This is a genomic window from Acinetobacter lwoffii, assembly GCF_019343495.1.
GTDB classification, from domain to species: domain Bacteria; phylum Pseudomonadota; class Gammaproteobacteria; order Pseudomonadales; family Moraxellaceae; genus Acinetobacter; species Acinetobacter lwoffii_P.
Genome location: NZ_CP072549.1, coordinates 115,343 through 230,685, shown reverse-complemented (window position 1 = coordinate 230,685; position 115,343 = coordinate 115,343). Strand labels below are relative to the sequence as shown.

At 40.6% G+C, this 115,343-nt stretch carries 104 protein-coding genes, 2 tRNA genes, 4 pseudogenes and 1 other annotated feature (1 of these 111 cut by a window edge); of the genes and pseudogenes, 50 read left to right on the top strand and 60 right to left on the bottom strand.

Features of this window, described 5'->3' with window-relative positions:
* Both J7649_RS01085 and J7649_RS01080 read left to right on the top strand, forming a co-directional pair.
* Positions 1-424: the 3' portion of a hypothetical protein gene (locus tag J7649_RS01085; protein WP_219308951.1), read on the top strand. Its footprint begins 242 nt before the window's first position; only the last 424 of its 666 coding nucleotides appear in the window; its start codon lies off the left edge, out of view; the stop codon is at positions 422-424.
* Between the two features lie 200 nt (positions 425-624).
* Entirely contained in the window at positions 625-975 is a 351-nt protein-coding gene (locus tag J7649_RS01080; RefSeq protein ID WP_219308949.1) for a hypothetical protein, read from the top strand.
* Positions 976-1,226: 251 nt separating this feature from the next.
* On the opposite strand, the gene J7649_RS01075 is transcribed toward J7649_RS01080, so the two are convergent.
* Positions 1,227-1,445 carry a hypothetical protein gene (locus J7649_RS01075; protein ID WP_005263443.1) on the bottom strand — a complete coding sequence of 73 codons (219 nt, stop codon included), beginning with the start codon at positions 1,443-1,445 and terminating at the stop codon, positions 1,227-1,229.
* Between the two features lie 995 nt (positions 1,446-2,440).
* On the opposite strand from J7649_RS01075, the gene J7649_RS01070 reads away from it, so the two are divergent.
* From J7649_RS01070 to chrA, 3 genes are all read left to right on the top strand, one after another.
* Positions 2,441-4,012 (top strand): sensor domain-containing diguanylate cyclase, encoded by a 1,572-nt coding sequence (locus tag J7649_RS01070; RefSeq protein ID WP_219308947.1) that lies wholly within the window; start codon positions 2,441-2,443, stop codon positions 4,010-4,012.
* A gap of 304 nt (positions 4,013-4,316) precedes the next feature.
* Positions 4,317-5,243: a chromate resistance protein ChrB domain-containing protein gene (locus J7649_RS01065; protein ID WP_002123395.1), complete on the top strand. Its 927-nt coding sequence runs from the start codon at positions 4,317-4,319 to the stop codon at positions 5,241-5,243.
* Positions 5,240-6,586, top strand: a complete 1,347-nt coding sequence (gene chrA, locus J7649_RS01060; RefSeq protein ID WP_002123392.1) for a chromate efflux transporter — start codon at positions 5,240-5,242, stop codon at positions 6,584-6,586. The genes J7649_RS01065 and chrA overlap by 4 nt, the downstream gene beginning before the upstream one ends.
* Positions 6,587-6,627: 41 nt before the next feature.
* Here the strand turns inward: chrA and dmeF are convergent, their stop codons facing one another.
* On the bottom strand, positions 6,628-7,611 hold the full coding sequence (gene dmeF, locus J7649_RS01055; protein WP_219308945.1) for a CDF family Co(II)/Ni(II) efflux transporter DmeF: 984 nt from the start codon (positions 7,609-7,611) through the stop codon (positions 6,628-6,630).
* Between the two features lie 57 nt (positions 7,612-7,668).
* Between dmeF and J7649_RS01050 the strand changes: the two genes are divergently transcribed.
* Positions 7,669-7,935 carry a metal/formaldehyde-sensitive transcriptional repressor gene (locus J7649_RS01050; protein ID WP_004644596.1) on the top strand — a complete coding sequence of 89 codons (267 nt, stop codon included), beginning with the start codon at positions 7,669-7,671 and terminating at the stop codon, positions 7,933-7,935.
* A 396-nt stretch (positions 7,936-8,331) separates the two neighbouring features.
* On the opposite strand, the gene J7649_RS01045 is transcribed toward J7649_RS01050, so the two are convergent.
* The 10 genes from J7649_RS01045 to J7649_RS01000 form a co-directional block, all read right to left on the bottom strand.
* Positions 8,332-8,424 carry a YHYH domain-containing protein gene (locus tag J7649_RS01045; protein ID WP_228127123.1) on the bottom strand — a complete coding sequence of 31 codons (93 nt, stop codon included), beginning with the start codon at positions 8,422-8,424 and terminating at the stop codon, positions 8,332-8,334.
* A 110-nt stretch (positions 8,425-8,534) separates the two neighbouring features.
* Complete coding sequence (locus J7649_RS01040; protein WP_002123402.1) at positions 8,535-8,963, bottom strand: YqaA family protein; 429 nt, start codon at positions 8,961-8,963, stop codon at positions 8,535-8,537.
* On the bottom strand, positions 8,964-10,271 hold the full coding sequence (locus tag J7649_RS01035) for an MFS transporter (protein WP_002123398.1): 1,308 nt from the start codon (positions 10,269-10,271) through the stop codon (positions 8,964-8,966). It abuts the gene before it with no gap.
* Positions 10,272-10,365: 94 nt separating this feature from the next.
* The gene (locus J7649_RS01030; RefSeq protein ID WP_139880762.1) at positions 10,366-11,013 is read right to left on the bottom strand and encodes a transmembrane anchor protein; all 648 of its coding nucleotides are present in this window, start codon (positions 11,011-11,013) and stop codon (positions 10,366-10,368) included.
* A gap of 12 nt (positions 11,014-11,025) precedes the next feature.
* Positions 11,026-11,739, bottom strand: coding sequence for a HupE/UreJ family protein (locus J7649_RS01025; RefSeq protein WP_004960828.1), 714 nt, complete (start codon positions 11,737-11,739; stop codon positions 11,026-11,028).
* Positions 11,740-11,757: 18 nt separating this feature from the next.
* Entirely contained in the window at positions 11,758-12,117 is a 360-nt protein-coding gene (locus J7649_RS01020; RefSeq protein ID WP_004644602.1) for a hypothetical protein, read from the bottom strand.
* An 8-nt stretch (positions 12,118-12,125) separates the two neighbouring features.
* Positions 12,126-15,257, bottom strand: a complete 3,132-nt coding sequence (locus tag J7649_RS01015; protein ID WP_139880764.1) for an efflux RND transporter permease subunit — start codon at positions 15,255-15,257, stop codon at positions 12,126-12,128.
* A 12-nt stretch (positions 15,258-15,269) separates the two neighbouring features.
* Entirely contained in the window at positions 15,270-16,748 is a 1,479-nt protein-coding gene (locus tag J7649_RS01010; RefSeq protein WP_219308943.1) for an efflux RND transporter periplasmic adaptor subunit, read from the bottom strand.
* 11 nt (positions 16,749-16,759) lie between these two features.
* Positions 16,760-17,959 carry a TolC family protein gene (locus J7649_RS01005; RefSeq protein ID WP_139880766.1) on the bottom strand — a complete coding sequence of 400 codons (1,200 nt, stop codon included), beginning with the start codon at positions 17,957-17,959 and terminating at the stop codon, positions 16,760-16,762.
* A gap of 45 nt (positions 17,960-18,004) precedes the next feature.
* Positions 18,005-18,454 carry a hypothetical protein gene (locus tag J7649_RS01000; protein WP_002116830.1) on the bottom strand — a complete coding sequence of 150 codons (450 nt, stop codon included), beginning with the start codon at positions 18,452-18,454 and terminating at the stop codon, positions 18,005-18,007.
* A gap of 309 nt (positions 18,455-18,763) precedes the next feature.
* On the opposite strand from J7649_RS01000, the pseudogene J7649_RS00995 reads away from it, so the two are divergent.
* A pseudogene (locus J7649_RS00995) lies at positions 18,764-19,760 on the top strand (IS481 family transposase).
* 24 nt (positions 19,761-19,784) lie between these two features.
* On the opposite strand, the gene J7649_RS00990 reads toward J7649_RS00995, so the two are convergent.
* The 7 genes from J7649_RS00990 to J7649_RS00960 all read right to left on the bottom strand — a co-directional run bounded on the left by J7649_RS00990 (position 19,785) and on the right by J7649_RS00960 (position 32,828).
* Positions 19,785-21,680 (bottom strand): bifunctional metallophosphatase/5'-nucleotidase, encoded by a 1,896-nt coding sequence (locus J7649_RS00990; RefSeq protein ID WP_376745065.1) that lies wholly within the window; start codon positions 21,678-21,680, stop codon positions 19,785-19,787.
* A 244-nt stretch (positions 21,681-21,924) separates the two neighbouring features.
* Positions 21,925-24,381: an ExeM/NucH family extracellular endonuclease gene (locus J7649_RS00985; RefSeq protein WP_139880772.1), complete on the bottom strand. Its 2,457-nt coding sequence runs from the start codon at positions 24,379-24,381 to the stop codon at positions 21,925-21,927.
* Positions 24,382-24,605: 224 nt separating this feature from the next.
* Positions 24,606-25,538 carry an IS5 family transposase gene (locus tag J7649_RS00980; RefSeq protein ID WP_219308941.1) on the bottom strand — a complete coding sequence of 311 codons (933 nt, stop codon included), beginning with the start codon at positions 25,536-25,538 and terminating at the stop codon, positions 24,606-24,608.
* A gap of 71 nt (positions 25,539-25,609) precedes the next feature.
* Positions 25,610-25,903 (bottom strand): hypothetical protein, encoded by a 294-nt coding sequence (locus tag J7649_RS00975; RefSeq protein ID WP_017725199.1) that lies wholly within the window; start codon positions 25,901-25,903, stop codon positions 25,610-25,612.
* A 16-nt stretch (positions 25,904-25,919) separates the two neighbouring features.
* Positions 25,920-31,031 carry a DUF4011 domain-containing protein gene (locus tag J7649_RS00970; RefSeq protein WP_139880830.1) on the bottom strand — a complete coding sequence of 1,704 codons (5,112 nt, stop codon included), beginning with the start codon at positions 31,029-31,031 and terminating at the stop codon, positions 25,920-25,922.
* Positions 31,032-31,315: 284 nt separating this feature from the next.
* The gene (locus J7649_RS00965; protein WP_139880827.1) at positions 31,316-31,993 is read right to left on the bottom strand and encodes a hypothetical protein; all 678 of its coding nucleotides are present in this window, start codon (positions 31,991-31,993) and stop codon (positions 31,316-31,318) included.
* Between the two features lie 79 nt (positions 31,994-32,072).
* Positions 32,073-32,828: a DUF4747 family protein gene (locus J7649_RS00960; protein ID WP_228264216.1), complete on the bottom strand. Its 756-nt coding sequence runs from the start codon at positions 32,826-32,828 to the stop codon at positions 32,073-32,075.
* A gap of 86 nt (positions 32,829-32,914) precedes the next feature.
* Here J7649_RS00960 and J7649_RS00955 point away from each other — a divergent pair.
* Both J7649_RS00955 and J7649_RS00950 read left to right on the top strand, forming a co-directional pair.
* Positions 32,915-34,005: pseudogene (locus J7649_RS00955) on the top strand (IS3 family transposase).
* A 323-nt stretch (positions 34,006-34,328) separates the two neighbouring features.
* Entirely contained in the window at positions 34,329-35,330 is a 1,002-nt protein-coding gene (locus J7649_RS00950) for a hypothetical protein (RefSeq protein ID WP_139880821.1), read from the top strand.
* Between the two features lie 19 nt (positions 35,331-35,349).
* Here the strand turns inward: J7649_RS00950 and J7649_RS00945 are convergent, their stop codons facing one another.
* From J7649_RS00945 to J7649_RS00905, 9 genes are all read right to left on the bottom strand, one after another.
* Positions 35,350-35,580, bottom strand: a complete 231-nt coding sequence (locus tag J7649_RS00945; RefSeq protein ID WP_034675496.1) for a helix-turn-helix transcriptional regulator — start codon at positions 35,578-35,580, stop codon at positions 35,350-35,352.
* Positions 35,581-35,659: 79 nt separating this feature from the next.
* The gene (locus J7649_RS00940) at positions 35,660-36,544 is read right to left on the bottom strand and encodes a recombination directionality factor (RefSeq protein ID WP_139880818.1); all 885 of its coding nucleotides are present in this window, start codon (positions 36,542-36,544) and stop codon (positions 35,660-35,662) included.
* Between the two features lie 195 nt (positions 36,545-36,739).
* Complete coding sequence (locus tag J7649_RS00935; RefSeq protein WP_139880815.1) at positions 36,740-37,798, bottom strand: YqaJ viral recombinase family nuclease; 1,059 nt, start codon at positions 37,796-37,798, stop codon at positions 36,740-36,742.
* A gap of 197 nt (positions 37,799-37,995) precedes the next feature.
* Positions 37,996-39,027, bottom strand: a complete 1,032-nt coding sequence (locus J7649_RS00930; protein WP_139880812.1) for a DUF932 domain-containing protein — start codon at positions 39,025-39,027, stop codon at positions 37,996-37,998.
* 22 nt (positions 39,028-39,049) lie between these two features.
* A complete protein-coding gene (locus J7649_RS00925) occupies positions 39,050-39,328 on the bottom strand; it encodes a hypothetical protein (protein WP_139880809.1) in 279 nt (92 codons plus the stop codon).
* Positions 39,329-39,432: 104 nt separating this feature from the next.
* Positions 39,433-40,302, bottom strand: coding sequence for a YagK/YfjJ domain-containing protein (locus tag J7649_RS00920; RefSeq protein ID WP_139880806.1), 870 nt, complete (start codon positions 40,300-40,302; stop codon positions 39,433-39,435).
* A 288-nt stretch (positions 40,303-40,590) separates the two neighbouring features.
* Positions 40,591-42,819, bottom strand: a complete 2,229-nt coding sequence (locus J7649_RS00915) for a hypothetical protein (protein ID WP_219308939.1) — start codon at positions 42,817-42,819, stop codon at positions 40,591-40,593.
* Positions 42,820-43,208: 389 nt separating this feature from the next.
* Positions 43,209-44,441, bottom strand: coding sequence for a tyrosine-type recombinase/integrase (locus J7649_RS00910; RefSeq protein ID WP_139880800.1), 1,233 nt, complete (start codon positions 44,439-44,441; stop codon positions 43,209-43,211).
* A 163-nt stretch (positions 44,442-44,604) separates the two neighbouring features.
* Positions 44,605-44,680, bottom strand: a tRNA-Arg gene (locus tag J7649_RS00905).
* A gap of 190 nt (positions 44,681-44,870) precedes the next feature.
* On the opposite strand from J7649_RS00905, the gene J7649_RS00900 reads away from it, so the two are divergent.
* The 7 genes from J7649_RS00900 to J7649_RS00870 all read left to right on the top strand — a co-directional run bounded on the left by J7649_RS00900 (position 44,871) and on the right by J7649_RS00870 (position 50,972).
* Positions 44,871-45,806: an ABC transporter ATP-binding protein gene (locus tag J7649_RS00900; RefSeq protein WP_005106465.1), complete on the top strand. Its 936-nt coding sequence runs from the start codon at positions 44,871-44,873 to the stop codon at positions 45,804-45,806.
* Positions 45,803-46,576, top strand: a complete 774-nt coding sequence (locus J7649_RS00895) for an ABC transporter permease (RefSeq protein ID WP_004279041.1) — start codon at positions 45,803-45,805, stop codon at positions 46,574-46,576. The genes J7649_RS00900 and J7649_RS00895 overlap by 4 nt, the downstream gene beginning before the upstream one ends.
* Complete coding sequence (gene queF / locus J7649_RS00890) at positions 46,576-47,391, top strand: NADPH-dependent 7-cyano-7-deazaguanine reductase QueF (RefSeq protein WP_219308937.1); 816 nt, start codon at positions 46,576-46,578, stop codon at positions 47,389-47,391. Before J7649_RS00895 ends, queF begins: the two co-directional genes overlap by 1 nt.
* A 19-nt stretch (positions 47,392-47,410) precedes the next feature.
* Positions 47,411-48,064 carry a hypothetical protein gene (locus tag J7649_RS00885; RefSeq protein ID WP_114540900.1) on the top strand — a complete coding sequence of 218 codons (654 nt, stop codon included), beginning with the start codon at positions 47,411-47,413 and terminating at the stop codon, positions 48,062-48,064.
* Between the two features lie 306 nt (positions 48,065-48,370).
* Positions 48,371-49,372: a lytic murein transglycosylase B gene (gene mltB, locus J7649_RS00880; RefSeq protein ID WP_005265760.1), complete on the top strand. Its 1,002-nt coding sequence runs from the start codon at positions 48,371-48,373 to the stop codon at positions 49,370-49,372.
* Positions 49,373-49,660: 288 nt separating this feature from the next.
* Entirely contained in the window at positions 49,661-50,275 is a 615-nt protein-coding gene (locus tag J7649_RS00875) for a septal ring lytic transglycosylase RlpA family protein (protein ID WP_004279046.1), read from the top strand.
* A 241-nt stretch (positions 50,276-50,516) separates the two neighbouring features.
* Complete coding sequence (locus J7649_RS00870; RefSeq protein ID WP_044112162.1) at positions 50,517-50,972, top strand: Mpo1 family 2-hydroxy fatty acid dioxygenase; 456 nt, start codon at positions 50,517-50,519, stop codon at positions 50,970-50,972.
* 33 nt (positions 50,973-51,005) lie between these two features.
* Here J7649_RS00870 and J7649_RS00865 read toward each other — a convergent pair whose 3' ends face one another.
* The 3 genes from J7649_RS00865 to rpsB all read right to left on the bottom strand — a co-directional run bounded on the left by J7649_RS00865 (position 51,006) and on the right by rpsB (position 53,416).
* Positions 51,006-51,506, bottom strand: a complete 501-nt coding sequence (locus J7649_RS00865; protein WP_219308935.1) for a DUF3465 domain-containing protein — start codon at positions 51,504-51,506, stop codon at positions 51,006-51,008.
* A 145-nt stretch (positions 51,507-51,651) separates the two neighbouring features.
* Positions 51,652-52,527, bottom strand: a complete 876-nt coding sequence (gene tsf / locus J7649_RS00860) for a translation elongation factor Ts (protein WP_219308934.1) — start codon at positions 52,525-52,527, stop codon at positions 51,652-51,654.
* A 142-nt stretch (positions 52,528-52,669) separates the two neighbouring features.
* Positions 52,670-53,416, bottom strand: a complete 747-nt coding sequence (rpsB, locus tag J7649_RS00855; RefSeq protein WP_004279050.1) for a 30S ribosomal protein S2 — start codon at positions 53,414-53,416, stop codon at positions 52,670-52,672.
* A gap of 206 nt (positions 53,417-53,622) precedes the next feature.
* On the opposite strand from rpsB, the gene map reads away from it, so the two are divergent.
* Positions 53,623-54,450: a type I methionyl aminopeptidase gene (gene map / locus J7649_RS00850; RefSeq protein WP_114540898.1), complete on the top strand. Its 828-nt coding sequence runs from the start codon at positions 53,623-53,625 to the stop codon at positions 54,448-54,450.
* Positions 54,451-54,704: 254 nt separating this feature from the next.
* Positions 54,705-55,940 (top strand): pyridoxal phosphate-dependent aminotransferase, encoded by a 1,236-nt coding sequence (locus J7649_RS00845; RefSeq protein WP_005103791.1) that lies wholly within the window; start codon positions 54,705-54,707, stop codon positions 55,938-55,940.
* Positions 55,941-56,182: 242 nt separating this feature from the next.
* Here the strand turns inward: J7649_RS00845 and J7649_RS00840 are convergent, their stop codons facing one another.
* Positions 56,183-57,349, bottom strand: a complete 1,167-nt coding sequence (locus tag J7649_RS00840) for an MATE family efflux transporter (protein ID WP_228738652.1) — start codon at positions 57,347-57,349, stop codon at positions 56,183-56,185.
* Positions 57,350-57,613: 264 nt separating this feature from the next.
* On the opposite strand from J7649_RS00840, the gene J7649_RS00835 reads away from it, so the two are divergent.
* Positions 57,614-58,051 (top strand): PaaI family thioesterase, encoded by a 438-nt coding sequence (locus tag J7649_RS00835; protein WP_005247499.1) that lies wholly within the window; start codon positions 57,614-57,616, stop codon positions 58,049-58,051.
* 36 nt (positions 58,052-58,087) lie between these two features.
* Here J7649_RS00835 and J7649_RS00830 read toward each other — a convergent pair whose 3' ends face one another.
* Complete coding sequence (locus J7649_RS00830) at positions 58,088-58,543, bottom strand: hypothetical protein (RefSeq protein WP_114540896.1); 456 nt, start codon at positions 58,541-58,543, stop codon at positions 58,088-58,090.
* 236 nt (positions 58,544-58,779) lie between these two features.
* Here J7649_RS00830 and J7649_RS00825 point away from each other — a divergent pair.
* A tRNA-Asn gene (locus J7649_RS00825) sits at positions 58,780-58,855 on the top strand.
* A 196-nt stretch (positions 58,856-59,051) separates the two neighbouring features.
* Here J7649_RS00825 and J7649_RS00820 read toward each other — a convergent pair.
* The 11 genes from J7649_RS00820 to J7649_RS00770 all read right to left on the bottom strand — a co-directional run bounded on the left by J7649_RS00820 (position 59,052) and on the right by J7649_RS00770 (position 68,383).
* Positions 59,052-59,705, bottom strand: a complete 654-nt coding sequence (locus tag J7649_RS00820) for a MiaE family protein (protein WP_005247503.1) — start codon at positions 59,703-59,705, stop codon at positions 59,052-59,054.
* 13 nt (positions 59,706-59,718) lie between these two features.
* Complete coding sequence (pdxJ, locus tag J7649_RS00815; RefSeq protein WP_219308931.1) at positions 59,719-60,444, bottom strand: pyridoxine 5'-phosphate synthase; 726 nt, start codon at positions 60,442-60,444, stop codon at positions 59,719-59,721.
* 13 nt (positions 60,445-60,457) lie between these two features.
* Positions 60,458-61,168, bottom strand: coding sequence for a DNA repair protein RecO (gene recO / locus J7649_RS00810; protein WP_005263466.1), 711 nt, complete (start codon positions 61,166-61,168; stop codon positions 60,458-60,460).
* An 11-nt stretch (positions 61,169-61,179) separates the two neighbouring features.
* On the bottom strand, positions 61,180-61,377 hold the full coding sequence (locus J7649_RS00805) for an NF038104 family lipoprotein (protein WP_005263469.1): 198 nt from the start codon (positions 61,375-61,377) through the stop codon (positions 61,180-61,182).
* A gap of 38 nt (positions 61,378-61,415) precedes the next feature.
* The gene (gene era / locus J7649_RS00800) at positions 61,416-62,444 is read right to left on the bottom strand and encodes a GTPase Era (RefSeq protein ID WP_004279061.1); all 1,029 of its coding nucleotides are present in this window, start codon (positions 62,442-62,444) and stop codon (positions 61,416-61,418) included.
* Entirely contained in the window at positions 62,444-63,142 is a 699-nt protein-coding gene (gene rnc, locus J7649_RS00795) for a ribonuclease III (RefSeq protein WP_004279062.1), read from the bottom strand. Before rnc ends, era begins: the two co-directional genes overlap by 1 nt.
* Complete coding sequence (locus J7649_RS00790; protein ID WP_004645621.1) at positions 63,114-63,485, bottom strand: DUF4845 domain-containing protein; 372 nt, start codon at positions 63,483-63,485, stop codon at positions 63,114-63,116. Before J7649_RS00790 ends, rnc begins: the two co-directional genes overlap by 29 nt.
* A 23-nt stretch (positions 63,486-63,508) precedes the next feature.
* On the bottom strand, positions 63,509-64,336 hold the full coding sequence (gene lepB, locus J7649_RS00785; protein WP_219308929.1) for a signal peptidase I: 828 nt from the start codon (positions 64,334-64,336) through the stop codon (positions 63,509-63,511).
* 20 nt (positions 64,337-64,356) lie between these two features.
* Entirely contained in the window at positions 64,357-66,174 is a 1,818-nt protein-coding gene (gene lepA / locus J7649_RS00780) for a translation elongation factor 4 (RefSeq protein ID WP_004731667.1), read from the bottom strand.
* 250 nt (positions 66,175-66,424) lie between these two features.
* Complete coding sequence (locus J7649_RS00775; RefSeq protein WP_219308918.1) at positions 66,425-66,877, bottom strand: acyl-CoA thioesterase; 453 nt, start codon at positions 66,875-66,877, stop codon at positions 66,425-66,427.
* 120 nt (positions 66,878-66,997) lie between these two features.
* Positions 66,998-68,383, bottom strand: coding sequence for a Do family serine endopeptidase (locus J7649_RS00770; protein ID WP_219308916.1), 1,386 nt, complete (start codon positions 68,381-68,383; stop codon positions 66,998-67,000).
* Between the two features lie 230 nt (positions 68,384-68,613).
* Here J7649_RS00770 and nadB point away from each other — a divergent pair, with 230 nt between their 5' ends.
* Positions 68,614-70,248 (top strand): L-aspartate oxidase, encoded by a 1,635-nt coding sequence (nadB, locus tag J7649_RS00765; protein WP_219308914.1) that lies wholly within the window; start codon positions 68,614-68,616, stop codon positions 70,246-70,248.
* Between the two features lie 108 nt (positions 70,249-70,356).
* Here nadB and J7649_RS00760 read toward each other — a convergent pair whose 3' ends face one another.
* The 4 genes from J7649_RS00760 to pabC all read right to left on the bottom strand — a co-directional run bounded on the left by J7649_RS00760 (position 70,357) and on the right by pabC (position 73,344).
* Positions 70,357-70,773 carry a PaaI family thioesterase gene (locus J7649_RS00760; protein WP_219308912.1) on the bottom strand — a complete coding sequence of 139 codons (417 nt, stop codon included), beginning with the start codon at positions 70,771-70,773 and terminating at the stop codon, positions 70,357-70,359.
* A gap of 96 nt (positions 70,774-70,869) precedes the next feature.
* Positions 70,870-71,469 carry a dTMP kinase gene (tmk, locus tag J7649_RS00755; protein ID WP_004645627.1) on the bottom strand — a complete coding sequence of 200 codons (600 nt, stop codon included), beginning with the start codon at positions 71,467-71,469 and terminating at the stop codon, positions 70,870-70,872.
* Between the two features lie 2 nt (positions 71,470-71,471).
* Entirely contained in the window at positions 71,472-72,530 is a 1,059-nt protein-coding gene (mltG, locus tag J7649_RS00750; protein ID WP_219308900.1) for an endolytic transglycosylase MltG, read from the bottom strand.
* Position 72,531: 1 nt separating this feature from the next.
* Positions 72,532-73,344 (bottom strand): aminodeoxychorismate lyase, encoded by an 813-nt coding sequence (pabC, locus tag J7649_RS00745; RefSeq protein WP_219308888.1) that lies wholly within the window; start codon positions 73,342-73,344, stop codon positions 72,532-72,534.
* 159 nt (positions 73,345-73,503) lie between these two features.
* Here pabC and J7649_RS00740 point away from each other — a divergent pair, with 159 nt between their 5' ends.
* The 8 genes from J7649_RS00740 to J7649_RS00705 all read left to right on the top strand — a co-directional run bounded on the left by J7649_RS00740 (position 73,504) and on the right by J7649_RS00705 (position 81,521).
* Positions 73,504-74,511, top strand: a complete 1,008-nt coding sequence (locus J7649_RS00740) for a sulfate ABC transporter substrate-binding protein (RefSeq protein WP_219308886.1) — start codon at positions 73,504-73,506, stop codon at positions 74,509-74,511.
* 175 nt (positions 74,512-74,686) lie between these two features.
* Positions 74,687-75,700, top strand: coding sequence for a sulfate ABC transporter substrate-binding protein (locus J7649_RS00735; protein ID WP_219308884.1), 1,014 nt, complete (start codon positions 74,687-74,689; stop codon positions 75,698-75,700).
* Positions 75,701-75,732: 32 nt separating this feature from the next.
* Positions 75,733-76,338 carry an RBBP9/YdeN family alpha/beta hydrolase gene (locus J7649_RS00730; RefSeq protein WP_219308881.1) on the top strand — a complete coding sequence of 202 codons (606 nt, stop codon included), beginning with the start codon at positions 75,733-75,735 and terminating at the stop codon, positions 76,336-76,338.
* Between the two features lie 86 nt (positions 76,339-76,424).
* Positions 76,425-77,258, top strand: coding sequence for a sulfate ABC transporter permease subunit CysT (cysT, locus tag J7649_RS00725; RefSeq protein WP_004279076.1), 834 nt, complete (start codon positions 76,425-76,427; stop codon positions 77,256-77,258).
* The gene (cysW, locus tag J7649_RS00720; protein WP_004279077.1) at positions 77,255-78,148 is read left to right on the top strand and encodes a sulfate ABC transporter permease subunit CysW; all 894 of its coding nucleotides are present in this window, start codon (positions 77,255-77,257) and stop codon (positions 78,146-78,148) included. Before cysT ends, cysW begins: the two co-directional genes overlap by 4 nt.
* 11 nt (positions 78,149-78,159) lie before the next feature.
* On the top strand, positions 78,160-79,221 hold the full coding sequence (locus J7649_RS00715) for a sulfate/molybdate ABC transporter ATP-binding protein (protein ID WP_085064085.1): 1,062 nt from the start codon (positions 78,160-78,162) through the stop codon (positions 79,219-79,221).
* Between the two features lie 53 nt (positions 79,222-79,274).
* Complete coding sequence (locus J7649_RS00710) at positions 79,275-80,198, top strand: CysB family HTH-type transcriptional regulator (protein WP_219308879.1); 924 nt, start codon at positions 79,275-79,277, stop codon at positions 80,196-80,198.
* 93 nt (positions 80,199-80,291) lie between these two features.
* Positions 80,292-81,521, top strand: coding sequence for an OmpP1/FadL family transporter (locus tag J7649_RS00705; protein ID WP_219308876.1), 1,230 nt, complete (start codon positions 80,292-80,294; stop codon positions 81,519-81,521).
* Positions 81,522-81,576: 55 nt separating this feature from the next.
* On the opposite strand, the gene carO is transcribed toward J7649_RS00705, so the two are convergent.
* Positions 81,577-82,275: an ornithine uptake porin CarO gene (gene carO / locus J7649_RS00700; protein WP_219308874.1), complete on the bottom strand. Its 699-nt coding sequence runs from the start codon at positions 82,273-82,275 to the stop codon at positions 81,577-81,579.
* A gap of 319 nt (positions 82,276-82,594) precedes the next feature.
* On the opposite strand from carO, the gene dapD reads away from it, so the two are divergent.
* The 5 genes from dapD (at position 82,595) to J7649_RS00675 (ending at position 85,931) form a co-directional block, all read left to right on the top strand.
* On the top strand, positions 82,595-83,416 hold the full coding sequence (gene dapD / locus J7649_RS00695; protein ID WP_004645637.1) for a 2,3,4,5-tetrahydropyridine-2,6-dicarboxylate N-succinyltransferase: 822 nt from the start codon (positions 82,595-82,597) through the stop codon (positions 83,414-83,416).
* 131 nt (positions 83,417-83,547) lie between these two features.
* Positions 83,548-84,258, top strand: coding sequence for a 7-carboxy-7-deazaguanine synthase QueE (gene queE / locus J7649_RS00690; protein WP_219308872.1), 711 nt, complete (start codon positions 83,548-83,550; stop codon positions 84,256-84,258).
* A 34-nt stretch (positions 84,259-84,292) separates the two neighbouring features.
* Positions 84,293-84,961, top strand: a complete 669-nt coding sequence (gene queC, locus J7649_RS00685) for a 7-cyano-7-deazaguanine synthase QueC (protein ID WP_005097579.1) — start codon at positions 84,293-84,295, stop codon at positions 84,959-84,961.
* 16 nt (positions 84,962-84,977) lie between these two features.
* The gene (locus tag J7649_RS00680) at positions 84,978-85,391 is read left to right on the top strand and encodes a hypothetical protein (protein ID WP_004645640.1); all 414 of its coding nucleotides are present in this window, start codon (positions 84,978-84,980) and stop codon (positions 85,389-85,391) included.
* Positions 85,392-85,472: 81 nt separating this feature from the next.
* Positions 85,473-85,931, top strand: coding sequence for a peroxiredoxin (locus J7649_RS00675; protein WP_004645641.1), 459 nt, complete (start codon positions 85,473-85,475; stop codon positions 85,929-85,931).
* Positions 85,932-86,018: 87 nt separating this feature from the next.
* On the opposite strand, the gene J7649_RS00670 is transcribed toward J7649_RS00675, so the two are convergent.
* Complete coding sequence (locus J7649_RS00670) at positions 86,019-86,582, bottom strand: YceI family protein (RefSeq protein WP_219308870.1); 564 nt, start codon at positions 86,580-86,582, stop codon at positions 86,019-86,021.
* 409 nt (positions 86,583-86,991) lie between these two features.
* Positions 86,992-87,597: a LysE/ArgO family amino acid transporter gene (locus J7649_RS00665; RefSeq protein ID WP_005106430.1), complete on the bottom strand. Its 606-nt coding sequence runs from the start codon at positions 87,595-87,597 to the stop codon at positions 86,992-86,994.
* A 104-nt stretch (positions 87,598-87,701) separates the two neighbouring features.
* On the opposite strand from J7649_RS00665, the gene J7649_RS00660 reads away from it, so the two are divergent.
* On the top strand, positions 87,702-88,607 hold the full coding sequence (locus tag J7649_RS00660) for a LysR family transcriptional regulator ArgP (RefSeq protein WP_219308868.1): 906 nt from the start codon (positions 87,702-87,704) through the stop codon (positions 88,605-88,607).
* A gap of 5 nt (positions 88,608-88,612) precedes the next feature.
* Here the strand turns inward: J7649_RS00660 and J7649_RS00655 are convergent, their stop codons facing one another.
* On the bottom strand, positions 88,613-89,182 hold the full coding sequence (locus J7649_RS00655; protein ID WP_219308866.1) for a nicotinate-nicotinamide nucleotide adenylyltransferase: 570 nt from the start codon (positions 89,180-89,182) through the stop codon (positions 88,613-88,615).
* Between the two features lie 103 nt (positions 89,183-89,285).
* On the opposite strand from J7649_RS00655, the gene J7649_RS00650 reads away from it, so the two are divergent.
* From J7649_RS00650 to J7649_RS16970, 4 genes and pseudogenes are all read left to right on the top strand, one after another.
* A complete protein-coding gene (locus tag J7649_RS00650) occupies positions 89,286-90,086 on the top strand; it encodes an enoyl-CoA hydratase-related protein (protein WP_004731699.1) in 801 nt (266 codons plus the stop codon).
* Between the two features lie 71 nt (positions 90,087-90,157).
* Positions 90,158-90,952 (top strand): nitroreductase family protein, encoded by a 795-nt coding sequence (locus J7649_RS00645; protein ID WP_219308864.1) that lies wholly within the window; start codon positions 90,158-90,160, stop codon positions 90,950-90,952.
* Positions 90,953-91,913: 961 nt separating this feature from the next.
* On the top strand, positions 91,914-92,384 hold the full coding sequence (locus tag J7649_RS00640) for a MarR family winged helix-turn-helix transcriptional regulator (RefSeq protein WP_219308854.1): 471 nt from the start codon (positions 91,914-91,916) through the stop codon (positions 92,382-92,384).
* 265 nt (positions 92,385-92,649) lie between these two features.
* Positions 92,650-93,231: pseudogene (locus J7649_RS16970) on the top strand (hypothetical protein).
* A gap of 86 nt (positions 93,232-93,317) precedes the next feature.
* Here the strand turns inward: J7649_RS16970 and J7649_RS00630 are convergent.
* From J7649_RS00630 to J7649_RS00620, 3 genes and pseudogenes are all read right to left on the bottom strand, one after another.
* Positions 93,318-94,781, bottom strand: a complete 1,464-nt coding sequence (locus J7649_RS00630; RefSeq protein WP_219308852.1) for a carotenoid oxygenase family protein — start codon at positions 94,779-94,781, stop codon at positions 93,318-93,320.
* Between the two features lie 131 nt (positions 94,782-94,912).
* Positions 94,913-95,230 carry a YqfO family protein gene (locus J7649_RS00625; RefSeq protein ID WP_180181254.1) on the bottom strand — a complete coding sequence of 106 codons (318 nt, stop codon included), beginning with the start codon at positions 95,228-95,230 and terminating at the stop codon, positions 94,913-94,915.
* Positions 95,231-95,247: 17 nt separating this feature from the next.
* Positions 95,248-95,472, bottom strand: a pseudogene (locus J7649_RS00620) (hypothetical protein); the annotation flags it as partial.
* Between the two features lie 51 nt (positions 95,473-95,523).
* Here J7649_RS00620 and J7649_RS00615 point away from each other — a divergent pair.
* A protein-coding gene (locus tag J7649_RS00615) for an IS3 family transposase (protein ID WP_219308850.1) occupies positions 95,524-96,743 on the top strand; the annotation gives its coding sequence in 2 pieces (ribosomal slippage) (positions 95,524-95,800 and positions 95,800-96,743; 1,221 coding nt in all).
* Positions 95,799-95,915, top strand: a sequence feature (AL1L pseudoknot). Its footprint overlaps the gene before it by 117 nt.
* On the opposite strand, the gene J7649_RS16735 is transcribed toward J7649_RS00615, so the two are convergent.
* From J7649_RS16735 to purL, 3 genes are all read right to left on the bottom strand, one after another.
* A complete protein-coding gene (locus tag J7649_RS16735) occupies positions 96,740-97,372 on the bottom strand; it encodes an abortive infection family protein (RefSeq protein WP_228738649.1) in 633 nt (210 codons plus the stop codon). The genes J7649_RS00615 and J7649_RS16735 overlap by 4 nt on opposite strands.
* A gap of 118 nt (positions 97,373-97,490) precedes the next feature.
* Positions 97,491-97,616, bottom strand: coding sequence for a KGW motif small protein (locus J7649_RS16870; protein WP_005103832.1), 126 nt, complete (start codon positions 97,614-97,616; stop codon positions 97,491-97,493).
* A 317-nt stretch (positions 97,617-97,933) separates the two neighbouring features.
* On the bottom strand, positions 97,934-101,767 hold the full coding sequence (purL, locus tag J7649_RS00605; RefSeq protein WP_219308847.1) for a phosphoribosylformylglycinamidine synthase: 3,834 nt from the start codon (positions 101,765-101,767) through the stop codon (positions 97,934-97,936).
* A 1,302-nt stretch (positions 101,768-103,069) separates the two neighbouring features.
* Here purL and J7649_RS00600 point away from each other — a divergent pair.
* The 5 genes from J7649_RS00600 to ruvB all read left to right on the top strand — a co-directional run bounded on the left by J7649_RS00600 (position 103,070) and on the right by ruvB (position 108,339).
* Positions 103,070-104,707, top strand: a complete 1,638-nt coding sequence (locus J7649_RS00600) for a sodium:solute symporter family transporter (RefSeq protein ID WP_219308845.1) — start codon at positions 103,070-103,072, stop codon at positions 104,705-104,707.
* An 11-nt stretch (positions 104,708-104,718) separates the two neighbouring features.
* On the top strand, positions 104,719-104,850 hold the full coding sequence (locus J7649_RS00595; protein WP_004645659.1) for a putative transporter small subunit: 132 nt from the start codon (positions 104,719-104,721) through the stop codon (positions 104,848-104,850).
* 195 nt (positions 104,851-105,045) lie between these two features.
* Complete coding sequence (locus J7649_RS00590; protein ID WP_005106412.1) at positions 105,046-106,386, top strand: deoxyguanosinetriphosphate triphosphohydrolase; 1,341 nt, start codon at positions 105,046-105,048, stop codon at positions 106,384-106,386.
* A 117-nt stretch (positions 106,387-106,503) separates the two neighbouring features.
* Complete coding sequence (gene ruvA, locus J7649_RS00585) at positions 106,504-107,106, top strand: Holliday junction branch migration protein RuvA (RefSeq protein WP_044112045.1); 603 nt, start codon at positions 106,504-106,506, stop codon at positions 107,104-107,106.
* Positions 107,107-107,331: 225 nt separating this feature from the next.
* Positions 107,332-108,339: a Holliday junction branch migration DNA helicase RuvB gene (gene ruvB / locus J7649_RS00580; RefSeq protein ID WP_004279105.1), complete on the top strand. Its 1,008-nt coding sequence runs from the start codon at positions 107,332-107,334 to the stop codon at positions 108,337-108,339.
* Positions 108,340-108,353: 14 nt separating this feature from the next.
* Here ruvB and J7649_RS00575 read toward each other — a convergent pair whose 3' ends face one another.
* Complete coding sequence (locus tag J7649_RS00575) at positions 108,354-109,109, bottom strand: hypothetical protein (RefSeq protein ID WP_219308843.1); 756 nt, start codon at positions 109,107-109,109, stop codon at positions 108,354-108,356.
* A gap of 143 nt (positions 109,110-109,252) precedes the next feature.
* Positions 109,253-110,482: an acetamidase/formamidase family protein gene (locus tag J7649_RS00570; protein WP_219308841.1), complete on the bottom strand. Its 1,230-nt coding sequence runs from the start codon at positions 110,480-110,482 to the stop codon at positions 109,253-109,255.
* Between the two features lie 370 nt (positions 110,483-110,852).
* Between J7649_RS00570 and J7649_RS00565 the strand changes: the two genes are divergently transcribed.
* From J7649_RS00565 to tolA, 5 genes are all read left to right on the top strand, one after another.
* Positions 110,853-112,196 carry an amidohydrolase gene (locus tag J7649_RS00565; RefSeq protein WP_171066784.1) on the top strand — a complete coding sequence of 448 codons (1,344 nt, stop codon included), beginning with the start codon at positions 110,853-110,855 and terminating at the stop codon, positions 112,194-112,196.
* 267 nt (positions 112,197-112,463) lie between these two features.
* Positions 112,464-112,871 carry a tol-pal system-associated acyl-CoA thioesterase gene (gene ybgC, locus J7649_RS00560; RefSeq protein ID WP_004645668.1) on the top strand — a complete coding sequence of 136 codons (408 nt, stop codon included), beginning with the start codon at positions 112,464-112,466 and terminating at the stop codon, positions 112,869-112,871.
* A gap of 27 nt (positions 112,872-112,898) precedes the next feature.
* Positions 112,899-113,597 (top strand): protein TolQ, encoded by a 699-nt coding sequence (tolQ, locus tag J7649_RS00555; RefSeq protein ID WP_004645669.1) that lies wholly within the window; start codon positions 112,899-112,901, stop codon positions 113,595-113,597.
* Positions 113,597-114,046, top strand: a complete 450-nt coding sequence (gene tolR / locus J7649_RS00550; RefSeq protein ID WP_005103851.1) for a protein TolR — start codon at positions 113,597-113,599, stop codon at positions 114,044-114,046. Before tolQ ends, tolR begins: the two co-directional genes overlap by 1 nt.
* A 3-nt stretch (positions 114,047-114,049) precedes the next feature.
* A complete protein-coding gene (gene tolA, locus J7649_RS00545) occupies positions 114,050-115,321 on the top strand; it encodes a cell envelope integrity protein TolA (protein WP_219308839.1) in 1,272 nt (423 codons plus the stop codon).
* The last annotated feature ends 22 nt before the right edge of the window (positions 115,322-115,343 follow it).

Genomic DNA, 115,343 nt, shown 5'->3' with positions numbered 1-115,343 from the left:
ATCAGATACAAAAGTTGACCTGGCACACTCCGAGATTCACCGTTCGTTGAATTCCTCGATAGCAGCGGATTCTGCGACAAAAGATCTAAACTCTAAGATGGAGCCCATAAAAATACTGCAGAACACTCCATCTGCTGAAACGGATTCAAGCCATGAACAAAAGCTGCCTGAACTGAAACCCATGTCTTTTGAAGACCTCAAATATATGATGATGGAAAGCTTACAAAAATATTGTGGCTTGATGGCCAAGCAGCAAATTCACCATATTTTACAGGCACCGGATGTGCGCAGTTTGAAACTTTGTCAAATGCAATGGATCACATCACTTCAGGAAAGTCGCATTGCTCCTCAAGAATTGAATCACATTCTGAAGCAGATTAATTTTGCTTTAGATCAATTACAGCAAAATGAAGCGCCTGAATAAGAATATCTTAGTCTTTTAAACTCTTAAATAAGTGAGTTTAACAATGAGGCAGCTTTAATGATTTAAGATAACTAATTGGTTATTTGATATATTTATGTTTAAGCGAAATTTAAAGCTCGAAATATCCGACTTAAGCGTGATAGAAAAAGAATTACAATCCCGCCATATAGTGAGCATAGACATCCGATTGAATCATGTATATGTCATATTATTTACAATTCGATGCGTTCGATAATCCCATGCAACTGAGTAAAGTTGGCAACTGGGTGATTACCTTTTTAAGTCCGGTTGAAGAACTGCAATTTGTGCAACTAGCGATTACCTATGTACTTCCCCGCCAGATCAGTGACAGCTTGCAACCGCGCCGTGTGTTGATTCAAAAAAGTCCCATTGAGCATCATTGGCTGATTCAGGCCATTGAATGTTTTGACAGCACGACTCGTCAGGAAATTTCTTTAAGCTCTGAGCATACAACCGCACAGCAAACTTTAGCGCAGATTCTAAAAGAATTTGAAAAATATGATGTGAATGTGCAGCTTAAACAGATTTAACCACCTGCCCATTCTATTGATTTTTTATCAAAATTGGATATTTCTTCGGCCAATCAAGGCCCACTACCACGTTGTCTTCTCTTAGAGATTGAATCAACTTATGATTATAGCTGCACACATTAGCATCCAAGCTAGCAAATACCAAAGTATAAAAAAACTCACCTAAATGGTGAGTTTTTTAACTGCTGAATCGGTGATTTCGGATAAATAAGTTCAATTTTTTTCTACCTATCTGAAGTTCACTGATTAAATTATTCGACAACGCGATAAATATTTGAAGATTGTTGGCTTTCAAATAATAGCTCAATACTCGGCAGAATGGTTTCACCATCCACCACAATATGTTCAATTTTTTTGACCAACTCAGCTACATGATGAGTGTTGTGCTCTGCAAAGGAACGCAGCATAGCTTTCGCCTCAGTCACTTGACTAAATTGATCTTTCACCTTGATATCAATCATCTTTGACATTTTTCCTTCCTCTCTCATTATCCAATTTGCAGTTTTTTATACCATAATTAGCCAAGCGATTAATCTTCAAGATGTTAACGAATTTGGCAATGTAAACTTTTTTATCTGGAGGGATTATAAGAAAAAGAATATTAAACTGAATGAATTGTGCAGACATTAAAAAAGCTCGCATTTCTGCGAGCTCTGTGTTGGATGGCTAGTGCTAGATTTATTGTCTGGTGATAAACATCAAACTCAACTAACTGTCATTGATCCGTCCAACTTATCGGTAGCGTCTTATTGGTTTTACGACCTACCATGAGTTCAATATAGCAGTATTTTTTTAACCGACAATACCCTTTTACACTTCTAAAAGAAGTCATATACAAGATTTCAATTGTTATTTTTATAAAGCAGATTAGAATATTTCTAGCTTATCTTACGAAGAATTTTGTATTCATATCATCTTTCTTTAATGTATTGATTTTTTGAAAAATAATTGATTAAACATTCAACTTTCTATTGAATAGCAGGTTTAATACTTTCCTTCATAACCTCTAATGAGCACTTCAAAAATTAAACTGGAATATGATTTTTTATAAAAAATACTTCCGGAAAAGGACGCACTATTTAAAGAAACTACTGTCATAGAATCTATACTACGAATTTTAAAAGGTTATCTTTAAAAAAATTGGCGACAATTCGATCTCCCCTCAGTAAGGTCAATTCACCATATTTTTGTCTGAATACTTAAGCATTTATAGAAATGAATTAAATTACTCAACAATTCAGCTAGACATTCAATCGCATATTTCGATTTGCAGCATAGTCAAATATTCAGAACCCTACTCAGCTTTTCAAAGCTACCCTATTTACAGGCAATCGATCTATAAACTCTAAATTTGATCGAAATAAAAACTCCCACCTAATGGAAATTTAATTTTATATCAACCTTAAACATTGAATATAAATGCAATACAATGCTCATAAATACATCGAGATATATCTAATTTTTTATGTCAGCTAATAATTTTAGGAAACACCTTGATCTCAATTTAAGGCAGTTAATACTTTTATTGGCTATTTTTAGTGTGTCTAGCCTTTTTATTATTTCTCTCATTATTAGCTATCAGATTGTAAAAAATCAGTTAATCGACAATTCTCTTGCCTTAAACTCTGATCATGCACATAAAATTGCATTAAGCACAGACAACCATTTTAGAAATATGCTTCTTGAGCTGGACTATAGTGCCAAGATATTAGGTCAAGACTTTAATAACAATGAGCTAAGAGAAGCCGAGGTCAATAAATTAAAATATCAGTCTGAACACTATAACAGTGTTGTGATCAGTGACACCCAAGGCAGACTGATAAACTTTTCCCCTAATATCCTGCATATTGATAAAAGCAAAATACAACATACTCAAGGGATTACTGACTCTCTTCATAAAAAATCGACTTATATATCTTCGCCCTATTTTTCTGTACAAAAAAATATGATCGTGTTTATTTCTCAACCTATTTTTGACAAGTCAAATCACTATCAGGGCTTCATCGGTTCAGCGATTTATTTAAAAGAAAAAAATGTAATTAATCAGCTTCTAACCACTTATAAAAATTATAAGAATAGTTATATGTATGTGATTAACAATGAAAATAAAATTATTTTCCATCCGGATCGTGAACGAATTGGTCAATGGGCAAGTAATAATACTGGTCTGGAATATATGCATGCGCATAAAAATGGTCAAATTCGTTTAATCAATAGCCAGGGCACTGATAATCTGGCGGGTTTTTCTCATATTCCGACTTCAAACTGGATCGTGGTTTCCCAGCAACCCACCCATAATTTACTTAAACAGGCAAATTCTATCCTTTATAAATTAGCCGCAGGATTCTTTTTATTTTATCTGCTTGTTTTTTATATTGTATGGCGGCTGTCTGACTCTATCTCGGCCCCGTTGAATCAATTGGCAGATATGGCGAGTTTGCTAAATCAGGCAGAAATCGGTTCAAAAATTAAGGATATCCAACCCTGGTACTATGAGGTCACAAAATTCAAGTTAGCTCTACTGCTCAGTGTTCGCAAGTTTTCACAACAAATGAGCAAAATGGATCATCATATTAATACAGATCCTTTAACCGGCTTGATGAATCGTCGTGGTTTGAATTATGTCATGACTCAAAACATGAAAATGAACATCCCTTTTTCAGTGCTTCTGATGGATGTGGATCATTTTAAAAACATTAATGATAATTATGGTCATGATCAAGGTGATGTGGTCTTAAAGCATATTGCCAAGACGATGCAGCAAAAATTTCGTAAAGATGATATTTGCTGCCGTTATGGCGGTGAAGAATTTATCATTATTATACCGAACAGCAATCTCACTGAAGTTTATGAAAGTGCAGAAAGGTTCAGAAAAGAGATTGCAGGTAAAGAAATTCAGGACATAGGTCACATTAGTATTTCGATTGGTATTGCTTCTTGGCCAGACAGTTCTAAAAATATTCTAGACGTTTTGAAAATTGCCGATAACAATCTTTATCGGGCGAAAGATGATGGCCGTAACTGTGTGCGATACTAATTTGATTTATTTTTCAGTTTTATAGCTTAAATAAATGGTGCGCTCAGCGCGCACAATAGACACAATCCAAGACACTGATTTTTAATAAATTTCATCAATTCTTGTTCTACATTTACCGTAAAAACTACCGCAAAATAGATCTGTACAATACCCGAAAATTTCTTAGATTCAGTGATTGAAAGGGATGATCCTTACGTATATCAGCAAACAATATATCAGATTCCCTGAATAACTAATTAAGTATAAAAATTATCACGTCAAATTTATTTGTTATAAAATATACAAAATTTGTAGAGTTTATAACATGAATATAAGCATCCTCATTTCTAGCCTTTCCACACAAAACTCTTCTGCTCGAATGAGAATTTGGCGTTCCATCAAAAGCTGTGGCGCAGCAACTCTGCGTGATGGTGTCTATGTGCTACCTAATGAACAAAAGCAGCGCTTTGACCCCATTATTGACGAGCATCAAAGTGCCGATGGCATTGCCTATCTATTCGATTCCGTTAGCAACAATAATTTAGACTTAATTCAACTATTTAATAGAAAAAGTGAATACTCTGAATTTTTGCTACAACTGAATGAAATAGAGAGTTCACTGAATGTTGAGCAAAAAAATGAACATTTAAAAAGCATTAGAAAATTAAGAAAGCAACTTTCATCTCTCATCGATATTGATTTCTTTCCTAATGAATTACAAAACACAGCCTTAAACGCGATATCAAAACTCGAACTTAAAATTCATCACCTAGGGGAATCAAATGAGCCCTCTTCTATAAATAGTGATCTACCTTCTCTTAATCTTCATGACTTCCAATCTAAAACTTGGGCTACGCGAAAACGACCTTGGGTGGATCGTTTAGCTTGTACGTGGCTCATTCAAAAATTTATTGATAAAGACCCTACTTTTATTTGGCTACAAGATATTAAAGATTGTCCAGCAGATGCTTATGGTTTTGATTTTGACGGTGCAACGTTTACCCATGTTGGTGAGCTTGTGTCATTCGAAGTACTTTTACACAGCTTTAATTTAGCCGATAAATCACTTCTGAAAATCGCTGAAATTGTCCATTACCTAGATATTGGCGGAAATGAGCCACCAGAAGCACTTGGGCTAGAAAAAATATTACAAGGACTAAGAAGCAGTATTCATGCTGATCAACAGTTGGTGGAATTATCCAATCACATTTTTGATGGTCTATATACCAATTTTAAAGGCGAGAATTCATGAATCAATTGCAAGAAAACGATTTCGAGCCCAATCCAGAGGTTAGCTTTAAAGAGGCCATACTGTTTTGGTTAAAACTCGGATTTATCAGCTTTGGCGGGCCTGCAGGCCAAATCTCTGTCATGCACCAAGAATTGGTAGAACAAAAAAAATGGATCTCTGAAAAGCGATTTATGCATGCGCTCAATTACTGCATGTTGCTTCCGGGGCCTGAAGCACAACAATTAGCAACCTATATTGGCTGGCTAATGCACAAAACAAAAGGCGGTATCATAGCCGGACTATTTTTCATTTTACCTTCCCTTTTTATTCTCATCGGTCTTTCATGGGTCTATGCAAAATTTGGAAATGTACCTGTCATTGCAGGGCTTTTTTATGGCATTAAACCTGCTGTCACCGCTATCGTCTTTCATGCAACCTATCGTATTGGCAGTAAGTCACTGAAGAATAAATATATGTATGCTATTGCATGTGCCGCATTTATTCTCATTTTTGCCTTTAATGTTCCGTTCCCCCTTATTGTGCTGCTGGCTGCTTTAAGTGGTTATCTCTTAAGTAAATTTGACCCAAAATTATTCACTAGCAATGTTCACGCATCAAGTCTCAAAGACTACGGGAAAGCAATTATTGATGATGATACGCCCACACCTGAACATGCCATTTTCAAATGGTCTCGCTTGATTAAATTGCTGGTTGTTGCAATTATTTTGTGGTGTCTCCCTATAGCATTACTGACAGTAGCTTATGGCTGGTCTCACGCTTATACACAAATGGCTTGGTTTTTCACTAAAGCAGCCTTAATGACATTTGGTGGAGCTTATGCGGTTTTACCTTATGTATATCAAGGTGCTGTTAACTTCTATGAGTGGCTTAAACCAACCCAAATGATCGATGGTTTAGCGTTGGGTGAAAGCACACCCGGCCCACTCATTATGGTCGTTGCTTTCGTTGGGTTTATGGGCGGGTACAACCTTGACCTATTAGGGCCTGAACATAAGTTTTTAGCTGGTGCTTTTGGAGCAACAATTGTTACTTGGTTCACCTTCCTATTTTCGTTTGTGTTTATTCTCGGTGGAGCACCCGTAATCGAATCCACTCACAATCAAATCAAATTTACTGCACCACTGACAGCAATTACCGCAGCCGTTGTCGGCGTAATTCTTAATTTGGCCCTCTTCTTTGCTTACCATGTACTATGGCCAAAAGGGTTTGAGGGGCAATTTGACTACATAGCTGCAGTAATAACCATACTCGCTTGTATTGCTCTCTTTAAATTCAATCAAAGTGTATTAAGAGTCATCGGTGCTGCTGCAATTTTAGGGCTTATCATTAAACTAAGCATATAAAAAAAGAGCAGCTCAAATGAGCTGCTCCTTTTTATCTATTTTTATACTGCAGCTTGGAGTCTAGAACTTGTATTAATTTCTACTGAAACGTGCACAATTTCCTTATGAATAGATAAGGCTTTTCTGACTTCATCTGCCGTGATATTTAAACTGCTTACATCTAGTGACAAGATACAAGAAAACTTACCTTTACCTACCTTCCATACATGAATATCAGTAATTACGATTCGGCTATCTAAGTCATCAATGACTTCCTGAATTTCTTGAACAACTGGATGTTCCATTTCAGCATCCAGTAAAGTTTTGACTGTCTCGCGAATAAGCCCCCAAGACCAATGTGCGACTAGAAATGCACCTACAATACCCAAAACTGCATCTAAGAAATCCCAGCCAAAAAATTTACCTGCAAATAATGCAATGATCGCTAATACAGAAGTCACAGCATCTGCAACGACATGTAAGAAAGCCGCTTTCTGGTTTAAATCATGTTCATGATGCCCATCTTCATCATGGTGATGGTGTCCATGATCATGATGGTGATAATGTTCGTGGTGATGATGGTGATGATGCCCACTATCGTGTAGTAACCAAGCACAAATAAAGTTCACAGCAAGACCAATCACTGCAATTGATATTGCTTCGTTATAGTGAATATTGACGGGATTAAATAGGCGCTCCACCGATTGTATTCCCATAAACAATGCCACAACCATGAGTAAGATCGCACTAGAGTATCCAGCTAAAATTTCTATCTTCCATGTACCAAAACAGAATCGCTGATCTTGTGAATATTTACGTGCCATTCGGTATGCGAAATATGCTAAGCCCAATGCCAGCATATGTGAACTCATGTGCCAGCCATCTGCAAGTAAAGCCATCGAATTAAAGAACCAACCTCCAAAAATTTCAAAGACCATCATGACGCCCGTCAGGATTGTCGCAATTAAAATTTTCTTCTGCGCTAGCGGATTTCCTTCATCGAATTGATGCGTATGGTTGCTTTTAACATTACTTAGATATTGCACTTTTTTATGCCATCAATAATACTCCCCTACAGTATATTTAGTTTGGACAGAAATGCTATGTCTCATTTGCATCAAGACAAAAAAATTTTAAATCGGGTTAAGCGTATTCAAGGACAAATCAACGCCGTTGAGCAGAGTTTGGCCGACCCTAACAAATCATGCATAGAAGTACTGCAACAGGTCGCTGCAGTCCGTGGTGCTGTGAATGGATTAATGAATCAATTGATTGAAGCACATCTAAAAGAGCATGTAATCAAAGATAAAGATGCGATTAATAAAGAAGAGTTAAAAGAGTTTTTAGCATTACTCAGCCGCTATCAATAAAATGACATGATAAAAAATCTCTTTTCAATTTTTATAGACTTGATATGATGAGTACATCTTTATTGCTTAATAGTTTATATGCGACCCCGAATACGTAAGTTTTTAACTTCTCTTTATTCAACTCCAGATTCAAAAGCGCTCGAAATAAAGTTCAATTTAAGTCATCACTGTGACTTTGAACTTTTTAAAAGGTTTAAAAAAACCAACTGCCAAAGCATAAAAAATGCGATTCACAGTATCCTTTATGAGCGAGGCTATACAACTGCCGAAATCTCCGTATTAACAAACTAATTTTTAAAGTTAGCCTCATACTTTGTATGGGGCTTTTGCATTAATGATTACATTACTATTTTATTTCAACTCATAAAAAAGAGGTCTTTTGACCTCTTGTAGACTTTAATGACAGTGGTAATCACCTGTTTTGCTGTTAGTATGGCAACCTTGTTTATTTGTACCACCCGAATGCGCATTTGTATAAGTTACAAACATTCCCAGCACACAAACTAAAACTATTTTTTTCATTTTTGTATCTTCCCCGAGTTGAATAAAACTTTTAGATTATAGAATAACCAAGTTCCTTTTTTTAATTAGAATATATTTCAAGCAACCTCTAAATAGATCATGTAAACAACGATATATCTTAAAAATTTAGCCGTGAAAACCAAAATTATAAATATAGTAAATTTTTCCTTTAAAACTCCACTGACTAACGTAATTGGATCACCAATCACAGGCACCCAACTGAGTAATAACATGGGTGAACCATACTTTGCATATAAGATTTGAGCCTTTAATAAATGCTTCTCTGATACTGGAAACCAACGCTTGTCTTTATAGACTTCTAGCTTGATACCCAACCACCAGTTCACACAAGAACCAAGTACATTCCCAACTGTTGCTACAAGTATGAGCAACAGCTCAGAATGCCGACCTAACAGAAAAAAGCCTGCTAACACTGTCTCAGATTGCAGGGGCAATAGTGTTGCTGCACCAAAGGCACTTAAAAATAATAAAACATAGGCCATCATTTATTTCGGCCATCTTTGATGGTTTTCATCTATCACATAGTCATGTGAATGCTTTCCATCATGGTTGTGACTGAGTAGATGTTCATGATCCACAGGTAAATCATCATGTGAATGTACGATTACGGATTCATCTTGTTTTGGCCAAATCATAAAGGCAATACTCATTGCTACTAGAGCAATGACCGCCATAGGCACAAATGTAAAGAGTGTTCCAAAATTGGTACTCAGCCAACCCACTAAAGGGTAAGCTATCAACCAGCATGCGTGTGAAAAAGCGAACTGCGCGGCAAATAATGAAGTTCTATTTTCACTAGATGCAGATTTACGAATTAACCGGCCTGTAGGTGTTTGAGATACTGAGTAACCTATTCCCAAGACAAACCATAAAACTAATAGTCCGTTGTATGAGTTAATAAAAAACCCACAGAATAAGCCAACGACTAATACAGCTGTGCCGCTCAGCATCACAGCTCGATCGTTAAATTTATCCAGAACATTAGGCAATATAAATGCCGAGAGCATAGACCCTAAGCCAAACAAGCCAAAGGCCCAAGTGGTGGCATGTTCATTTAGCTTAAAGGTTGATTGAACGAGTACAACCGTATTTACAATCACTACAGCACTGGCTGACGCAATCGCAAGGTTTAACGCTAGGAGTGCCTTTAAACGCGGAGTATTAAAATAAATTTTTGTCCCCTGCTTTATTCTGTAATACACCCCTTTAAATACAGGTACTTTAGCAGCAGGCAATTTTGCACTGACAACAAAAAGTGCTGAACCAATAAAGCCAATGACTGTGCCTAAAAATAGATTGTGATAGCTTATAAATCCAAGTAAAAATCCTGCCAACATTGGGCTAATAATATTCTCTAAATCATAAGCCAAACGAGAAAGAGACAAGGCATTGGTATAATCTTTTTCTTCAGGCAATACATCAGGAATCATGGCCTGAAAAGTAGGTGTGAATGCAGCTGATGCAGATTGCAGAATAAAAATTAGAATATAGATTTGCCAAATTTGGGTCACAAAAGGCAGGCATAAAGCAGTTAAAGCACGGATGATATCCAACCCCACTAAAACTTTTTTACGTGGCAGCCTTTCTGCAAATGCTGAAGCAATAGGTGCTACCCCAATATAAGCAATCATCTTTATCGCCAATGCTATGCCTAAGACCTGAGCAGCCTCCCCTTTAGCAATATCATACGCCTGTAAAGCCAAAGCAATCGTAATCAGCCCAGTTCCAATAAGCGCAATGACTTGAGCTAAGAACAAATGCCTATACGTTGTATTTTTTAAAACTTCTAGCATTTTTGGGACCCCTTTTAGAACCTATTTTTTATTTCTAAAATCAATGCCAATTAAAATCTCCTTGGATTTTATTCCAAGGAGATTTTTTTAAAGCTTAAAAGACTTTCTTCATATCACTGAATTGGCCTTCAACTTCCAATGTCACTGAAACAGGACTTTCAGTTCTATTACGCCAGAACCAGCCGTGTTTACCATCAAAAGCTGCTGTTAATGTACCTGTTTGCTGAGTTTCATTACGTCCTTTGCCATAACCATGGTAAAAGCCCTTAGGAGCGCTCACTGGATCACCATGCGTGTCATAATTTAGACCACCGCCTGATGTTGTCCATTTAAAATTCACGCTAGCACTTTCCGGCATCGCCAACTTAATTTCAGTGGCTTGTCCGGGCTTCAACTCAACTGTCATCTGTTGCTTTTGAATTGCAGGCATTAGCATTTTTTCTGCTTCACCAATTGGCATAGATGATTGAATATTAGGGTCACTTGCAGCTTCACTCGATATCGTGTTTGAAACTACCTCTCCCATACCATTTTCAGACTCTTGAGCCAAAGATTGCTTAATTTCACCCATCGTTGTTAAGCCTAGAACTTTACCAACCCCAGTAGGATCAATATTGTATTCAGCTGGCATAACAACTGTAACTAAGACAACTGCAGCACTCACTGCAGCGATAATGGTTGATTTAACAAGTTTCTTTGCAGAAGGTAATTCAACATCTTGTGGAATTTGAGCGTTGTACATATTTGAAAATCCTTATTGAGTAACGAAGCCAGTAAGCTGAAAGCCCACAAGTAAAAAGCCAAGGAACATTAAAAAAACGTTGCTTTGATAAGCTGTTTTGAAGAAATACGGCGTTTTTCGCCACATTGTCATCAACAGCAAAATCATCGCTAAAGCCATAAATTGACCAAGCTCTACCCCGACATTAAATGCAATGAGGTTTGCCAATAGACCATCTGCCGAAACTTCATACTCTTGAATTTTTACCGCTAAACCGAAGCCATGAATCAGACCAAAAATTAACGTCGCTGCTTTAGTGTTGGGCTGGAAACCAAACCAACGCTGATATGCACCTAAATTATCCAAAGCTTTATAAACAATAGAAAAACCAATAATTGCATCAATAATGTATGCATTCATGGAAATGTTGTAATACACCCCAATCAGCATTGTCACAGAGTGACCAATCGCAAAAAGGCTGACATATAAGCCAATATCTTTCATGCGATATAAGAAAAAGATAATCCCGACGAGGAACAGCAAATGGTCATAACCTGTAACCATGTGCTTTGCACCAAGGTAAATAAAGGGAATGATGTGTACCCCATAAATTTCTTGAATATAGCCTTTGTCACCTTCTGCCACGCCATGGGCAAAAAGTGCAGGACTCATCAAAACAGCACTTAAAGTAATCAATAACTTTAAAAATGCCTTGAGTCTCACCCATTGTGAAAAAATAAATTGCATGTAAATCAAACTCCAAAGTTAACTAAAAAGAAAAGTTTCTAGCGATGTTTTGGGAGGTTTGAAAATACGACTGATCATGAGATAGAGATAATTTTTCACTCTATCTAGGATCAAAATAAAGGCTAAAGTAAATAACAAAGTCATCGATTGACCAGACTGATATTCACCAAAATGCTCATGAAAATTATCATGATGAATATGGTTTTGCTTTTGATGCACATCATGAAAATGTACACTTTCAAACTCATAAACCGCATGTTCTTGGTATGCAGTCTCTGCATTGTGCGTATTAAAATGCAGGCATAGTGCAAGACTGATGATGCAGACGAACCACATCATCAAGTTTCTAAACTTTCTATCTCTCACTATGCCTATCATTGTTTCACCTAGGCTTCTTGCTGCTCGGAAAAATCATCTGATTGCTTTTTACGTCCTTGGTTAAACCAAACGTATAGCGTAGGCAAAATAATCAACGTCAATAAGGTCGAAGATAAGATTCCGCCAATCACAACAGTCGCAATTGGTCGTTGCACTTCAGAGCCAATCCCAACATTCAATGCCATAGGGATGAAACCTAAAGATGCCACTAAAGCCGTAATTAATACTGGGCGAAGTCGTTCCAATGCACCGTGTCTAACAGCTTCGAGTAGTCCTTCACCTTGATCTCTCAATCTCTGGATTGCAGACACTAGAACTAAGCCATTCAGTACAGCTACACCCGACAGTGCAATAAAACCAACGGCTGCAGAGATAGAGAATGGGATATCACGTAAGGCTAAGGCAATCACACCGCCCGTTAAGGCAAATGGCACACCCGTAAAGACCAGCACGCTATTTCTGACATTTCCTAATGCCATATAGATCATGGCAAAAATTAAGATCAAAGCGAGAGGTACAACAATCATTAGACGATTTGAAGCTGATTCCATTTGTTCAAATGTACCGCCCCATGTCAGCCAATAGCCTTCAGGTAATTTAAAGTCAGCATTCAACTTAGTCTGTGCTTCTTCGATATAGCTACCAATATCTGTACCACGGACGTTCGCTGTAATCACAATTCGGCGTTTACCGTTTTCACGTGAAATTTGGTTTGGACCCTGAACATTTTTCAATTCGATCAGTTCAGATAAAAGTACGCTTGAACCATCAGGCAAATTCACTGGAACTTGATAAAGCTTTTCTAAATCCGTAACAGAGTTTTGGTCCATTCGAACCACAATATCGAACTTACGATCTCCCTCAAAAACCTTACCTGCTGTTTGCCCCGTAATCAGACTGGATACTTGCTTTTGTACATCTTCAGCATCAAGACCGTAGTTGGCGATCATGTCTTTTTTAAGTTCAACAGAGACCATTGGAAGCCCACTCATCTGTTCAACTTTTAAGTCGGCTGTTCCATTCACACCTTCTAAAATTTTCGCTGCAGCATTTGCAGATTCAAGCAACTGATCTAAATCATCACCATAAATCTTCACTGCAACATCTGTACGGACACCTGAAATCAGTTCGTTAAAACGCATTTGAATCGGCTGAGTGAACTCATAGTTGTTGCCATAAACGCCTTTTGCCACACGTTCAATATCGGCAACGACAGCTGATTTTTCCTTGTCAGGATTCGGCCATTCGCTACGTGGTTTCAATATCACAAAATTATCAGCGACGTTTGGTGGAACTGGGTCAGTCGCAATTTCAGCTGTCCCCACTTTGGCAAACATGGTTTTCACTTCAGGAATTTTGACGATTTCTTTTTCAAGCGCATACTGCATTTCAACAGCTTGAGTTAAAGAAGTTCCAGGAATTCGAAGTGCATGTAATGCCACATCACCTTCATCTAATGAGGGAATAAATTCGGAACCTAAACGAGTTGAAAGACTCGCACTGAATACAAAGAAAATTGCTACGAACGCGATCAGCTTATAACGATGACTCAAAGACCAATCTAAAATTGGGCTATAAACTTTCTTAATGAAATGAACAATCTTCGATTCCTCTTCCTTAATTTCGCCTGTCGTGACCAAAGCCACCATTGCAGGAACAAAAGTAATCGAAAGAACCATTGCAGCCACGAGAGCCATAACAACTGTAGCTGCCATCGGTGTAAACATCTTGCCTTCAACACCAGTAAGCGTCATGACAGGCAGATACACTAAGATAATGATCAATTGACCATAAAGAATCGCTTTTCGAGATTCTCTAGTTGCTTCAAATACGGTAATAAAACGTTCTTTACGCGTCAGAATCCGACCCAACTCTTTTTGCTTCATCGCTAATTTTGCAAGTGAAGCTTCAACAATAACGACAGCACCATCGACAATGATCCCGAAATCTAGCGCCCCTAAACTCATTAAGTTTGCACTTATTCGTTGATTCACCATGCCAGTAATGGTCATGAGCATAGATAAAGGAATCACCATCGCAGTGATGAGCGCTGCACGGAAATGTCCAAGGAATAAGAAGAGAACAACAATAACGAGGATTGCACCTTCAAGAAGGTTTTTCTTTACTGTGTCTATCGTTGCATCAACCAAAGTTGTACGGTTATAAACGGCTTTCGCCTCAACACCGTCTGGCAATGACTCTTGGACTTTTTGTAACTTTTGATCTACTGCGTGAGCAACATTTCGCGAGTTTTCACCAATCAGCATAAATGCAGTACCTAGGACAATTTCTTGCCCATCTTTAGTTGCTGCACCTGTACGTAGCTCGTGACCAATTGATATTTTTGCCACATCCTTCAATCGAAGAATGTAACCGCTACTTGCCGTAATCGGGATATTTTGAATTTGCTCAATTGAGTTAATTTGAGAATCCGAGCGAATCAAATACTGCTCACCATTCTTCTCAATATAACCAGACCCTTTGTTCATGCTATTTTTAGAAATAGCATCCAAGATATCCTGCTGATCTAAGCCAATGCTGCGTAAATATGCATAATCCGGCTGTACCACGAATTGTTTTAAATAACCGCCAATGGTATTGATTTCATTCACACCTTCAACATTTCGAAGCTGTGGTTTAATCACCCAATCTTGCAAGGTTCTTAATTCAGTCGGTGATAATGGGTTTGGATTATCTTTTGCGTTCTCAACGGTGTACATAAAGATTTCGCCAAGCCCTGTTGAAACAGGTCCCATTGAAGTCGATATGCCACCCGGAAGTGTTGATGTGACTCCTTGCAACTTTTCATTCACAAGTTGTCGAGCAAAATAGATATCCGTGCCTTCCTTGAAAATCGCCGTAACCTGAGATAAACCATATCTCGATACAGAACGTGTGTATTCCAGATTAGGAATACCAGCCAAAGCCGTTTCAATTGGATAGGTCACTTGTGACTCCATCTCCATTGGAGATAAGCCTTGCGCTTCACTATTGATTTGGACTTGTACATTGGTAATGTCAGGTACAGCATCAATCGGCAGTTTAAAATAGTTATAAATGCCAAATGCACCGATAAACAGAAAGACAATCAGTACAAGCCATCGATTCTTGATCGAGAGCTTAACAATTTGATCAAACATAGTCGCTACCCCTTAGTGATCATGAGTAGCGCCAGATTTACCCAGCTCTGCTTTTAATAAATAAGAATTACCTGCTGCATAAATCTGCCCTGCTTTTAGACCAGATTTAACTTCAACAAAACCATTAAATTTATCGCCTAACTCTAGAGGACGTGCTTCAAAGTCATTCCCGACACGAATAAACACCACATCCCAATCACGGAAGTTTTGCAAAGCATCTTCACGGACAACCATCGGTTTCATGCTCTGGTTTTCAAAGATTTGTGCAGTGATTAACTGTCCTGAACGCCATCTGAACTGGTTGGGAATTTCAATAAAAACTTGCGCAGTACGTGTTTTCGGATCAATCACATCACTAATGTATTTAATCTTACCCAGTGCTTCCTCCGTACTTTCCTGTACTTGAGGTTTAACGGTTACTTTTGCATTTGGATTAATTGCATTCAGCTTATCAGCCGGCACATTGACCACTGCAAGCAACTGTGAGGTATTGGCAATTTTAAAGAGTGGTGAAGCTGGTGTTACATTTGAACCAACCGCAGCAAGCACTTGTAAAACTGTGCCCGACATTGCTGCTCTTACCTCAATCGTTCCATTACCTGAACCACCGTAAGAGCTGATTAAGCTATTCAGCTCATTGGCCCTAGTCTGAGCATTTTCAAATTCACGTTTTGCATTGATATAGTCAATTTCAGGCGATACACGTTTTTGAAATAATGCGCGTTCCTGTTCCATTTTTTTGCGAGAAAACTGCAAATTATCCAAAGCAATAGATCGCTCAGCATTTAAACGGATCAGATCTTGGCTTTGAACAGTCGCTAACAGATCACCTTGGCTGACTTTATCACCAATCGTTCGATAGGTTTTAATGAGTGTTCCGCTTGCTTTAGGTGTAATGAAACTTTCAAAATTGTCTGGGAACTTAAGTTCGCCTTTTAGCTCAAGCGCATTCTCAAAAGTCATAGGTTCAACTTTAAGAAGTTCTAAACCGCTGCTTTTGATACTGCTATCCAGCATCGTTACACGGCCTTCTTTGGTATCCCATTTCCAGCTGTGTTTCTTGCCTTGATAATCAACATTAATCACCATCAAGAACGAATGCGGTTCATAAACAATTTCATCGCTAATCAAGTAATCACTTTCAGGTTTGAAGCGAATGGTTTGCTCAGCATCTAAACGCTTAATAAAAATATTGGCGTTAATCTCACTCGGCTTTAAAGGCTGATCTTTGTAGTAGCCATAGACACGTAAATGCGGCTCTACACCTTCTTCAAAAATTTTTACCTCTGCCGAAAAGTCTCCATCACGATATAAGCGTCCACCATGTGGACCTTTTTCATCGCCTGCGACAGCAGCTTTTTCTTCGACAGCTTCACCATGTGCTGAAGACGTCTGTGATTTGTTTCCTGTTTTGTACCAAGCCAGAGCACACAACATGACAAGTAAAGCTATAACGCCTGTAGCAATTACTGTATTCTTTGGTTTATTCATATTCTCTGCCCTTATTCTTGATCTAAATTCGTTACATAATTTCGTTCAACTTCTGCAATCTGATTTTGCAAAGCCAACCACAGATCAAATCGAGCGAGATGTTTGTCTAACCAAACTTGTTTAATGCTATTAAATTCCAATAATGAAATTTTTCCTGCCTGATAACCCATTTCTGCAATGCGTAAACTTTCTTTTGTTGCAGGTAAAACAGATTGGTCATATTGCTTGATTGCATCAATCAAACTGGATACCTCAATAGATTTGTTATCCAATTCAATCTTTGAATTTCGATTGATTAATTCTGAACGAGTTTCAGCATTGGTTTGCTGTGCTTGAGCGAGTGCAATATTTCCACTGTTGCGATTGAATATCGAAAGCGGAATAGAAGTGGAAACCAAAAAAACTTTGTCATCTGTTTCTTGATAATTACGTACACCAACGCCAAGCGTGATATCAGGAACCGCTTCTTTTCTTGCTAATTCAAATTGAGTTTTTGCCTGCTGCTTTTTTAGTAAAGCCTGCTTTTCAGATAAGCTAACCTTGTCAGTGAAGTTAATCGTTAAAGGAACATCTATAGCATTGGCTGGCAAATCAAAAGCAAATTTTGAACAGAGATTTTTCTGAAACTGAACCTTTTTCAGCTCATTTTGATAACGTAACTTGGACTCAGCAGATAAAGCTGAATTAAGCTGAACATCAGATGGAATCACACGTCCATACTTTAGCTTTTCGTTTAGAACTGTTGCTTGTCTTGCACTCAGCTTGCTCTCTGCAGCATAAATTTCTGCTCGCTGAGAAGCTGCATACCAATTAGACATACAGATTCGAAAATCAGCTTTTAACTCTGCTCGTCGTTGAGTAATCTCAAATTGGTTATTATTTCCTTGCAAACCTGCCAATTGCTTACGCAAAGCGAGTTTATTATTCAACGGAATTTCTTGGGACAAACCCATGAATGCAGTTGGGCCATCCAAATCTTTCAGCTTAGAATTACCCAAATTATCCAATTCGACATTGAAAGTTGGATTGTTCATCCGACCAGCATATTTTTGATTTACATCATAAGCTTGCTGAGATTGCTGCAAACTTTTTAGAACTGAATCATTTGCAATAGCTTGCTGCTGTAACTGTGCATAATTTGTTCCTGCTAATAACTGAGGAGCAATGATGACTAAGCCACAGGCGAAAATTACCTGACTTTTTTTAGACATGACTATACCTATACAAAAAATGAAAAATATTTTTGTATAGTTAAATCAATTCCTTAGAACAATGAGAGTTTTGGTAAATGCGTAGGTATTACAAAGAAAGGGAATCCTTTTCCTAAGCTTAAAAGAACGAATTGGGCGTTCAAATAAACCTAAAAATAAGAGGATTAAAGGTAAAGCAAAACTAAGGAAAAAGACTGGATCAATTGAGAAATGATCATCAGCTTGAATTGGTTTTACTGAATGATGAAATGCGGGTTCATCATAACTTGTCCAGTTATGATTTTTTTTATCTTGATCTGCTGTATTCAGAACTTCATCATGATGAACTAATGACCATTGGCTAGAATCTTCTGTTTCTACAGAAATACTCAGTTCATGATGATGATCTAGATTTTTTGCTATTACAGGCGCCCACGTATAAATCCCCGTCGTTGTTATAGCAAACAAAAACAGGACTGATACGAGAATAAGCTTAAAAAACTTATTAGCCAACATAGCAAGTCAGATCAAAATGAAACGTGAAAAGAATACTGAATAGCTTCTAGGAAGTAAATCCTATATGAAAATATATCTCAAATTTACAAGCTATCTCTTTATCAATGGATAGCTTATGGGAAATGAAGCTTTATTTAGTTATTTTCTGGAACTGTACTAAAAGGATTTAAGCTGTACCTAGTTTGAGCTAGTACAAAGTAAGCTTACTTATCTTAGAGGTGGTGGCAATTGAACTCATCCAAAATCTCCAATGAAATCTAGTCATTAAATGTGTGATTCATAGACATCATTTCAATATAATGGGTGTCTATGAACAAAGAAATTCAACAAAGACTCGTATGGGTTAAATTATTTGAAGAGACCAATGATGCTGGCCTAGTCTGTCGGAGATGTGGCATTTCTAGACCAACATTACGCAAGTGGTGGAAACGATATTCTGAGCAAGGTATTGATGGATTAAGTAGTCAGAGTAAACGCCCATTAAAATCTCCAAATACTAAAATCAATGCTGAGCTAGAGGCCTTAATATTGGAAATGCGCTCGGCTAAAATCTGGGTGCTCGACGTTTGCAAACAGAATTGATGAGGTTGCACGTAGTCTCGTTGTCCTTAGCGACTATCCATAAAGTACTATCCACCCATCAAGTCAAACCGATTAAAAAATTCCATCATAAAGTAGATTTCATTCGTTATGAGCGCCCATTACCAGGCGATAGAATTCAAATGGATACCTGTAAATTGGGTCCTGGGCTATATCAGTTCACATCTATCGATGACTGCACACGATATCGCGTTTTAAGGATATATAAACGCCGAACAGCAGCGAATACGCTCGACTTTTTAGATTGCGTAATTGAAGAAATGCCTTTTCCCATACAGCGAATACAGACCGATCGTGGGCGGGAATTTTTTGCTGAAAAAGTACAGTAAAATTGATGCAGCATGGAATCAAATTTAGGCCAAATAAACCAGGTTCACCTCATTTGAATGGCAAGGTAGAGCGTTCTCAAAAGACTGATAAATCTGAGTTCTACGCTACTGTCGATATTAATTCTGAAGATATCCAAGACAAGCTAGCCGAATGGCAGCATGACTATAACTGGATGAGACCACATTCAGCTTTGAAAGGTAAAACACCGATGGAAAGGTACTTTGAATTATGTGAAGAAACCCCTTTCTCTGATGAGGTCCAGAAGCAATACAACCCATCAAATGAACGGATTCAACACGCCAATTACAAGATGGATTTAGAGATCGCTAAATTGAAATGTATTAGTTCAGACTTGATCCAAGTCAGCCATTTTTAGCTGACTTGGAAGAGCGAAATCAATTTATTCTTTATAATTTTGCGTGCTATAAAACTCAACTGGCAAGCGTTTTAGTACTTTGGCGCTTTCTGCGTACTTCAAGAATGCGTCAGCGTAGTCCAATCCAACTTCCACACGACGCTCACCTGTAATATTTTTAAAACTGTCATAAAAATCTTGACCATCTGCAAGAAAATTAATGGTAATCACTTGATAGGTCTGAGCTGGATTTAAAGCTACATATTGCCCTTCAGCATTTCGAACTTTTAAGTTTGATACACGTTCACCTTTATTTTTGGACAAATCCACATCCCACTGTAATCCACCCGCATAAGGATAACTGCCCGTATTTTTTTTATTCGCAACACCATCCATAGCATCTTCGAGTACATTTTTGATTTCTTGCCCAGTCACTTTTAACTGAACCAATGTGTTTTTAAATGGCAACACCGTATAAATTTTCTCTACATTAACATCACCTTGTGGTAAATCTACTCTGACACCACCGCCGTTTTGGATTGAGATATCTGCACCAAAAAACTTTTTACCCTGTTGTAAAAATGCTTCGGCAACGAGCTGTTGTACATCACCACCATGCTGATTAGTAAAATCTGATTTATTACAGATGTCTCCCAAGCTAGAACGGGAGGCATCTTTTGTTGTTCCTGGTACACGACGCAAGCATAGGTTTTCTTCGGCTTTTGCCACAATGTCTTTACCTAATAAGTTTTTAGCCACTTTATAAGGTTCTAAAATACTTAAAGCCGCAGTGTCAGGTTTAACAATGATCAAGCTATTACTACGCTCAATATCTTGTTGAATTGAATTAAGCTCAGCACTGCTCAATACTGGAGCATCTTGAGCTGTGCGTTTAAAGTCATCTCCAATTAAAATATTAGCTTTCCCTGCACACGCTTCAACTTTGCCATCAGCATCAAAATTTACTTTAAGTTGCCCCACTGCATAAGCATATTGCCAAGCTTGCACCACACAAACTTGATCACCATCTTTGTTTTTTACAGCGGTTGGATAATCACCTTCTGGACTTATCCCATAATCTTTTAGCTTTGCATCTGCCAACAAGGTATGTGAGTCACCTCCAACAATAACGTCAACACCAGATAGTTGTGCAGCCAACTCCTTATCCTTTCCATAGCCTAAATGAGACTGCACAATAATTTTATTTATGCCTTCTTGTTTGAGCTGATCGATATATTTTTGAGCAGTTGTTAATTCATCTTTAAAAATCGTATCTGCATTTGGTCGAGAAGCATTTTTGGTTTTATCCGCAATAGATAAACCGATTAATGCAAGTTTTTGCCCTTCTTTTTCAATAATGGTATATGGCTTCACAAGTTCTGTTTGGTAGAGCGCTGAGGTTTTTCCAAACTCGACATTCGCACTTAAGACTTGGGTTTTATTTGTACAATTACCTTTGTTATTTAAGAACCCAATAAATTTATTTAAACCTTCATCGGTATTATCAAACTCATGGTTGCCTAGCGTTAATGTATCGAAACAAACCGTGTTCATGAGATCTGCCTCTGCCTCACCTTCTTTTAAAGTAAAGTAGAGGTCTCCAGTAATGGCATCACCTGAATGAATTTTTATCGGGTTTTTCTCAGTGCTCGCCAAGCGATTGATCAATGCAGTCACTCGTGCAAAACCACCATTTGAAACTTGTATTTCCTCACGTTTAGCAGGTGAGGTTTCAAGCATTAATTTAGTACTTTCTTCATCCAAATGCGAATGGCTGTCATTGATATGCAGTAAGTTGACTTCTAGTGGTTTGGATTGAGCGACAGGACTTTGGTCGGTATTGTCTTGACTATCATTATTACACCCAACCAAAAATAGACCAGAAACGACTAAACCGCAGGTCAATCTCGAAACATGCTTGGTTTTATTTTTAAAGATCATGGCCATCCCCATGTGATTAGAATTTAAACAGACATCATGTAGTCCTGCGGTTTCAAACTCATGACATCCTCACTTTTTTCTCATTATTTTTTAACAAATGGTTTAGATTATAAGTATTTAATAATCATGCATTTGATTAAGATATATTCATTTTTTGACGGAATAAAATAGGGAGAAATACAAATTTCCCCCTATGATCACAACTATCTAATCAATTTTTAGATTTATCCGTGCTTGATTTATCTCAAAATTTACGTCTGCGCATTGTGGTTGCTAAAACTAACCCCGTTAAAGTGAGCATTGACCATAAGCCCATACTGCCGCCACTGGTTTCGTCTTTATCCATATTGCTTTCTTTCTTATCATTTAAATCCATATCGACAATTACAGGATCATGATCGGAAGAACGGAATGCGTCATCGCTATAAAATGCTGAAATTTGCTCAGCTGTTTTATATTCTTCGTTATAGTCCAAAGCTGTCGGCTCATCCGCATTGATGTGCCATGCAAATGCTCGTTTCACCATTGGATATAAGTTTTCATCAGCAATTGCATGGTCTAAGTTCCCAGAACCGCCATTGCCGTTGGCATCACTTGCGACACCAAAAATATAACTGTACGCAGATTTACCCTGACCAATTTTTTCATCATTCAGCAAAACTTTATAATTAGCTTTTTCCAATTCCAGTATTGGATCCTCTTTTGCATAGCTATTCATATCACCGACCAGTAAATAGTTCGGGTTATTGACCTTGGTTGGATTGGTTGCAATCCACTGCATCAATTTTTGAACTGCAGTTAAACGCGTAGAATTCCAACAACCTTGACCATCCCCTTGGTCAGCATCTAGAGAGGTTTTATCACTAGGGCAACTTCCTTTAGATTTTAAATGATTTGGCACCATAGTAAAAACCTTACCGCCAGATAAAGCTTGGAAAGTCTGCGCCATGGTGACTCGGTTCTTTTGAGACAGATCGTCATAGACTGCGGCATCGCCCACGGTCTTAACACGCTTGCTGTTATAAATAATGGCAACCGCAATCGCATCTGTTCCTAACGTTGTCATCTTGGGTGGAACAACATATTTCCAATCAGCACCTAAAGCTTTGGTGAGATAAGCGACTGCACTTTTCTCATCATATCCATTATTTGCGATTTCCATTAATCCATAAACGTCTGCATCAATTGCTTTTAAAGCGCTTACAATTTTCTGATGCTGCTTATTGAACTCAGCTTGTGACGTTGCACCACGTTCTGTAGGGAAACCTTGTGCTGCTCCATTATCATAATTTAATACGTTAAAAGCAGCGGCACGAATTTGCCCAGAATCTTTTGCTAACACTGGTGCTCTTGAATTAGTTTCTTTAATAATTTCAGGCTGTGTTTTATTTAAAATTGGCTGAATACGCCATGCATTGAAGCGATATTCCAAAATCCCTTCGACATTTTTCAATTGATCGCCACTTCTTAAAGTATTTACTGCACTGAAGTTTTGCGGCAGCCATGGCGTTCTATTTTGATTGTTATAGCCATCATCCAAGATAATTTTTGATAATAAATTTTGTTTGGCCAAATTGACTGCTTCAGCAGATTTCGCAGGATATAAATTGGTTGGAATATACAAGCGCCCTAAACTTAATGAAAGTTCACCAAATCGCCCATAATTATAATTTTCACTGATGGTTAAAGTCTGCGGTATCTTGACCAACATGCCTTGATAGCGTTTAGGCGTATTCCCTTCTACATCCGTCAAACTTGAGAATGGTAATTGTATAGGAGTTGCACTCACCAGACTTTCTGCCTGCTGATTACAGGTTTGGATATTACTACTTAGCTGATCGAGCTGTAGCTGATTTTGATAAGCACTTAGACGCCCCTTAAAGATAACTTCTTCACCTACTTTCCCACCAGTCGCAGTACTACTTGTGGGTAAGTAAACAAAGATCGCATTGCTTAATCCAGTTTTGGCTTTGCTATCTGGGGTTTGAATATAGAATCCCGAAAAACCATTTTGGTAACGATAGTCAGCTGTGATAATACCGCGAACAACGTATTGTTGATTCAGTGCAGCAGTTTGTAAGTCTGCAATTGGAGTATCTGCAGTACTACACACTACTTCAGTCAATGGCGACTCAGTATTTACTGCACCCAAATTACTATTGAATGCATTTCGATCAGACCATTTAGACCACTCACTGTCTAAATCAAATGTTGCTGTAGGATCAATCGAAGTTACAGGATTTGAATTTTTAGTACGTGACAAACTATTTTGGTAACTCGTAAATGCCGTCCCCCAACCAGAACCTGGGTCTTCTCCCACTCGACCAAAACGATCAATTGGCGTACCTTTATAGAGCAGAACTAAAGCATCATCTCCATTAAATGAAAGCCCCGCCACTTGATTGACTTTAGTACCAATTTCGGTCTGTAATTCTGAGCGGCCAATAATATACTTTGCTTTACTCGCAAGTGAGCCTTGTAATGAAAAAGTCGCAGACTTGGTGATCGATCCATTACTAAATTGATGAATTTCATAATCAGCTAAATTGACTGTACTACTATCAGGATTATAAATTTCTAAACCTTTACGATTAGCAGAACCGTCAATATATTGACTGAACATTAGCTGTGCATAGCTTGGAAATGAACAGCCTAACAAAGCCAAGCTGAGACATAAGGTATGTGGTTTTAAAGTCTTCATGTTTTTTAATGTTTGTTAAAATTGCAACTAGACTAATTTTTGTATATGACATCACCATGAATAATTAATGACATTTTTTCGGACTATAGGCTGTAAATCAAAAACCTTTAAACTCAGCATTAAAAGCTTTTTTAATAGTTTTTCCTACAAATCTATCCAATAAGATTTGATCGGCTTTGTTGCACAAAGATTTGAAATGCAAAGCGCCCCTAATTGAGCCAAATTTAAGGCGTAACTTGGGTAAGTGGTCGACCTAATTCCGTAAATCTGTTAAGGACTGCTACACGTGCATGGATCTCATTCACTTGGCTATCAAAACTCCTTGCACTGAGTTTATCTCCTAATAATTTGATGCAATGCATCTTAGTTTCAACCAAACTTCGACGATGATAGCCTGACCATTTTTTCCATAGTGTCCTGCCTAAACTTTTAATTGTTCGAAGTAATTCATTTCGCTCTAGCGAGCTACTCTTTGTATCTTTCCATGGTTTCGCATTTTTTCTAGGTGGAATCACCGCATGCGCTTGCCGATCTGCAATGACCTGACGGCATTGCTTGGTGTCATAAGCTCCATCGGTATAAACAGAGTTAATCTGCTCATCTTGTGGAATATGATTAAGTAAATCACCAAGCACCTGTGAATCACTGACATTATTGGTTGTAAGCTGAACTGCTCGTATTTGTAGGGTTTTAGCATCTATACCAATATGAAGTTTACGACATTGGCGACGATATTCAGGTCCATGTTTCTTGCGTTTCCATTCGCCCTCACCTAGAAACTTCATGCCTGTAGAGTCCATGAGTAGATGCAGCCCATCGCTACTTTTTTGGTAGCTGATTACAATATCAATATGCTTTTGTCTTCTACAAAGCGTGGTGTAATCTGGAGCTATCCAATTTAATCCGCAAAGTTTAATCAGACTTTGCACAAAGCCAGTGACCATACGTAAAGACAGACGGAATAAGGATTTAATCATTAAGCAGCATTGGATGGCTGCGTCGGAGTAGGTTTGATTTCGCCCTTGTTTGCCTTTTGATGGCGCATACCATTGCGTAGCAGGATCAAACCAAATGGCAATATTTCCGCGACTCATGAGTGCTCGGTTATATGCGGGCCAATTGGTTGTGCGGTAGATTTTGTGTGTAGGCTTCTTCATTTGAAAATTATATCGCTGAAAAACCCTTTACAGATAGGTTTGCGCAACAAAGCCTAATGAAAATACTAAATCTATACATCAACAAATTGCCACTTAACAACCTGTTCAAACTCATCTTTATCTTGATAGTCTGTACGATCAGTTAGTGTTTTTGTCGTATTAAAATCAACTTTACCAGAAAGATATACCGTTAGGATTTCAAAACCATCAACATCAACACCCTGAATTTCTACTGTGACATCTTCATCATCGTAGTCATCTTTTTTGATATTTGTGACATCTGCTTTTACAGCAAAAGAAACTTCATTGTCTTCAAGATCCGTTTTTAATACCTTGACTGCAATATTTTGAACAGACAAACCCATTATATATTCTCCTTAGTTAAGCAACTCTTTTTTCTGATTGAATAGATTTTATTTTTTGGTCCAACTTATTTAAATTATCTTCAGGACTCAACCACCAATCCACACTCCAAACTGATATCGTTTCCCAACCCAATGCCTTCAAGACAATTGGTCGAAGTTGATCCCGATCTCTTGCTGTTGCTGCTTGAGCGTACCCTTCTCCATCAACAATGATACCTGCCAAGTAATTACCAACTCTTTGATCATCCCTAATAGCTAGATCGACACCACTGTCACCATGTCCAACACCAAGATCAACATTCCAACCAAGCTTTTGAAGCCTAAATTGAAGATATTGTATAAACTCTTTTTTCATGTGCTTTTTCTTATGATCAACTTCACTCAAATGAAGTTGTCCATTTCGAGCAAAGATGAGGAAGTCTTTTAGATCTTTAACGCCTTCACTATTGGTACGTGCTAAATTAATTTCCTCAGGACTCAAGGCAGAGAAAACATGCAAACCTTGTCTAGCACGGGTAATTGCTACATTTAAACGCCGCTGTCCTCCTTGACGATTCAATGCACCAAAGTTCATGGATAACCGACCATCTTGATCTTTGGCATAGGTAATAGAGAAGATAATAATATCCCTTTCATCACCTTGTACATTCTCTAAATTTTTCACAAAGAGCGGTTCAATACCAGCTTTGCTAATCGCTTCTAATTCAGGATACTTTGCCAATTCATTATCGAGTAAATCCTCAATTAACTTCTGTTGTGTCATATTGAAGGTGACAACACCTAGAGTTAAAGGGCTATTTTGACCAAGCTGTGATTTCAGATGATGAATAATAAACTCTACAATTGCTTTAGCTTCACCTAAATTTGTACGCGTATCACCTTTATCATAAACTCCATCGACCATATGCAACTGTATCGCTGTATCTTTCGCTACAGGTGCAGGAAATGTAAATAGTCCACCTTTGTAATATTTTTGGTTGCTAAATTGGATCAGACTTTCATAGCGACTGCGATAATGCCAATTTAAAGCTAGTTCTGGTAATTGAGCAGCAAGACATTCATCTAAAATACTTTCTAAATCCTCTGTGATTTCCTCATCGATTTCTTCATCTGAATCACCTTTTCCGAAAAAGCTTGTCGGAGGCATTTGCTTATTGTCACCCACAACAATTGACTGTTTTCCTCTTGCCAAAGCTCCAATCGCATCCCAAACTGGGATTTGTGATGCTTCGTCAAAAATCACTACATCAAACTTTGCTTGAGTATCAAGATATTGAGCGACTGATAAAGGACTCATGAGCAAGCATGGCTTCAGTCCAACAAGGACATCTGGAATCTGCCTCATTAATTCTCGTACTGGTAAATGTCGACGCTTTTTGCCTAACTCTTTATTCAGTAAAGTCCATTGCGTCTTATATTTATCTTGTTCACTAAAAATCTTATTCCAACGGTGAATAATTTCCTGACTCGCTGCTAACTGGTGCGCTCTATCTTGTTCAGCAAAAGACTGTACTTTTTGCTCATGCTCATCACCATTAAACTGATTAAGCTCAGGATGCTTACTAAATTGATAGACGATCCACTGTCGGGCTAAGTTTATATTTAACAGTTTTAAAACCGTATCTGGATCTCTTTCCTCCTTCAACAACTCGAGAGCTAAAGGCTTGAGCCCTTCTTTAAATAACCGATTCTTAACAACTTGCCAATTCAGCCAATTTCGCCAAGATTTATTTGAACGTTGTAATTGTTGCTGTCTTAAAAGGAGATCTTCAAAGTAAATATCTCCATATGAGGTACGTTCTTTGTCAGGCTGTAATTGATGATCATTAAGCAACTTATCCAACAAAGCTTCCAATTGTTGTACATGAGAAGATAGCTCATCCAAACTATGTGTTTTACTAAATTCCAGCGCTTTGAATAAAGTTGCTTTATCCTCTAGATTACTAGCAATAATTCTTTTAAATTCTTGCCACTGATTGAAAGCATCTTCAAACGTTTGCCAAGGTGTATTTTCACCTTTCCAATACTCCCCGAATTGATTCGAACATTGATTTTCTATTTCAGAGAATTCTCTTTGTTGCTTTTGAATCTGCTGTAAAAGTGGCAGATCATGAGCAACTGCAAGTGCTGTAGGGCGATTCGCATTGACTTGATATAATTTCATCAGGTTTCTAAGCTGAAACTTGGCAAACCATGAAAATGGAAAAATCTTAGACTCAGCTTCACGCCATTTAAACATCAGCTGATCTAATTCTACCTTATATATTTCATCATTATATTGCCCTACCAATTTAGAACGTTGCTCACTCAGGTCTGAAACTAAATTCTTACAACGACGAATGCTATTAAGATCAACTTCCTTAATACACCCAATCAGTTTTAGATCAGCGCGCTGTACTAAACCTACAATTGAATCAAACACCTTAAAATCTTTTTTGATTTCATTTAATTTTGTTTTTTGAGTAAAGCTAAATGCTTCATTCCATTCATCTATTAAGTTATTTACATTGTTGACTTGAATCCCAATCTGATCTTGTACATGCTGATACTCTTCTTGCCATGCTAATGTCCAGACTTGTTCAGACAAACCCTCACCAAAGCCTTCTAGCTCTTCGACCATATTTGAAGACACTAGCTGGCGTTGATTCACAGCCTGTACAACAACTTGATTTAACTCTTCACGTTTTTCAGCTGTTAAGTTCGCAATATCAATATCTGGCAAGCGCAAGGTTGGCGTTTCACGGTAACGTAACTCATCACTCATCGCAGTATATAGACTCCAGCCTATCTGATGCTGGCTATGTAAATTTTTTACATGTAGGTTTAATTCATCACGGGTTTGAACTAATCGATCAGAAAGTTTTTTCCAGTCTGTATTTTTAGCTTGATTGGCGAGAAAGTACGGATCGTTATTTTTTTGAGCACGTTCTCTTAACTGATCTAAAACTTCCATCTTTTGAGCTTTTGATGAGTGCAACTGCAAACAAAGCTCACTGAGCCCAACCTGCGTTAGTCGCCTATATACTACATCTAAAGCAGCCATTTTTTCCGATACAAATAGTACAGATTTCCCATCCGCTAAACATTGCGAAATCATGTTAGTAATGGTCTGAGATTTACCTGTTCCCGGTGGACCTGACAAGACAAAAGTTCTCCCCAAAGCTGCTGACATCACTGCAGCCAACTGAGATGAGTCGGATGACAGAGGAGTAAATAACTGTTGAGGTTGATAAGCTTGATCAAGTTTTTCTGGCTGAGGAAACTCATCTTGTTTAATGAAAGGCTCTCTTGGCGTTTCAATCAGATGATTGACGACTGGCTGATTTTTTAATTCTTCTAGACGTGTATTTAGATCTAGCCACATTAAGTATTTTGAGAATGAGAATTGCCCTATAGCAGCCTCAGCTTTTACTTCCCATCCTGCAACATTAACAATTGCTTTACGTACAATATGCAGAATTTTATTTACATCTACACCAGCGTCATCCGTTGGCAATGGATTTAAGCCTGCTATATCGAGCTCAAAATCCTGTCTTAATAGCTGTAATAGCGTGGCATTAAAACGAGGCTCATCATCATACATAAATAACCGATACCCAGTTTTTGCGGTTTCACGCGTAATTTGTACGGGTATCAATAATAATGGTGCTCTATACGTTTTTTTAGAACGCTCCGATTCTTTCCATTCAAGAAAACCAATTGCAAGAAATAAAGTATTCGCTCCACCTTCTTCTAATGCTGTTCGTGACGCTCGATATACTTCGATTAAACGCTTTTCTAATGCTTGGGTCTCAAGTGGGCTAAATAATAGCTTTCTAGATAGATTCTCATCTACATACTGATTGACATGCTGTTTTTCATTATCACGTTGAATATCTTTCAGTGAAATACTATCTACGCTTTTGAAGAGAAAACCTTCTTGGTTTGCTAATGCATCTTCTAATTTTGCTAATGTTAATTCTGAACAGTGCAAAGGTATGCTATAGCGATTATCTTTAAAATTTAATAACTTATTACGGAGACTTAAATCTAACAACCTTCTCAACCAACGATCGACACGTGTCGTTTTTGTTTCAACAGGTTGGTCAACTTCATATACAGGAATTGATGCTGCACTCCATTCGACCTCAGAGTGATCCAAATGGCTTTTCTTTTCGTGGTGAATAGAGAGCGGTTTAATACCACGTAAGCGAGATTGCCGCACATCAATCGCAAGATAAAATTTATGCTGACGGGTTGCATCTTTAATATATTGTTTAGCAGTTTCGAGTGCAGCAGTAAATTTAGCTTGTTGGGTGAGCAATGTGGTCTCTATGAAGACCACTTCGCCAAGATCGTATCTTTTTCTTAATGATTGGATATCATCTATGATGAGATCTACATTAGGGGTTTCATTCAACCATACCCCTACGTAAGAATGTCCTTCTTCAACCACAATTAATGTATCAAGACCAACTTGCTCAGCTAATGCACTAAACAATAATGTAGTATCTAAACAGCACGCCAATTTCTCATCAAAAATTTGTTTTGGTAGGCGTATGCGCTGTCCCGATTTAATAAAACTTGCAGGGTTTACGATGTAATGAAGGTTTTGCTGAAGCAGAGCTTCCCATATAGCCTGTAACTGCGATACAACAGCATCTCTGTCACGATCCTGATATCCATTTAATGATCCTGCATTATTACTTTTTAATATTTCACTTGCACTGACTAAAACAGGGCTGAGAGCAGTAGCATTTGGCTGTGAGAAACTTGTAAGGAGCTCAATAGGTTGGCGTTCACCGCCCCATGTATCAACTGTTAGCAAATCAATCTCAATCACTTTTTCATCCAAAATTTGATCTTGATCTGTCACCCAAATAATTTCGATTTGCCCTTTTAAATTCTCAGGTAGTTCTTGTAAAAACTGAATATCAAAAACAAGTTTAGGCTTTTCTAGAGCTAATGTTTGATCCGCATCCAAATAAGCAATATTAATCACATGTTCTTTAAAATATTCAGGATTTGACCTTATAATAATGCGGGAGCTAGAGAGTACCTCTTTCGAGGATAAAAGAATTTCTCGAATCAGAGCAACCGAATTCTGCTGTAAAACTAGGTTCAATGCTGAAGTAGAATCAATCTGCATGGAATATTTTTCAATATCCTGTTGCGCTTCTTTTTCCACCACTACCACCCTATCATTTCAATAATACTAAGATATTGATTTTTAACAAATATTTAATTTTTAATAGTTAAGATTTTCTATTAACTAATTAGTAATCATAAGTTATTGTTATTTTTAATACAAATAATCTATGTACTTATATTTTTAGAGACTAGTGTAGCTAAGAATTTTGAGGTGGTAGAAGTTTAACTAGCAATTGAAACTATTGTAACTATTAAAGAACATCCATGTTCTTTAACCTAGATTTACCCGAGCTCGATCAAATTATCTTGTGAATGCTCTTCAGCATCATCAACTCTTTCGAATTCTTCTTTTGCCATAACAACGTCCTCTTTAATAAGTGACATTAAAACTTCATGATTGATGAATTTCATAGCAGAAATAATTGCTACTAAGACTCCAACTATTAAGATAGCAAATTGAGAAAAAATATATGTATTTTCATCGACAAAAAACAAGTTCCATCCTAAATATTTAAACAACAAAGTTAAGAGAGTATTTGATATAAAAATTGGTACTGATGATACATATAAAAGGAAATAAATTATTGGTTTAAATTTTAATGCCTTAGATCTATCGATTGAAATGAATACATCTTCCTGCCCAAGTTTTTTAACTTCTATCTTATGTCTAATTTTTTTTATTTTATTGACCATTGAAAAAAAGTTATTAGGGGATTTTAGCTTAAGAATATTCACTTCCTTAAAGCCTAGTTTTTCAGTGGCAACCATTGCCTGTGCAAAGGCACTCTTTTCATAATCAGTGATATCAGCTCGCTTAATTTCTTCTTCATATTTTTTAACAGATACCGCCCTATCTGCATAAAATTTTGCACTATGGGTAAAGCGTTTTCTGCTATCTAACCAAGATAAAATTGGGTAAATAAAAATGATAAGAGGTAAATATTTTAAGATTACATCCAATGATTACTACTCCAAATGGCTAGTTAAACCTGTGGGATGAAATAGCACCCCACTCTATTCACTACTTCGAATTTGACCACTAATTAATGTTACTTACAATTTCCAATGCTTTAGCTTGGATCAAATAATGTTGATCTGTTTCATCTGGATCATACTGAACTCTAATAATTAAAGGGTTAGATTCAGCAGTACTTTTATCTTCTATTAACCCTTCTTGATTTTCGATCTTATATTCAATAATGCCATGCTCTGCAGCAAACTTTATGAGCTCTTTTACTTCATCGCTTAAGTTTAAAAAATCATTTTTACCTGCGATATATGTCTGAATATAAGACTCTGTATTCATATCAACCATATGAGAAATAACTTTGTGAGCTGAATCGAACTGCTCATCTATTTCTAACTTTTCTACACAAATATGAATTCGTTTTAAAGTTTTCGAATTGATGATTTTTTCTGCTGATATTACTTCAGGGACTGTACTAACTATGATTCGGCCAAATTTGTCCTGCAATTTGTCCGTTATAATTAGCTTCTTTAAAAATTTTTCAAGCAATCCGATTTGGATCTCATTTTCAGGGTCTTTCACTTCACAAACCAATTTTTGATGTAAAGGAAAAAATATAAATTTAAAGAATCTTGGGTTTGCTTTTAAATTAGATGGAATATAGTTTTCCTCTACATTTTTATGACGATTTCTTTCATTTTTTTCTTCGTCATACCAATCACTTGTAATTCCATTACTTTTAAAAACTTCACCACTAAAACCATTAAGTAAGTTTTCTTCATTCAATGGTTTAATGAAACGAAATTTTAAATAGTTATTGCGTTCCAAAGGAATCTGTCTAGGGGTAATCCCCCCTAAAAATAAAAGGATCTAAAAGTAGAATTTTCTCTTAAGATACGAGCAGGAGATTCTGCATGAAAACATCTAAATTTACTGACAGCCAGATCATATCCATTTTAAAACAGGCGGAGTCTGGCACACCTGTAGCTACCCTTTGCCGTGAACACGGCATGAGTAATGCTACCTTTTATAAATGGCGTGCCAAATATGGTGGTATGGATACATCATTAATGGCTCGACTCAAAGAGCTAGAAGCCGAAAATACCAGACTTAAAAAGATGTATGCGGAAGAGCGATTAAAGGCCGAAATCATCCAGGAAGCGATGGCAATGAGCAGCACTGCTGCGCAAGGGTAAAGCCATCTTGCCGGCGTAAGATGGCACAACAGGCAGTTGCCCAGCATGCCATTAGTATTCGTTTGGCTTGTAAAGCATTTGGCATTAGTGAAACCTGCTACCGCTATCAAGCCAAACTCAGCGATGACAATGCACTCATTGCTGAACAGCTCATTGAACTCACTGAGGAAAATTCCGATTGGGGCTTTGGTTTGTGCTTCTCGTATTTACGGCATGTTGAGAGTTGCTGCTGGAATCACAAGCGGGTTTACCGCATTTACTGTGAGTTGGCACTGAATCTGCGTATTAAACCGAGAAGAAGACTAAAACGGCATGCGCCTGAACCATTGAAAGAACCAATCCGAGAAAATCAGGTTTGGTCATTAGATTTTATGCATGATCAGCTTTCCGATGGTCGCAAGTTTCGATTATTGAATGTGATTGATGATTACCGCCGCGAAGGCCTAGCCATTGAAGCAGGGTTCTCATTGCCCACAATCAGGGTTATTCGTACGTTGAATCAATTGCTGGAGTGGAGAGAAAAACCGTTAGTGATCCGATGCGATAATGGTCCCGAATTTATCAGTCACGAATTTGTGCGCTGGGCTACTGAGCACGGTATTCGTATTGAATATATTCAACCGGGTAAGCCACAGCAGAATGCGTATATTGAACGCTATAATCGGACCATACGTTATAGTTGGCTGAGCAAGCATTTATTTGATACTTTGGATGAAGTACAAGATTATGCAACAAACTGGTTGTGGCATTACAACCATGAAAGACCACATCAAGCTAACAAAGGAAAGCCACCTCTAATGGCTGCTTAACCTCTACTTTTAACTTCGGTTATTTATGGGAGGATTACCGTACTTACCTCGTACATAAACGTCACGTAGGCAGTCGTCTGCAATTGACCAGATAAAAGAAACTAATTTGTTGTGAACTGAATGATCCATGTTTAGACCCAAAACTATCATTATATATGTCGCCAATTTAACACTATTTTCAAATAGTTGGGCAGTGTGTATATTGGCTTCTTTAGGCTTATACGCCAAATTATGTCGCGAAATTTGGTCTAATGAATCTACTCATACGCTCAGACTGCTTTGCGTAAAATTTAATTCTACTTTAATAAAGAACAGGTTCTCATATGGCAGATTTTGATTGGATAACTGAAGACTTAGGACGCATTAAAAATGAGCTTCGATTAGCTCGTAATACAGCAAGCTGCCGAAAAATTTATGATTGCATGAACATTTCTCCTGAGTTAATGGATACTACTGATCTAACACTCGCTTTCAGACGTGCTTTTGGAGTCTTCTTAGACCCATCTATTATAAGTATGAAATTTAATATCAATACAGAAACAATGTATATATTGAGAGATTGTATACATAAAGACTTTATTGAATATGAGCACACTTTCGAACTAGAAACATATAACTTAAATATTATTAAAAATATAAATTTAGATTCTGAAAAAAAATATAGAACGCTTAATACACTTCTGCAAATCAATATCAATCTTATTATCGATATTATTACTTTAATAAATAATACGTCTGAATTATCATTTTCTAACCATTATTATAAAATAGAAGAAAAGCTTTATAAACTCACCCCCGAATTTATTTTATTTATAGAGGTTTTTGGAAATAATTATAAATCCTATGAGTGGTACTTCACACAATTCGAAGCAGCTAACCAAAAAGAAAATTTTAATAGAATTACAAATGACTTTAAACTTATAGCCACAGACTATGAAAACGAAATTAAGAATCAAATTATTGAAATATCGATAGAAAGTTTTAAAAATTCACACTACTGTCAAAATAACAAAGAAATAAATTTAAAGAATGATTGGGAGTATGTAGGCTACTTAGCTTCAATAAAGGGAATTGAAGTCGCTGTATCTGATGCTGAAAACAAAGTATTGGAATCTTTTCAGAACCTAAAAGAATCTCAAAAGCTTTTACTTCACTATTATATTTACCAAATTAAATATGATGGTTTATCTATAGATAATATTCCTGCAGATATTAAAAAATATACTGATCTAGACCTATGCACGTATTTGGGAATTATAGCTAAAGATATTTGTAAAAAAGCATATATCGAATATTCTAATCAAAATGCTTCACAGGAAAAATAAGGGAGCAAAAGCTCCCCTTCTATCCACGGCTCGCCAACTTACTTTCAATCCATTGATGGATTTCATAAGCTGACCAACCGATACGGTTTTGGGTGATTTTTACTTTCTTTGGAAAAGTAGGATCGTAGTAAGGTGAGTTCTCATCCATCATTTCATAGATGGTTGAACGTCCAACGCCAACTAGCTCTACGACCTGCTTGATACTAATCAGCTGGTTCATTTGGAATGTTTGCCCTACAAATGCATTCATGATGTTTACTCCTATCTCATGATTTCGAGCAACTCGCTCATGAGATACGGCAATCTCGTAAGGTTTTACCCGGTTCGATTTAATTCAAAGCCGTCACTGATCCTTTCAATCCCTGCTGAATATTAAATTCAGGCTGCGTTTCCTCAATCTGCTGGCCTTCAACAGGCTGATAAAACTCCTCAACCACATCCAAGCCTTCCTCCATGTCTACGTCCATCCTTCCATTCCCAAAACCCTTCCTTGCGGTAAAGTCCACAGCCTCCTGATAAAACCCAGCCTGCTTACTCTGCTCATCAATTTGCTTTGCCTGAATAATGGCTTCATTCAAGCTAATCCCCTCCCTTAAAGTTAGATCCACGTAATACACCGGCTGACGATAGCTCTGTGTCGTACTCTTACCTCTTAAAATGAGTTGCAACGGCAGGCAAGACAACAAACCATTTGATGCCGCATGGTAATAATTCAGCCGTGCAGTCAAAGTACGGATACTGTTAAAGCCTGTAGTTCTAAAGATGAAGGTGCCAAACTCATCCGATTCATCTAAGTTCACATGCAAACGTCCATAGGGCTTGCAATGCCCGCCTTGTGCCAATGGACATAAATCAGGGGATGGACAGGGAAGTTGCTCCACGCCTTGATTGGTTAAACGTTGGCAGGTTTCTCCATTACCGACACAGACGGGACGACCGGTCTGTCGGTCAAATAAGGTGTATTCCGCCCGTAAGTTTAGATCAGGATCATTGAAGATCATGCGAACAGGGATTGAGCGCAACTTTTGATTAGGCGTATTCGCTCGAAGCTGATCATCCAGTGGATGCTTCACCCAGCCTTCTTTGCTTTGAATCTGGGACGTAATGGTGAATTGATCATCTTTTTCCGGTAGGCGCTTGCCATTCTTTTCGATCATACGACCGATACTGATCCGTCCCAGGATTGGTGGAGTAATTGCTAAACCTTTAATCATGTTGATATTCCTTAATGTATTACCTTACAAATTTGAGTCTATGTATGTAGGTCGGAACAAGGACCAAATAAGTTACCCAAAGAATGTAGAGCCAGATAAAGTGCTACAGAGATCGCGACCGATTTGCTCTCTACCGAAGGGTAGAGAGCGGGGAGCGATTTTTGTGAATTTTTGATTTGGTGCTGTAGATAGGACTTAGTCGGTATAGATGTTAAATCGACGACTGCCCTGCTTTTCAAGTGGATAAAGCTCGATGAGTTCAGGCTGGTGCTGAAGCAATGCTTTGGTATTGAGACTGATAGAATCCTTAGCTTTCTTCCAGACTACTGAGCCATGAGCAAAGACAGCCCTTTCCTTGTCTTGCATCATCATCTGAATTTCATGTTTAAGTTGATCAAAGCGTTCCTGCTGATGCTGAATCTCTTCCTTCATTTTGATGAGCTGGTCGAACATCAAATTGGCATTTTCATTTTGTGAGAGATCCTCTACGGTTAAAGGCACATGCGCTGGATAGAGTTGTTGAATCGCTTTAGCTGCGGATTCACTTGCATCCACGGATGGTGGTGTATCCTTTTCCACGCACTCCCAGAAATATCGTTCTGCTTGAACAATATGCTCAATCACCGATTCAGACCGTGTCACTTTGAAGATCTTGGTTTCATGCCCACAGATCAAGACACAAACATGCGCTGCCTGTTTACCAGTCACCGCCAGTTGATGTTGTACCTGACAAAGCACATATAAAGGCACACCATCACGCCACAATTTTGCTCCATGCTCACCTGCTGTTTTACATTCTAGGACCTGAACGTCATCACTGCCGACCACGCTGTAATCCAGATTGGCTAACATAAAGTGTTTATCGGGATCAGGATGCTGAAGTACTGCATTGATCCGTCGCACCTTGTTATGGGTGTGCATGCTGTAATACTCAGCCACCAAAGGTTCCAGCTGTTTGCCCCAATACAGCGGTGCTACACCTGAACTTTCATCTTCAATGGATTGAGTCTGACGACCTGTTTTGATCAGCCAGAGTTCCAGCATCGACATATAAGGATTGAGGCCACAGGCTGTCGCGGCATCACTGCTGCCAATGCCTTGTTTACGGACTTCAAGCCAATCTTGATACGCCATATCTTTGGTGTTGACTAAGCGTTTTGCAGAACTAGCTCGTTTAGGTGTAGTTAATGGATTTAATGCAGTTTGAACACCTGCCTGTACAGTCTGATTTGAAATCGGTGCGATTTGATTCATGGTTCTATCCTTATAAATTTCAGTTTTTGTAAAAAAGAAGCGCATAAAAAAGCCATACCCGACACGAGGTCGGGTATGGCGATATGCATGCTGATTCAGATTGTTGACTGTGAGTAGTAAGTAGAGAGAGTTACGTGTGTGCTGTACTCAGCAATTGTTGAGACTTGCAGGGTTAAGGTTGGATGGATTACATGAGCTTAGGCTATCAAAGATAAAGCCTGTTGTAGCCCACGTTGCTTAAGACCTGCGCCTGCACCAAACCAAGCTGAATCAAGACGGTGATCTGTACTCATAGCACGTCGTTCATGATCCACAAATTCTGTGATCGAACACAGTAAACCATAAGCAGTGTCTTTGGCGGATGACAGGTCAGCACCACGTCCTTGCCCATTGAACATGTCCAAAGCTTTATTCATGGCACGACCATTTGGTTCAGGCTTTTTCTCTTGAGCTTGCTGCGCGACATTACGATAGAACTGAATGATGTTTTCTTCAGGATCGGAAATTGACATGGTGCTGTTGTTGAATACGGCATCAAAATAAGCTTTGGCTTCCTGCTGACTCACCTTACGCTGTGTGAGTTGTTTCATTTCATACATGTGCTCATCCCATGCACGAACTGAAATACCCAATTGTTGTTTCACTTTCTCTGCATCAAACTTGGTGCTATGTGGAACCTTCACTACACTTGCACTACTGCTCTGCCCACGTAAAGCAATCGCCAAAGTGTTGTTACAGACCACCCGGATACTAGTGAACTGTGCTGTCGTTGCCAAGGTGCCATCACACGCAGTAGCCAGCAGGATATAACCATTACTAACATCCTTAGCCTTTAACCCGGTACTTTGACCTGTACGCGCTAATGCCCAGAACTTCTTCCCACCTTTCAAAACCCCTGCGGTTTCTAACTCAAAGCCAGATTGCTCAGTCAGATCCCGGTAGAACTCTAGAATCTCTTTAGGCTGAACTTCCTGATAACGCTGACTGACCACAGATAAAGGTGCATGGGTATCTGAACGATACAACACTCGCTGTTCTTCAAATGGCATGATAATGCTCTGACCACGCTCATTCTGTGCCATATAGCTGACATCAGATGATTCGATGCGCCAATCCATCCCTGCTTGCTGTGCCCATACTTCCAGTGGTTGATTCGGACTGAGTTGATTCCCTAAGCCATGCCAAGGGGTTTCACCAACATAGGCGATTTGTTCAATTTGGTGTGCCATTGCTTTGATCTCCTATGCTAATTCAACGAAAATTCTGCTGACAGTGATTGCAGTGATAATAGGTCAGCGTGATCGGCTTTTTAGGCTCATCAAACACACTACTGAATAGGCCACCAATGACTGCACCTGCAAGACCACCGAGTAGCGGTGATACAGGCGAAGGTAAGCTTTTTGAGATGGATGCACCAATAGTGGCAAGCGATGCTGAAGCTGCAAGACCTGATGATTCAGTTCCATTCACTTGTTGATCCACCACTTTGATGACTTGATCAGATAGGCAGTAAGGACAAATTAAACTCATAATATACATCTCCAGAAATGACAAAGGCTTACCGATTGGCAAGCCTTGCAAAGTTAAAAAACTCGTTTTCATCTAGATGATGTATATCTGAGATTTTTTTCAAATCATTGGAATGTCCGCATTTTTGGACTGAGCTTCACTCGTAAATGTTGGGCTTCTTTCTCAGGGTTTACTAGATAAGCACCTGCATTACGAAGGTTACGAACTTCCACTGGATTATCCCGATGTATTCTACCGATACCAAGAATACCAAGCTCTCTATACTTGGCTATTTGCTCTGGATCATGACAGTTGAAATAACACCCCTCATCATTAGTAATCTGCTTCCACAACTTCCCGACCTTATCCGCTATAGCCCATCCTTTTTGACGTTGATGCCCATTAAAGATCAACAGCAAATGGCAATGATAACCTTTGGTTTCACCCTGCTCTAAAGCCCATGCAAAATCTACTAAGTCATGAAACGGATCTTTACGCTTAGATATCGCTTTACGCAATTCCTCTAAATCTTGGTAGAACATTTGGATATCGACGATACTGTGACAGCTCTGCAAATATGCAATATCTATTCTCACTACTTCTGACTTTGAATACCGACTAAGAGCTCTATCTAATTTTTTCGATAAAGATTCTAGATTACGTTTTTCGTTCTCACGATGCCTACGGAGATCTTTCAGCTGTCTACTCTGATACCCCTTAAAGTAATCTTGATAGTGATCAAATGATTCACATTTCAACTCATCGACGACTTCATCAAAATCTAAATCATCAATATCATACTCATCTAACCAATCACACCATGCATTGATATAACCAAAGTACTGAGAGCCTGTACGATAAATCTCATCAAACTGTATTACTAACTCCGCAAACTCCTCGTAGAAATCTAGAGGTTGATTCTCTGCTCTAATCCAAAGCTCAGTTACAACTTCTAGTTGAATTGTTAATTTAGACTCGTTAATTGATTTACTCATGTTTAATACTCAATATGGAAATAGCTCCATATGACATGGGTAAACTGTATAAATATAAATTTCAGTTAGATTGTACTTAATGCTATAAGCTTATGAGTAGTAAGAGTATTAATCTCTATATGATATATATTTAATAATATTAATAACCTGCCATTACAAATTTGAATATTTGTTAGCCAAACAACATGTTCAACCAATATTTTCAATTTTTTTCACAATATTTGAAGCTCTATTGATCCACAAGCATAATCGATAGAGCTTACTTTTGAAAAAGTTATGCGGTGAATATCAAGCATCAGCTTTATTTGATTTAGTGCTAGGCTTTCGCTTTTTTTTACGAGGTAACGTACCTCTGATAAGCCATTTAGGAGTATCTGAATAAAATGTATTATCTAACAGATCCTTATATACTATGTAAGGGGCCAAGTTATTGATAATACTATTTTTTAGTGGTTTATCAATTGATTCTACTAGCAACTCTTGATATGCCAACCCTTCTACAGAATTAAATATTTTTTTAACTCGGCACGAAGCCTTTAAATCTAATGGCGGTTGAAATGCCTCACTAGCCTTCTTGAGCGTTTCCTGCCATCTTTCACTAACGACATCCGCTAAATTAGAATAATTATTCAGTACTTCACGATCAAATACAAAAACAATATCGGCAAAGAATCGTCTTTTATCTGACATTTGGCTTGTATCATTTTCAACCCATGCCCCTACATATGCCCTAAGCTTAGATAATGGTGCTCTCCGTTTTCCCGCATGCAACATCTGATATAAAGCAGAACTTAGCCCTTTTTGTTTCATAAAGCCGTTCTTCATCTCACAGCTAAGTGAGCATCTAATTAAAACGCAATCGCGCTTAAAAGCCCCTCTCAAATAATTTTGGATTTTCTCGACTCGTTGCTCATGCCTTGGAATATTTATGTGCTTATTTTGCCCTAACGTAATAGCTGTAGGACTATATATTGATTTAAATAGTCCCCCATAGTACTTAAAGTCTTCAATCTTAGATTTATAAAAATTAGCTCGTGTATGATCAAAAGGAAATGACAAAAAATCCTGATAGTCATATTTTCTGAACTGCCCGAAAAAATAATGCAATAGCCTTGATCGATAAACGCCCCCAATTCGAGTTCCCAGCGTAATAATAGAATCATGTTGCATGAGCAAATCTACAAATTGAAACAGAGTTCTTTCAACTATTTGCTGCGCTCGCATTTCATTAGGCTGCAAGGATCGCGAATATTTGACCGATAGCATAAAAATTTCAATTTTTTCTAGAAGCTTAAGTTCTGCTTCCGTTAACTTAAATGTTGCGTAAGATGACAAATTTTCTTGATATTGCAAAATAATATTCTTCAAATAGTCTTTGCTATAAGCATCTAAATGATTTTGTACCCAACACAAGTCGAATAAAGCATATTGAGTTAAATCACCTAATACACGATGTGGATTAGGGTGCTTTTTGAACTTTTGTATAATGATATGCACGTTTTCATTAAAATTAATTTCGTGATTTTCCCGCCCAATAATGTCATCACTTGTAGACTTGAACATAAAGTCCTGATCCAATCTCACAAGAAAATCTAAACAATTCTCAATGAATATAGCTTTATTCTTTTCATCGTAAAGGCATAGATTAAATTGCTTATTGAAGACTTCACTACTTGAATTAAAGTTATCATTCCAATTCATAATACTGACATCAATATTCAAGTCATATGATTTTAGAAGCTCATGGCACTGTGTTTTGATCTCACTTATTGTTCTATGTTCCGTGTAATCAGATGTTGTTTCAAATACCCATATACAGAAGTAGTCTAAGCCATTATTGTGACCATTCAAGCAAATATAATAATTACGTAATAACCCCTCAACTGAGATCTGCCCTAAAAGCTCATATCTCTTGCTATGAAGTTTTGCAATTTCATCATTTACATTATTACTATCAATTCGAATTACAGTACTTAAAACATGTAATTTTTTTCCTATCTTAAACAGCTCGTCTAAATCACTTAGTATTAAACTTTTCGTCTCTGAGAATTTTTCAGCTGGTATGCCATATCGTCTTAAATTATCAATGTAATGTTCATACCATATTTTCAAGAAATCATTCTGCCAACTCCCTGCATAAAATTGTATGAATTGTTCTTGCCTCAGGAAATGTTGCTGCTGTTTTAGATTTGTTGATTTAGCAGTCCTATGGACAAAACTATCAAAGATTCGACCAAATTCAGTTAGCCTTTTATTTTTTAGACCCATTTGTAGCTGATCAAAGTTAGGCATTACATAAAGTTGATCTAGCGCTTTTCCTATACCCAACAGAAGCTGCTGACTTCTATATCGGCCTACTTGATTCGTTTGCTCACCGCAATGTAAGTGCCGAAACTCTGTTTCGATCTGTTCACACCACTGCAAAATATTTACCAATAAATTGATTGTTTCTTTATATGCACAACCTGCCTTGGGTTCTTGAGAGAAGAACGTATCCTTCATAGATTTAGAATACATGTAACCTAATAATTTATTGTAATTTGAAAGCTTCATACTATAAATATAACTATTTCAACAATCTAAGTTGTTGATAATATAAATTATAAAAATACTTTAAAACAGGTTTATCACATATATTTTAAGTAAATTAAATCATTTTTCACACATAGCAAGTAAGCAATAAATATATTTATTAATATACTAATAATTAAGCAATACAGAAATGTTAGGTATAAAAAACCACGCCATCAGGCGTGGTTTTTTTACATATACTGAGTGACTTACTTCATCCATTCCTGCACCTTCCCCCCATACCACTCCATAATCATTACTTGTTCATCCCAATACTGTGCTCGGTTATAAGCAGCATGAATGTTGTTTTTGTCGCACAGGTGCAAGCTTACTAATCAATCCATAGTCTTATGCATCAACCGATCTAAATAGTCAGACCATGATTGCATCATCACCGTACGTTCTTCTAAATATTTTGTACGGTTGTATGCTCTTCCATGCATATCACGAACCTGATGAGCCAATTGCTGTTCAATCCGCTCAATTGGAAATTTTAGAACCTCATCCAAGAGTGTTCTCGCAGTCGCTCTAAAGCCATGACCTGTCGTCTCACCATTTTCAAAACCATATTGTTTCAATCGTTTGTTAATCGTCGATTCGCTAATAGTTTTGGACTGATCCCGCATCGATACAAAGCAATACTCCGTATAACCTGTTATTTGGTGTAATTCTTTAAACAAGGTGATAACCTGATCTGACAGAGGAACAATATGCTGTAATGCGGTCTGATTCTTCGTTTTAGGAGGAGTGTATTTCCAAACCCGATTTTCAAAATCAATGTCTGCCCACTTGGCTCCTCTCAATTCTCCTGGGCGTACAAAAACATGCGGTAAAATTTTTACAGCATAATCTATCGCAATGTCACCACGGCCAACACTATTATTAATATTACTCAATAACTGTCCTAGCTTCTGCTCATCTGTGATCGCAGATCTATGCTTGGTTTTACCAACTTTTAAGATCCCACTAATTTGGTCTGCCACATTAAATTGACATAACCCTAAAGCAATCGCATAACGAAAGACTTGGGATGCTTTGCTTCTCATGCGCTTTGCTGAATCTGTCTTACCCTGCCTTTCGTAAATACGACAAACTTCTAAAATTTGCGATGGTGTAATACTGTCTATTGGATAATCCCCAATTGCAGCATACAACTTACCCCAAACAAATTGATTCCTTCGTTGAGTACTAAGTTCTAACTCCTCTGTCTTTCTATATTCATCCGCGATTAAAGCGAAAGTATTTTTGCCTGATTTAGCTTCTTCTTCATTTTTCTTCACAACCGCTGGATCTATATTTTGGGCGAGTAATTCTCGACATTCAGTTCTTTTTGCTCTTGCATTTAGCAACGATACCTCTGGGTATGTCCCAAAAGAAATGCTATTACGTTTTTTAGTAATTGGGCGAGCATAGTCCCACCTCCAATAGGTGTTACCATTTTTATCAATGATAAAAAATAGTCCTTTACCATCGGCTAGTTTAATTTGAACCTTGGTTGATAACTTTTTATGCGAATTTACTGCTGAACGAATCTGTGTATCTGTCAGATTCACAATTATTTTTGGCATTTTTACGGTAAGCCTTTGCAATAATTTTGAAATTACCGCAAAAATTACCGCAAAAAACTTAAATAACCTAAAACATGCTCGGACAGTATCGGATAACAGAAATACATAAGTTGTTTATTTTTAATGATTTTCGTATTTGATCGGATGAGGTAAAACAAAGAAATGGTGCGCTCAGCGGGACTCGAACCCACGCCACAGGCTTCGGAGACCTGTACTCTATCCAGTTGAGCTATGAGCGCATCTTTTTTGGATCGCGCACATCATAACAAAAAAAAGCATAAGGTAAAGCAACTATCTCTAACTTCATCATTTTTATGCTTAAGCTTTATACAATGTTCCAAAACAGCAACACAGAATTGCATGTGAATCACTTGGCTTATTTTGCGAGATCACTCACAATATCTCAACTTTTCACCATTTGAGATATTCATGACTGATGCACTGATCTTAAGGGATGTGTCAAAGACCTATCGCAATGGCTTTCAGGCATTGAAAGGGATTAACTTAAATGTACCAGAAGGTGAATTTTATGCGCTATTGGGGCCTAATGGCGCAGGAAAATCTACTACCATCGGTATTATCAGCTCATTAACAAAAAAAACCTCCGGTACAGTCGAAATTTTTGGTCATAATCTGGATACCCACCCTTCTCAGGCCAAACAGTGCCTAGGTGTGGTGCCTCAGGAATTCAACTTTGCCCAGTTTGAGAAAACCTTTGATATTTTGGTAACTCAGGCAGGCTATTATGGCATTCCTAAAAAAATTGCACAGGAACGGGCGGAGCTTTATCTGACCAAACTGGGTTTATGGGAAAAGCGCTCTACTCAGGCCCGCATGTTATCCGGCGGAATGAAACGTCGCCTGATGATCGCGCGTGCCATGATGCATGAACCGAAACTGCTGATTCTGGATGAACCGACGGCTGGTGTTGATATCGAGTTGCGTCGTTCGATGTGGGAATTTTTGAACGAGATGAATGAAAAAGGCACTTCCATCATTCTGACCACACATTATCTAGAAGAAGCAGAAATGCTGTGTCGCCGTATTGCGATTATCGATCGCGGTGTGATTAAAGAAGACACCACCATGAAAAGCTTCCTGAGTCAGCTCAATGAAGAATCGTTTATTTTTGATCTGGCCGAACCGATTGAACCTTTGCATCTGGATATCATCGGCGTGCGATTTAACCTGATCGATCCGATGACCTTAGAAATTACCATGGATAAGGCACATACCATGAATGATCTGTTCCAGTTGCTGGAATCACAGAATATTCAGGTACGCAGTATGCGCAATAAATCCAATCGTCTGGAAGAACTTTTTGTGAAAATGGTCGAGAAAAATCTGGATGGAGCTGCGCAATGAACATTAATCAACTCAGCGTAGCTTTATATACCATTATCTATAAAGAAGTGCGTCGCTTTATGCGCATCTGGCCACAGACCCTGTTGCCACCTGCAATCACCATGAGCCTGTACTTTGTGATCTTCGGTAATCTGGTCGGTTCACGCATTGGAGAAATGGGCGGCTATAGTTATATGGAGTTCATTGTGCCCGGTCTGATTATGATGGCCGTGATCACCAACAGCTATGCCAACGTCTCGTCTAGTTTCTTCAGCTCAAAATTCCAGAAAAGTATTGAAGAACTGATCATGAGTCCGGTACCGATGCATGCCATTTTATGGGGTCATGTATTGGGCGGTGTGATTCGTGGGATACTGGTGGCAATCATTGTCAGTGCAGTGAGCTTATTTTTTGCCGATTTATACATCACCAACTGGTTTGTGACTATATATACAGTCTTGATTACTTCCCTGCTGTTTTCCTTGGGTGGTTTTATCAATGCCGTCTATGCCAAATCTTTCGATGATATCTCGATTATCCCGACTTTTGTGTTAACGCCACTGACCTATTTAGGTGGTGTGTTTTATGCTATTTCGAGCTTAAGTCCGTTCTGGCAAAATCTATCTTTAATTAATCCTGTCGTGTATATGGTCAATGCTTTCCGCTATGGCATTTTAGGACATAGCGATGTCAATGTCGCCATTTCACTGACAGTAATTACCTTATGTTGTGCCGTGCTGTATGCAGTGGCCTATCATTTACTCTCCCGTGGTTCAGGAATGCGTGAATAATGAGTGTAGAACAATCTCTCCTTGGTAAAGACACCAATTATCCGACAGAATATCAGCCTGATGTTCTGTTTCCGATTTCGCGCGCGCCTGCCCGTGAACAATACGCACATGTCGAAGCGATTCAGCAAGGTGCAGACTGGTGGCATGTTTTTGAAATTTCCTGGTTAAATTCAGCCGGTGTGCCGCAAGTGTCTATCGGCCGCATTAGCTTGCCAGCGTCTTCGCCGAATCTGATCGAATCTAAATCTTTGAAGCTGTATTTCAATAGCCTGAATTTTGCCAAGTTTGCATCTAAAGAGGCCTTTATCGCGACCGCAGAAAAAGATTTATCTACTGCGGCTGAAGCTAAAGTTAAACTGCAACTGTTTCAGGTTGATGAGTTAGAGATCAGCAAGCCTGAAGGCATCTGTATTGATGAGCTGACACCTGAGCGCCTAGAAAATCATCCAGATGCCAGTTTATTGGCTTTGGATTCGGATGATGCAGCAGAAGGTGAAATCCAGCTGTATTCACATTTACTTAGAAGTAACTGCCCAGTCACTGGCCAGCCGGACTGGGGAACAGTTTTTATACGTTATCAAGGTAAAAAACCTTGTTATAAGAGTATTTTAGCTTATATTATTTCCTACCGTCAGCATAATGGGTTCCACGAACAATGTGTGGAGCAGATGTTTGCCGATATCTGGCAGCAACTGAAACCGGAAAAGCTGATGGTCTACGCAACCTATACACGCCGTGGTGGATTGGATATCAACCCTTGCCGTGTATCGGATTTAACATGGATGCCTCGCCCTATTCGTTTAGCGCGACAATAAAAAACATTGAGGTTGAACAATGCCATTTTTTGGGTTTATTCCTTCTGCAGAGCTTTTAAATACAATTCAGACTGCACAAAAAAACAAAAATTCAAGTGAGCCGCTTTACCCATTACGTGATAAAACCGCATTGATGATTAATGATGAAATTATTGATGCGATTCTCACCGAGCTGGTGCGTCGCTTCCCTGCCAGTGATAAACGCGATACTGCGGAAAAACTGGCTGGCTATATCAAGTCGACTGTTGCGGTTTTGCTGAAGCAGTTATTGAGTAAAGCGCCGAACGATGTGGTCAGAGAGTCGATTGCATTCTCTGAGCGCAGTCTGTTTAAAGATCCTGAAGGAAATTTCCGCATTGGTGAGTCACTGGATGCCAATCTGGTGACAAATTTAAAACATCATTATGCGGAGCTTAAAGCCGGTCAGAGTATCGATAAACAAGCGTTCAGTAACCTGTACAAGCAATTTGGTGAAGCGACAGTACGACATTTTATGGTCGACTTTAATAAAACCCTAGATCTTGGCATGATCAAACGCAAGGCAGCAGATATTGGCGCATCTGCAGTGATCAAGGCCATCAATATGGCAGCAGATAAAATTATTCTGAATTTGAATAAAGATGAGCTGCGCGCCATGGCCGAATATCACGACACTTTGTTCTATACAGAATAGTTTTGGATAGCATGGTTTCAAGATTTTCTACAAATCTTGAGGAATTAGCCTGACTTCGGTCAGGCTTTTTTATGATCAGTGAAATAGCTTGTTACAGATAAGCGGCTCTATAAGACAGACTGCCGTAAAAATAGCCAATCCATCGCTATTTTTGTATAAGCGGCTAGGTCTCTTATTCATCCGAATGTTATCTTTAATCTGGCACTTTAAGAGCCCCACGATTGAAAAAATTTATCAATCTTTTTCATGGCATGATTCAAATGACATCGCCAGCAACTCATCAAAAAAACTGGAAATCGTAGCAAGATGTTGAAATCGGATTTTTATAAAAAGTTTAAGCAGCTTTCAATCGCACTTACCGCATTTGGTCTCAGCAGTTTGAGTCTGGCCAACGATTTCCAATATCACCCTTCTTATGCCGCTTTTAAGCAGAACGCCATGCAGAGCTATGGACTGAGTGCCCAGCAAGTAGATTCCGCCATGAGCGGGACGCGTAATTTGCCTAATATTATCAATATCATGAATCGCCCAGGTGAAAGTAAGCCTTGGTATTCGTATAAAACTAACTTCTTAGCTGAATCTACCATTCAGCGCGGCGTACGTTTTAAACAGCAATATGCAGAAACGCTTAACCGTGCTGAACAGCAGTTTGGTGTACCACAGGCGATCATTCTGGGCATTTTAGGTGTAGAAACCGGTTTTGGTAGCAACAAGGGCTCTTTTGTCACTCGTGATGCCCTAGCAACCTTAGGGTTTGGCTATGAACGTCGTGCCCAGTATTTTCAGGATGAACTGGCTGCTTTAATTGCCTGGTCGTATAGAGATGGTGTTGCCACCTCTTCTGTGGTGGGTTCGTATGCCGGCGCTGTTGGCTATCCGCAGTTTATGCCGAGCAACATTCCAAAATTCGGCGTGGACTACGATGGCAATGGTCATATTGACCTGCGTAACTCAGCGGTAGATGCGATTGGTTCGATTGCCAACTATCTGGCACAGCACGGCTGGCAGCGTAATCAGCCCATTGCCTTTCCGGCACGTTATACCGGTTCAAATCCCGATGCCGTGATTGCCAAAGATCTGACTCAACCTATACCTTATGGTGTGTTAAAAACGCAAGGCATCAGCCCAATGAATCCAATCGTAAAAATTGACGATCTGGATCTGGTCAATGTAATTCAATTACAAGAGAATTATGGCTCGATTTACTACATCACTTATCCAAATTTTCAAGTGATTACCACTTATAATCGTAGCCGTATGTATGCTACTGCTTTGTGGCTATTAGGTACCGAAATTACCAGCCGTTAACACTGAAAATTAATATAAATTATGAAAGTCAACATTTTTATAGGTTAATTTGTACGTATTTTAAGCAATTTTAATATCATGTTACAATATTGATTATTTTTTAATCAATCATTGTTTATTTTGCGTTCTTTTTTTAACTATTTTAATTAAACACTAGACAGGGTATTGTCGGCATGAATATTATCCATTTCGTTAAATGTAGTTGCATAAGTTAAATATCAGGCATGTTTATATGGTTTTTCAGCCATTTATGAACAACCAATAGATATGCTGTTAGGAGTTGATTCGATGCATTCTTCAATTTTGAAGTCTTTTATGGCCATTGCCACGATCGTCACGCTGACGCAATCACAGGCAGATATGGTTCCGTCATCTTCATTCACCAATGAAAATGACAATTCGCGTCTTGCAACGCGAGTACTCAATAAAGAAGCTCAAAGCTTCAATTCAAATTTCACAAATTTGAACAGCCTTTCAATCACTGAGCGTTCTGGCGATAAAGTTCGCCGTGAAACCATTGCAGCGAAAATTGAACTTCCTGCAGAAGAGCCTTCAGTGATTGAAAAACTGAATACAGTGGCTTCTAATACTGTACGTAAATTCAGTCAGACAGGTACAGCGTCTTGGTATGGTCGTCAATTCCACGGCCGTAAAACTGCAAGCGGTGAAACCTTTGATATGAACGCAATGACTGCTGCTCATCGTAGCCTGCCATTGAACTGCTATATTCGTGTAACTAACCGCAATAACGGCAAGAGCGTCGTGGTTAAAGTAAATGACCGCGGTCCTTTCCATGGTAACCGTGTTGTTGATTTATCTTACGGTGCTGCGAAACAGTTAGGTATTACCAGTGCCGGTACTGCAAAAGTCAGTATTGAACGTGTCGCTGGCCCAAATTCTTAAGATTTGACCTGCAACACATTTAACAAAAGCCACAGCAATGTGGCTTTTTTTATTGTGCTCATTTTCTAGAAGAATATAAACGCTCCTGCTCAGCCCTATCTTAAAGTTCTTTCAAGAAAATTTTGGTAGGCTCATCCTGCCTAATAAAATCCCTTCACCTGCATGATTAACTTTTGACCATATCCGGATTCTGCTTTATATTTCCAGATAAGCAAAACATGTTCATGGAATGGAGCGAAGAATGAAAACAATATCTAAATGGTTTGATGAATATAGTGACAGCCATCAAAATAAAACCAACAAGCTGATTCACTGGGTCTGCGTACCAACCATCTATTTTTCGATTATTGGCATTCTGGCACATTTCAGCGCTTTGCTGACTACCCTGCTACTGGTTTTGGCTTTTATCTTCTATGCACGCCTGGATCTTGTTTTGGCAGTAGCGATGGCTGTATTAACTTTAGTAATGGCCTGGCTCATCTGGATTCTACCAGTCGGTACCGGTTTCTTTATTGCTCTGTTTGTCTTGGCTTGGATTGGCCAATTTTATGGGCACAAAGTGGAAGGTAAAAAGCCTTCATTCTTCAAAGACCTCCAATTCCTCCTCATTGGCCCAATTTGGTGCATGGATGCATATTTAGGTAAAATCCTACCGAACTGGAAATCACGCCATAGCAGCGCAATTATGAGCGTTTAAACGCTATATTCGATTTATCCAATTGGAAGAACCTTATTGATAGGTTCTTCCTTGATGTTTTAACCAGCCATCGACATGTTTTCGCGCAGGGTCATGATGCGTCCAGTGAATCACCCCGCCCTTGTCACTGTATTCATATTCTCCATAAAACTCGACCTGATCCTGTTTTTGAATATTCTGAATACGCGGCGCTAGATCGATATTATGTGCAACCAGTACAGTTTGGCCATTTAGTAACTCGAGGATGAACTTTTGATGACGCGATCCTTCATGATCATCTGGTAAAAAAGCAACCACCTGCCCGCTTGAACGGACCTGTAGATCACTCTGGCGATGTTGAAACGCCCGTGCAATTCGGTCCAGATCATCAGTCTTTTGAGACGGTACTAAGTTAGGCTCTGAATGAAGCGTTTCAGTTATGGTATCAGATGCGGATGGAACAAGTAGTTGGGACTGCTGTAGATCCAGGCCCAGATAAGCAGCAATCAACAATGCAATGACTGCACCGATGCTCAGATTGGTTTTATTTGGCATTTTTATAACTTTTTTATTAAATGATGAATACATGATCTGAGCTCTATCACCAAACCCAAATCCTATTCTTGAATTGCTGATGAAGAATAAATCAACATAAAAAAGCCCCATCAATCAGATAGGGCTTTTTCTAATTCCTAAGGAATTATTTTGCAGCAGCTTGAGCAGCAGCAACTTCTTCAGCGAAGCTCATTTCTGCTTTTTTCTCAATGCCTTCACCAACTTCGAAACGAACGAAGTTTGCAACTGTAGTACCAGTTGCTTTAAGAACGTCTGCAACTTTCTTATCGTTGTCGATTACGTACATTTGACGCTCAAGCACAACTTCATTCAAGTATTTCTCAACAGAACCTACAACCATCTTCTCAACGATATTTGCTGGCTTGCCAGATTCAAGTGCTTTCGCTTCAGCAATTTCTTTCTCTTTCGCGATAAGCTCAGCAGAAACGCCTTCAGCATTTACAGCAACTGGGTTGAACGCAGCAACGTGCATTGCCAAGCCTTTACCTGTAGCTTCATCACCAGTGTAAGAAACAACAACACCGATTTTAAGACCGTGTTTGTAAACTGCAAGGTTTTCGCCTTCAACAATTTTCGCACGACGTACTTGGATGTTTTCACCGATCTTTTGAACAAGAGCGATACGCGCTTCTTCAACAGTTGCACCATCTTCTAGTTTCAATTCAGCGATTTGAGCAGGATCAGTTACGTTTGCAGCAAGTGCAGCAGCAGCAACTTTCGCAGAGAAACCAGCAAAGTTTTCGTCTTTTGCAACGAAGTCAGTTTGACAGTTAACTTCTAGAAGAAGTGCTTTGTTGCCGTCTTGAGCAATTGTGATTGCGCCGTCAGCAGCAATGTTACCTGCTTTTTTAGCAGCTTTAGCTTGACCAGATTTACGTAGGTTGTCGATCGCTAATTCGATGTCGCCGCCCGCTTCTGTTAATGCTTTTTTACATTCCATCATTGCAAGACCAGTACGATCGCGCAATTCTTTAACCATGCTTGCTGTAACTGCAGTCATGTTTATCTCCTAAATTCGGTAGAAAATGAATTCTTTTTAGAACAGAAACGGCCCAGAGGAGTTCTCATGGGCCGCCTGCATACATAACGCTTACTTTGCCACCATCACATGTCGCAAAAATGACAAGCTAGCGTCAAACGCATTAAGCCTCAGAAGCTGGAGCTTCTTCTGCTTTAGCTTGTGCATTTGCTTGTGATTGAGCATATTCTTTACCAGCAAGAATCGCATCAGCCATAGCAGAAGCATAAAGTGTTACTGCACGGATCGCATCATCGTTACCCGGGATAACGTAGTCTACGTTGTCTGGGTTAGAGTTTGTATCAACGATACCGATTACAGGAATACCAAGGTTCTTCGCTTCTTTGATTGCAATCGCTTCGTGATCAACGTCGATTACGAATAATGCGTCAGGTAAACCACCCATGTTTTTAACGCCGCCTAAGCCACGCTCAAGTTTTTCCATCTCACGAGTACGCTCTAGAGCTTCACGTTTAGTCAGCTTAGCGAAAGTACCGTCTTGAGATTGAGTTTGAAGGTCTTTTAAACGGTTGATAGATTGGCGAAGTGTTTTCCAGTTCGTCAACATACCACCTAACCAGCGGTGATCTACATATGGTTGACCAGCGCGTTGAGCTTGTTCACGGATGATCGCAGAAGCTGCACGTTTAGTACCAACGAACAAAACTTTGTTCTTTTTGCTAGCCAAGTTGTTAGCAAAGTTCAAAGCATCATTTAACGCAGGAACAGTGTGCTCAAGGTTGATGATGTGAATTTTGTTACGCGCACCAAAGATGTAATCACGCATCTTTGGATTCCAGAAACGAGTTTGGTGACCAAAGTGCGCGCCAGCTTGAAGAAGGTCGCGCATGCTTACGTTGTAATCTGCCATTTTCTTTACCTTAAAGTTTGGGTTAGGCCTCCATATACCCGCATTCTCCACCCTAAAGGGCACCCAGAGTAATGTGTCGATATATGTGCGGATTTTTTGCCTCATCGCACAAAGCCCGTGAAATTTATTCACGAAAAAGCATTTGATAAAATGGGCGGCTATTTATACCATAGTCACACACAAATTTCCAAAAGTTTTTAGAGATCATGAACAACACTTACCAAGCTCCACGTCGACTCATCAAAACCCCTGACGAAATTGAAAAAATGCGTGTGGCAGGGCGACTGGCGGCAGAAGTTTTGGATATGATCAAACCGCATATTGTTCCGGGTGTCACCACTCTGGAACTTGATACGATTTGTCATGACTATATTGTCAATCAACAACAGGCGATTCCTGCATGCTTAGGCTATGGCGCTGCACCGGGTCGACCTGCCTTCCAACATACCATTTGTACTTCTGTGAACCATGTGGTGTGTCACGGCATTCCATCAGACAGTAAAAAATTGAAAAAAGGCGACATCCTGAACATTGATGTGACCGTGATTAAAGATGGCTATCATGGTGACACCAACATGATGTACATCGTGGGTGGTGAAACCACGATCCTTGCCAACCGTCTATGTAAGGTAGCGCAAGAAGCCATGTACCGGGGTATTGAAACTGTAAAACCAGGTTCAACCATTGGCGATATTGGTCATGCCATTCAGCAGTATGTTGAATCCGAGCGTTTTGGCGTGGTACGTGAATATTGTGGTCACGGTATTGGTACAACTTTCCATGACGAACCGCAAGTGCTGCATTATGGTCAACCAGATACTGGCATGGTGCTTGAAGAAGGTATGACCTTTACCATTGAACCAATGGTCAATGGCGGTGACTGGAAAACCAAATTACTCGGTGATAAATGGACAGTGGTCACCAAAGATCACTCATTGTCAGCACAATATGAACATACAATTCTAGTGACTAAAACCGGCGCGGAAATTTTAACCGCACGCCCGGACGAAGATTTGTCACGCTTTAGTGCGTAACCACAATATCAACAACACAAAATGGTCACTTTAAAGTGGCCATTTTTATTTTATATTTCATGCATTCATATGCATGACCGAGATGTAACAAGTCTCTTCTCTCCTGCTCCGAGCATATCGAAATTCAAGATAAAGTTCGGCCAATACACCATTTTTTCCTTAAAGTTTTCCAAATTCTTTTGCCCTATCTGCACCATTTTAGGCTAAGATAATGTGCTTTTTATTTTTTAATCCCTATAAGAAGGAATACTGCCGTGGACGTACGTCTCTCTGATCGTGTGAATGCCATCAAACCGTCCCCTACGCTTGCTGTGACCAACAAAGCTGCTGAATTAAAAGCTGCAGGTCACAACGTGATTGGTTTGGGCGCAGGTGAACCAGATTTTGATACCCCTCAACACATCAAAGATGCAGCAATTGCAGCGATTAACAACGGTTTCACCAAATACACCGCTGTTGACGGTACGCCAGGTCTTAAAAAAGCCATTATTGCTAAATTCAAACGCGACAATAACCTAGACTATGCAGCAAACCAGATTCTGGTTTCTTGTGGTGGTAAGCAATCATTCTTTAACTTGGCACTTGCTTTGTTAAACAAAGGTGATGAAGTGATTATTCCTGCACCTTTCTGGGTAAGCTACCCGGACATGGTGATCATCGCTGAAGGTGTTCCTGTTATTGTGAAATGTGGTGAAGAACAACGTTTCAAAATCACCCCTGAACAATTAGAAGCTGCAATCACTGACAAAACACGTCTAGTAGTATTGAACAGCCCGTCTAACCCTACAGGTATGATCTACACTAAAGCTGAGCTTGAAGCGCTGGCTGACGTACTGCGTAAATACCCAGAAGTATTTATCGCATCTGATGATATGTACGAACCAATCCGTTGGGATGACGAGTTCTACAACATCGCAACAGTTGCACCAGACCTTTATGACCGTACTATCGTATTAAACGGTGTATCTAAAGCCTATGCAATGACTGGCTGGCGTATCGGCTACGCAGCGGGCCCTGCTAAACTTATTGGTGCAATGAAGAAGATCCAGTCTCAATCGACTTCAAACCCAACTTCAATTTCGCAAGTTGCTGCTGAAGCTGCCTTGAATGGTCCTCAAGATGTACTTGAGCCAATGATTGAAGCATTCAAACGTCGCCATGACCTAGTTGTGAAAGGCTTGAATGACATTCACGGTATTTCTTGCTTGCCTGCTGATGGCGCATTCTATGCATATGCCAACATCAAACCGTTGATTCGTGCCAAAGGTCTTAAATCTTGCACAGAATTCTCTGCATGGTTACTGGAAGAGACTGGCGTTGCAGTGGTTCCTGGCGATGCATTCGGTCTTGGCGGTTTCATGCGCATCTCTTACGCTACTGCTGACGAAGTACTGGTGGATGCACTTGCACGCATCAAGAAAGCGGCTGATTCAATCGAAGGCGTTGACGCTGCGATTGCTTCAATCGAAGCTGAAAAAGCTGCAAAATAATCTAACTTGCTAGATAAAAAAACCCGCGAGTTTCGCGGGTTTTTTTATGTTCTTCAACATGTATTAAACAGTGAGTCGTATTCGCTTATAGCTCAAGTATTTAATGAGCAAACAAACAAAACATAGACTTGCTGCAATCGTGTACGCAATACTCAACATCCACCAAAACCCATGAATCCCTAATGCATTGCTTTGCCAATTGAACAGTGTCATTGGATGATACGCCACATACCAACCACCACCTAAGCCCACGACCAGCACCGTACTGATAAAAATAAACATCGGTCTGACAATTCTCGCCAGCAACGTAGCATTGCCAAACTAATCACCAGTAGCTCATCAAAGATATGCATCCAACACATTAACAAGATCGATGCCAAGGCTAATGCAAGCACCTGCGCATCATTGCTAAATAACCCTACAATCCAACTATCTAAGCCCCAAATAGTCAACACAACAACGATAGCTATTAACATCACAGCCATCAGTGCCCGCTTACTGAGTTGCCATGCAGCATCAATCTGCTCCGCACCGATTTTAGTCGACACCAAAATACCGAAGGCGGATGCCATCGACATCGGCAACATAAACATCAAGCCCAATAAACCAAGCATCACCTGATGTGCATTCACAACAATGTCACCCAAAGGCAAGATCAGCAAAGCAATCGCGCTGATGGCAAATACATCCACAAAAGTCACCACCGCATTGGGCAATCCAATTTTTAAAATTTTCCACAAAGTCTGCCAGTGAAAGAAAACACCAGACCACTGGATCTTTAACTTATGCTCAAGGAAGAAAAAATAGTAAACAAACAACAGTACCCACTGCACAATCAAATGTGCTATGAATGCACCTTCAACCCCATAGCTTGCAACATAACCCTCAATGCCATAAATCAAGACATAAGCCAAAGCCACTTTGAGTAGTAAATAGATCATATTGGCGTAGAACACGCGCTTAGCCTGCCCACAGGCTTGGGTTAAAATATATAAAATACGCAACAATAAATGTGCTGGAATCGTCCAAGCCAATAGCCACAGACATGGCACAATCAATGTCTGTAAGGCCGCATCTGCCTTTAAAAAATCAAGCAAAGGAGTCACATGATTAAACAAGTACATCGCAACAGCAGAAATCACCAGTATAATCAAAATACTTTGCTTCACAATACGTTGGATGTCCGCATAATCCTGACGTCCATTGGCTTCTGCCAACTCTTGCATCATGCCCTGTAACACCCCAATACCCGTCACAAAGCACAAAGAATAAACAGACAAACAGACTGCCAATGCAGCCACATGCTGAGGTGAAAAATGTGATAGAAAAATCATGTCGAACAAACTACTTAGCATAATAATGGCATTACTGAGAAAAATAGGCACCCAAAGATGCAGAAACTTTTTCATTACCCTATCACTCGATTTTTAATTCTTTTATAAGATTCGTTTTTTAGCAGATTATTTAGATCTGAGATATTTCATTAGAAATGTATACCAGTATCCTGCCATAACTCATTCTATTTCTTATTTTTTATAAAAATGACTTTACTCAGGTGCAGGCAATGTACTTCTTACAAAATAATCCGCCATTCCTATACCAGATTGCTATTATCGATGTCACAATTTTGAATTAAATCTCAACAACTCAAGAATAATGACAGGAAAATTACAATGAACCCAAAAGAAATGAGCGGTTTAGCATTACTGGAAGCGATGCGTGATGAAAAAATCCCGGCCCCAAGTATTAGCGAAACCATGTCGATGCAACCAGCAGTGATTAAAAGCGGACATGTAGAATTTAAGGTAAAAGCTGATCATCGACATTTAAATCCGCTTGGCGGCGTCCATGGTGGTTTTGCTGCAACCGTTTTGGATACCGTGACAGGCTGCGCGATTCATACTTTACTTGAAGCAGGTGTCGGTTATGGCACCATTGATCTGAATGTAAAGATGTGCCGCCCCATACCTCAGAATCAGCCACTGAAAGCCGTAGGAAAATCAATTAATCTCAGTAGAAATTTAGGTATTTCTGAAGGTCAGATTCTGGATGAAGAAGGTCGCCTGTATGCTCATGCCACTGCGACCTGTATGATTATTCGGACTGAATGAATATTGGTAGCCTGTACAATTCATCAGACACTTCATTTAAATAATATTACTTTTCGCCTGCCCTGCTTTAACAAATGACAAGCGTGGTCGAGTTAAGCCTTGAAACTCAAAATAATGCTTGGAAACATTGGCTAATTCCACATCTTGTGTTTGTGTTGTTGAGGCTTGCCACGCTTTAGACTGATTAGTACCTGTCAAAAGATTGCCAGAAATGGCATAGATATAAAGGTCTTTGCCTTGCTCTTTCAGATAGTCTGCATTCAGGAAAACTTCAAAGTTAAATTGACGTTCAGTTTCTACCAACCATTTTTCTGCAAACCATAATTGCAGCAAATCACCTAAATAAAGTGATTTTTGCGCCAAGGGCCATAGCGTGATATGAGCGTCTTTAACCGGGATATAATACTGTGCAGGATCAGCAATAATTTGCAGATAGTTTTCTTGATAATAAGCCAGTTGAGAGAAAATTTGAGGGATGCTGAGCGTATTCATTCGCTGTCTCCGGTTTAGCCATTTTTGTGCTGGCAAGTAGGTTTAAATCCACACTGTTTGACCATTTGGTCAAACGACTTTATGGTTTTAATCTAGCAAGTGAAATTTATTCTGACAAGTATTTTTCGTGAAATTTATGCAATTGCCTAAATTAAAAACAGACAAGCTGTATTTATAATAAATATGATAATTTTTGCTTGACCCCTGTCAAAATCTCTCTATAATCGCTTTCAGATTCTCCAATAGCTCAGTCGGTAGAGCGACGGACTGTTAATCCGCAGGTCCCTGGTTCGAGCCCAGGTTGGAGAGCCAAATTCAAGAAAGCCCACTCATCATGAAGTGGGCTTTTTTATTATCTTAAAATTTGACGGCTTGTTATTTTCAACTATTTAAAATGAATAATTATTTTCAATCCCTCATAAAACTCGATATATAAATACCCCTCTTTTAAAATTTCGAGATATAAAAAATCCCCCATAGATGGAGGATTTTTAAGCTGTCACCGAGATTAAGCCGCTTGAGCCGGAACACCGCTATGAAAACGGAAAGTTTCATCAGGCGTGAGAATTAGCTGTTTTTCAACTTCACGAATATGCAGGATTCGCTCCTGAATATCCTCTTTCGGATTTTTCAGTTTCGCTGTGGTAGCCACATCCATCGCCAAAGCCAGATAGTCTTCAAAATGGCGAGATTCGGACTTGAGCAGGTAGCGGTAGTAACGTGCCAATTCATCATCAACACGCGAAGCAAGCGCGTAAAAACGCTCACAGGAACGCGCTTCTACAAAGGCACCAATCACCAAGACATCAATCAAGGCTTCAGGTTCAAAAGTCCGGATTTCCTTACGCAAACCACCGGCATAACGCCCTGCACTCAAGTTCTGCCAAGCCTGACCGCGCTTGTTCATCAATTCAAGTACTTGCTCATAATGCAGCATTTCTTCACGCACCAGCTGTGCAAGCTTTACCTGTAGATCAACAAAATAACTATAGCGGAACATCAGGTTCATGGCCGTGCTGGCTGCTTTTTTTTCACAGTTGGCATGATCTTGCATTAAGATTTCAAGATTTTCGACTGCCATATCCAGCCATGCTTGTGGTGTTTCACAACCGAGGAACGCAATCACCGGCTGCATCAGTTCATCATAATTAATATTCGACATAATTACTCTAATCTTAACGCGCTGACTTAATCACGGCTTTCATTTGCTGAACAGCTTGTGCCAGACCGACAAATACCGCATCCGCAATTAAAGAATGACCAATATTGAGCTCATGAATCTGTGGAATCGCGGCGATTGGCATCACGTTATCCAGATTTAAACCATGGCCTGCATTGACCACCAGACCTTTGGCAGCTGCATACTCTACACCTTTCACAATGCGTTCAAGTTCCGCTTGTTGCGCTTCTGGAGTTTCTGCATCGGCATAGGCGCCTGTGTGAATCTCAATCGTCGGTGCACCACAAGCAACTGCTGCATCAATTTGTGCAAAATCAGCATCAATAAATAAAGATACATCACAACCAATAGCTGCCAGCTCTTGAGTTGCTGCTTTTACAGCATCAAAATTACCCACGACATCCAAACCACCCTCAGTGGTCACTTCCTGACGTTTTTCAGGCACAAAGCAAACATGCTGAGGCTTGATTTCCTTGGCAAAGGCGATCATTTCATCAGTCACTGCCAACTCAAGATTCATACGGGTTTTTAACGCAGGACCCATACGACGTACATCGTCATCCTGAATGTGACGACGGTCTTCACGCAAGTGCAAGGTAATGCCTTCTGCCCCTGCCTGTTCGCAGATCAATGCAGCATTGACTGGGTCTGGGTACGTCGTACCACGTGCTTGTCTTAATGTTGCGACATGGTCAATATTGACACCAAGTAATGCAGCCATAATCTTTTCCTAACTACGATTGAGATTGAGAGTTTTGAATCCAGAGTTGTCGACTCTTTAATGGTCGATCACCGAGCAAAGCCGTGATCACCTGTCGATATAGTTTCGTCAGTAATTGTAACTGTTCCGGATTAAAATCCCCACCATTTTCATGCGTCAACATACTTAAAATCTGTTGACCAGACATAGTGGAGCGCAAGGCCTTAGCCGATGGCATAAAGCCAGCATTGAGCTGAAAATAATAATGTTGCTCAGGATTAATCTGCACCTGATTGGCATCTACTGAAAAATCCAGACCATAACCGAGTTCTTCTAGCAGAACATGCTCAAACTGACGCAAGATCTGTTTTAAATATAAATTTGGATTGGATTGTGCGGATAATTGCTGTAATGCAGTCAAGGTCTCAGCATATTTGGCAAAAGTTTGCGGCATTTCGACTTCTAAAGGACATAGCCGTAACAGGATTTCATTCAAATAAAAACCCGAGAAAAAGGCATCGCCAAAAAAGAAAATCGGCTGATTGACAATTTCCAGTTTAGTAAAATTTTTGAGTTCGGATTTACCTGAAGCCTGCAAGCGAATGGGCTGATACTGTGGTGGTGGCATTTGCCTGAGAATACCATCTACCCTGCCATATTCTTGGGTAAATAAATGCACAATATGACTGCGTTCACGGTACTTACGATGATGAATCAAATAGCCATGCAGTACTTCATTACGCATAAGCGGGTACTTTAATCCTTATCTTTTTTTGATTTTTTATCATCTTCTTCGTCATCCCCATCCGGGATCACTGCACCCACAACAGCCGCAGTACCTTTGACTGCGACTTTTGTGGTTTTATAAGCCACCTTGACAGGAACCGTGACCACTTTATGAATACAGCCTTGCAGGAATAAAACACATACAACTACTGCTAACACTTTTATCATCACGGCATTCCTTAAAGGGTCTTACAAATTTTTATCGCTTAGATATCACTATAACCTAAGCTTTTTAATGCACGCTCATCATCAGACCAGCCACCTTTGACTTTCACCCAAAGGGTTAGCATGATTTTTTGCTCGAACATTTTTTCCATGTCGAGACGCGCATCCATACCGATTTTCTTCAGTTTGACACCTTTCTCGCCAATCACAATGGCTTTTTGGCTCGGACGATCGACAAAAATCGTGGCATCAATATAGGTACAGGCAGCTTTCATACGACCCGTTTTTTCATTCAAGACCGGCTCTTCAGTTTTGAATGATTCGATCTGAACGGTCAAATCGTATGGAAGCTCTTCACCCAGCTGACGCATGATCTTTTCACGGATAATTTCAGACGCCAGGAAACGCTCTGAACGATCGGTCAGTTGATCCAGTGAGTATAGTGGTGGCTGGAACGGAAGATACTTGGCAATCGTGTCACGTAAATGTTCAAGATTGGCACCACGAAGCGCAGATACCGGTACGATTTCCGCAAAGTTCATCAGCTTTTCGCGTTCACGAATCAGCGGCAAAGCTTCGTTCTTGTTTTCAAAAGTATCGAGCTTGTTGATCACCAGAATCACTGGCATTTCAGCATTTTTCAGCTTTTCCAGAACCAGGTCATCATTTGGCGTCCACTTTTGTGCATCCACTACGAATAAAACCAGGTTCACATCGCGTAAAGCCGAATGTGCCGCACGGTTCATCATTTTATTGATGGCACGGACTTCTTTTTTATGCATCCCCGGTGTATCGACAAATACCGCCTGAGATTTTTCACGTGAATCAATCCCCACGATTTTATGACGTGTAGTTTGTGGTTTACGTGAGGTAATCGAAAGTTTTTGACCCAGAATATGGTTCATTAAGGTAGATTTACCCACATTCGGGCGACCTACAATGGCAACAAAACCACTACGATAATCCGATGGGATCTCGGTGCCTTGTGCACTAAAAAATTGACTAATAAGGTCGTGACTGTCGCTTTGCGACTCGTGATCAGCATCAATGTGATCGGAATGAGTAGTCATTAAGACTTATGCTCCAAAAGTTTCAAAATATCCGCCGCAACGGCTTGTTCAGCAAAACGCCGGCTCGCGCCTTCGCCTTGCATGGTCGGCAATCCCGCAATCTGGCATTCCACTTTAAAATGCTGATTGGGTGCATCACCTTGAATATCTACAACCTCGTAAACTGGGAGAGGTTTCTTACGTGCTTGTAAATACTCTTGTAAGCGAGATTTAGGATCTTTAAGCTGATCTGTCGGCTCAATATGATCTAAATATGGCTCGTACCATTTTAACACAATCGGTTCTAGCACAGTGAGATCACCGCAGTCGACATAGATTGCACCAATAATAGCTTCTACCGTATCTGCCAGTATAGACTCACGATGATGACCACCAGATTTCAATTCACCGGTACTGAGAATTAAATTCTGGCTCAGTTTTAAATCATTGGCGATTTTTCCTAATGCTTCCTGACGAACCAAGGTCGCACGCATACGCGTCAACCGGCCTTCATTTTCGCTTGGATAGGCATTAAAAAGATAATTCGCAATGATCATCCCTAAAAGAGAATCGCCCAGAAATTCCAGGCGCTCGTAGTTGTGTTTATGACTGACTGAACGATGAGTCAATGCCAGTTTCAGCAAATCAGCCTGTTTAAACTGATAGCCGATCCGTTTGGCAAGACGTTCATCATTTAGCTTTGACTGTGCTTTGATCAAACTCTTTCTCAAACTTCATCACTAAATCGATATTCATTATGAAATTTTTACGAATTTCATAATTCTTGTGCACCTGTAAACCATCGGTATTGGTAACTTTGGCAATTTCGTCAAACTTTAGATCACGAATATTATTCATTTCTAAACGCTGACTCATCTGTTGACGGAATGTTTCTGGCGTTATATTGGCTGGAGCACTTTTTAACAGCGCCTCAATCTCACCATCGACCATACGATCATCGAAGTATGGTCCCCACACCGCAATCGCCACTTTTGCAAGAAATGCAAAGCCCACGATTGCAATTAAAACCCCAATATAAGAAGCACCTTGTTGATGTCTCATTTTTATTTTCCTGATTGAAACAATTAATCGATTGTTCCGTTTCGACCAAACGATGGCAATTTAAAGCCAGGTTCTTTATGCATCCAGATATAGAAGGCACGACCTGTTAAGTTTTCTTCCGGAACAAGCCCCCAGAAACGACTGTCAGCACTCTGATCGCGATTATCCCCCATCGCAAAGTAATGACCTTCTGGTACTTTCACTTCCCAATATAAACCATTTTCACCTGAATATTTACCATTTTCCAGATAGTTAATATAAGGTGCCTGACGAGCAACATTCACCCCTTCCAGCTCACGCATGGTAAAAGTATGCTCGCCCAGGGTTTCTTTATGATAAATAGCTGTCGGTGTATCTAAACGGTCTTTTTCGCGGCTAAATTCTACTGGAACTTTCGCTACTTTTTCACCATTAATGCTCAACTGGCCATGATCATAAACAATATGATCGCCTGGCAAGCCGACAATACGCTTGATATAACTGATAGTCGGTTGCGGTGGATAACGAAATACCGCTACATCACCACGTTCTGGACTGCCGGTATCAATAATTTTGGTATTGACCATAGGCAGTTTGATGCCATAGTCAAATTTATTCACCAGAATAAAATCACCGGTTTCCAGCGTCGGCACCATCGAATCGGATGGAATATTAAAAGGTTCATATAAAAACGAACGCAGTACCAGCACAATCGTCAGTACCGGCCAAAAGTCATAAGCCCAGGTGATAATGAAATTCTCATGGCCTTTGCCTCGGGTTTGTCTTTGTTTCAAAACAAACTTGTCTAGCAACCACACTGCAACAAAAAACAGGGTCGCAGGCACAAGAATCAAATTAAAATCAAAATCCATGGGCTTATATCCTTATTATTTTAGCGTTCGACTTTTAATACGGCTAAGAACGCTTCTTGCGGGATTTCTACACTACCCACCTGTTTCATGCGTTTCTTACCTTCTTTCTGTTTAGACAGAAGTTTTTTCTTACGTGACACGTCACCACCATAACACTTCGCCAATACGTTTTTACGCATCGCTTTTACAGTCGAACGGGCAATGATTTGTGCACCAATTGCAGCCTGAATCGCCACATCAAACATTTGACGTGGAATCAGGTCTTTCATTTTTTCAACCAGCGCAATACCACGATGACGTGCATCATTACGGTGACAGATCATCGCCAAGGCATCGACTTTTTCCCCATTGATCAAGACATCTACTTTGACTAAAGATGAGCTTTCAAAACGGACAAAGTTATAGTCCAGTGATGCAAAACCACGTGAACAAGACTTCAATTTATCAAAGAAGTCCATGACCACTTCGGCCATTGGAATTTCGAAAGTAATGGAAACCTGATTCGCCATAAACTTCATGTCTTTTTGCACACCACGGCGCTCAACACATAACGTCATGACGTTACCCAAGTATTCTTGCGGTACCAGAATATGACATTCAGCAATCGGTTCACGCAGATCTTCAACGGTTGAACCATCCGGCATTTTGGATGGACTGTCGATATAAATCGTCTGACCATTCTTCATCACCGCTTCATAAATTACAGTTGGCGCAGAAGAAATCAGGTCAAGATCGTATTCGCGTTCCAGACGTTCTTGTACGATCTCCATGTGCAGCATGCCCAAGAAGCCACAGCGGAAACCAAACCCGAGTGCATCTGAACTTTCAGGTTCAAAGAACAAGGCCGAGTCATTAATTTGTAGCTTATGCAATGCTTCACGGAAAGGTTCAAAATCGCTGGCATCAATTGGGAATAAACCGGCATAAACCTGCGGTTTCACCTTTTTAAAGCCCGGTAATGTTGCCACTTCAGGTGTCGCTGCCAGAGTAATCGTATCACCGACCGGTGCACCGAAAATATCTTTAATACCTGCAATCACAAAGCCAACTTCACCCGCTTCCAGCATACCGGTTTCAGTATGTTTCGGGTTAAAGATACCCACAGAAGTAATGATGTGCGTTTGACCTGTTGATTTAATCAACATTTTGTCGCCTTTACGCACACGACCTTGCTTGACCCGAACCAGAGAAACCACACCCAGGTAGTTATCAAACCAAGAATCCACAATCAGCGCTTGTAACGGCGCTTCGCGATCCCCCTCAGGTGCAGGAATTACATTGACCAGTGTTTCAAGCACACCTTCAATACCTAAACCTGTTTTTGCAGAACAGGTCGGCGCTTCTGTGGCTTCAATCCCGATGATGTCTTCAATTTCCTGAATCACACGTTCAGGTTCGGCTTGCGGCAAGTCAATCTTGTTTAGTACCGGAAGTACTTCCAGACCTTGTTCAATTGCGGTATAGCAATTGGCAACAGACTGTGCTTCTACGCCCTGCGCTGCATCTACCACCAGCAAGGCACCTTCACAGGCAGCAAGCGAGCGTGATACTTCATACGAGAAGTCGACGTGTCCCGGCGTATCAATAAAGTTCAACTGATACTCTTGACCGTTGGGATGAGTATAGTACAAGGTTACCGAAGTGGCTTTAATGGTAATCCCACGTTCGCGCTCAAGCTCCATTGAGTCAAGGACTTGAGCCTGCATTTCACGATCTTGCAAGCCGCCACAAGTTTGAATAAATCGATCCGCTAGAGTCGATTTACCGTGGTCAATGTGCGCAATAATCGAGAAGTTACGAATGTTTTTAATATCAACAGATTTTTTAGCTTGCGCCATGGGTTACCTTGAGAAAAAACACGCTATGTAATTTAAAAATATTACATAACAAAAGCCGAATAGAAATTGCGAAGGATTATAGCAGAATGGTGATCTAGAAAAAGAATTATATTTTTTCCTTTATTCCCTAGGTCGCGTACACCTCAGTCAGATGAAATCTGGATCACCATGATTAGAAAATAGCTCCCCAGCTCCACTTCTTCCTCAATATTATCCAGATGTACTGCTCAAACTGGAAAATGTTGTCTCATTAATCCAGATGTAAAATTGAAAAATCAAAAGGATTTATATGTTCTGAAAGTGGCTGATATGCTTGGGTAAATGTCGGTGACATGCGTTTGGGACGTCCGGTGGCCATTTCGATACAGGCCCATTGGGTACTTCCAGTAAACAACAGAATCTGATCCTGTGGTCGATAAAATGCGTATTGTCTAAATGAATACAAGGCATTGATATCATTAAGCCAGGTGCGCAGAATAATCTCGTCGCCTTCAAAAGCCGCCTTGCGATATTGCACCTGATGCTCAACCGCGACCATGGCATGTTTCAGCTCCACATATTGCTTGAGTCCCAAACCCAGCTTTTCAATATGAGCTGATGCGACATCCTGCATCCATTGCACATAGATCACATTGTTCACATGACCCAATCCATCAATATGTTTGGTTTGAACCGTTAATGCAAGATCAAAAATACCGCTCACTGTGCTCTTATCCTTTCCATGATTTTAAGGCTATAGAGTCTACCGAATTTATCGCTCGGGTAAATTGCAAAAAATAAAAAACCGCTTCTACAAGCGGTCTTTCACGAAAATCTAGCAATCTTATGAGATACGCATTCCGACTACCGCAAGTTGACCCTGACGAATCAAGGTCACGCGCGCGATGCTACCCTTTTTCAGTTCAGACACCTCTTGCACAAACTGATTGGAATTCAGTACTGTCTGGTTATTAATTTGGGTGATCACATCATTCGGCATGATTCGTGCCTGTGCAGCAATACCACCCGGACGTACATCCTGAATCACCACACCGCCTTTAATTTCTAACCGCGCCAGCTCTGCTGGACTTAAGTCACGAATTGAAACCCCGATCACTGGTCCTTTACTTGGTTGAGCCTGTGTGCCTGCTTTTGCCGGGGTATCATCTGGTGCCGCACTTAAAGTCGCTGCAATACTACGACGTTTATCATCACGCAAGATTTCAAGTTGTACCTGTTGCTGAGGTGCAGTACGGTTCAGATAGTTCAACAATTCACTGGTACGTGAGATTGGGGTACCGTTGTATTTTAAGATGACATCACTAGCACGCAGACCTGCACGTGCAGCCGGTGAGTTTGGCGCAACCTGAGTCACCAGGGAACCTTCAGGCTTAGGCAGATTATAAGATTCAGCCAGGTTACGGTCGATATCCTGCAAACTCACCCCCAGATATGAACGCGTCACTTTGCCGTTCTTCTTCAATTGATCCGCAACTTCCATCGCCACATCAATCGGGATCGAGAAGGACAAACCCATATACCCCCCGGTTCCACTAAAGATCCGTGAGTTAACACCGACCACTTCACCACGCTGGTTAAACAGAGGGCCACCGGAATTACCTGGGTTGAGAGCTACATCGGTCTGGATAAAAGGTACTGCAGTTTCACCCATCATGTTGCGCATTTTGGCACTAACAATTCCAGCAGAAGCGGAATAATCAAAGCCAAATGGCGAACCAATGGCGAGTACAGGCTCACCAACACGTAAGCGTCCGACATCTCCTGTCCGTAATTCTGGGAAATTCGAACCATTTACCTTCAGCAAAGCTACGTCAGTTCGTGCATCACTACCGACAACAGTGGCATCAATTTCACGACGGTCATTCAGGGTAATTGTAACTTTGGAAGCTTCCTCAACCACATGATGATTGGTTAGCAGATAACCATCCTTGCTGATAAAGAATGCACTGCCATAGCCCGTCTTTTCCTGTGGCATACGCTGCTGCGGAATAATCACCTGATTGCCAAAAAAGCGGCGCAGAATTTCTGGAACTTGTTGTTGTAAGAGCTCTTCTTCGCTCATTTTTTTAACGACATTGACACTGACTACAGCAGGACTGACCTGCTCCACCAGATTTGAAAAATCAACCGGCGTAACCGCCTGCAACTGTGCAGCACTCATGGTGAGGGTCGCTGCAAATAATCCTTTTTTTAAGTCTAGAATTTTCATATAAATTATTCACTCAAATTGTTGATAAATTTATGTAAATAGGTTTTATCACAAACACTGTAAAGTTTAAGTAATAATATGTTTCAAAACGTCGCTCTGGACAATATCTCATTATCAAAACCCTAAGTTAAGACTTTGATTAATTTTTTTCATCAATAAATGAGCACTTCAACGCTTGCCTTTTGTACAAAAAAGCGCTGTTATTACCAAACTTTTTTTAAAATTAGCTGATGGACATGTCTAATTTATCCCTTACCCATCAATTTGACGTCATTATTGTGGGCAGTGGCGGTGCCGGTTTAAGTTTAGCCTTATCGCTCCCAGATCATTTTAATATTGCAGTCTTGGCGAAATCTACCCTGACAGATGCCAGCACTTTTTATGCGCAAGGCGGCGTGGCTGCAGTACTGGATGAAATGGATTCGATTGAACAGCATATTGATGACACCATGATTGCAGGCGCACAGCTATGTGAAATGGGTGCGGTTAAACAAACGGTAGAAGGTGGCAAACCCTCGGTTGATTTCCTGCTGAAACATGGCGTTCAATTTACCCTCGATGAACAGGAACAATTACATCTCACCCGTGAAGGTGGCCATTCACAGCGCCGAATTATTCATGCGGCCGATGCCACGGGTCGTGCCATTTCCACCACCTTGGTACAACGCGCCCAAGAAAAACAGAATATTAAAATCTTTGAAAATTATATTGCGATTGACCTGATCTGTTCACAAAAGCTCGGTTTAGACGGCGATAATCGTGCGCTGGGTTTATATGTGCTGGATGAAAACACTGAGAAAGTGCATACCTTTTTAGCGCCATTTACCGCCCTTGCCTGTGGCGGTGCTATGAAAGCTTATCTTTACACCTCAAATCCGGATATTGCCACCGGTGATGGTATTGCCATGGCCTATCGTGCCGGCTGCCGGGTCGCCAATATGGAATTTAACCAGTTTCATCCGACCTGCCTGTATCATCCGCAAGCACGTTCTTTCCTGATCACTGAAGCAATGCGTGGTGAAGGCGCTTATCTGCGTCTGCCCGATGGTGAACGCTTTATGCTGCGTTTTGATGAACGAGCCGAACTCGCACCGCGTGATATTGTGGCACGTGCTATCGACTATGAAATCAAGCGTCTCGGTATACGTCATGTCTGGCTGGACATTACCCATAAAGATGAAAGCTTTGTCAAAGAGCATTTCCCTACCCTGTATGCCCGTCTGCTTGAACTAGGGATCGATATTACCAAAGACATGATTCCAGTTGTTCCGGCAGCCCATTATACTTGCGGTGGTGTTGTGGTCGATGAAAACAGTCAGACTGATATTGCTGGACTCTATGCAATTGGGGAAACCTCTTATACTGGCCTGCATGGTGCTAACCGTATGGCCAGTAACTCACTTTTAGAATGTTTTGTCTATGGAATGAGTGCGGCCAAGCACATTCAGGAAAATTTTAAGACCGATCAGCCAGCTCCTGTAGTCCCAGTTTGGGATGATTCTCAGGTGACCAACCCCGATGAGGATGTCGTAATTCTGCAAAACTGGGATGAGCTACGTCAGACCATGTGGAACTATGTCGGAATCGTACGCACGACCAAACGCCTGGAACGTGCGCTACATCGTATTGAAATGCTGAAAAAAGAAATTACCGAGTATTATCAGGATTACCAGGTCAGCAAAAATCTGATTGAGTTACGTAATCTGGTGCTGGTGTCCGACATGATTGTACGCTGTGCCATGCACCGCAAAGAATCTCGCGGTCTGCATTTCACCCTGGATTATCCAGAGCTGCTACCAGAACTACGCAAAACAGTCCTCGTCCCACCAAATTTTGAAGTGGAAACACCTTTGGTGAATTGTTAAAAGTAGATGGAGATAACATCCTTGGATGATATCTCCTTTTCTTTTTAGATTTTTATTTGCTCAAAGTCAGCTTAGGCTATTTATAGCCAGTCTTCTAATTTCAAATATTTAACGTTGTGGTGGAATTGAATATGTTCCGGTCACATGCGCCACAGGTTCTTCATGATCTATCGAATAAATCCAGACTTCTCCCACGATCAGTGCCTTGCCGACCTTGATCAGCTTACATTCTCCCCATATATCCGTTCCACCAGAAGGTTTACGTAAAAAATTGATATTCAAGTTAGTGGTCACGGCCAAACCGACCAATCCAATTTCACCCAGAATGGCGACATAAAGAGCAAAATCCGCCAAGGTCATCATGGTTGGGCCAGAAACTGTGCCGCCTGGGCGCAATTCTTCTGATCTCACCTGATAAACCAGAGTGGCTCCACGCGGAGAAACGGCTTCAATCCGGCACTTCTCCAGACTTTGCGGAAATTCTTTTTGTAAAAATTGTTCTATCTCAGTTTTGGTCGTTTTCATCTTATTAAAAAAATCTTCTATATCAGCCTTAATATAGAAGATTCTTCATAGATAAACCTAGAGAAAAATTAAATAAAAAGTATTTTAATTCCAAGCTTATTTTAAATAACTTAAGGCCTGCTCAAATACCTGCTCAGGCGTTTGAGTTGCATCCAGACGTTTGATCCGTTCAGGATGACGTTGCCATAAAGTTTCATATCCCGCTCTCACTTTCTCAAAGAAAGTGACTTTTTCCTGTTCAAAGCGATCCAGCGCACCACGTTCACGTGCTCGGTTCATCCCCAATTCAATAGGCGCTTCTAACCAGAACGTGATGTCCGGCATGCGTGCGACAAAGTGGTCATTCAGTAACTGCAACTTGGTTTCGCTCAGACCCCGACCTGCACATTGATAGGCAAAGCTGGCATCGCTAAAACGGTCACACAGGACAATTTTCCCGGCTGCTAATGCAGGCAGAATCACTTGTGCCAGATGCTGGGCACGCGCTGCATACATCAATAACAGCTCGGTATCATGCGCCATGGCTTCTTCATGGTTCACAGCCAGCAACAGCGAGCGAATCTGCTCAGCCATCGGGGTTCCACCGGGTTCACGAGTCAAAATAACATCTTTGCCCTGGGCGATAAAATCTTCATAGATCGAACGAATGAGCGTGGTTTTACCTACACCTTCTGTGCCTTCAAAGCTAATAAACATACTCATTCCCTATTTTTCGAGCGTAAAATCGTCAGATATTCCTGTACGGCTTTATTGTGGTCATTAAGATTGCTCGTGAACTTATGTCCACCATTACCGGTAGCGACAAAATACAGGTTGTCAGAATTATCCGGATGCATGGCTGCTTCAATGGCTTTCTTGCTTGGCAACGCAATTGGCGTTGGCGGCAAACCTGAAATAGTATAGGTGTTATACGGCGTCGGTGTGCGTAAATCTTTACGGGTAATATTGCCATTATAATTATCGCCCATTCCGTAAATCACTGTTGGATCGGTCTGTAAACGCATGCCAATTTTTAAACGGCGTACAAATACCCCAGAAACCTGTTCCAATTCACGATCTACACTGGTCTCTTTTTCAATAATCGATGCCATAATCAGCGCGTCATATTTATTCTGATATGGCAGATCAGTTGCACGTTTCGCCCACGCCTCATCCAGTGCTTTCATCTGTCGCTGATAAAGATTGGTCAGAATTTTACGGTCAGTTTCACCTTTGGCAAAGAAATAAGTATCCGGTGCAAACAGCCCTTCAGGATGTGAAAACGGAATATTCAGTTCTTTGAGTAATTGCTCAGTAGGCAGATGCAGCACTTCTTTGGTGACCAGATCATTTTTCTTCAGGGCATCAATCAGTTGCTTAAAAGTCGTTCCTTCAATCACCAGAATCCGGCTCATCTGGGCATTGTCTGCATCGGAAATCATCTCCAAGACCTGACGGATGCTCATGCCCTGGCGCACTTCATACACGCCCGCTTTCATGGTGTCATGAATCATGATGCGCTGATACAGCTTGAGAATGATCGGGAAACTCACCTGATCTTCTGTGGCCAGACGATCAATAAAACCGGAATAGGTTTGACCAGATTCGATCGCGAGCAGCTGTTTTTTTCCTTCGACAGGATACTCCTTCCACAAACTGCTTTTCAGGATCAACGCCAAGATCAAAGCAATCCCCATCAGGACCAAGGCAATTCCTTTGAAAGATGAGGAGAATCTCGCTTTATTTTTCTTTTTGGCTTTAGGTTTGGAAGCTGACATATTAAGACATCTGGTTCAATCGAAGACGGTTAAAAATTTCAATACAAGCATCGCCATCCAAGGTTCGCTGCTCAAATTGCGTGACAATTTTCATCGGGCTGAGTGCATTGCAGAAAAACAGGCTTTGAATATGGTTGATTTCATCCATATCGATACAGCGTTGCTGACAGCTAATTCCCTGATCTTGCATACGTTGTAGAATTTCTGCACGCATGACACCGAAGACGCCATTATAACGAAGTTCCGGCGTAATCCATGTATTGTTTATACGAATGAAACAATTACTGCTTACCCCTTCGACAACACCGCCCTGTACATCTGTCACCAGGGCCTCAGGCCAGCCGCTTTGATCTGCTTCCTGTTTCAGCAAAACCTGCTCTAGACGGTTCAAGGTTTTTAGCCCGACCAGACTCGGCATCGTCAATCCTAATGCCTGCTGTAAGATGCCACTTTGAATCTGCTCAAACTTAAAATCCTGTACGCTTTGAGGATAATAAAAAAACCAGAGATCTGCAGGATGATCCGGCAAGCTATAACCGCGCTGACCTACTCCACGACTGAGCACGATTTTTAATGTTCCATTCAGCTCACGTTCTGACTCCCTTAAAAGCTGTAAACTTTCTGCAATCAGATCAAGATTGGCATTCAGGCTTAATTTCTGATTGCTGATTTGCAAACGTGCCAGATGACGCTCATATAATTCAATCCGATTATGCCGAATCCGGGCCGTGGTAAAACAGCCATCACCATAATGAAAGCCACGATCCAGCACATCTATTTGGCTGACATGTTGGGCATTTTTTAAATACAGCATATTTTGCAGCCTCTAAAATGAAAAATTGAGCAGTCAGATTCAGGCTTCACCTATATATCTCTTTTACTCACATCCAATTCTTTTTTAATAATTTTTTATGCAAAAAAACTCAAGCTATTCTTGCCTCATCTAACAAAAGCTAAAAAACTTGAGGAAAAAATGAGCATTCGTAAATTAAAAATTGGGGTATTGACAGCACTGGTATCAGCAAGCGCTTTTAGTGTCTCTGCAAAAGATTTCCTAAACGTTTCATATGACCCGACTCGTGAATTATATGACAATTTCAATAAGGAATTCAGCGCATACTGGAAAAAAACCACCGGTCAGGATATTAACTATAAACAGTCACATGGCGGTTCAGGCAAACAGGCACGTGCCGTGATTGACGGACTGGATGCCGATGTTGTAACACTGGCACTGGCAGCAGATATTGATGAAATTGCAGAACGTGGTTTGCTGCCTAAAGACTGGCAAAAGAAATTCCCGCAGAATTCGACACCCTATACTTCAACCATCGTTTTTCTTGTACGTAAAGGCAATCCAAAAGGAATCAAGGATTGGGGCGATCTGGTTAAACCGGGCGTAGACATTATTACTCCAAACCCGAAAACCTCAGGTGGGGCGCGCTGGAATTATTTAGCTGCCTGGGCGTGGGCCAAACATCAAAAAGGTGGCAATGATGCCAAAGCACAAGACTTTGTCCGTCAAATCTACAAACAAACCAAAGTACTGGATTCTGGTGCGCGTGGTGCCACCACCACTTTTGCTGAGCGCGGCATTGGGGATGTATTACTCGCTTGGGAAAATGAAGCGCATTTAGCTGTCCGCGAACAGCCGGGAAAATTTGAAATCATTACCCCTTCTCTGTCTATTCTGGCTGAACCACCGGTGGCGATTGTAGAAAAGAATGCCAAGAAAGATGGTAATGAACATCTGGCCAAAGCCTATCTGAATTATCTGTATTCACCTGCTGGGCAAACTGTGGCTGCGAAAAACTTTTACCGTCCACGTAATGCGAATGTCTTGAAGCAGTACAGCAGTGTATTTAAATCCTTAAAACTGGTGACCATTGATAAGGAGTTTGGCGGCTGGAGCAAGGTGCAGAAACAGCATTTTGACAATGGCGGTGTGTTTGATCAGATTGTCAAAGCCAATCACGCAAAATAATACTTTAAATGCAGTTCATTATGGCCTTTGTTCATAAGGCCATTCTTATTTCAAACACTTAAGAGCTTATTTATCTCTTTTTTTCATATAAAATTCATTTTTAATTATTTTTTATGCATAAAGAATAAGTTTATTCTGCGCTTATGTTACAGAACATATCAGAGATTCAGTCCAGATGAGCATTTCAAACACATTAAAACTTGGGGTTTTAGCAGCTGTTATCTCGGCAACCTCATTTGGTGCAGCAGCACGTGATTTTCTCAATGTATCCTATGATCCGACCCGTGAACTGTATGAAGATGTAAATAAGAATTTTGGCAAATATTGGGAAAGCCGTACCGGTCAAAAAATCAATTTCAAGCAATCGCATGGCGGTTCAGGCAAACAGGCACGTGCCGTGATTGATGGTCTGGATGCAGATATCGTAACGTTAGCATTGGCTGCCGATATTGATGTGCTGGCAGAAAAAGCTAAACTGTTACCTGCGGACTGGCAAAAGAAATTGCCGCAAAACTCGACGCCTTATACTTCAACCATCGTGTTCCTGGTGCGTAAAGGCAATCCGAAAGAGATTAAGGACTGGGGTGATCTGGTCAAACCGGGCGTAGCAATCATTACCCCAAACCCGAAAACTTCAGGCGGTGCACGCTGGAATTATCTGGCGGCTTGGGCTTGGGCCAAACATCAGGCGGGCGGCAACGATAAGACTGCGCAAGAATTTGTTCGTAAAATTTATAAAAATACCAAAGTTCTGGATTCCGGGGCACGTGGTTCAACCACGACCTTTGCTGAACGTGGCATTGGGGATGTTTTACTCGCATGGGAAAACGAAGCGCATTTAGCCCTTCGCGAACAGCCGGGCAAGTTTGAAATTATTACCCCTTCTCTGTCGATTCTGGCTGAGCCACCGGTGGCGATTGTAGAAAAAAATGCCAAGAAAAAAGGCAACCAGTACTTGGCTCAAGGTTATTTGAACTTCCTGTATTCGCCATTGGGTCAAGACCTGGCAGGTAAACATTATTATCGTCCACGTAATGCCAAAGTACTGGCCAAATACAGCCAAGTATTTAAGCCATTAAAACTGGTGACGGTTGATCAGGAATTTGGCGGCTGGAACAAAGTACAAAAGGCTCACTTTGAAAATGGTGGTGTATTTGACCAGATCGTTAAAGCCAACAGCGCGAAATAATTTTCCAAGCTGATTGATATAGGAGCATCGACATGATTCATACGCTTATCGTTCCTGGTGTAGGTGGCAGTGAATACAACCACTGGCAAACCTGCTTACAGCACCGGCTGATGCGATGCTCCCGTGTGCAGCAAAAGGACTGGAATCATCCGGTACTGGATGTCTGGGTGGCAGAATTTGTCAAAACTCTGCAAGCCATTCCAGCAGAGGTTCAGATTGTCGCACACAGCTTTGGCTGTCTGACCAGTATTGCGGCCCTTGCCCGACATCCCGAACTCAATGCAAAAGTAAAAAATCTGCTATTGGTGGCACCAGCTAATCCGGCACGATTTGGGGAAAATGGTTTTTCGCGCGACAGTCAGACTGACTACAGCACCTATTTTCAACAGCTCAAGCTTCAGGTGCCCACCACGTTATTGATCAGTGAAAATGATCCCTGGTTAAGTTTTGAAGATGCCCACATACTGGCCCAAACCTGGAAAATCAAACCAATTAATCTGGGTGCAGTCGGTCATGTCAATGTCGCTTCTGGTTTTGGCCCTTTTCCTGAAATTGAACACTATTTGATTTCAGAAAACACTATGCCCCATATCAGCAAAGTTGATGAGAGCAAGTGTTATTTTAAATTTGCATTTTAGTCGCTGCAAATTATGCTTGTGCCCAAATTGTTTTTTTATTTTAGCTGATTGACTTCAATCAGCTTTCTCTCTTCTGAGGAGTAATCATGTCGCAGCGATCCCGAGTGCTGCCAGGATTTGGTCTTTCTCTAGGCTTTACCCTAGCGTATTTGTCATTAATCGTTTTGATCCCGCTGTCAGCTGTTTTTATTAAATCACTGGGCATTGGCTGGGATGGCTTATGGGAAATCCTGAGCTCTGAACGTATCTTGAAATCATTGCAGTTAAGTTTCACCGCGGCCATTGTCGCTGCACTGGTCAATGTAGTGTTTGGCCTGTTACTGGCGTGGTGTCTGGTACGTTACAGCTTTCCGGGCAAACGTATTGTCGATGCCCTGGTAGATTTGCCTTTTGCCTTACCCACTGCGGTTGCGGGTATTGCCCTGACCTCTTTATATGCACCGACCGGCTGGATTGGTCAATATTTAGAACCGATTGGCATTCAAGTCGCTTATACCCCGATTGGTATTACACTGGCATTGATCTTTATTGGTCTGCCTTTTGTAGTGCGTACGGTTCAGCCAGTCCTTAGCGATCTGGAAACCGAACTGGAAGAAGCTGCATCTGCATTGGGTGCCAACCGTTTTCAGATTGTGACCAAAGTGATTTTCCCAATTCTGCTGCCTGCGCTGATCACTGGCTTCGCTTTAGCCTTTGCCCGTGGTGTCGGTGAATATGGTTCAGTGATCTTTATTGCTGGTAACCAGCCTTTTGAAACGGAAATTGCACCCTTAATGATTATTTCTCGCCTAGAAGAATATGACTATGCCGGTGCAACCACGATTGCTGTCGTCATGCTACTGATTTCCTTCGTGATGCTATTCCTGATTAACTTATTACAGGCATGGGCTAGCCGTCGTACCGGGAGAACTGCGCGATGAGTTTAAATACCAACAGCAATGCGCTGGCTGAAAAGTTGCAATCCCGTGATGCAACCCGTGAGCCAACTTGGGTACGTTATACGCTGCTCACTATTGCCTTAATCTTCTTTTTAAGCTGCCTGATTCTGCCCTTGATTCTGGTTTTTGTTGAAGCCTTTAAACAAGGGGTTGGCGTTTATACCCAAGCGCTGGTGCATCCGGATACTCTGTCGGCAGTAAAACTTACCTTGCTGACGGCTGCAATCGCAGTACCGCTCAACGTCGTATTTGGTGTTGCGGCAGCCTGGTCTGTAGCGAAGTTCAACTTTCCGGGGAAATCATTCCTGACCACCATTATTGATCTCCCTTTCTCGGTTTCACCTGTGATCGCGGGTATGATGCTGGTGCTGATTTTCGGTACCCAAGGCTGGATGGGTTCTTGGCTGATGGATCACGATATCAAGATCCTTTATGCAGTGCCTGCGATTGTCCTAGCGACTATCTTTATTACGGTACCTTTTGTTGCGCGTGAGCTAATTCCATTAATGGAAGCACAAGGAACCGAAGAAGAAGAAGCTGCGATTGTACTCGGTGCATCTGGCTGGCAGACTTTCTGGAAAGTGACCCTGCCCAATATCAAATGGGGTCTGATCTATGGCGTGATTCTGTGTAATGCGCGGGCCATGGGTGAATTTGGTGCGGTGTCGGTGGTTTCCGGCCATATCCGTGGTGAAACCAATACCTTGCCGCTACACGTCGAAATTCTATATAACGAATATACCTTTAGTGCTGCGTTTGCCGTGTCATCACTCCTGGCTCTCCTCGCAATTGTAACCCTGATTTTAAAAACATGGGTGGAACTGCGCCAGGAAAAACAAGACAAACGTAATGAAGATTCAACAGTTTCTTAAGGAATGCCCACATGAGTATTCAAGTACAAAATATTGAAAAACACTTTGGTGCATTCCATGCACTGAAAAATATCTCGCTGGATTTTCCAGATGGTCAACTGGTCGCGCTTCTTGGCCCATCTGGTTGTGGCAAAACCACTTTGCTACGGATTATTGCCGGCCTGGAATCTGCGGATGGTGGCCAAGTGATTTTAGAAGGTCAGGATGCCACCAATGTTCATGTGCGTGAGCGTGAAGTCGGTTTTGTATTCCAGCACTATGCCCTGTTCCGTCATATGACGGTATTTGACAACATCGCCTTTGGCCTGCGTGTGCGTCCACGTAAAACCCGTCCATCGGAAGCGGAAATTAAAAAACGTGTGACACGTTTACTCGACTTGGTTCAGCTCGGTTTCCTGGCTGACCGATATCCAGCTCAACTTTCTGGGGGTCAGCGTCAGCGTATTGCCCTTGCACGTGCTCTGGCCGTTGAACCACGTGTATTATTACTAGATGAACCTTTCGGTGCACTGGATGCCAAAGTGCGTAAGGAACTGCGTCGCTGGTTACGTACCCTGCATGACGAATTGCATATTACTTCGATCTTCGTGACTCATGATCAGGAAGAAGCACTTGAAGTTGCAGATCAGATCGTAGTAATGAACAAAGGCAATGTAGAGCAGATCGGTTCACCGCGTGAGGTCTATGAAACCCCGAAAACTCCATTTGTATTCGACTTTTTGGGTCAGGCGAACCGTTTTGAAGGTCAGAACCATGCAGGCATCATCCAGCTCGGTGAAGACCGTATTCAATTCGAGGGTGCAAAAAATGCCGCTCAAGGTGAAGTGATTTTATTCGCACGTCCAGATGAACTACGCATCCATGCACAGCCACACGACAATGCCATTCAGGCGACCTTCATTCGTGAATTATGGATCGCGGGTAAAGTAGTTGCTGAGCTAAATGACCGTCAAGGCAATCTGATTGAAATCTTACTGACGCCTGATGAAGCGAGAGCGCATCAATTCCGCCCAAATCAAACTGTTTGGTTAAGTGCGGTGAATTTGCATTTATTTGAAAACCAGGTCGCTTAAGATCAAAAGATGGGGCTTTAAAATGCCCCATCCTCTTCTAGGGTAAGAGAATTATGAATTTCCAACAATTAAGAATTATACGAGAAACGGTTAGACAAAACTTTAATTTAACTGAAGCTTCTGCTGCGCTTTATACTTCACAGTCCGGGGTAAGTAAGCATATTAAAGATCTGGAAGATGAACTGGGGGTGCAGCTGTTTATTCGCAAAGGTAAACGTCTACTGGGCTTAACCGAACCGGGCCAGGCACTTTTAGGCATTGTAGAACGCATGCTGGTCGATGCCGACAATATCAAACGTCTGGCCGATGATTTCAATAAAGTCGATGAAGGTACATTGACCGTTGCCACAACGCATACCCAGGCGCGTTATGTGTTGCCACCAATTGTCAGCCAATTCAAAAAAGAATTCCCTAAAGTACATTTGATTTTGCAACAGGCCAGCCCGATTGAAATCACGGAAATGCTACTGCAAGGTCAAGCGGATATCGGTATTGCGACCGAAGCACTCACCACTGAAGATAATCTGGCCAGCGTACCTTACTATAACTGGCAACACAGTATTATTACCCCGCAGAATCATCCACTGGCAAGTAAAGAACACGTGCTCATCGAAGATCTGGCGCACTACCCGATTATTACCTATCATGGTGGTTTTACCGGTCGCTCCAAGATTGATACCGCCTTTGAAGAAGCTGGTTTTGATGTAGATATTGTGATGTCCGCGCTTGATGCCGATGTCATCAAGACCTATGTAGAAATGAATATGGGCATCGGCATTGTCAACGATGTGGCCTATGACCCGGAGCGTGATTACCGTTTAAAGCAGATTGAAACCGATATTTTCGGCGTAAATACCACCTGGATTGCAGTGCGTAAAGGTCATTTATTACGCGGTTATGGCTACGAGTTTATTTCCCTCTGCTCACCAGACGCAGATATTAAGGCACTGAAAAAAGTGGCTTATCCAGACGAATAAATTGCAGTATTTTAAGTTTTTAATCAAAGAGGCTACATCGCCTCTTTTTTATTTTTTGAGTGGATAAAGAATATAAATATCAAGCATAATCACGTGCATAATAAATTGAATTATACCAAGATGATTAATCATAAATTTGCTCTTTTCTCCATGGGCTTGTTTTTCTCCGGGTCAGGTTATGCAGCAGCGTTTGAACAATCTAACCAAAGCATCCAATCGTTTTTTGAAAAAAATCATTATGCTGAAGTTTCTCTAGCTTGGGTCCGCCCTGATATCAGCGGTCAGGTACAACATACCGAAGAGCTGCAACAATTAGGCATCACTGATTTTTCTACAGGAAATCTTACCCATAGCGAATGGGTTTCCAATGCCGCATTAAAAGTCCAATTGAATCCTCAAATGTCGTGGGGACTGATTTACGATCAGCCTTATTCTATAGATATCGCTTATCACTATGATCCTGTTTTTGCAGGTGCAGCACTTCCGATTGAGGCTGCTACCATTCGGTTTGAGAGCCATAATTTGACCTCATTAATTGGCTTTCAACCAGACGATAACTGGAATTTTTATACAGGGCTAAGTTATCAAAGCTTAGAGGGAAATTTATATTTATCCGGGCAGACATTTTATATATTCAATGGTTATCGGGCCACATTTGAACGAGATCCCGCTTGGGGCTGGCTTGCTGGAATCAGTTATCAGATTCCAGAATATTTTTTTAGAACTGCGCTGACCTATCGTTCTGCAATCACTCATCACAATAAAACCACTGAATCGATTGTTGTCGGTACGAATCTAGCACCTTATACAGAAATTCAAACGCCTCAGTCAGTAAATCTGGATTTTCAGACAGCTTTAACTGATCAAAATGCGCTCTATGGCACGCTACGTTGGTCAAACTGGCAGAATTTCGTGATCCAGCCGCCTAAATTTGGCGCTGTAATTGACTATGCGGCCTTACAGTTCCCTGAAGTAAAACCTTTTAGAATGATTGATTATCGTAAGGATCAATGGTCTGGAAAAATCGGACTTGCCCATCAATGGCCATCTTTTGGCATAAACTCTATCGAGCTTTTATGGGATTCTGGTACAGGAAATCCGGCTTCAACATTGAATCCGAGTGATGGCTATTGGGGTATCGGACTAGGTCATCTTTATAAGATTCAAGAAACTTGGGATATTGCTACAGGATTATATTATTTAAAGTTTCACAAACCTGAAATTTCCTCATCCGCACCTATTACGCCACAGATCGCAGGTTTATCTGCAGTTTCCGATAACAGTGCCTGGATCCTAGGTTTGAAACTGGGTTATCACTTTTAAAATTATTCTAAAAACAAAAAAACGAGCCGAAGCTCGTTTTTTATGAAGTTAAATCTTAGAAGCGGAAGCTTACACCTAGTTTAGCCACTGGTAGCCATTCGTATTTACTATCATTACGTACTTCGTCGATATGCTCGGCAACTAAAGCAGCATCAGCTACTGTACCACCGTAATAATTTACATTAGTTACTGTTGGATTGCCTGCATAGTAAGCACCTAACTCACCAAATACTCCCCAACGATTAGTAATCGCTGGTGAAAAACCAATCCCCAAGTAGGGAGCGATTTTATTACTATAATCTAAATCATAACCTAAGCGTTCTAAACCAGTATCTTCACCATTAATTTCGATAGTTCCACCGTCATTTCTAGCCAACAAACCATATTGTTGATCAAGATAACCTACACCTGCTGCTACATAGAACCAGTTCGCCCAAGGACGAATCTCTGCATTTAGGTAAGTTAGGTTATTATCCATATCGACATCGTAGTTAACATCATCTACTTCAATATCATCAGACCAAGAGATATCACCGCCGTTATAACCCAAAGTGACACCTACATATGGGTTAGCACTCCAAGAAATTGCACCACCATAACCGGTAGTACCGACTTCAGCACGAACAGAAGCTGGTTTAAAGAAAGAGAATTCAGCAACGCCTTCATCTGTTACGATTGTTTCATCAGCAGCCATCGCAGAACTCGCTGCTAGAGCTAAGACTGATACTGCTAAAATGTTATGTAAAGATTTCATTTTTTCTCTCCTCAAAAGAACTTATTTTGATCATTAGTTATTCGTGATAGGCTCAATATAAAGGACTTAAAAAATATTTTTTATTCGCATTTTGCTCATCTTTTGTTATTTTTTGATACAAATTAATTTTTCTTGTTCAGAACCAAGCGTTTTCTAACACTTCTCCTACATTTCAACATAATGAAAAAGTATACTTATCACTTTAATAATTTCACGCTTTCTACACTTTTGGTTATTTTTCATCTATTTTTAGTGCTTTCAACTATTTTTCCTGCAATATAGTGTAAAATCTAGAAAATTTTTTTCTGGAAGGAAGATCATGTCGCAGCTTTCAACAATCATTGAACAAGCGTTTGAAGACCGTGCGAATTTTACAGCTGCAGATTGCTCTGCTGAAATCCGTCAAGCAGTTGAGGAAGTAATTGCTGGTCTAGACAATGGTACTTTACGTGTTGCTGAAAAAATCGATGGTGAATGGGTTGTTCATCAATGGATTAAAAAAGCGGTACTGTTATCATTTAAATTAAACGACAACAAACCAATGGAAGCTTGTGATCTTCGTTTCTATGACAAAGTAGAGACTAAATTCTCAGGTTGGACTGAAGAACAATTCAAGGCTGCTGGTGTACGTGTCGTACCGCCTGCTGTCGCACGTAAAGGTTCTTTCCAAGCTAAAGGCGTGATCTTGATGCCTTCTTATGTCAACATCGGTGCTTATGTAGATGAAGGCACGATGGTTGATACTTGGGCAACTGTAGGTTCATGTGCACAAATTGGTAAAAATGTTCACTTGTCAGGTGGTGTAGGTATTGGTGGTGTGCTTGAACCGCTTCAAGCGAATCCAACCATTATTGAAGATAACTGCTTTATCGGTGCACGTTCTGAAATCGTGGAAGGCGTAATCGTTGAAGAAGGTTCTGTGATTTCAATGGGCGTATTCATTGGTCAATCAACCAAGATTTATGACCGTGCCACTGGCGAAATCCACTACGGCCGTGTACCAGCAGGTTCAGTCGTTGTTGCTGGTAGCCTCCCTTCTAAGTGTGGCACTTACAGCCTGTATGCTGCCATCATCGTGAAAAAAGTTGATGCACAAACTCGTTCTAAAACAAGTCTGAACGATCTATTACGCGAAGACTAAGATGTCTTAACTTAGAGGACACATTCGTGTTCCTCGGAGCTTCAACTGCTCCTCGTCTCTACGATTAGTAATAATCGTAGGGATTTTTATTTTTATACCCGGTTATTTATTTTTCATTGGTTAGTTTTGTTATGAATACGCTTCGATCTTCCGCAATTCCTGTCTCTGATCCGTCTGCGGGTTTACGCATTACGGAGATTTTCTATTCATTGCAAGGTGAAGCCAATGCCGCAGGACTGCCAACAGTATTTATCCGTTTAACCGGTTGTCCATTACGTTGTAGCTATTGTGATACCACCTATTCCTTTGAAGGCGGTGAGCGTCAGTCTCTGGACGATATTATCCAGACCACGCTTGATTTTAAAACCCCTTATGTTTGTGTGACCGGCGGTGAACCACTGGCACAACCAAATGCCCTACCCCTGATGCAGCGACTTGCAGATTTAGGATGTCAGGTTTCACTTGAAACCAGTGGCGCTTTAGATGTGTCCAAAGTGGATTCACGTGTTTCCAAAGTTTTAGATTTAAAAACACCAAATTCAGGTGAAGTTGCACGGAATTTGCTTGCTAATCTCGATCATTTAACTGCACATGATCAAATCAAGTTCGTAATATGCAATCGTGAAGATTATGAATGGTCAAAACAACAACTTGAACAGTACCAACTTCAAGACAAAGTGAGTACAGTTTGGTTTTCGCCTGCATTTGCGGTCGAAAAAGGTGCGGTTCGTTTACCGCCACTGGCACGTGATTTGGCTCAGTGGATTTTAGAAGACCATCTCCCTGTTCGTTTCCAGTTACAGCTGCACAAGTTGTTATGGAATGATGAAACTGGTCGTTAATTTTTTGTAAAGTATTTTTTTGGAGAATCAGCTTATGCGCCCTCGTGCCATTGTCCTGTTATCTGGCGGATTAGACTCAACAACATGTCTGGCTTGGGCGCAGGCACGCTATGAATGTATCGCACTTAGTTTTCGATATGGTCAGCGTTCAACGACCGAGCTGGATGCAGCAAAAGCTTTAACGCAACGTGCGGGTGTGGAACATCGAGTGATCAATATTGATCTGGGTAATCTGGGTGGCTCAGCCCTTACCGATCATAGTATTGAGGTGCCCGACCATGAACAGGCTGGCATTCCGATTACCTATGTTCCGGCACGTAATACCATCTTCCTGTCTTACGCTCTGGCTGCGGCAGAAGTATTCGAAGCTGAAGCGATTGTGATCGGAATTAATGCGGTTGATTACTCCGGTTATCCGGATTGCCGTCCGGAATTTATTGACGCATTTGCCAACATGGCACGCCTTGCGACCAAGGTTGGCGTAGAGGGTCAGGCGCTCAAATTTGAAACACCTTTGTTACATTTATCCAAAGCAAATATCATTCGCTTAGGTATTGAACATGGCGTAGACTACAGTCAAACGGTGTCATGCTATCAAGCAGATGACCAAGGACGTGCCTGTGGCAAATGCGACAGTTGTCGTTTACGTAAACAGGGTTTTGCGGACGCAGGTGTTGAAGACCCGACACGTTATATACCGTAATAACAAGGTAGAGTTTATGAAGAATTTAAAATCAAGCATCGTGCTTTCAGCAATTGTTTCAGCTGCTGCTATGTTCGCAACTACAGCTCAAGCGGCTGATGACAAATTACAACAAGCTTATAAAAGCACCAATGTAAAATCTGCATTGATCAATGTTTGTAAAAATGAAACTGGCAAAAGCAAAAAATTGACATCTGCTGAAGTCAGCAAATATTGTGGTTGTGCTATTGAAGCAGATGGCAAATTAACCAATGCACAAAAATGGGAAATTCAAAGCACTATTAACCAGAAGAAAAGCCCAGGCACTTTAGCTTTTGTACAGAAGCAGAATAAAGATCTTCAAGCATGCTTTGGTCCACAGTTAACAGGCAAACTGAAAACTTTGACTGAAGAAGCAATGAAATCAGCTCAAGCGGCACCAAAGAAATAAGATCTGATTATTCTTTGATAAAATAAGCCACTATAATGTGGCTTATTTTTTTGAAAAAATTTAAAAAAAACAGGAGTTTTTATGTCTGAAATTAGTTTGCTTGACCAGAATTTTCCTGCGACGACAGGCGAAATCAATTTAACCCAGTTAAATACAGAATGGCTGGTGATTTATTTTTATCCTAAAGATTCTACGCCGGGCTGCACCACTCAGGCAGTTGGCTTTTCCTGTTTAAAAGATCAGTTTGATGCTTTAAACACCACAATTCTTGGCGTATCCCGTGATTCGGTAAAAGCGCATCAGAACTTTACTGAAAAGCAGAATTTGAGTATCAATCTGATCAGCGATAAAGAAGAAATTTTGTGTCATCATTTTGATGTGATTAAAGAAAAGAACATGTATGGCAAACAAGTGATGGGCATTGAGCGTTCGACTTTCATTTTCCATAATGGTCAACTGGTGAAAGAATACCGTAAAGTGAAAGCAGCCGGTCATGCTGAGCAAGTGCTGGAAGATTTAAAAGCTTTGCAAGCTGCTTAATTGCATGCTTACCGTATAGACAAAAGCTCGAAATATTCGAGCTTTTTTTACAATAACGTTCATATCATCAAGTATTTTATATCTACCCTAGTTCATTTCACACTGGCCTGATAGATGAAGATTCACTTTATCCCCTACCCCGGCAATTCCTTTTTTCATACCAAAATCCCTACGGTTAATCACGGCTGATGCCTGAACATCAAGCAGCTTGGCATTTGACATACTGGGTTTAAACGTGGTTTCAAAAATCACAGGTTTGGTCACACCACGTAGGGTTAAATGACCTAAAACATTGTATTTGCCATTACCCAAGTCTTTAAATTGGATACTTTTAAAAATTACAGTCTTATATTTTTCTACATAAAACAGGTCTTCGCCCAAAATCATATGTTTAAATAGTGGCTTACTAAAGCTTAAACTTTCCACATCCATGACCAGATGGGTTGAGGCATTTTGCGGTGCTTTAGCATCAAACTGCATTGTGGATTGAACCTGATTGAACTTGGCTTTAACTACAGTAAGACCCATCGACTTGATCTCAAAACCGACATCACTTTTGGGAGTTAAGGTCCATGATCTTGCAAAAGACTGACTGGTCAAAGCTAAACAGATCGCCAAGCTAAGGAGCCCAGTTTTTATTGTTGTTTTCAATTTTAAATCCACCTTGTTTAATTTCTTATTGATCGGATTTAAGTACACGGCTTAATCTGAAACTAAATTTTCTTGTTTTTGAGCGAACAGGTTTTCGTTATTTTTATACCAGTTTATTGAAGTTTTTGTAAAATCATTCATGACTAACGGACAAAATACTTGCTTTGATTTTTCTCTGATAAGTGGCCCTGCTAGCCTAGCAGGAGACTGGTTTCATCTTATAAAATTTTGATTTTATAAATTTTTTATACAAACCAGATCCTTTATTTTAAGTTCAATTTATATTGGAAATATCCATGTGCTTGCAGCACTGAAAAGAGTTGTTTTCTACGCTGCCTATTCACGATCACTATCTAAAATGACACGCTTAGACAACTCTTAACCGATCTATCAGCTTTCGTAGCCTGAATCAAATACTGAGAATTAATGACACTGCGACGCCCCACATGGTACAGGCAATAATAGCATCCAGTATTTTCCATGCTTTTGGATGTTGGAACCAAGGCGTCAGTATTTTTGCTCCATATCCCAAACTAAAGAAAAAAAACCAGGAAGCACAGACAGCACCTAAAGCAAACCACCATTTTCCTAAGGCGTATTGGGTTGAAATTGATCCAATCAATATGACTGTGTCTAAGTAAACATGCGGATTTAGCCAGGTAAAAGCCAGGCAGATCATCAGTACTTGTAGAAAATGCTCTGTTAGCTGATCACTTGGTGCTAAAACCTCTGTTGATTTAAATGCGCTGATCGCATGGTGTAAACCATAATAAAACAGGAATCCTGCACCAATATATTTAGAAAATATAACAATATCCGGATAATGTTCAATGACACGCGCAAAGCCCAGTACGCCAAGCAGAATTAAAATGGAATCAGACAAAGCACAAATCACACAGACCCAGAACACATGCTGCTGTTTTAAACCTTGTTTTAATACAAAAGCATTCTGTGCACCGATACTGACAATCAGGCTCATTCCCACAGCAAAACCACTCACCATATAACTGAACATCACATTCCCCTTTTTTTGAATAAATGAATTATGCAAAAAAATGAGTGCGATTAATTAAAACTAAGTTAATATTAATTTAACTAAATTATTTTTAGATAACAGATATGCTGAATGCAAAACAATGTGATGCTTTTTACGCAGTTGCAAAAACGGGAAGTTTCGATCTTGCTGCCGAGCAGCTAAATATTACTGCCTCGGCAGTGACCCTTCGTGTTCAAAGTCTGGAAAAAAAATTGGGACAATTGCTTCTGGTGAGAGATCGGCCTTGCCGTGTGACTCAATCCGGACAAACCTTATTGCATTATTTACAGCATCAACGTTTGCTAGAACAGAATCTGATGCAGGATTTGGGTGGACAATTGCAACAGGAAGGTTTCTATTGTCTGAATATTGCCACCAATGCTGATTCGCTCGCGACCTGGCTATTACCAACCTTACAAGCCCAGCTGATCCAGCATAAAATTGTGTTGCATTTTCAGGTGGATGATCAATCACAGACTCATCATCTGTTAGAAGCAGGTCTCGTCAATGCCTGTTTGAGTACTGAAGCCAAGGCAATGAAAGGTTGCCGGGCAGAATTGATCGGACAGATGCAATACCGTCTCGTTGCTACGCCTGAATTTTCCCGAAACTGGTTTCATCAAGGCGTACATCGGGATGCGCTACGCCTTGCCCCTGCCATTATTTTTAATGAAAAAGACCAACTCCATACCCAATTTATTCAGCACGAATTTGGCCTGAATCTAGCACAATATCCTCACTTTTTTATTCCATCGACCCATGCATTTTTTGATGCGATTGTCATGGGTCTAGGCTATGGCTGGCTGCCGGACTATCAAACTAGGAATTTGCTGGAGTCAGGTCGACTGCTTGAACTTTCAAGTGAGATGCGAATTGAAGTGCCCTTGTATTGGCATCACTGGAAAGAACAGTCTCCTGGTCTAGAAATCCTTGGGGAGTGTTTGAAACAGCATGCTCAAACGACCATGAATCACCCCATAACAACCTGATACTTTTAAACCAGATTGGTTTTATCATTCTGGGCAAATTTTTCACTGAGTTGCTGATAGGTCGTGGTTTTTTGGAAATTCTCTAGAAAATCAATCGTGCCTTGTGGAAATTTATCTCGTTGAATTTCGCCACGATAATAAGCTTCACGCATCGGCGTGGCAGATAAGGCATCTTCAAGGCTGTCAAGTTCGACCATTTCCCATTCTGGAAAAAACTTTAAATAATAAGAAGAATCATCTTTAAAGTGCCCAATCAGTCCGACTTTGGCATTCGGCTCAATGACCTGATTCACCAGCGATTTCACTAGTTTCTGCCATTTTTCATCATTATAAACATCAATGACTTCTACAAATTTGATCCGAGCCCGATCTTCTGGACTAAAATTTGACAGGATCATGGCTTCACGCTCCGAAGCCAAGAACGGATTCTTGATATTGCGTTCATTTTGCGCAGAACCCAGAGCCAAAATCACATGTTGACTATGCTGCAGGGCAATGTTAATGGTTTGCATGTGTGCCAGATGAAAAGGCTGAAAACGGCCAATGAAAACCAGATAATCAAATGTATAGTTCATAAGGGATCAGTTTTTTTATGACTCATGAGTTGTGCTGCCCCAATAAATATGCGACATAATCATTCCCATAAAATCAAATTAAGTTTAAAGCAAGGATAGTACGATGACACTGAGCTGTATTCAACAACCTCATGAGCATTTGAATGCGAATTTAGAACATGGTGTACTTACTTTGGCCATCAATCGCCCGGAAGCGAAAAATGCGTTATATAGCGAGCTGTATCTCTGGATTGCGAAAGCTTTAGATGAAGCTGATCAGGCACCTGAAGTTCGTGTAGTTGTATTACGTGGTCAGGATGCAGACTTTAGTGCGGGCAATGATATGCAGGATTTTATGAAATCTGCCGCGAAGAAAGGTCAGGCACCTGCTGCTGAAGGCCCGCCATTTGTTTTACTGAAATCTGCTGCAAAATTTTCCAAGCCTTTGATTGCTGCGGTGCGTGGTGTTGCAATCGGCATTGGCGTGACGATCTTATTGCATTGTGATCTGGTCTATAGTGACAATACTGCCTTGTTCCAGATTCCATTTGTCAGTCTGGGTCTATCGCCTGAAGGCGCTTCAAGCAAGCTGTTGATTCAGCAAGCGGGTTATCATAAAGCGGCCGAATTATTGCTGACTGCGCAAAAATTCAATAGCGAAAAAGCACTCGACGCAGGTCTGGTAAATAGCATTGAAGAAGATGTTTATACTAAAGCAGCAGCACAAGCTGCCCAGCTCTCTGCCCTGCCATTGGCATCACTGGTGCAATCTAAAGCCTTGATGAAACATAATGTGAATGAAATTGTGGAATGGATTGACCATGAAGCAGAAATTTTCATGCAGCGTGTTGGCTCGCCAGAAATGCTGGAAGCGGTTCAAGCCTTTATGCAAAAACGTAAACCTGATTTCACACAATTCAACTAATTTTCAAACTTATGAGTTCAATGAGGTGGTTTAAACTGCCTCAATCTTTTATTTTTCCAAGAATCTGAAGTATGCCAAATCAAAACTCCGAAACCTCTTCCCAAACAACAGATAGCTCAAATCCAGAAAAGAAACGTTATTACGAACCTGCATCCCAAGATATAGATGTCGATAATTTTCGTAAAGTAATTGAAAGCCGACGTTCAGTACGTAAATTTACCAAAAAGCCAATTCCTGTTGAAGTTCTAGATGCCTGTCTGGATCTGGCCTTGCTGGCACCAAACTCTTCAAACCTGCAGCCGTGGACATTTTATGTGGTGCAGAACCCCTCCAAGAAAAAACGTCTGGTTAAAGCCTGTATGAGTCAACTGGCAGCCAAAACAGCTTCTGAGCTAATTGTCTGTATCGCACGTACCGACCGTATTGATGAAATGGCAAAACGTAATGTGAATGAATTTCCATTTCCAGAAGCTCCGCCCGCGATTAAGAAATACTATAAATATATTCCCTATAACTATAAGACTGGTTATCTGAATGCTTTTGGTAACTTTAAGAAAGTGGCTTTCAAAGTTGCCCGTACACTGGACAAACAAATGCCAGTGTCTGCTTTCAGTCCGGCTGATGCGAAACTGTGGGCGACCAAAACAACGGCACTTGCTTGTGAAAATCTGGTCTTAGCTTTACGTGCTTATGGTTTTGATAGCTGTATGATGGAAGGTTTTGATGAGCCGATGGTTCGTGAAATTCTAGAATTAAATGATGAACAGTATCCGGTCATGGTAATTGGTGCGGGTGAACGTGCCGAAGATGGAGTATTCTTTCCGCAGTACCGTTTTGATCGTGAACTGTTTATTCAGAAGGTTTAAGCTTCGTATCTATACAAATTAAATACCTTAAATCTGATAGATATCTTGTGACATGGATGTCACATAATTCACTCTTTATGCGCTACAAACGATATAAGATAAATCTTAAGGGAAACTTCATATTTTTTATTAATGCTCTTTCATAAGCTGTTTTTTACTCAGTTGCAAATTTTAGATGCCAGAAATTAAATCTTAAATCGAGTCTTTTCCCATTATTTGGCTAGTGCTCGTAAATATTTTGAAAATTTTCACACTACCAAATACATGCACAATTCCGATTCTTCTTTTATTAATTTTTTGATTAGAAGTTTTGAGTTCAAGATCCAATTTAGTGATTTCTCTAGTTAAATTTCTTTTTAATCGAAAATTAAGCTGAACTAAAAAGTTTAAAAAAATTTTACACAATCACACAAAATGTCTATTGCGGAATTTAAAAGATAGTTTATTTTTCTTCTATTTTTTATGAAGACAATTTTTATACTTTTAAAGTATAAAAAAAAATAAATATTAAATATAAATATAAAACAATATCTTAATCTATTTTAAAAAGACTTATAAAACTATTTTAAGCTTACTGAATTAAAGTCAAGGTAAAAAGAAAGATGAATTTTCCGAAATAAAAAATGCTAACCGGAATAAATATTTAAGTATTTCTTAATTGAAAATGGTATTTTTTGTGATAGATCATTTAATCATTAAGATGATTTAATCAGTTCGCATAATAACAATAGATAAATAAAAAAAATGTGACTGAAATTTTGGCTCTCTAGTTCTTTTATAAAAAGAGACTCGAAGAAGCAAAAAAGAATTAGTGGGTTTATCTTAAACAGAAGTTAAATAGGAGGTGAAGACGTACTGAAGATAAGATTCATAACCTTGTAACAGGATAGTAAATATTTTGAAATAAAATGCATTTTTTAAACAAATTAAAAAGACCCTAACATACACAAGAGTTGAGGCCATGACAAAAAAGTATAGTAAATTTTTATCCATTCCTACAGATTTTAATTTAGAAGATTCACCCTATCATTGGATTAGTCAAGTACATACCCAATATGTGCAAAATGTTGACTATGCCTTAAAGAAATACGGTTTAGACAATTCTCGCAGACGTATTTTGCTGGCATTAAAATTTAAAAATAGAGCGAGTATTTCTGATTTATCTGACATGTTGATTTATAAGATGTCGACCACTACTAAAATCATCTATCGCCTAAAAGATGAGGGATTAGTACATACTTATTCCTGTGAGGATGATGCACGAATTACCCGAGTATTATTAACCGAAAAAGGTCAGCAAATGATTAAAAAGATTAATGATCTTAGCGTTGTTTTACTAGAGCAATCTTTCGATGGTTTAACACCGTTGCAAATTGAAAAAATGCTACACAGTCTTAAGCATATTTTCCGCAATCTAGCTCCTTCGCATTAGTTGAATTAAAGGGAAATTAAAGTATATAAAAATTGAGTTAAAATCAGGGGAAATTATATTTTTTAAATTTCAGGAAATAATATTATAATAATTCGCATAAAAGATATCTATTTAAAATAATAGATATCTTTTATAATTAAAAAAAATAATCATCTATTTAATTCAAATTATAAATCATTTTAACTGGATAAAAACCAATTACGAAATGGTACTTACCTTTAAATCAGAAAATTGAGTTAAAATAAAAAATGAAAAAATATTAACAATGAGTAGTTTATTTATTTTAAATGGTTGTCAAGTAACAGCACCAACTATGAAAAATAGAATTAGCTTTGAAATGGATAATAAATATTGGCCAATCCATAGCATAGTTTACAAAAATAACTGGCCTGAATGTGGCAATTTATCAGGAACACCAGATGCTATAAAAAAGCAAAAATATATTACGACCTATAGTAGCTGCAAGGTTTCCCCTGAAGGCTATGTACCTGAACAAATTATTATTGAATATGCGCCTTGATTAACTTATGAAGAGCAAATAAAAAAAGGATATGGCGTTCCTGAAGAACTACGTTATGCTGGTGGAGAAGAGGCAGAAGAAAAAAGACTCGCTATAATGGCAGCGCAACAGGAAGGTGTAGCAAAAATCCCAGCCACAGCATGGAACCGTATTGTACTCACTCCTCCTCAAGAAGTAGAAAAATATAAGTACCAAGTTCCTGAAGGTAAAGGCAACCGTAGTCGAGGCAAAGAGATCCATTACCTCATTTCCCTGAACCCTGATGGTAGCTACGATATAAAAACCAAATTGTATTGGGTCTCAAAATATCAAGAATTCTGGAATTGAATTTCAATTGTAAGTCTATGATAAAGCCCGTTTGATTTCAGAGGCTTCTGCTTATATAGATAGCTATATATATCCACAACTCAAGCTCATATTGTTCTCAATTTCCGATAATCAATCCAGTTACAATGAAACCCGACGGGTACACGTACCGGTAAATGAATGGTTGCAATCGGCCCTTGAGCCATATGCTGTGCATCCAGAATCACCACTTTGGATGGGCATCCATCTAGAGCATGAACATAAGACATGAGCCAGCCATCATTTTCAGCTTGCGCCCCTTCCCGTGCGACGAATATCACCTCTCCTGTCACCCAGTTTTCTCCAAAAGAATAGCTTTCTGAATTGCCAGTTTCCACATCATGGCTCAAAAGAGTATTGCTGCTGACATGAAAAGGATCATCAAACTCGCCAAAGGAAATAGTGTAGACATAGCGATAAGGCCGTCCGGTATAAGCTTCATTAATCCGTGGGAATTCCTGTTTCATCTCGGATAATACTGTCCGAATCACTTTTCCCGTGTCATACTCAAATATAAAACGCTCCAGCCGAATATCCTGATCTTCAATCGGTCCCTGAATCGAACTGACCAATGCTTTGGAGTGCACCACCGCATCCATAACAACATCACCAGAATCCAGCTCATAAGCATTCACGGTATGAAAAATAAAACAGGGATCAATCTCATACCAGCGAATATCTATTGCCTTACCGCCCAAAGGCAATATACCAATGCGTGCCTGCCGTTTTGGATTCCATTGATATGGCAACATTGAACCCTTTAAAGCACTGCGTACAGAGAAGTTTACATTTAGATCCAGAATCAGAACATGAGATCTGGTGATGGCACAATCATGAATCATCGGACCATGTTTCACTGGAATGTCGACATGATGTTTCAACTTACCTTTTGGATGTATCTGCAAATAAAAAACTTTGTTCTGACTTAAAGCATCATAACAAACCGCATGAATATCACCGGTTTCAGGATCAATATGCGGATGGGCAGTAAATGGTAGATCCTGATCATCTTCAAACAAATGATGTCGTTTTGACTCCAGTGCAGCATTCAACTCAACTGGATAAGCGCCAGCTTCTACCAATGCCCAGATTTTCCCGGCAAAGTGGATGACATTGGTATTGACTGCATCAGCGACACCTCGCGTTTTACCTGGAATTTGTGGTCGATGAAGTTTTTTCTGCACGCTGGCAGAACCAATATAACTGCTTTTATACCAATGTGCCTTACCACCTTTAAGTCTGAGCGCATGCAACATGCCATCGCCCGTAAACCAGTGATAGTTATGTGGGTTTTTAACATTAATAGGATTTGGACCAATCCGCATTAATGCGCCATCCAGTTCTGCAGGAATTTGCCCTTCAACCTTTAAATTTGTGGAAAAGTGTTCCTGCAGCTCTGGTGCAAATATACCTCCCAGATAGGGATTATCCGGTGAATACGGAATGCGCTGATGCAGGATTTCTGTACCATACTGGATAGATTTGCTGAGGGTATTCTTAAGCACGCTGCTCAGCGGTTTTGGCCACGGCATTGTTATTTTCCTTATTATATTTTTCTTTGGATTATTCTGGCAGAAATGATAATAACAAAAGCAAGTTGGGTGTTTTCTTAATCTAGATTAACGGCGCGCTAAGTCAAACGTGCCGCAGCAGAGCGTCAATTTTATACTTTGATATCCAGAAGCTGAATAAACTCAAAAGCTGGCTCTTCATAAGGATGGCTTTCTTTCAGCGCCTTGGCCACATCGACTGCCTTTTCATCAGGCACCAGAATTTCTACCCGCCATTCTTCCACCTGTTCCAGTTGGCCAACTTCACCAATATGAGGATCTGCACCTTCTTGCGGTTTAAACTGCCCAGTTCCTAAAACTTGCCAGGCGCAGTCCGTATACTCACCAATACCACCCGCTCCTGCTGCAAATATCGCATTCTTAGTGTCTTCCAGATTTTCATCCGGCACGTAATAAATCAGCTTTAACATATATTCCTTCCTGAAATTCAGTTACTTGTCGTATTGTTAAGCGCTTGGGTAATCATCTTCAATGCAGGATTTTGAGAATTCTTGTTAAATGTTGCATACAAGCCCAGTTTTGGCAGCGCCTGATCAGTCTGGACAATTTTCACATGGTCATTCAAAAAACGCAGTAAATATTCGGGCGCAAAACTAAAGCCCATGCCCATATTGGTCAGATTGATGTGTTGCAAGACATTGGTCACCCACAACTGAACCGTACCGGGTTTGTCGGAGAGTCAATATTCTGAGAGACTATCCCGATGACAAAATTAAAATATACCCCTGAAATCAGAGAAAGAGCGGTTCAATTATTGATTGAATCTGAAAAAGATTATCCTTCTACTTGGGCTGCAATCACAGCAATTGCGCCTAAGATTGGTTGTACTCCTGAAACACTTCGTGCCTGGCATCAAAAGCATTTAGATCAGCAAAATCCTATTAAAGTACAACAGATATCTGATCAAGAAAAAATGAAGCAAATGGAACGTGAAATTAAAGAATTAAAGCGTGCCAATGAAATTCTACGTAAAGCAGCCGCTTTTTTCGCCCAGGCGGAGCTCGACCGCCCACACAAATAATGGTGGATTTCATCCATAACAATAAAGACTTATATGGTGTTGATGCGATTTGTAGGATTTTACCGATCGCAGCTTCAACCTATTACCGGACTCTAGATCTCTGCGAAAATCCAGAACATCGAGCAAAGCGAGATTTACATGACTTGCATCATGCTGAGGAGATTAAACGAATTTGGAAGGAAAGTTCAGGTCGGTATGGTGTACGTAAAGTCTGGCAAAAACTGAAACGTGAAGGCTATATTATTGCACGCTGTACTGTTGCTCGATTAATGAAAAAGCTAGGTATACAAGGTGTTTGGCGAGGTAAGAACAAACAAACCACCCGTAGCCGAGATGACCAAAAACGAGCACCTGACTTGGTGAAACGGAATTTTAGAGCTGATCAGCCTAATCACTTGTGGGTTGCTGACTTTACCTATATTCAAACAAATTCAGGCTGGGTCTATACCGCCTTTATTATTGATGTGTTCTCACGAGCAATTGTTGGATGGAAAGTATCTACACGGATGAATACAGATATGGTACTCGATGCACTTGAGCAAGCATTGCACGATCGAGGCATGCCAAAGAATGTGATTCATCATTCCGATAGAGGTGTTCAATATCTTTCTATTCGCTATACCAATCGTTTAGAAGCTGCAAATTTACGAGCATCAGTCGGTACAACTGGTGATTCATACGATAATGCTCTGGCTGAAACGGTGAATGGCTTATACAAAACAGAGGTGATTGAATATTTAAAAGCAGATTGGCAAGGTTTAGCAGATGTACAACTTGCGACACTAAACTGGGTAGATTGGTTCAATAAAAAGCGTGTACACAGTGCACTGGGTTATGTATCGCCTTTTGAGTTTGAAGCAATGTACTATGATAAGATTAACCCGTTAGGTCAGGTGGCCTAACTTAAATAAAAAAGTCTCCAACAAACCCGGTACGGTTCACCTTGTCCATGAGCATCACCGACTTTATTTCTCAATGCGCCGATACCTTCAACAATCGCACTACAACCACCTAGAATTTGTTTGAAAACTTGTTCTGTATGCTGTGATTGTGACAAACTTAATTCTTTACTAACTACCCTATATAATTGATTAATGTCTAGATTATTTCCATAATCAATTTCTAACTCATCAAGAATATGTTTACACGTTAACTCTAAAAGAGTTCGAGCAAGTGTGATTGCACCTTGTGGATCATCTAGTCTACGTTCAAGTGCTTTATCCCATGTTGTCTGAATATAATTAGAGTCTAATTTTAGAATAGTATCCTTAATCACCTTATCCAAAGGTGCAATATTTGATTTTTCAAAAAACTCAAATGAAGGCTGAAACTCCGTATATATAAAAGTTCTTCTATCATTGTAATTATCAGATTTCGACTTTATGAATTGCCAAAATTGATCAAGATTTCTAGAGGTTTTTACCATAGAAGGTAAATAGTTTTGGCTTGTTGAATTAAGCATATCATTTCTTAATTGCTGATATTGTTTATCATCACTTTCTTGATGCTTATGTGTTGCTCTTGCAAGCAAAATATTTTGGATTAATTCTAATTTTTCAACTTAATCCATGGCTTTTATAAAGTTGTCATCATTCTTTTTATTGTATGGATAAAAACCACCTTAACGGTGGTTTTTTAAAATCTGATGATCAAGAACCCTGCAGCAAATAACTACCGACCAAAAACAGCATCTGTAAACCAACAACAAAACCAAATAACCACCAACCTTTCTGACGCATTGCTGCCTTATCCATGATTCTTAGTGTCTTAGCCATGTCATCACCTCATCTTTGAGAATTGATACTGAACCGATCTATTCCATCTTTCTTTTATAGTGCAATAAAGTTGTGCATAAAATATACCATAGCACTTTATATACAATATGAAAGCAAAATCTAAACCAAGTCCGTAGAGAGAAGGAAAATTAAAAAATCAAAATCCTTAAAAAACCAAAAGCCACCTAAAGGTGGCAATTGATGAAGATAGTCTAAACAAAAGCTGAAAGATTTTCCAGTTTTGCAGCTATTCCAGTAATTTCTGCAATAAAAAAAGGGCTGCTTCTGCAACCCTTTTTTCTTCAAGCTAAAATGAATTAGCCAATAAATTTACGTGCATTACGGAACATACGTAACCAAGCACCATCCTGATCCCAGTCTTCTGGTTTCCAAGAATGCTGGATCGCGCGGAAGTTACGTTCAGGGTGCGGCATCATAATCGTTGCACGGCCATCCTGAGACGTTACACCGGTAATACCTTCTGGTGAACCGTTCGGGTTCAATGGATATTGTTCAGTTGCATTGCCATGGCTATCTACATAACGTAGAACCACCTGATTCGATGCATTCAGTGCAGCAAAGTTTTCCGCCGTTGTAACTGCACGACCTTCACCATGTGCCACCGCGATCGGCAGAATCGAACCTTGCATGTCTTGCAACAAGACTGAATTCGATTTTTCCACACGAACGTTCACTGCGCGCGCTTCAAATACTTCAGACGTATTGCGATGGAAACGTGGCCAAGCATCCGCACCCGGAATTAATGGAGCCAATTGAGACAACATTTGACAGCCGTTACAGATACCCAGCGAGAAGGTTTCTTGACGGTTGAAGAATTTCTCAAACTGGTCACGCAATTTAGCATTGAACAATACGGATTTCGCCCAGCCCCCACCAGCGCCCATCACGTCACCATACGAGAAGCCACCACACGTTACCAAACCTTCGAAATCATCCAGGCTGATACGACCTGCCAGCAAGTCACTCATGTGGACGTCAACGGTATTGAAACCGACTTTGTCGAAAGCTGCCGCCATTTCAATATGACCATTCACACCCTGCTCACGCAGAATTGCCATATTTGGACGACGCAAGTTAATGAAAGGTGCTTCAATCGCTTCATTCAAGTCGAATGTTGGTTGGGCGATAATACCTTTGTGCGCTTTATCAGTAATTAAGGCAAATTCCTGATCTGCAGTTTGTACGTTGTCACGTAGGCGCTGGATTTGATGAGAAACTTCAGTCCATGCCACTTGCAGGTCAGCACGTTCAAGTACCAGACCATTGATAGACAATTGGTCCGTATTGTTTACACTACCAACCACTGCAATTGCATCTTTAAGCGTAGATGCTGCAACTTCAGCTTGTAATGCTTCCCAATCTGCTTTCGAGATTTGCAGCACTGCACCAATCTCTTCAGCAAATAGGCTTGCAGTTGATTGATCTTCTAGAGCAACACCCAGACGTGATGCGAACATCATTTCTGCAACAGTCGCCAATAAACCACCATCACCGATGTCATGATATGCCTTGATCAAACCACGGTTGTTCCAGTCTTGAACTAATGCGAAGAATGCTTTGAAGTCATCGAAGCTATCCACATCAGGAGTAACTGAACCAATTGCTTTGTATACCTGCGCCAGAATCGAACCGCCTAAACGGAACTGACCTTTAGACAGATCAATACGAACCAATATAGATTCAATATCTTTCAGTTCAGGAGTCAATGTTTGACGCACATCAGTCACTGGCGCAAATGCAGTGATCACGCCCGACATTGGAGAAGTCACAGACTTGTCTTCACCTTCATCATTCCAGGTGGTACGCATAGACAATGAGTCTTTACCGACTGGAATCGCGATACCCAGTGCAGGACACATTTCCATACCGATGGCTTTCACGCCTTCGAACAATGCCTGATCTTCGCCCGGTTGACCCGCAGCAGCCATCCAGTTTGCAGACAATTTGATGTCGCTGATTTTTTCAATCTTCGCAGACATGATGTTCGAGATCGATTCAGCCACCGATAAACGTGCAGAAGCAGCAGGATTTAACAAGGCTACTGGAGGACGCTCACCCATTGCCATCGCTTCACCAGTGTAACCGACAAGACTTGTTGTAGTCACAGCAGCATCTGCGACAGGAACCTGCCAGCGACCTACCATTTGGTCACGTGCGACCATACCGGTAATTGAACGGTCACCAATACTGATCAGGAATGATTTAGAAGCAACCGTCGGGTTTTTAAGAACGCGATAAATCGCATCTTTTAAATCGGTGACTTTAGCCGCATCAAAGTCATCGCCTTTGCGTTCAATCGTTTCATAGGTACGGCTCATACGTGGCGTACCGCCAAGCATCACCTGCATTGGCATATCCACTGGTTTGTTGCCGAACAATGGATCTTCAACGGTTAAGTGACGTGCTTCAGTCGCTTCACCCAGTACTGCGAACGGGCAACGTTCACGTGCACAGATTGACTCAAATAATTCTAAAGAAGATGGACGAATCGCCAATACATAACGCTCTTGCGCTTCGTTTGACCAGATTTCCATTGGCGACATGCCAGGTTCTAAAGATGGAATCTTACGAAGATCCAGCACTGCACCTAATTCGTGATCATTCACCAGTTCAGGCATGGCATTTGATACACCACCCGCACCCACGTCATGTATCGACACGATTGGGTTGTGGTCTTCCATGCGCCAGCAAGTATCGATCACTTCTTGGCAACGGCGTTCCATTTCCGGGTTTTCACGTTGTACCGAAGCAAAATCAAGGTTTTCGCCCAATTTACCGCTATCTACAGAAGATGCAGCACCACCGCCAAGACCGATCAGCATGGCTGGACCACCGAGCACGATCAGCAAATCGCCTGGTAAGATCGGATCTTTTTCAACGTGATCTGGACGGATATTTCCGTAACCACCCGCGATCATGATGGGCTTATGGAAACCTTTAACATCGCCATTGACGTTTTGTTCAAAGGTACGGAAGTAACCGTTTAAAGCTGGACGACCAAATTCGTTATTGAACGCAGCACCACCCAATGGGCCTTCAATCATAATTTGTAACGGCGATGCCATACGGGATGGTTTGCCGTAGTTTTCTTCCCAAGGCTGTTCAAAGCCCGGAATATTCAAGTTAGATACCGTAAAGCCGGTTAAACCTGCTTTAGGCTTACCACCACGACCGGTCGCGCCTTCGTCACGGATTTCACCGCCTGAACCTGTCGCTGCACCGGCAAATGGCGCAATCGCAGTTGGATGGTTGTGGGTTTCCACTTTCATCAGGATATGCGCGGCCTGGCTCTTGTATTTATAAACCTGATGGCCGTTGTCTTCTTGAGTTGGATAAAAACGCTGGGTATCCGAACCAACAATCACCGAAGCGTTGTCTTTATAAGCCGACAATACATCTGTTGGTGATTCTTTATAGGTGTTCTTGATCATCTGGAACAATGACAATGGCTGAACTTCACCATCAATCGTCCATTCCGAACCAAAAATTTTATGACGACAGTGCTCAGAGTTGGCTTGCGCAAACATCATCAGTTCGATGTCATTCGGATTACGACCTAGCTTGATGAAAGCCTCAGTCAGATAATCAATTTCGTCCATTGATAATGCAAAACCAAATTCATTATTGGCTTTTACCAGTGCTTCTTTACCTTCACCCAGAATATCAATCGAGTTCAGTGGTTTTGGCGCAGTTTCTACAAATAATACCGCAGCATCTTCAATCGCATTGAATACGCTTTCGGTCATACGGTCGTGAAGTACTTGCAATGCTTCTTTAGAGAGCTCTTTTACGCCCTTCAAAGTAAACAAAACGCCGCGTTCAAGTCGATGAACCGGCGTATTACAGTTTTTGAAAATGTCCGTCGCTTTAGAGGACCAAGGAGAGATGGTTCCGACGCGCGGTGTGACTAAAATCTGGATTTCATCACTTGCAGCCTGGTGCAATTCAAAAGATTGACCATCGTTGAGAAGCTGTAAAGCGGATTGCTGTTGTTGCTCGCTGAGCGCTTGGTCAAAGAGGTAGACCCATTGACTTTCAATTGATTGAACAGAACTAATTGACGTCAAACGCGATAATAGTTGAGTTTTCTTAAAAGAAGAATGTGCGGGTGCACCGGCAACGATAAACATGCTGATTTTGGCTCCACGGGATGGTATGAACAACCATGCCACAATGTGACTTGAGAGAGCGCATATTCTACTGTGAAATAAGGAAATCGGCTAGATGCCAAATCAGAAAACTACGTCTGAAATATCCTGGACTTTTAAAATATTTCGTTTATTTTCAGTCAGGAAAATTGAATGTAGTCGCACAGGTTATCACATTTTTTTAAAGAAAAATCAAAACCGCTTCAGAATAATTTTATATGTAAAAATTGTATTATTTTTCAACAACAATCAGTGCAAACTCAAATTCAGGTTTTATTGTCATGACCTGCCAAAACTCCGATTTAGGCCAAAATGAAATACTTGATTACAAGATTTCATGAAGTCGTATTTTTTGAGACTGTTTTTAATTCTTTTGAGTGACTCCTAACTTTGACTTCTAAGATTAGAAAACTGGTTAAAAGTCTTCTGCCGTTCTGCAATACAAGGAACAGTTCTCCGCTCATCTCCTCCATTACAGCACCAGAGGCAAATTACTCTGCCATATAAATGAGTAATTAATAATGAGTGGCATTTTAATTTGACATAATCTTCAGAATAAAAACCGGACATCTATTCTCATCTTCCAAAAGAATAAAAATAAAATTCCTTATTTTGATCCTTTTATTTTTTCATATTTGATGTTTATCTTCTCAGATCATAATTAAGCGGAATTTACTCATCTAAAAGACCAAAAATCATATCCATAAAATTACTCCACCATATCTAATATTTTGAAATTTCATCACTTATTCATTAGTTCTATTATGCGTAAAAAGCACAATATAAATAGCAAAACACCACTCGTATTTATAAGAAAATTCACCAGGAATTATGAGGCTCATATAAAAAAATAATGAAGAAATGATTAATAATAAAATTTTGTTACTTTTTTATTTAATCCTTATTACCATGTTTTATTTAACTTGAAAATTTAAAATAAATATTTGTAATTAATAGAAAAATATCAAAAATTTTCTTTTTTATTCAACTAACAGAGCTACAGACTCACATGTCTATATCAGCTAAGAATCTTACCAAATAGACACTTCATCAGTAAATTTGATGATTTTATGTTAAGCTCTAGCCGAATTGCTGAGGAATTGTCCAAATTCTGGGCCTGGCAATGGTTTTTCCTTTCTGCTGTAGAGATGAATATAAATTCTATATTCGGACACTAATTTTTTGATGTTCTATAGCTTCACTGCTCTGTCTATTTTAGAGCCTTAATCTGTCACCAATGATTTAATTTTCAAAAACAAAAGGTGACCCGCTTAAGGAGTATGTATGTTTCAATTCACTAGTACAGCAACTGTACTATTGATGGTGCTTTTCTATGGCATCACTTTTTTACTATCGTTACGTATTAAACAGAAAAATGAAAATGTTGATGGCTACATGGTCTCGAATGGCTCCATCGGATTTGGAATGTCTGCGGCCAGTATGACCGCCACCTGGATCTGGGCCGCATCGTTTTATGCAGCAGCTTCATCCGGATATACATACGGCGTTTCCGGTGCCCTCCACTATGGTTTGTGGGGTGCGCTGATGATTTTATTTATCTATCCCTTTGGCAAGCGCTTTCGTGAACTGGCGCCTAATGCACATACTCTGGCAGAAATCATGCATGCCCGGCATGGTAACCAAAGCCAGATGATTCTGGCGGGTTCCAATATTGTGGGTAGTGTGATCAGCCTGATGGTGAACTTTACTGCCGCTGGGGCACTGGTTGAAATTTTATCTCCTTTAAGCTTTATCCATGGCGTGCTGATTACCGGTATCGGTGTGCTGTCCTATACCCTCTGGTCGGGCTTCCGTTCTTCGGTGTTTACCGATTTTGGTCAACTGGTGGCGATGATTGTCGCGGCTGTGATCATTATTCCAACCTTGTTCTTCACCTTAGGTGGACCTTCCCTGTTTCAAAGCGGGATTCATAACCTGCAACCAGAACAGCTGGATTTTTTCTCTAAAATAGCCTTTCTGGAACAAGGTGCACCGTTTTTTGTTGCCGTATTGGCCTACGCGATTGGTAATCAGACCATTGCCCAGCGCCTGTTTGCAGTCCGTGAAGATCTGATTAAGCCAAGCTTTATTACTGCAACGATTGGTTATGCTGCAATTGTTATTGGTCTAGGCATGCTTGGATTATTGGCGTTATTTGCAGGTATTCAACCCATTGATGGCAATCTGAATAACCTGATTCCGCAAATGGCAGCGACTTATCTTTCTCCATTTATGGTCGCGCTGTTATTCATCATGGTGATTGGAGCTCTGTCTTCTACCGCTGACTCGGATCTGTCTGCCCTGTCTGCGATTGTCATGACGGACATTTATGGTAAACAGATTGCGAAAAACCGTCCTGATCCAAAGAAAATGCTGTTTATTGGTCGTATGACCATGATCGTTGCCACCATGCTGGGAATTGTGATTGCCACCTTGAAGTTTGACATTTTGTCGATGCTGATTTTTGTGGGTGCGCTTTGGGGTTCTATTGTATTCCCGGTGATTGTCAGCCTGTATTGGGACAAGGTGAATGCCCGGGCCTTTAACTGGTCAGTAGGCCTCGCATTTTTAAGCTTTCTGATAGTACGTTTTGAATGGCTTCCGATCCAGGGATTAATCGCACTTGGCTTTGAACTCGTTGCGACCCTGGGGATTGGTGTGGTGCTGGGACTGATGACCTTTGGTTTCTTCGGCAAGAAAGTGGGTTTGGTCGTTGGCATATTGGCCAGTATTGGCTTCATGCCATGGACCATCGGTTTCCTGCGTGAATACGGCACCTTGTTAAGCTCACTAACAGCGTATGGCAGTAGTGCGCTGGTATGTACTGTGTTGACGCTGGTCTACAGTAAAGAACGATTTGATTTTAAACAAATCAACAAGATGGTGATTGAATTTCACCAGCTATCTGAGAAAAGTAAATAAGGAGATTTCAGATGACAAGTCAATTATTGACTCTATATGTACTTTTTTGGCCTTTGGTGGCAAGCCTAGTCTTGTTCACGATTTGTCTGAATGTCTATAAAGACACACAACAGGCTAAAAAAAATGGCGAAGAGCTAATTTGATTCTTCATCCTAAACAAAAAGCAGACCATTGAGTCTGCTTTTTTATTGTTCATTTGATGATTTCGATTTTTAATCTCAGTCTTTTCCAGCTGACTGAAATAACCATATGCAGCATGACAATTCATGTCGCACTGCCCTAGTGCAGGAGCTAGTTTTTTGGCATGATGCAAATAGTGGATCACTGAATAATGATAAATGACTCAAATGCGTTGGTTAGAACTGCTTTCGACAGTTCGGATTGGTAGTAAAAAGCAGAGCACTGAACTGGCACGAAGCCCGTTTCATAAAGATTATGATCGTATTATTTTTTCGCAAAGCTTCCGGCAGTTAAACCGCAAAACCCAGGTCCATCCACTGACCCAGCATGATGGCATTCATACCCGCTTAACCCATTCGCTGGAAGTTTCCTGTATTGGCCGTTCACTCGGTATGTTGGCTGCCGAGAAAATCAAAGATAATTTACCTGCCTGGATTTCTCCGGCTGATGTCGGTGCCATCATTCAGGCCGCCTGTCTGGCACATGATATCGGTAATCCACCTTTTGGGCATGCCGGTGAATACGCCATTCGGGAATGGTTTGACGATGCATCTCATACCGACTTTTTAAAAGATTTGAGTCCTGAACAGGAAGCCGATGTACGCCAGTTTGAAGGCAATGCCCAAGGCCTGCGCCTGCTGACCAAGATCGATTACCATCCTTATGATGGCGGCATGCGCCTGACCTATGCCACGCTCGGTGCCTATCTTAAATATCCGTGGCTCTCTGAGGCGATTGACCCGACTGGCAACACCCCTGCCAGCCGACGTCCTAAATTTGGTTGTTACCAGTCTGAAAAAGAGATTTTGCAGGAAATTGCTGAACAGCTAGGATTAATCCAGCTTGGTGAATATCATTATTGTCGTCATCCGCTGACCTATCTTCTAGAAGCTGCGGATGATATCTGCTATGCCCTGATTGATCTGGAAGATGGTATTAGCCTGAATATGCTCAGTTACACCGAAGTCGAGCCAGTTTTCCTGAACTTGCTGGGAGAATATGGCACACCTGAAGAAATCAATCTGCCTAATACCACCTGGCAACAAAAAATTGCCGCCTTACGTGGTCGGGTCATGAAACGTCTGGTAGATGAAGTCACCACAGCCTTTGCCCGACATCAGCAGGAAATTCTGATGGGCCAATTGCAAGGCTCATTGCTGGGTTATTGTAGTGCCGACATTGAGATTGGCATTAACCGGGCCAAAGAACTGGCGCGAGACAAGATCTTCGAACATCCGCAAAAAGCCGGTCTGGAAATTATCGCGCATCAAAGTCTGCAAACGATTCTGGATGCCTTTATTCCACTGACCACGCCGCACAAAACTTTAAGCTTTAAAGAGCAGCGTTTAATGGCTATTTTAAAACGCTCGGGTGCGCAGTTTAGCGCTGATCATTATGACAACATTATGCAGGTGCTAGATATTGTCTCCAAGTTCTCGGATCATCAGGCTTATAATCTGGCGCAGGAACTGCATGGCAATAAAGCCGGGTTACTCTAACACGAACGAGCGCCTGATGATAATCTCAGCAAAATCACTGCTTTTGAATGATAGAGTTTTGCCTTTATCGAAAATGCTGACTACTATGCCTGTATTAAATTTGAGTATGTATAAAAAATGATTGGATGCCTAATTGGGGAAGTGCTGGCGCTGGAAGCACCGACTGTTTTATTAAATGTAAACGGCGTAGGTTATGAGATTGACACCCCTTTAACCACTTTCTGTCAGTTGCAAAAAGGCCAGAAAATTACCCTGTGGACCCATCTTGCTGTTCGTGAAGATGCCCAGTTACTTTATGGCTTTATCAATACGCAGGAAAAAACCATTTTCCGTACCTTATTAAAGGTGAACGGCGTAGGTCCGAAAATGGCGCTTGGTATTCTTTCAACTTTAAGTGTGGAAATGCTGATCCATACCGTTGAACATGAAGATATCAACACTCTGGTTAAAGTTCCGGGAGTGGGTAAAAAGACTGCAGAACGCCTGATGATTGAATTGCGTGACCGCTTTAAAGCCATGGCTTCAGGTGCTGCCCCAAGTAATTCAACTGCACCACAAATTCAGTTTATGGGCAATTCAGCCGTGGCTGAAGCGGAAGCTGCATTACAGTCCTTGGGCTATAAACCTGCTGAAGCACAAAAACTGGTGAATGCTGCCAAAGGTGAATTTACTGAAGCCAGTGATATCATTCGCGCGGCATTAAAGTCGATGAATAGATAAATCGTAGTCCACCATCAACCCAAATTTGATAAATGTATGGCGACAAGGATGTCGCCCGTTGAACTGGGGTGTAGGACACACCCTCAGTTCAACAAAAGATTTTTGTTACTTTTGATCTTTCAAAAGTAAAACAACGCCTACACAATGGCAACTAAACACAAATCATTATTTGAGGCTGTTTCCGCAGCATCAAACAGCTTCAATAAAGAGATTAAGTTAATAGATATGCAAGACCGTCTCATCAGTGGTTCTGAAAAACCCGAAGATCATTTCGATCGCGCCATCCGCCCAACTTCCCTCGATGACTACATCGGTCAACCGGTGGTTCGTGAGCAGATGGAAATTTTCATTGGTGCAGCCCGCGGCCGTGAAGAAGCCCTCGATCACACCTTGATTTTTGGTCCGCCAGGTCTGGGTAAAACAACGTTGGCCAATATTATTGCCCGAGAAATGGGTGGCAATCTTAAGTCAACTTCTGGTCCGGTTCTGGAACGTGCCGGCGACTTAGCCGCGATGCTAACGAATCTGGAAGAAGGCGATGTCCTTTTTATTGACGAAATTCACCGCCTTTCCCCCGTAATTGAAGAAATCCTGTATCCGGCGATGGAAGATTATCAGCTCGACATCATGATTGGTGAAGGCCCGGCTGCGCGCTCGATTAAACTGGATTTACCGCCATTTACGCTTGTTGCAGCAACCACACGTGCAGGTCTACTCACCTCTCCGCTGCGTGACCGTTTCGGAATCGTACAGCGTTTAGAGTTTTATTCGGTTGAAGATTTAACCCACATTGTCAAACGTTCAGCCAATTTGATGGATGTACCTATGACTGGAGATGGCGCAAAAGAAATTGCCCGTCGCTCACGAGGTACACCGCGTATTGCTAACCGTTTATTGCGTCGAGTTCGTGATTACGCTCAGGTCAAAGGTACCGGTGAGATCAATCAGGATATGGCCCAACGTGCTTTGGACATGCTCAAAGTCGATAAAGATGGTTTAGATACACTCGACCGCCGTTATTTATCAATGTTGCTTGAGCGTTTTGATGGTGGTCCTGCCGGTGTTGAAGCCTTGGCTGCTGCCATGGCGGAAGATTCAGGCACGCTTGAAGATGTCATTGAGCCTTACCTGATTCAGCAAGGTTATGTGATGCGAACCGCGCGTGGTCGTATTGCAACGAATATGGCGTATTTGCAGTTTGGGATGACGCCGCCCGAACCAAAAGAGAAGTGATTTTAAAAAGCAGCTTAGGCTGCTTTTTTTATTTCAGTTTTAATCATTTTGCTGATCTGTCTATTTAGCTCATTTAGTATCAAGTAAATTGTAATATTATCTTCACCTATAATCTTTTTAAGCTCAATTCCTATATTTTGAAACTCACTGTGTTCTAGTACTTCTGTTATTGTCTTATCTTGTCTTTCAATCATTAGTTCAGACCCTGCTTCCATTAATAAAAGTTCTAAATATGGCCATAGTAATTTAAAAAATAATCTGTTCTTAATTTCTAGATTATTGGTAGCTCTACCTTTACTAAGTAAAAATAATTCTAATACATGATAATCTTGTAATACCTGACTCGAAGTATCTCTTAACTCTTGATATATTTGTCCTACATGTATAGTTCGATCCAATTTTTCCTTTTCACTAATAGCTCCGTAAAATACCCCGAAATCTCTAAGTTTTATAATAAGTTTAGCTTGTCCACTAATGAAGCTTGAAGCATATTGAATAAAGTTTTGAGTTATAAGTTGTTTATTTTTAAATGCTAACTCTTTTTCCAAATGATCTCTTTGGCTTTCTATTAAATCCCCAGTAGATTTAATTTGACTTTCTGTAGATTTTCTCACCACATAAACCGTCACTATAAAACCAAACAGACTGATTAAACCCGATACAAAAACTGAAGCTGCAACAACCCAATCTGTCGAATGTTGTAAATCTAAATATACTTTCTGACCTTTAGGCTGTTCTAAAATGACTGCTTGTTTTTCTTCTACTGCCACAATTGACCCTTCTTGTTTTAAATCGACTATTTACCCCTCGCATTCTAAACATTTTCAAATCATTACAAAAGAAAAAGCCAACTGACCATGTCTAAATCAGTTGGCAAAAGCACAACTCTATTTTTTCTAAGTTTTATTTAGACTTATTTTGTGTCTTCCTTAAACTCCTTAAAGTCCGCTTTACGAATCATCGCATGAATACCCTTGGTTCGATCGACCACTTGAGACACTTCAAAATCAGTCGCTGCACTTAAGTAGGCATAGGCAATTTCTTCAGAAATGCCATATTCATTGACTAGGAAGCGAATCGCTTCACGGGTGGATTTACGCATGGCTTCATCTAAGTCTTCATCCAGACCCGGCGTAATCCAGAATTCAGCATTTTCAGCCAGCGGCTGTTTAATCTCTGCACCTGGAATTTTATCCTTGCCAGATTTAAGTAAAGTGAATTTTAAAGTCGCACGTGCCGAACCTTCCAAGGCAGTTAAAGCCACCTCACCATCACCTTGTACAAAGTGACTATCACCTGTATAGAACAAAGCACCTGGCACCTGTACAGGATAATAGGCCGTAGCCCCTGCTCCTAATTCATTGATGTCGATATTCCCGCCATAAAATGATGGTGGTACAGAGTGCACAGGCTCACTGGTATTTGGTGCAACGCCCATCGTGCCCATAAACGGATTCAGCGGGAAACGAATCGCTTTACCAGATTCAGTTTTTAAAACGCCTTCCCATACACCATCCGCATTTTTCTCAATTGGGGTAAAAATGGACACGTTGCCATAAGCATCAGGATTGGCTGGAGATGCATGCTCATGTTTCTGACGTTTCGGGAATTCGGGTAAGGTGCCTTTGCCATGACGGTTTGAAATCACGCCATAAGGTACACGCGGTTCAACTTTTAAAATCTCCACCTTTAGAATATCGCCCGGCATTGCCCCTTCTACATAGACAGGCCCGGTAATAATGTGTGGTCCATCTTTATGGAAATCATGTTTCAATTTGGAATTCGTGATCAGCTTGGCTTCATCCAATACATGCTCAGGCTTGACGCCTTTTGATGTGAAATATTTCTCTGCATTGCGGCCTTGATCTTCCAGCAGCCCTTCATGCGAAACTGTATCGAAAGTAACTGTGCTACCTGAAGGTACAGTCAAAACAGGTTTTGCATCTTTATTTGGCAGATAACCCCACGTAATCGTATTCAAGGTACTCGGCACATAATAATGACCTTTATATTCACCACTTTTGAGTAATGTCGGTTTATTTTCCAGCTGTTTCAGTATTTTAAAGTCTTCAGCCCATATGCTTGTTGAAATAAAACTTAAGCTTGAAGCCACTGCCAGAGATAAAGCCAAAGGTTTTAACATGTGTTCAATTTCCATCATAAAAAATATTACGGAAGAGTGAATGCAATCTAAGTGCCAAAATAAGTTTAAGAGGTTTAAAAAATCTTCACTTCATCCGAGTTGTTGATATAGATGTGATCGTTTTTAATCCCTTTTCAGCCTGAAATTTTTATGATTTTCATACCTTATAAATATAAATAATCAATTTAGATACATATTTTTACAATGTAAAAGAGCAAGTAAAGCTCTTTGAGAACAGATATTAACACCAACAATACCTTTAAAGTATTAAAAAATACTTAGAGAGTTTTGGTTGAATTTAGATCAGTATGCCATCCTAAAGAATCACTTTAACCATTTCAAATTCTTAAGGTTCTCCCGAAGTATGAATATGTATAAGCAGATATCCCTTTGTCTCCCTCTTCTTTTCTGCAGCCAATTCAGCCTGGCTGACTGGATTGATGATTCTGTACAAGCTGCTGAAGCACACACCATCAAATTACGCCAGCATATCCACCAGCATCCTGAACTGGGCAACATGGAATTCAAAACCTCGGAGCTGGTCCAGAAAGAATTAAAATCCTACGGCATTGAAGTACGTAAAGGCTATGCCAAAACCGGTGTAATCGGTGTATTGAAAGGTGCAAAACCCGGCCCTGTGATGGCCTTACGTGCAGATATGGATGCCTTGCCAATTAAGGAAACAGCACCGGTGTCTTTTGCCAGCAAACAAAAAGCCATTTATCAAGGCAAAGAATCTTATGTGATGCATGCCTGTGGACATGATGCACATACTGCGATGTTATTGGGTGCAGCCAAAGTTCTGGCCGCCAATAAAGATAAAATTGCGGGGACAGTGGTATTCGTATTCCAGCCGGCTGAAGAAGGCGGTGCAGATATCGATAACTTCACTCATGGCGATCAGATTGGCTCACGCAAAATGATTGCCGACGGTGCCTTGAACAATCCAAAACCTGAAGTGATTTTCGGGATGCATGTCATGGCAGGCATGCCAAGTGGCAATATCTTCTACAAAGATGGTGCGATTTTGAATAGTGCCGATCATTTACGTATTCAGGTGAATGGCAGTCAGGTACATGGCTCCATGCCTTGGGCAGGTAAAGACCCGATTTATGCCTCTGCCCAGATGGTGACCAATTTACAAAGCCTGATCAGCCGTAAAGCCGACCTGACCAAAGGAATGGGTGTGGTCAGTATTGGCAGTATTCAGGGCGGCACTACCGGTAACGTCATTCCAGATCAGGTCAATATGGTCGGGACTATTCGTTCCAATAGTGAAGATGTACGTCAGGGCATTTTAAAAGACTTGCCGAAAATGCTGGAACACAATGCCGCAGCCAATGACGTTAAGGTGAAAGTCGAAATTGCACCTTATGCACCAGTGACCACCAATGATAAAACCTTGACTGAATTGATGCGCCCGACATTAGCGAGCGTGCATGATGAAGATAAATTGCATGTTTTAGACAACAATGCCAGCGCCAGTGAAGATTTTGCTTATTATGGCCAGCTCATGCCATCGCTCTTCGTTTTTGTTGGTGCCACACCAGCAGATCAGGATCCGGCAAAAGCCGCACCGAATCACAACCCGAATTTCATTGTCGATGATGCGACCTTGAAAACCGGTGTCGAAAGCCATGTCCGTTTTATTCTGGACTATCCAAAAGTAGCTGAGCAGGTTCAGGCCAACTGGAAACAGAAAAATAAAGGCTAATCTTCTATTACTAAAAATGCGCGGCTCCAAGGACTCGCGCATTTTAGTATCTGCTGCTGTTTTATAAATGAGCTGTTAAGCGCTTAGTACTTCATCTTAGTGACTTCTCTCCAGATTTGACACCTTGTGCCATTGGTCTCAAGACTCACAATGCTAAACTTTGAACCGCTAAATTGCTTGACTGTTGGCAGGAATCCGGCAAACTCTAATCCCTTTCCTGCATCTAAAAACAAGCAAAAATTTCGAAAATCTGCATGGAACAAAACTATGGCGAATCACTTTGAATTCAATATCCGCGTTTATATTGAAGATACTGATGCGGGTGGCATTGTCTATCACGCCAATCATATTCGCTATATGGAACGTACCCGTACCGAATGGTTACGTGCCGCTGGAGTGAGCCATTACTGGCATCAGACAGACTACAATTTTGTGGTGCATAAAATTAATGTCAAATACATGCGTCCGATCCTGATGGATGATTTAATTACTGTTACGGCACGTGTCATTTCATGTAAAGCTTCATCATTTGTATTGCAACAAAATATTTATCGTGGTGAAATCATGCTTGCATCAGGTGAGGTTGAGTTGGCATGTATCAGTGCAGAGATGCGACCACGTCGACTCCCGGATGAAATCCGCGAACTAATTCAAAAAGAATTGGAACAAGACTAAAAAAATTTATTGGCACACGTAACAACTATGGCGACTCAGTTAGAATCATCTCTTCAAGTTTCAGATCTTATTTTACAAGCAAGCCCTGTCGTACAACTGGTGATGCTTTCTCTCCTGTTAGCCTCAATATATAGCTGGTATCTGATTGCCAGGCTCTATATGAGTTATAAAAAAGCCCAGGCCGATGATGAACATTTCCAGAAAATCTTCTGGTCTGGCGCTGAGTTGAACACCCTGTATAACAATGCACAACTCAATTCTAAACGTACCGGCCTTGAAGATATTTTCTATCAGGGTCTGGGTGAGTTCCTGAAACTGAAAAAACGCCATGCGCCAACTGCCCAGTCGATTGAAGGAACAGAGCGTATTCTGCGTGTCGGTTTAAGCCGTGACCAAGGTCATCTGGAACAAGGTCTGGGTGCATTAGCAAGTATTGGCTCGGTTGCGCCTTATGTCGGTCTGTTCGGTACAGTCTGGGGCATCATGAACGCCTTTATTGGCCTGGCAGATGTTGATCAGGTGACACTGGCGACGGTCGCACCCGGTATTGCAGAAGCACTAATTGCAACAGCGATCGGTCTGTTTGCAGCTATTCCAGCAGTATTGGCCTTTAACCACTTCACAGCCAAAGGTGAAACGGTCTACTCTGACCGTGCGCTGTTTGCCGAAGAAATGGTGGCGCTATTGCAACGTCAGTCTGTGGGCGTAACTCAGGACAAAGACTAATGGCGATTCAAGGTTCAGGACGCTTTCAGCGTATTAAAAAGCCACTGAAAAGTGACATGAATGTGGTGCCGTATATCGATGTCATGCTGGTACTGCTGGTGATCTTTATGGTCACTGCCCCGATGATTACAAGTGGCATCAAGGTTGACTTGCCTCAGGCCAACGGACTACCGATCGAATCCAAGGATGCTCCGACCATTGTCACACTGAAAGAAGATGGTTCATATTATCTAGAATATAAAAATCAGGCGACTGGCCCAGTCACATTGGAAGAATTGACGCGTACGCTTGTTGATGCCCAAACCCAGGCGCAAAATGACAACAAGGTGCTGAATGTCGTAATCAATGGCCACAATACTCGTCCTTATGGCGATGTCATGGCCTTGATGTCCAGCCTGCAGGATGCTGGCCTTTCTCAAGTCGGTTTACTGACCAAGCCATTAGAATAAAGTATGAAAGACTATAAAAAGCCACCATTTCAGAAAAAAGCCATCGCACTTGGATTCACCTTAGGCATCCATGCAGTGGCTTTGGTGGGCTTACTTTATCTGGGCATGAGTAATCCCCCTGAACCGCCAAAACAGATCAAAACCGTTCTGATCAAGCCAGAAGACCTTAAACCGGTGACTCGCGAAGAAACCGAATTTGAGGAAACTGCACATAAAAATGTCGCAGAAGAAATTACCCAGACTGCTGAACCCAGTATAGAACCTGCTCCAGTGGTTCCAACGACGGCGCCTGCCACACCTCCTGCTCCACCTGCACCTAAAGTCGATACACAAAAAGCCCAGCAGGAACTGAAAGCGGCAGAGGCAGCACAAGCCAAGGCTGCGCAGCAAGCAGCGGAAGCAGCAAAACGTGCCCAAGCCGCTGAACAGGCCAAACAAGCAGCAGCCAAAGCCAAAGCGGATGCAGCGCAAAAATCAAAGGCGGAAGCCGAAGCTGCACGTCAAGCTGAACTAAATGCACAGCGCAAAGCCGATGCTGCTCAAAAAGCCAAACTGGAAGCACAGAAAAAAGCTGACTTAGCTGCCAAGCAAAAAGCGGATGCTGCCACAAAAGCCAAAGCAGAGGCTGATGCCAAACGTAAGGCTGAAGCTGCTGCTAAAGCAAAGGCAGATGCGGCAGCAAAAGCCAATAATGATGCAGCGGCGAAACGTAAAGCAGACGCTGATGCGAAAGCTAAAGCAGACGCGGCAGCCAAGGCTAAAAATGATGCAGAGGCGAAACGCAAAGCGGACGCTGATGCGAAAGCTAAAGCCGATGCAGCGGCTAAAGCAAAAGCCGACGCTGATGCCAAACGCAAGGCAGATGCCGATGCTAAGGCCAAATCTGATGCAGATGCCAAGCGCAAAGCAGATGCCGAAGCAAAAGCCAGAGCTGATGCAGATGCCAAAGCTTCAGCCGCGAAACAGGCTGCTGAAGAAGCTGCACAGAAAAAAGCGGAATCAAAACGGATTGCATCCACTGCGAAGCGCGATTTTGAAAACAAAATCAAACGCGCCTGGGATACACCAGTCGGATCATCAGGCCAGCGTGCCACTGCACGTGTAACCCTGAATGATAATGGCGGTGTGGTCTCGGTCATTGTGAATTCAAGTGATTCAGACATGAAAGCCAGTGTAGAAGCTGCAGTCCGTGCTGCAGCACCTTATCCAATGCCATCCGATCCAGATGCACGCCGTGAAGCACGAAGCTTTACTTCAACCTTTACTGCGCAATAAAAACGGAGCCATCACATAAATA

Excerpts from the sequence above, each read along its gene's own strand:
- J7649_RS01080 (WP_219308949.1), top strand. The coding sequence starts at position 625 with ATGTCATATTATTTACAATTCGATGCGTTCGATAATCCCATGCAACTG.
- J7649_RS01075 (WP_005263443.1), bottom strand. The coding sequence starts at position 1,445 with ATGTCAAAGATGATTGATATCAAGGTGAAAGATCAATTTAGTCAAGTG.
- J7649_RS01070 (WP_219308947.1), top strand. The coding sequence starts at position 2,441 with ATGTCAGCTAATAATTTTAGGAAACACCTTGATCTCAATTTAAGGCAG.
- J7649_RS01065 (WP_002123395.1), top strand. The coding sequence starts at position 4,317 with ATGAATATAAGCATCCTCATTTCTAGCCTTTCCACACAAAACTCTTCT.
- chrA (WP_002123392.1), top strand. The coding sequence starts at position 5,240 with ATGAATCAATTGCAAGAAAACGATTTCGAGCCCAATCCAGAGGTTAGC.
- J7649_RS01050 (WP_004644596.1), top strand. The coding sequence starts at position 7,669 with ATGTCTCATTTGCATCAAGACAAAAAAATTTTAAATCGGGTTAAGCGT.
- J7649_RS01045 (WP_228127123.1), bottom strand. The coding sequence starts at position 8,424 with ATGTTTGTAACTTATACAAATGCGCATTCGGGTGGTACAAATAAACAA.
- J7649_RS01040 (WP_002123402.1), bottom strand. The coding sequence starts at position 8,963 with ATGATGGCCTATGTTTTATTATTTTTAAGTGCCTTTGGTGCAGCAACA.
- J7649_RS01035 (WP_002123398.1), bottom strand. The coding sequence starts at position 10,271 with ATGCTAGAAGTTTTAAAAAATACAACGTATAGGCATTTGTTCTTAGCT.
- J7649_RS01030 (WP_139880762.1), bottom strand. The coding sequence starts at position 11,013 with ATGTACAACGCTCAAATTCCACAAGATGTTGAATTACCTTCTGCAAAG.
- J7649_RS01025 (WP_004960828.1), bottom strand. The coding sequence starts at position 11,739 with ATGCAATTTATTTTTTCACAATGGGTGAGACTCAAGGCATTTTTAAAG.
- J7649_RS01020 (WP_004644602.1), bottom strand. The coding sequence starts at position 12,117 with ATGATAGGCATAGTGAGAGATAGAAAGTTTAGAAACTTGATGATGTGG.
- J7649_RS01015 (WP_139880764.1), bottom strand. The coding sequence starts at position 15,257 with ATGTTTGATCAAATTGTTAAGCTCTCGATCAAGAATCGATGGCTTGTA.
- J7649_RS01010 (WP_219308943.1), bottom strand. The coding sequence starts at position 16,748 with ATGAATAAACCAAAGAATACAGTAATTGCTACAGGCGTTATAGCTTTA.
- J7649_RS01005 (WP_139880766.1), bottom strand. The coding sequence starts at position 17,959 with ATGTCTAAAAAAAGTCAGGTAATTTTCGCCTGTGGCTTAGTCATCATT.
- J7649_RS01000 (WP_002116830.1), bottom strand. The coding sequence starts at position 18,454 with ATGTTGGCTAATAAGTTTTTTAAGCTTATTCTCGTATCAGTCCTGTTT.
- J7649_RS00990 (WP_376745065.1), bottom strand. The coding sequence starts at position 21,680 with ATGATCTTTAAAAATAAAACCAAGCATGTTTCGAGATTGACCTGCGGT.
- J7649_RS00985 (WP_139880772.1), bottom strand. The coding sequence starts at position 24,381 with ATGAAGACTTTAAAACCACATACCTTATGTCTCAGCTTGGCTTTGTTA.
- J7649_RS00980 (WP_219308941.1), bottom strand. The coding sequence starts at position 25,538 with ATGAAGAAGCCTACACACAAAATCTACCGCACAACCAATTGGCCCGCA.
- J7649_RS00975 (WP_017725199.1), bottom strand. The coding sequence starts at position 25,903 with ATGGGTTTGTCTGTTCAAAATATTGCAGTCAAGGTATTAAAAACGGAT.
- J7649_RS00970 (WP_139880830.1), bottom strand. The coding sequence starts at position 31,031 with ATGCAGATTGATTCTACTTCAGCATTGAACCTAGTTTTACAGCAGAAT.
- J7649_RS00950 (WP_139880821.1), top strand. The coding sequence starts at position 34,329 with ATGGCAGATTTTGATTGGATAACTGAAGACTTAGGACGCATTAAAAAT.
- J7649_RS00945 (WP_034675496.1), bottom strand. The coding sequence starts at position 35,580 with ATGAATGCATTTGTAGGGCAAACATTCCAAATGAACCAGCTGATTAGT.
- J7649_RS00940 (WP_139880818.1), bottom strand. The coding sequence starts at position 36,544 with ATGATTAAAGGTTTAGCAATTACTCCACCAATCCTGGGACGGATCAGT.
- J7649_RS00935 (WP_139880815.1), bottom strand. The coding sequence starts at position 37,798 with ATGAATCAAATCGCACCGATTTCAAATCAGACTGTACAGGCAGGTGTT.
- J7649_RS00930 (WP_139880812.1), bottom strand. The coding sequence starts at position 39,027 with ATGGCACACCAAATTGAACAAATCGCCTATGTTGGTGAAACCCCTTGG.
- J7649_RS00925 (WP_139880809.1), bottom strand. The coding sequence starts at position 39,328 with ATGAGTTTAATTTGTCCTTACTGCCTATCTGATCAAGTCATCAAAGTG.
- J7649_RS00920 (WP_139880806.1), bottom strand. The coding sequence starts at position 40,302 with ATGAGTAAATCAATTAACGAGTCTAAATTAACAATTCAACTAGAAGTT.
- J7649_RS00915 (WP_219308939.1), bottom strand. The coding sequence starts at position 42,819 with ATGTATTCTAAATCTATGAAGGATACGTTCTTCTCTCAAGAACCCAAG.
- J7649_RS00910 (WP_139880800.1), bottom strand. The coding sequence starts at position 44,441 with ATGCCAAAAATAATTGTGAATCTGACAGATACACAGATTCGTTCAGCA.
- J7649_RS00900 (WP_005106465.1), top strand. The coding sequence starts at position 44,871 with ATGACTGATGCACTGATCTTAAGGGATGTGTCAAAGACCTATCGCAAT.
- J7649_RS00895 (WP_004279041.1), top strand. The coding sequence starts at position 45,803 with ATGAACATTAATCAACTCAGCGTAGCTTTATATACCATTATCTATAAA.
- queF (WP_219308937.1), top strand. The coding sequence starts at position 46,576 with ATGAGTGTAGAACAATCTCTCCTTGGTAAAGACACCAATTATCCGACA.
- J7649_RS00885 (WP_114540900.1), top strand. The coding sequence starts at position 47,411 with ATGCCATTTTTTGGGTTTATTCCTTCTGCAGAGCTTTTAAATACAATT.
- mltB (WP_005265760.1), top strand. The coding sequence starts at position 48,371 with ATGTTGAAATCGGATTTTTATAAAAAGTTTAAGCAGCTTTCAATCGCA.
- J7649_RS00875 (WP_004279046.1), top strand. The coding sequence starts at position 49,661 with ATGCATTCTTCAATTTTGAAGTCTTTTATGGCCATTGCCACGATCGTC.
- J7649_RS00870 (WP_044112162.1), top strand. The coding sequence starts at position 50,517 with ATGAAAACAATATCTAAATGGTTTGATGAATATAGTGACAGCCATCAA.
- J7649_RS00865 (WP_219308935.1), bottom strand. The coding sequence starts at position 51,506 with ATGCCAAATAAAACCAATCTGAGCATCGGTGCAGTCATTGCATTGTTG.
- tsf (WP_219308934.1), bottom strand. The coding sequence starts at position 52,527 with ATGACTGCAGTTACAGCAAGCATGGTTAAAGAATTGCGCGATCGTACT.
- rpsB (WP_004279050.1), bottom strand. The coding sequence starts at position 53,416 with ATGGCAGATTACAACGTAAGCATGCGCGACCTTCTTCAAGCTGGCGCG.
- map (WP_114540898.1), top strand. The coding sequence starts at position 53,623 with ATGAACAACACTTACCAAGCTCCACGTCGACTCATCAAAACCCCTGAC.
- J7649_RS00840 (WP_228738652.1), bottom strand. The coding sequence starts at position 57,349 with ATGAAAAAGTTTCTGCATCTTTGGGTGCCTATTTTTCTCAGTAATGCC.
- J7649_RS00835 (WP_005247499.1), top strand. The coding sequence starts at position 57,614 with ATGAACCCAAAAGAAATGAGCGGTTTAGCATTACTGGAAGCGATGCGT.
- J7649_RS00830 (WP_114540896.1), bottom strand. The coding sequence starts at position 58,543 with ATGAATACGCTCAGCATCCCTCAAATTTTCTCTCAACTGGCTTATTAT.
- J7649_RS00820 (WP_005247503.1), bottom strand. The coding sequence starts at position 59,705 with ATGTCGAATATTAATTATGATGAACTGATGCAGCCGGTGATTGCGTTC.
- pdxJ (WP_219308931.1), bottom strand. The coding sequence starts at position 60,444 with ATGGCTGCATTACTTGGTGTCAATATTGACCATGTCGCAACATTAAGA.
- recO (WP_005263466.1), bottom strand. The coding sequence starts at position 61,168 with ATGCGTAATGAAGTACTGCATGGCTATTTGATTCATCATCGTAAGTAC.
- J7649_RS00805 (WP_005263469.1), bottom strand. The coding sequence starts at position 61,377 with ATGATAAAAGTGTTAGCAGTAGTTGTATGTGTTTTATTCCTGCAAGGC.
- era (WP_004279061.1), bottom strand. The coding sequence starts at position 62,444 with ATGACTACTCATTCCGATCACATTGATGCTGATCACGAGTCGCAAAGC.
- J7649_RS00790 (WP_004645621.1), bottom strand. The coding sequence starts at position 63,485 with ATGAGACATCAACAAGGTGCTTCTTATATTGGGGTTTTAATTGCAATC.
- lepB (WP_219308929.1), bottom strand. The coding sequence starts at position 64,336 with ATGGATTTTGATTTTAATTTGATTCTTGTGCCTGCGACCCTGTTTTTT.
- lepA (WP_004731667.1), bottom strand. The coding sequence starts at position 66,174 with ATGGCGCAAGCTAAAAAATCTGTTGATATTAAAAACATTCGTAACTTC.
- J7649_RS00770 (WP_219308916.1), bottom strand. The coding sequence starts at position 68,383 with ATGAAAATTCTAGACTTAAAAAAAGGATTATTTGCAGCGACCCTCACC.
- nadB (WP_219308914.1), top strand. The coding sequence starts at position 68,614 with ATGGACATGTCTAATTTATCCCTTACCCATCAATTTGACGTCATTATT.
- J7649_RS00760 (WP_219308912.1), bottom strand. The coding sequence starts at position 70,773 with ATGAAAACGACCAAAACTGAGATAGAACAATTTTTACAAAAAGAATTT.
- tmk (WP_004645627.1), bottom strand. The coding sequence starts at position 71,469 with ATGTTTATTAGCTTTGAAGGCACAGAAGGTGTAGGTAAAACCACGCTC.
- mltG (WP_219308900.1), bottom strand. The coding sequence starts at position 72,530 with ATGTCAGCTTCCAAACCTAAAGCCAAAAAGAAAAATAAAGCGAGATTC.
- pabC (WP_219308888.1), bottom strand. The coding sequence starts at position 73,344 with ATGCTGTATTTAAAAAATGCCCAACATGTCAGCCAAATAGATGTGCTG.
- J7649_RS00740 (WP_219308886.1), top strand. The coding sequence starts at position 73,504 with ATGAGCATTCGTAAATTAAAAATTGGGGTATTGACAGCACTGGTATCA.
- J7649_RS00735 (WP_219308884.1), top strand. The coding sequence starts at position 74,687 with ATGAGCATTTCAAACACATTAAAACTTGGGGTTTTAGCAGCTGTTATC.
- J7649_RS00730 (WP_219308881.1), top strand. The coding sequence starts at position 75,733 with ATGATTCATACGCTTATCGTTCCTGGTGTAGGTGGCAGTGAATACAAC.
- cysT (WP_004279076.1), top strand. The coding sequence starts at position 76,425 with ATGTCGCAGCGATCCCGAGTGCTGCCAGGATTTGGTCTTTCTCTAGGC.
- cysW (WP_004279077.1), top strand. The coding sequence starts at position 77,255 with ATGAGTTTAAATACCAACAGCAATGCGCTGGCTGAAAAGTTGCAATCC.
- J7649_RS00715 (WP_085064085.1), top strand. The coding sequence starts at position 78,160 with ATGAGTATTCAAGTACAAAATATTGAAAAACACTTTGGTGCATTCCAT.
- J7649_RS00710 (WP_219308879.1), top strand. The coding sequence starts at position 79,275 with ATGAATTTCCAACAATTAAGAATTATACGAGAAACGGTTAGACAAAAC.
- carO (WP_219308874.1), bottom strand. The coding sequence starts at position 82,275 with ATGAAATCTTTACATAACATTTTAGCAGTATCAGTCTTAGCTCTAGCA.
- dapD (WP_004645637.1), top strand. The coding sequence starts at position 82,595 with ATGTCGCAGCTTTCAACAATCATTGAACAAGCGTTTGAAGACCGTGCG.
- queE (WP_219308872.1), top strand. The coding sequence starts at position 83,548 with ATGAATACGCTTCGATCTTCCGCAATTCCTGTCTCTGATCCGTCTGCG.
- queC (WP_005097579.1), top strand. The coding sequence starts at position 84,293 with ATGCGCCCTCGTGCCATTGTCCTGTTATCTGGCGGATTAGACTCAACA.
- J7649_RS00680 (WP_004645640.1), top strand. The coding sequence starts at position 84,978 with ATGAAGAATTTAAAATCAAGCATCGTGCTTTCAGCAATTGTTTCAGCT.
- J7649_RS00675 (WP_004645641.1), top strand. The coding sequence starts at position 85,473 with ATGTCTGAAATTAGTTTGCTTGACCAGAATTTTCCTGCGACGACAGGC.
- J7649_RS00665 (WP_005106430.1), bottom strand. The coding sequence starts at position 87,597 with ATGTTCAGTTATATGGTGAGTGGTTTTGCTGTGGGAATGAGCCTGATT.
- J7649_RS00660 (WP_219308868.1), top strand. The coding sequence starts at position 87,702 with ATGCTGAATGCAAAACAATGTGATGCTTTTTACGCAGTTGCAAAAACG.
- J7649_RS00655 (WP_219308866.1), bottom strand. The coding sequence starts at position 89,182 with ATGAACTATACATTTGATTATCTGGTTTTCATTGGCCGTTTTCAGCCT.
- J7649_RS00650 (WP_004731699.1), top strand. The coding sequence starts at position 89,286 with ATGACACTGAGCTGTATTCAACAACCTCATGAGCATTTGAATGCGAAT.
- J7649_RS00645 (WP_219308864.1), top strand. The coding sequence starts at position 90,158 with ATGCCAAATCAAAACTCCGAAACCTCTTCCCAAACAACAGATAGCTCA.
- J7649_RS00640 (WP_219308854.1), top strand. The coding sequence starts at position 91,914 with ATGACAAAAAAGTATAGTAAATTTTTATCCATTCCTACAGATTTTAAT.
- J7649_RS00630 (WP_219308852.1), bottom strand. The coding sequence starts at position 94,781 with ATGCCGTGGCCAAAACCGCTGAGCAGCGTGCTTAAGAATACCCTCAGC.
- J7649_RS00625 (WP_180181254.1), bottom strand. The coding sequence starts at position 95,230 with ATGTTAAAGCTGATTTATTACGTGCCGGATGAAAATCTGGAAGACACT.
- J7649_RS16870 (WP_005103832.1), bottom strand. The coding sequence starts at position 97,616 with ATGGCTAAGACACTAAGAATCATGGATAAGGCAGCAATGCGTCAGAAA.
- purL (WP_219308847.1), bottom strand. The coding sequence starts at position 101,767 with ATGTTTATCGTTGCCGGTGCACCCGCACATTCTTCTTTTAAGAAAACT.
- J7649_RS00600 (WP_219308845.1), top strand. The coding sequence starts at position 103,070 with ATGTTTCAATTCACTAGTACAGCAACTGTACTATTGATGGTGCTTTTC.
- J7649_RS00595 (WP_004645659.1), top strand. The coding sequence starts at position 104,719 with ATGACAAGTCAATTATTGACTCTATATGTACTTTTTTGGCCTTTGGTG.
- J7649_RS00590 (WP_005106412.1), top strand. The coding sequence starts at position 105,046 with ATGACTCAAATGCGTTGGTTAGAACTGCTTTCGACAGTTCGGATTGGT.
- ruvA (WP_044112045.1), top strand. The coding sequence starts at position 106,504 with ATGATTGGATGCCTAATTGGGGAAGTGCTGGCGCTGGAAGCACCGACT.
- ruvB (WP_004279105.1), top strand. The coding sequence starts at position 107,332 with ATGCAAGACCGTCTCATCAGTGGTTCTGAAAAACCCGAAGATCATTTC.
- J7649_RS00570 (WP_219308841.1), bottom strand. The coding sequence starts at position 110,482 with ATGTTAAAACCTTTGGCTTTATCTCTGGCAGTGGCTTCAAGCTTAAGT.
- J7649_RS00565 (WP_171066784.1), top strand. The coding sequence starts at position 110,853 with ATGTATAAGCAGATATCCCTTTGTCTCCCTCTTCTTTTCTGCAGCCAA.
- ybgC (WP_004645668.1), top strand. The coding sequence starts at position 112,464 with ATGGCGAATCACTTTGAATTCAATATCCGCGTTTATATTGAAGATACT.
- tolQ (WP_004645669.1), top strand. The coding sequence starts at position 112,899 with ATGGCGACTCAGTTAGAATCATCTCTTCAAGTTTCAGATCTTATTTTA.
- tolR (WP_005103851.1), top strand. The coding sequence starts at position 113,597 with ATGGCGATTCAAGGTTCAGGACGCTTTCAGCGTATTAAAAAGCCACTG.
- tolA (WP_219308839.1), top strand. The coding sequence starts at position 114,050 with ATGAAAGACTATAAAAAGCCACCATTTCAGAAAAAAGCCATCGCACTT.